This is a genomic window from Psychrobacillus sp. NPDC096389, from assembly GCF_044762855.1.
GTDB lineage: Bacteria > Bacillota > Bacilli > Bacillales_A > Planococcaceae > Psychrobacillus.
Genome location: NZ_JBIWFB010000001.1, coordinates 115344 through 230686 on the forward strand (window position 1 = coordinate 115344; position 115343 = coordinate 230686).

113 protein-coding genes, 2 pseudogenes, 1 riboswitch and 1 other annotated feature (2 of these 117 cut by a window edge) are annotated in these 115343 nt (G+C 36.3%); of the genes and pseudogenes, 86 read left to right on the forward strand and 29 right to left on the reverse strand.

Annotated elements, in window-relative coordinates; translation table 11 throughout:
- Window positions 1–380, reverse strand: the 5' portion of a protein-coding gene (locus tag ACIQ38_RS00575; protein WP_402816781.1) for a sensor domain-containing protein. It extends 1759 nt beyond the left edge of the window; only the first 380 of its 2139 coding nucleotides appear in the window; it begins with the start codon at window positions 378–380; its stop codon lies beyond the left edge, outside the window.
- 275 nt (window positions 381–655) lie between these two features.
- On the opposite strand from ACIQ38_RS00575, the gene ACIQ38_RS00580 reads away from it, so the two are divergent.
- The 28 genes from ACIQ38_RS00580 to ACIQ38_RS00715 all read left to right on the forward strand — a co-directional run bounded on the left by ACIQ38_RS00580 (window position 656) and on the right by ACIQ38_RS00715 (window position 28690).
- Window positions 656–1642 carry a LacI family DNA-binding transcriptional regulator gene (locus ACIQ38_RS00580; RefSeq protein WP_402816783.1) on the forward strand — a complete coding sequence of 329 codons (987 nt, stop codon included), beginning with the start codon at window positions 656–658 and terminating at the stop codon, window positions 1640–1642.
- 108 nt (window positions 1643–1750) lie between these two features.
- Window positions 1751–3028 (forward strand): histidinol dehydrogenase, encoded by a 1278-nt coding sequence (gene hisD / locus ACIQ38_RS00585; RefSeq protein WP_402816785.1) that lies wholly within the window; start codon window positions 1751–1753, stop codon window positions 3026–3028.
- A gap of 159 nt (window positions 3029–3187) precedes the next feature.
- Window positions 3188–4510 (forward strand): GntP family permease, encoded by a 1323-nt coding sequence (locus ACIQ38_RS00590; RefSeq protein ID WP_402816787.1) that lies wholly within the window; start codon window positions 3188–3190, stop codon window positions 4508–4510.
- Between the two features lie 97 nt (window positions 4511–4607).
- Window positions 4608–5552 carry a 3-hydroxyacyl-CoA dehydrogenase family protein gene (locus ACIQ38_RS00595; RefSeq protein ID WP_402816789.1) on the forward strand — a complete coding sequence of 315 codons (945 nt, stop codon included), beginning with the start codon at window positions 4608–4610 and terminating at the stop codon, window positions 5550–5552.
- Window positions 5552–6316, forward strand: a complete 765-nt coding sequence (locus ACIQ38_RS00600) for an SDR family NAD(P)-dependent oxidoreductase (protein ID WP_402816791.1) — start codon at window positions 5552–5554, stop codon at window positions 6314–6316. Before ACIQ38_RS00595 ends, ACIQ38_RS00600 begins: the two co-directional genes overlap by 1 nt.
- A gap of 16 nt (window positions 6317–6332) precedes the next feature.
- Window positions 6333–7097: a 3-hydroxybutyrate dehydrogenase gene (locus ACIQ38_RS00605; RefSeq protein ID WP_402816793.1), complete on the forward strand. Its 765-nt coding sequence runs from the start codon at window positions 6333–6335 to the stop codon at window positions 7095–7097.
- 853 nt (window positions 7098–7950) lie between these two features.
- A complete protein-coding gene (locus ACIQ38_RS00610; protein WP_402816795.1) occupies window positions 7951–8949 on the forward strand; it encodes an SEC-C domain-containing protein in 999 nt (332 codons plus the stop codon).
- 115 nt (window positions 8950–9064) lie between these two features.
- Window positions 9065–11644 carry a bifunctional lysylphosphatidylglycerol flippase/synthetase MprF gene (gene mprF / locus ACIQ38_RS00615; RefSeq protein ID WP_402816797.1) on the forward strand — a complete coding sequence of 860 codons (2580 nt, stop codon included), beginning with the start codon at window positions 9065–9067 and terminating at the stop codon, window positions 11642–11644.
- Window positions 11645–11742: 98 nt separating this feature from the next.
- Window positions 11743–12180, forward strand: coding sequence for a YusW family protein (locus ACIQ38_RS00620; RefSeq protein ID WP_402816799.1), 438 nt, complete (start codon window positions 11743–11745; stop codon window positions 12178–12180).
- A gap of 115 nt (window positions 12181–12295) precedes the next feature.
- A complete protein-coding gene (locus tag ACIQ38_RS00625; protein WP_402816801.1) occupies window positions 12296–12523 on the forward strand; it encodes a hypothetical protein in 228 nt (75 codons plus the stop codon).
- A gap of 86 nt (window positions 12524–12609) precedes the next feature.
- Entirely contained in the window at window positions 12610–13047 is a 438-nt protein-coding gene (locus ACIQ38_RS00630) for a YusW family protein (protein ID WP_402816803.1), read from the forward strand.
- Between the two features lie 734 nt (window positions 13048–13781).
- Window positions 13782–14129 carry a PadR family transcriptional regulator gene (locus tag ACIQ38_RS00635; protein WP_402816805.1) on the forward strand — a complete coding sequence of 116 codons (348 nt, stop codon included), beginning with the start codon at window positions 13782–13784 and terminating at the stop codon, window positions 14127–14129.
- Window positions 14116–15111 (forward strand): HAAS signaling domain-containing protein, encoded by a 996-nt coding sequence (locus ACIQ38_RS00640; protein WP_402816807.1) that lies wholly within the window; start codon window positions 14116–14118, stop codon window positions 15109–15111. The genes ACIQ38_RS00635 and ACIQ38_RS00640 overlap by 14 nt, the downstream gene beginning before the upstream one ends.
- A 134-nt stretch (window positions 15112–15245) precedes the next feature.
- A complete protein-coding gene (locus tag ACIQ38_RS00645; protein ID WP_402816809.1) occupies window positions 15246–15761 on the forward strand; it encodes a general stress protein in 516 nt (171 codons plus the stop codon).
- A gap of 93 nt (window positions 15762–15854) precedes the next feature.
- Window positions 15855–16778 (forward strand): exonuclease domain-containing protein, encoded by a 924-nt coding sequence (locus ACIQ38_RS00650; protein ID WP_402816811.1) that lies wholly within the window; start codon window positions 15855–15857, stop codon window positions 16776–16778.
- Between the two features lie 886 nt (window positions 16779–17664).
- Window positions 17665–18552: a LysR family transcriptional regulator gene (locus ACIQ38_RS00655; protein ID WP_402816813.1), complete on the forward strand. Its 888-nt coding sequence runs from the start codon at window positions 17665–17667 to the stop codon at window positions 18550–18552.
- 136 nt (window positions 18553–18688) lie between these two features.
- A complete protein-coding gene (locus tag ACIQ38_RS00660) occupies window positions 18689–20017 on the forward strand; it encodes an LLM class flavin-dependent oxidoreductase (protein WP_402816815.1) in 1329 nt (442 codons plus the stop codon).
- A 23-nt stretch (window positions 20018–20040) separates the two neighbouring features.
- Entirely contained in the window at window positions 20041–20793 is a 753-nt protein-coding gene (locus tag ACIQ38_RS00665; protein ID WP_402816817.1) for an amino acid ABC transporter ATP-binding protein, read from the forward strand.
- A gap of 32 nt (window positions 20794–20825) precedes the next feature.
- Window positions 20826–21833: an LLM class flavin-dependent oxidoreductase gene (locus ACIQ38_RS00670; RefSeq protein WP_402816819.1), complete on the forward strand. Its 1008-nt coding sequence runs from the start codon at window positions 20826–20828 to the stop codon at window positions 21831–21833.
- A gap of 18 nt (window positions 21834–21851) precedes the next feature.
- The gene (locus ACIQ38_RS00675) at window positions 21852–22115 is read left to right on the forward strand and encodes a glutaredoxin family protein (RefSeq protein ID WP_402816821.1); all 264 of its coding nucleotides are present in this window, start codon (window positions 21852–21854) and stop codon (window positions 22113–22115) included.
- Window positions 22116–22161: 46 nt separating this feature from the next.
- Complete coding sequence (locus ACIQ38_RS00680) at window positions 22162–22968, forward strand: transporter substrate-binding domain-containing protein (protein WP_402816823.1); 807 nt, start codon at window positions 22162–22164, stop codon at window positions 22966–22968.
- 33 nt (window positions 22969–23001) lie between these two features.
- Window positions 23002–23706, forward strand: a complete 705-nt coding sequence (locus ACIQ38_RS00685) for an amino acid ABC transporter permease (RefSeq protein WP_402816825.1) — start codon at window positions 23002–23004, stop codon at window positions 23704–23706.
- A 267-nt stretch (window positions 23707–23973) separates the two neighbouring features.
- Window positions 23974–24684, forward strand: coding sequence for an amino acid ABC transporter permease (locus ACIQ38_RS00690; protein WP_402816827.1), 711 nt, complete (start codon window positions 23974–23976; stop codon window positions 24682–24684).
- Between the two features lie 35 nt (window positions 24685–24719).
- The gene (locus tag ACIQ38_RS00695) at window positions 24720–25238 is read left to right on the forward strand and encodes a GNAT family N-acetyltransferase (protein ID WP_402816829.1); all 519 of its coding nucleotides are present in this window, start codon (window positions 24720–24722) and stop codon (window positions 25236–25238) included.
- Window positions 25239–25261: 23 nt separating this feature from the next.
- Window positions 25262–25768, forward strand: coding sequence for a GNAT family N-acetyltransferase (locus tag ACIQ38_RS00700; protein ID WP_402816831.1), 507 nt, complete (start codon window positions 25262–25264; stop codon window positions 25766–25768).
- A gap of 23 nt (window positions 25769–25791) precedes the next feature.
- On the forward strand, window positions 25792–26391 hold the full coding sequence (locus ACIQ38_RS00705) for a nitroreductase family protein (protein ID WP_402816833.1): 600 nt from the start codon (window positions 25792–25794) through the stop codon (window positions 26389–26391).
- A gap of 22 nt (window positions 26392–26413) precedes the next feature.
- Complete coding sequence (locus ACIQ38_RS00710; RefSeq protein ID WP_402816835.1) at window positions 26414–26923, forward strand: flavin reductase family protein; 510 nt, start codon at window positions 26414–26416, stop codon at window positions 26921–26923.
- An 81-nt stretch (window positions 26924–27004) separates the two neighbouring features.
- On the forward strand, window positions 27005–28690 hold the full coding sequence (locus ACIQ38_RS00715) for a methyl-accepting chemotaxis protein (RefSeq protein WP_402816837.1): 1686 nt from the start codon (window positions 27005–27007) through the stop codon (window positions 28688–28690).
- 55 nt (window positions 28691–28745) lie between these two features.
- On the opposite strand, the gene ACIQ38_RS00720 is transcribed toward ACIQ38_RS00715, so the two are convergent.
- Together ACIQ38_RS00720 and argS are read right to left on the reverse strand one after the other, a co-directional pair.
- The gene (locus tag ACIQ38_RS00720; RefSeq protein WP_402816838.1) at window positions 28746–29357 is read right to left on the reverse strand and encodes a collagen-like protein; all 612 of its coding nucleotides are present in this window, start codon (window positions 29355–29357) and stop codon (window positions 28746–28748) included.
- An 80-nt stretch (window positions 29358–29437) separates the two neighbouring features.
- Window positions 29438–31102, reverse strand: coding sequence for an arginine--tRNA ligase (gene argS / locus ACIQ38_RS00725; RefSeq protein WP_402816840.1), 1665 nt, complete (start codon window positions 31100–31102; stop codon window positions 29438–29440).
- A gap of 101 nt (window positions 31103–31203) precedes the next feature.
- Window positions 31204–31398: a binding site (T-box leader), on the reverse strand.
- 117 nt (window positions 31399–31515) lie between these two features.
- Here argS and ACIQ38_RS00730 point away from each other — a divergent pair.
- Window positions 31516–32373 carry an MBL fold metallo-hydrolase gene (locus ACIQ38_RS00730; RefSeq protein WP_402816842.1) on the forward strand — a complete coding sequence of 286 codons (858 nt, stop codon included), beginning with the start codon at window positions 31516–31518 and terminating at the stop codon, window positions 32371–32373.
- A 159-nt stretch (window positions 32374–32532) separates the two neighbouring features.
- Here the strand turns inward: ACIQ38_RS00730 and ACIQ38_RS00735 are convergent, their stop codons facing one another.
- Window positions 32533–32982 carry a hypothetical protein gene (locus tag ACIQ38_RS00735; RefSeq protein ID WP_402816844.1) on the reverse strand — a complete coding sequence of 150 codons (450 nt, stop codon included), beginning with the start codon at window positions 32980–32982 and terminating at the stop codon, window positions 32533–32535.
- A 169-nt stretch (window positions 32983–33151) separates the two neighbouring features.
- Here ACIQ38_RS00735 and ACIQ38_RS00740 point away from each other — a divergent pair, with 169 nt between their 5' ends.
- Together ACIQ38_RS00740 and ACIQ38_RS00745 are read left to right on the forward strand one after the other, a co-directional pair.
- The gene (locus tag ACIQ38_RS00740; protein ID WP_402816846.1) at window positions 33152–33994 is read left to right on the forward strand and encodes a DUF1028 domain-containing protein; all 843 of its coding nucleotides are present in this window, start codon (window positions 33152–33154) and stop codon (window positions 33992–33994) included.
- Between the two features lie 131 nt (window positions 33995–34125).
- A complete protein-coding gene (locus ACIQ38_RS00745) occupies window positions 34126–35082 on the forward strand; it encodes a methyl-accepting chemotaxis protein (RefSeq protein ID WP_402816848.1) in 957 nt (318 codons plus the stop codon).
- Window positions 35083–35160: 78 nt separating this feature from the next.
- Here the strand turns inward: ACIQ38_RS00745 and ACIQ38_RS00750 are convergent, their stop codons facing one another.
- The 6 genes from ACIQ38_RS00750 to ACIQ38_RS00775 all read right to left on the reverse strand — a co-directional run bounded on the left by ACIQ38_RS00750 (window position 35161) and on the right by ACIQ38_RS00775 (window position 43857).
- On the reverse strand, window positions 35161–36069 hold the full coding sequence (locus ACIQ38_RS00750; protein ID WP_402816850.1) for a hydroxymethylglutaryl-CoA lyase: 909 nt from the start codon (window positions 36067–36069) through the stop codon (window positions 35161–35163).
- Window positions 36070–36088: 19 nt separating this feature from the next.
- The gene (locus ACIQ38_RS00755) at window positions 36089–37444 is read right to left on the reverse strand and encodes a tripartite tricarboxylate transporter permease (RefSeq protein WP_402816852.1); all 1356 of its coding nucleotides are present in this window, start codon (window positions 37442–37444) and stop codon (window positions 36089–36091) included.
- Window positions 37441–37896, reverse strand: coding sequence for a hypothetical protein (locus tag ACIQ38_RS00760; protein ID WP_402816854.1), 456 nt, complete (start codon window positions 37894–37896; stop codon window positions 37441–37443). Before ACIQ38_RS00760 ends, ACIQ38_RS00755 begins: the two co-directional genes overlap by 4 nt.
- 1 nt (window position 37897) lies before the next feature.
- Window positions 37898–39166 carry a hydroxymethylglutaryl-CoA reductase, degradative gene (locus tag ACIQ38_RS00765; protein WP_402816856.1) on the reverse strand — a complete coding sequence of 423 codons (1269 nt, stop codon included), beginning with the start codon at window positions 39164–39166 and terminating at the stop codon, window positions 37898–37900.
- Between the two features lie 234 nt (window positions 39167–39400).
- On the reverse strand, window positions 39401–39961 hold the full coding sequence (locus ACIQ38_RS00770) for a helix-turn-helix domain-containing protein (RefSeq protein WP_402819517.1): 561 nt from the start codon (window positions 39959–39961) through the stop codon (window positions 39401–39403).
- Window positions 39962–40131: 170 nt separating this feature from the next.
- On the reverse strand, window positions 40132–43857 hold the full coding sequence (locus tag ACIQ38_RS00775) for a DUF6359 domain-containing protein (RefSeq protein ID WP_402816858.1): 3726 nt from the start codon (window positions 43855–43857) through the stop codon (window positions 40132–40134).
- Window positions 43858–44461: 604 nt separating this feature from the next.
- On the opposite strand from ACIQ38_RS00775, the gene ACIQ38_RS00780 reads away from it, so the two are divergent.
- A complete protein-coding gene (locus ACIQ38_RS00780) occupies window positions 44462–44575 on the forward strand; it encodes a DUF1028 domain-containing protein (protein WP_402816860.1) in 114 nt (37 codons plus the stop codon).
- A gap of 104 nt (window positions 44576–44679) precedes the next feature.
- Window positions 44680–44841 (forward strand): hypothetical protein, encoded by a 162-nt coding sequence (locus ACIQ38_RS00785; RefSeq protein ID WP_402816861.1) that lies wholly within the window; start codon window positions 44680–44682, stop codon window positions 44839–44841.
- Between the two features lie 68 nt (window positions 44842–44909).
- Here the strand turns inward: ACIQ38_RS00785 and ACIQ38_RS00790 are convergent, their stop codons facing one another.
- Window positions 44910–45407 carry a TspO/MBR family protein gene (locus tag ACIQ38_RS00790; protein WP_402816862.1) on the reverse strand — a complete coding sequence of 166 codons (498 nt, stop codon included), beginning with the start codon at window positions 45405–45407 and terminating at the stop codon, window positions 44910–44912.
- Between the two features lie 139 nt (window positions 45408–45546).
- Between ACIQ38_RS00790 and ACIQ38_RS00795 the strand changes: the two genes are divergently transcribed.
- The 3 genes from ACIQ38_RS00795 to ACIQ38_RS00805 are packed head-to-tail and all read left to right on the forward strand — an operon-like array spanning window position 45547 to window position 50106.
- Window positions 45547–46938 carry a bifunctional metallophosphatase/5'-nucleotidase gene (locus ACIQ38_RS00795; RefSeq protein ID WP_402816864.1) on the forward strand — a complete coding sequence of 464 codons (1392 nt, stop codon included), beginning with the start codon at window positions 45547–45549 and terminating at the stop codon, window positions 46936–46938.
- Complete coding sequence (locus ACIQ38_RS00800) at window positions 46938–47981, forward strand: DmpA family aminopeptidase (protein ID WP_402816866.1); 1044 nt, start codon at window positions 46938–46940, stop codon at window positions 47979–47981. The genes ACIQ38_RS00795 and ACIQ38_RS00800 overlap by 1 nt, the downstream gene beginning before the upstream one ends.
- Before the next feature lie 58 nt (window positions 47982–48039).
- Window positions 48040–50106: a DUF4179 domain-containing protein gene (locus ACIQ38_RS00805; RefSeq protein ID WP_402816868.1), complete on the forward strand. Its 2067-nt coding sequence runs from the start codon at window positions 48040–48042 to the stop codon at window positions 50104–50106.
- Window positions 50107–50495: 389 nt separating this feature from the next.
- On the opposite strand, the gene ACIQ38_RS00810 is transcribed toward ACIQ38_RS00805, so the two are convergent.
- On the reverse strand, window positions 50496–50942 hold the full coding sequence (locus tag ACIQ38_RS00810) for a MarR family winged helix-turn-helix transcriptional regulator (RefSeq protein WP_402816870.1): 447 nt from the start codon (window positions 50940–50942) through the stop codon (window positions 50496–50498).
- A 219-nt stretch (window positions 50943–51161) separates the two neighbouring features.
- Between ACIQ38_RS00810 and ACIQ38_RS00815 the strand changes: the two are divergent.
- Window positions 51162–52175, forward strand: a pseudogene (locus tag ACIQ38_RS00815) (NADH:flavin oxidoreductase/NADH oxidase).
- Between the two features lie 76 nt (window positions 52176–52251).
- The gene (locus tag ACIQ38_RS00820) at window positions 52252–52704 is read left to right on the forward strand and encodes a MaoC/PaaZ C-terminal domain-containing protein (RefSeq protein ID WP_402816872.1); all 453 of its coding nucleotides are present in this window, start codon (window positions 52252–52254) and stop codon (window positions 52702–52704) included.
- Window positions 52705–52802: 98 nt separating this feature from the next.
- On the opposite strand, the gene ACIQ38_RS00825 is transcribed toward ACIQ38_RS00820, so the two are convergent.
- Complete coding sequence (locus ACIQ38_RS00825; protein ID WP_402816874.1) at window positions 52803–54344, reverse strand: type IA DNA topoisomerase; 1542 nt, start codon at window positions 54342–54344, stop codon at window positions 52803–52805.
- Window positions 54345–54548: 204 nt separating this feature from the next.
- Here ACIQ38_RS00825 and ACIQ38_RS00830 point away from each other — a divergent pair, with 204 nt between their 5' ends.
- From ACIQ38_RS00830 to ACIQ38_RS00865, 8 genes are all read left to right on the forward strand, one after another.
- Window positions 54549–55862 (forward strand): hypothetical protein, encoded by a 1314-nt coding sequence (locus tag ACIQ38_RS00830; protein WP_402816876.1) that lies wholly within the window; start codon window positions 54549–54551, stop codon window positions 55860–55862.
- Entirely contained in the window at window positions 55855–58815 is a 2961-nt protein-coding gene (locus ACIQ38_RS00835) for a hypothetical protein (protein ID WP_402816878.1), read from the forward strand. Before ACIQ38_RS00830 ends, ACIQ38_RS00835 begins: the two co-directional genes overlap by 8 nt.
- 2 nt (window positions 58816–58817) lie before the next feature.
- Window positions 58818–60512, forward strand: a complete 1695-nt coding sequence (locus tag ACIQ38_RS00840; protein ID WP_402816880.1) for a site-specific integrase — start codon at window positions 58818–58820, stop codon at window positions 60510–60512.
- A complete protein-coding gene (locus tag ACIQ38_RS00845; protein WP_402816882.1) occupies window positions 60505–61254 on the forward strand; it encodes a hypothetical protein in 750 nt (249 codons plus the stop codon). The genes ACIQ38_RS00840 and ACIQ38_RS00845 overlap by 8 nt, the downstream gene beginning before the upstream one ends.
- A gap of 164 nt (window positions 61255–61418) precedes the next feature.
- Window positions 61419–61649: a hypothetical protein gene (locus tag ACIQ38_RS00850; protein WP_402816884.1), complete on the forward strand. Its 231-nt coding sequence runs from the start codon at window positions 61419–61421 to the stop codon at window positions 61647–61649.
- A gap of 85 nt (window positions 61650–61734) precedes the next feature.
- Window positions 61735–61905, forward strand: coding sequence for a Fe3+ hydroxamate ABC transporter substrate-binding protein (locus tag ACIQ38_RS00855; RefSeq protein WP_402816886.1), 171 nt, complete (start codon window positions 61735–61737; stop codon window positions 61903–61905).
- Window positions 61906–62242: 337 nt separating this feature from the next.
- Window positions 62243–62779, forward strand: coding sequence for a sigma-70 family RNA polymerase sigma factor (locus ACIQ38_RS00860; RefSeq protein ID WP_402816888.1), 537 nt, complete (start codon window positions 62243–62245; stop codon window positions 62777–62779).
- Window positions 62760–63728 (forward strand): DUF4179 domain-containing protein, encoded by a 969-nt coding sequence (locus ACIQ38_RS00865; RefSeq protein ID WP_402816890.1) that lies wholly within the window; start codon window positions 62760–62762, stop codon window positions 63726–63728. Before ACIQ38_RS00860 ends, ACIQ38_RS00865 begins: the two co-directional genes overlap by 20 nt.
- Window positions 63729–63938: 210 nt before the next feature.
- Here ACIQ38_RS00865 and ACIQ38_RS00870 read toward each other — a convergent pair whose 3' ends face one another.
- Both ACIQ38_RS00870 and ACIQ38_RS00875 read right to left on the reverse strand, forming a co-directional pair.
- The gene (locus ACIQ38_RS00870) at window positions 63939–66125 is read right to left on the reverse strand and encodes a type IA DNA topoisomerase (RefSeq protein WP_402816892.1); all 2187 of its coding nucleotides are present in this window, start codon (window positions 66123–66125) and stop codon (window positions 63939–63941) included.
- A gap of 150 nt (window positions 66126–66275) precedes the next feature.
- Window positions 66276–66878, reverse strand: a pseudogene (locus ACIQ38_RS00875) (toprim domain-containing protein); the annotation flags it as partial.
- 327 nt (window positions 66879–67205) lie between these two features.
- Here ACIQ38_RS00875 and ACIQ38_RS00880 point away from each other — a divergent pair.
- Both ACIQ38_RS00880 and ACIQ38_RS00885 read left to right on the forward strand, forming a co-directional pair.
- Window positions 67206–67880, forward strand: coding sequence for a response regulator transcription factor (locus ACIQ38_RS00880; protein WP_402816894.1), 675 nt, complete (start codon window positions 67206–67208; stop codon window positions 67878–67880).
- Entirely contained in the window at window positions 67877–68872 is a 996-nt protein-coding gene (locus tag ACIQ38_RS00885; protein ID WP_402816896.1) for a sensor histidine kinase, read from the forward strand. Before ACIQ38_RS00880 ends, ACIQ38_RS00885 begins: the two co-directional genes overlap by 4 nt.
- Window positions 68873–68878: 6 nt before the next feature.
- Here the strand turns inward: ACIQ38_RS00885 and ACIQ38_RS00890 are convergent, their stop codons facing one another.
- From ACIQ38_RS00890 to ACIQ38_RS00905, 4 genes are all read right to left on the reverse strand, one after another.
- Window positions 68879–70837, reverse strand: coding sequence for an FtsX-like permease family protein (locus tag ACIQ38_RS00890; protein WP_402816898.1), 1959 nt, complete (start codon window positions 70835–70837; stop codon window positions 68879–68881).
- Window positions 70834–71580, reverse strand: a complete 747-nt coding sequence (locus tag ACIQ38_RS00895) for an ABC transporter ATP-binding protein (protein ID WP_402816900.1) — start codon at window positions 71578–71580, stop codon at window positions 70834–70836. Before ACIQ38_RS00895 ends, ACIQ38_RS00890 begins: the two co-directional genes overlap by 4 nt.
- 163 nt (window positions 71581–71743) lie before the next feature.
- Window positions 71744–72256 carry a methylated-DNA--[protein]-cysteine S-methyltransferase gene (locus ACIQ38_RS00900; RefSeq protein ID WP_402816902.1) on the reverse strand — a complete coding sequence of 171 codons (513 nt, stop codon included), beginning with the start codon at window positions 72254–72256 and terminating at the stop codon, window positions 71744–71746.
- A complete protein-coding gene (locus ACIQ38_RS00905) occupies window positions 72240–72833 on the reverse strand; it encodes a bifunctional transcriptional activator/DNA repair enzyme AdaA (protein ID WP_402816904.1) in 594 nt (197 codons plus the stop codon). The genes ACIQ38_RS00900 and ACIQ38_RS00905 overlap by 17 nt, the downstream gene beginning before the upstream one ends.
- 181 nt (window positions 72834–73014) lie before the next feature.
- Window positions 73015–73119, forward strand: a riboswitch (TPP riboswitch).
- Window positions 73120–73217: 98 nt separating this feature from the next.
- Here ACIQ38_RS00905 and ACIQ38_RS00910 point away from each other — a divergent pair.
- The 11 genes from ACIQ38_RS00910 (at window position 73218) to ACIQ38_RS00960 (ending at window position 82617) form a co-directional block, all read left to right on the forward strand.
- A complete protein-coding gene (locus tag ACIQ38_RS00910) occupies window positions 73218–74495 on the forward strand; it encodes an acetylornithine deacetylase (RefSeq protein WP_402816906.1) in 1278 nt (425 codons plus the stop codon).
- Window positions 74496–74524: 29 nt separating this feature from the next.
- Complete coding sequence (tenA, locus tag ACIQ38_RS00915) at window positions 74525–75208, forward strand: thiaminase II (RefSeq protein ID WP_402816908.1); 684 nt, start codon at window positions 74525–74527, stop codon at window positions 75206–75208.
- Between the two features lie 141 nt (window positions 75209–75349).
- Complete coding sequence (gene thiW, locus ACIQ38_RS00920) at window positions 75350–75871, forward strand: energy coupling factor transporter S component ThiW (protein WP_402816910.1); 522 nt, start codon at window positions 75350–75352, stop codon at window positions 75869–75871.
- Window positions 75840–76646, forward strand: coding sequence for a bifunctional hydroxymethylpyrimidine kinase/phosphomethylpyrimidine kinase (gene thiD, locus ACIQ38_RS00925; RefSeq protein WP_402816912.1), 807 nt, complete (start codon window positions 75840–75842; stop codon window positions 76644–76646). The genes thiW and thiD overlap by 32 nt, the downstream gene beginning before the upstream one ends.
- Before the next feature lie 15 nt (window positions 76647–76661).
- The gene (gene thiM, locus ACIQ38_RS00930) at window positions 76662–77471 is read left to right on the forward strand and encodes a hydroxyethylthiazole kinase (protein WP_402816914.1); all 810 of its coding nucleotides are present in this window, start codon (window positions 76662–76664) and stop codon (window positions 77469–77471) included.
- On the forward strand, window positions 77458–78105 hold the full coding sequence (gene thiE, locus ACIQ38_RS00935; RefSeq protein ID WP_402816916.1) for a thiamine phosphate synthase: 648 nt from the start codon (window positions 77458–77460) through the stop codon (window positions 78103–78105). The genes thiM and thiE overlap by 14 nt, the downstream gene beginning before the upstream one ends.
- A 173-nt stretch (window positions 78106–78278) precedes the next feature.
- A complete protein-coding gene (locus ACIQ38_RS00940) occupies window positions 78279–78587 on the forward strand; it encodes a monooxygenase (protein WP_402816918.1) in 309 nt (102 codons plus the stop codon).
- Between the two features lie 202 nt (window positions 78588–78789).
- On the forward strand, window positions 78790–79122 hold the full coding sequence (locus ACIQ38_RS00945) for a metal-sensitive transcriptional regulator (RefSeq protein ID WP_402816920.1): 333 nt from the start codon (window positions 78790–78792) through the stop codon (window positions 79120–79122).
- Window positions 79123–79226: 104 nt separating this feature from the next.
- Window positions 79227–79433 (forward strand): copper chaperone CopZ, encoded by a 207-nt coding sequence (gene copZ / locus ACIQ38_RS00950; RefSeq protein ID WP_402816922.1) that lies wholly within the window; start codon window positions 79227–79229, stop codon window positions 79431–79433.
- Window positions 79434–79503: 70 nt separating this feature from the next.
- On the forward strand, window positions 79504–81921 hold the full coding sequence (locus ACIQ38_RS00955; RefSeq protein ID WP_402816924.1) for a heavy metal translocating P-type ATPase: 2418 nt from the start codon (window positions 79504–79506) through the stop codon (window positions 81919–81921).
- 66 nt (window positions 81922–81987) lie between these two features.
- Window positions 81988–82617 carry a nitrite reductase gene (locus ACIQ38_RS00960; RefSeq protein ID WP_402816926.1) on the forward strand — a complete coding sequence of 210 codons (630 nt, stop codon included), beginning with the start codon at window positions 81988–81990 and terminating at the stop codon, window positions 82615–82617.
- Window positions 82618–82705: 88 nt separating this feature from the next.
- On the opposite strand, the gene ACIQ38_RS00965 is transcribed toward ACIQ38_RS00960, so the two are convergent.
- Window positions 82706–83485 (reverse strand): MBL fold metallo-hydrolase, encoded by a 780-nt coding sequence (locus ACIQ38_RS00965; RefSeq protein ID WP_402816928.1) that lies wholly within the window; start codon window positions 83483–83485, stop codon window positions 82706–82708.
- 116 nt (window positions 83486–83601) lie between these two features.
- Between ACIQ38_RS00965 and ACIQ38_RS00970 the strand changes: the two genes are divergently transcribed.
- The 13 genes from ACIQ38_RS00970 (at window position 83602) to ACIQ38_RS01030 (ending at window position 90247) form a co-directional block, all read left to right on the forward strand.
- A complete protein-coding gene (locus tag ACIQ38_RS00970; RefSeq protein WP_402816930.1) occupies window positions 83602–84012 on the forward strand; it encodes an Lrp/AsnC family transcriptional regulator in 411 nt (136 codons plus the stop codon).
- A 105-nt stretch (window positions 84013–84117) separates the two neighbouring features.
- Complete coding sequence (locus ACIQ38_RS00975) at window positions 84118–84378, forward strand: metal-sensitive transcriptional regulator (RefSeq protein WP_142607470.1); 261 nt, start codon at window positions 84118–84120, stop codon at window positions 84376–84378.
- Window positions 84379–84457: 79 nt separating this feature from the next.
- Complete coding sequence (locus ACIQ38_RS00980) at window positions 84458–84685, forward strand: sulfurtransferase TusA family protein (RefSeq protein WP_402816933.1); 228 nt, start codon at window positions 84458–84460, stop codon at window positions 84683–84685.
- Window positions 84686–84751: 66 nt separating this feature from the next.
- Complete coding sequence (locus tag ACIQ38_RS00985) at window positions 84752–85117, forward strand: rhodanese-like domain-containing protein (protein ID WP_402816935.1); 366 nt, start codon at window positions 84752–84754, stop codon at window positions 85115–85117.
- 22 nt (window positions 85118–85139) lie between these two features.
- Window positions 85140–85436 (forward strand): rhodanese-like domain-containing protein, encoded by a 297-nt coding sequence (locus tag ACIQ38_RS00990; RefSeq protein WP_402816937.1) that lies wholly within the window; start codon window positions 85140–85142, stop codon window positions 85434–85436.
- Window positions 85437–85523: 87 nt separating this feature from the next.
- Complete coding sequence (locus ACIQ38_RS00995; RefSeq protein WP_402816939.1) at window positions 85524–85757, forward strand: glutaredoxin family protein; 234 nt, start codon at window positions 85524–85526, stop codon at window positions 85755–85757.
- Between the two features lie 11 nt (window positions 85758–85768).
- On the forward strand, window positions 85769–86164 hold the full coding sequence (locus ACIQ38_RS01000) for a DsrE/DsrF/DrsH-like family protein (protein ID WP_402816941.1): 396 nt from the start codon (window positions 85769–85771) through the stop codon (window positions 86162–86164).
- Window positions 86165–86203: 39 nt separating this feature from the next.
- Window positions 86204–87331: an MBL fold metallo-hydrolase gene (locus ACIQ38_RS01005; protein WP_402816943.1), complete on the forward strand. Its 1128-nt coding sequence runs from the start codon at window positions 86204–86206 to the stop codon at window positions 87329–87331.
- Window positions 87332–87423: 92 nt separating this feature from the next.
- Entirely contained in the window at window positions 87424–88212 is a 789-nt protein-coding gene (locus ACIQ38_RS01010; protein ID WP_402816945.1) for a sulfite exporter TauE/SafE family protein, read from the forward strand.
- Between the two features lie 30 nt (window positions 88213–88242).
- A complete protein-coding gene (locus ACIQ38_RS01015) occupies window positions 88243–88686 on the forward strand; it encodes a DUF6526 family protein (RefSeq protein ID WP_402816947.1) in 444 nt (147 codons plus the stop codon).
- Between the two features lie 48 nt (window positions 88687–88734).
- Entirely contained in the window at window positions 88735–89061 is a 327-nt protein-coding gene (gene ytxJ, locus ACIQ38_RS01020) for a bacillithiol system redox-active protein YtxJ (protein ID WP_402816949.1), read from the forward strand.
- Between the two features lie 164 nt (window positions 89062–89225).
- Complete coding sequence (locus ACIQ38_RS01025; protein ID WP_402819519.1) at window positions 89226–89561, forward strand: thioredoxin family protein; 336 nt, start codon at window positions 89226–89228, stop codon at window positions 89559–89561.
- Between the two features lie 83 nt (window positions 89562–89644).
- Entirely contained in the window at window positions 89645–90247 is a 603-nt protein-coding gene (locus tag ACIQ38_RS01030; RefSeq protein ID WP_402816951.1) for a class I SAM-dependent methyltransferase, read from the forward strand.
- A gap of 291 nt (window positions 90248–90538) precedes the next feature.
- On the opposite strand, the gene ahpF is transcribed toward ACIQ38_RS01030, so the two are convergent.
- Window positions 90539–92065 carry an alkyl hydroperoxide reductase subunit F gene (gene ahpF / locus ACIQ38_RS01035; RefSeq protein WP_402816953.1) on the reverse strand — a complete coding sequence of 509 codons (1527 nt, stop codon included), beginning with the start codon at window positions 92063–92065 and terminating at the stop codon, window positions 90539–90541.
- A gap of 16 nt (window positions 92066–92081) precedes the next feature.
- Window positions 92082–92651, reverse strand: coding sequence for an alkyl hydroperoxide reductase subunit C (ahpC, locus tag ACIQ38_RS01040; RefSeq protein WP_402816955.1), 570 nt, complete (start codon window positions 92649–92651; stop codon window positions 92082–92084).
- Window positions 92652–93230: 579 nt separating this feature from the next.
- On the opposite strand from ahpC, the gene ACIQ38_RS01045 reads away from it, so the two are divergent.
- On the forward strand, window positions 93231–93779 hold the full coding sequence (locus ACIQ38_RS01045; protein WP_402816957.1) for a YusW family protein: 549 nt from the start codon (window positions 93231–93233) through the stop codon (window positions 93777–93779).
- Window positions 93780–93925: 146 nt separating this feature from the next.
- On the opposite strand, the gene yiaA is transcribed toward ACIQ38_RS01045, so the two are convergent.
- Window positions 93926–94396: an inner membrane protein YiaA gene (gene yiaA, locus ACIQ38_RS01050; protein WP_402816959.1), complete on the reverse strand. Its 471-nt coding sequence runs from the start codon at window positions 94394–94396 to the stop codon at window positions 93926–93928.
- A 340-nt stretch (window positions 94397–94736) separates the two neighbouring features.
- On the opposite strand from yiaA, the gene ACIQ38_RS01055 reads away from it, so the two are divergent.
- From ACIQ38_RS01055 to ACIQ38_RS01075, 5 genes are all read left to right on the forward strand, one after another.
- Window positions 94737–94901, forward strand: a complete 165-nt coding sequence (locus ACIQ38_RS01055) for a hypothetical protein (protein ID WP_402816961.1) — start codon at window positions 94737–94739, stop codon at window positions 94899–94901.
- A gap of 53 nt (window positions 94902–94954) precedes the next feature.
- A complete protein-coding gene (locus tag ACIQ38_RS01060) occupies window positions 94955–95152 on the forward strand; it encodes a M20/M25/M40 family metallo-hydrolase (RefSeq protein ID WP_402819522.1) in 198 nt (65 codons plus the stop codon).
- A gap of 65 nt (window positions 95153–95217) precedes the next feature.
- Window positions 95218–96444, forward strand: a complete 1227-nt coding sequence (gene dpaL / locus ACIQ38_RS01065) for a diaminopropionate ammonia-lyase (RefSeq protein ID WP_402816963.1) — start codon at window positions 95218–95220, stop codon at window positions 96442–96444.
- 592 nt (window positions 96445–97036) lie between these two features.
- Window positions 97037–97669 (forward strand): LysE family translocator, encoded by a 633-nt coding sequence (locus tag ACIQ38_RS01070; RefSeq protein WP_402816965.1) that lies wholly within the window; start codon window positions 97037–97039, stop codon window positions 97667–97669.
- A gap of 216 nt (window positions 97670–97885) precedes the next feature.
- Window positions 97886–98710 (forward strand): ABC transporter ATP-binding protein, encoded by an 825-nt coding sequence (locus tag ACIQ38_RS01075; RefSeq protein ID WP_402816967.1) that lies wholly within the window; start codon window positions 97886–97888, stop codon window positions 98708–98710.
- Between the two features lie 148 nt (window positions 98711–98858).
- Here ACIQ38_RS01075 and ACIQ38_RS01080 read toward each other — a convergent pair whose 3' ends face one another.
- On the reverse strand, window positions 98859–99185 hold the full coding sequence (locus ACIQ38_RS01080) for a YflT domain-containing protein (RefSeq protein WP_402816969.1): 327 nt from the start codon (window positions 99183–99185) through the stop codon (window positions 98859–98861).
- A gap of 154 nt (window positions 99186–99339) precedes the next feature.
- Between ACIQ38_RS01080 and ACIQ38_RS01085 the strand changes: the two genes are divergently transcribed.
- Window positions 99340–99837 carry a flavin reductase family protein gene (locus ACIQ38_RS01085; protein ID WP_402816971.1) on the forward strand — a complete coding sequence of 166 codons (498 nt, stop codon included), beginning with the start codon at window positions 99340–99342 and terminating at the stop codon, window positions 99835–99837.
- A gap of 1341 nt (window positions 99838–101178) precedes the next feature.
- Window positions 101179–101574 (forward strand): VOC family protein, encoded by a 396-nt coding sequence (locus ACIQ38_RS01090; RefSeq protein ID WP_402816973.1) that lies wholly within the window; start codon window positions 101179–101181, stop codon window positions 101572–101574.
- A gap of 53 nt (window positions 101575–101627) precedes the next feature.
- On the opposite strand, the gene ACIQ38_RS01095 is transcribed toward ACIQ38_RS01090, so the two are convergent.
- From ACIQ38_RS01095 to ACIQ38_RS01105, 3 genes are all read right to left on the reverse strand, one after another.
- The gene (locus tag ACIQ38_RS01095; RefSeq protein ID WP_402816975.1) at window positions 101628–102665 is read right to left on the reverse strand and encodes a PTS sugar transporter subunit IIC; all 1038 of its coding nucleotides are present in this window, start codon (window positions 102663–102665) and stop codon (window positions 101628–101630) included.
- A 249-nt stretch (window positions 102666–102914) separates the two neighbouring features.
- Window positions 102915–103655, reverse strand: coding sequence for a metallophosphoesterase family protein (locus ACIQ38_RS01100; RefSeq protein WP_402816977.1), 741 nt, complete (start codon window positions 103653–103655; stop codon window positions 102915–102917).
- Between the two features lie 15 nt (window positions 103656–103670).
- Window positions 103671–104363 carry a TVP38/TMEM64 family protein gene (locus ACIQ38_RS01105; protein ID WP_402816979.1) on the reverse strand — a complete coding sequence of 231 codons (693 nt, stop codon included), beginning with the start codon at window positions 104361–104363 and terminating at the stop codon, window positions 103671–103673.
- 364 nt (window positions 104364–104727) lie between these two features.
- Here ACIQ38_RS01105 and ACIQ38_RS01110 point away from each other — a divergent pair, with 364 nt between their 5' ends.
- Window positions 104728–105987, forward strand: coding sequence for an erythromycin esterase family protein (locus tag ACIQ38_RS01110; RefSeq protein WP_402816981.1), 1260 nt, complete (start codon window positions 104728–104730; stop codon window positions 105985–105987).
- 38 nt (window positions 105988–106025) lie between these two features.
- Here ACIQ38_RS01110 and ACIQ38_RS01115 read toward each other — a convergent pair whose 3' ends face one another.
- Window positions 106026–106838 (reverse strand): DUF2785 domain-containing protein, encoded by an 813-nt coding sequence (locus ACIQ38_RS01115; protein WP_402816983.1) that lies wholly within the window; start codon window positions 106836–106838, stop codon window positions 106026–106028.
- Between the two features lie 210 nt (window positions 106839–107048).
- Here ACIQ38_RS01115 and dacB point away from each other — a divergent pair, with 210 nt between their 5' ends.
- The 4 genes from dacB to ACIQ38_RS01135 all read left to right on the forward strand — a co-directional run bounded on the left by dacB (window position 107049) and on the right by ACIQ38_RS01135 (window position 113353).
- Window positions 107049–108533, forward strand: a complete 1485-nt coding sequence (dacB, locus tag ACIQ38_RS01120) for a D-alanyl-D-alanine carboxypeptidase/D-alanyl-D-alanine endopeptidase (RefSeq protein ID WP_402816985.1) — start codon at window positions 107049–107051, stop codon at window positions 108531–108533.
- Between the two features lie 138 nt (window positions 108534–108671).
- Window positions 108672–109247, forward strand: a complete 576-nt coding sequence (locus ACIQ38_RS01125; RefSeq protein ID WP_402816987.1) for a TetR/AcrR family transcriptional regulator — start codon at window positions 108672–108674, stop codon at window positions 109245–109247.
- A gap of 97 nt (window positions 109248–109344) precedes the next feature.
- A complete protein-coding gene (locus ACIQ38_RS01130) occupies window positions 109345–111438 on the forward strand; it encodes an MMPL family transporter (RefSeq protein ID WP_402816989.1) in 2094 nt (697 codons plus the stop codon).
- Between the two features lie 178 nt (window positions 111439–111616).
- On the forward strand, window positions 111617–113353 hold the full coding sequence (locus ACIQ38_RS01135; RefSeq protein ID WP_402816991.1) for a methyl-accepting chemotaxis protein: 1737 nt from the start codon (window positions 111617–111619) through the stop codon (window positions 113351–113353).
- A 159-nt stretch (window positions 113354–113512) separates the two neighbouring features.
- Here the strand turns inward: ACIQ38_RS01135 and ACIQ38_RS01140 are convergent, their stop codons facing one another.
- Window positions 113513–114241, reverse strand: a complete 729-nt coding sequence (locus ACIQ38_RS01140; RefSeq protein WP_402816993.1) for a polysaccharide deacetylase family protein — start codon at window positions 114239–114241, stop codon at window positions 113513–113515.
- A gap of 206 nt (window positions 114242–114447) precedes the next feature.
- On the opposite strand from ACIQ38_RS01140, the gene ACIQ38_RS01145 reads away from it, so the two are divergent.
- Window positions 114448–115343 carry the 5' portion of a histidine kinase N-terminal 7TM domain-containing diguanylate cyclase gene (locus ACIQ38_RS01145; protein WP_402816995.1) on the forward strand. It continues 667 nt past the right edge of the window, so 896 of the gene's 1563 nt are visible here — the first part of the coding sequence; its start codon is at window positions 114448–114450; its stop codon lies off the right edge, out of view.

The window sequence follows — 115343 nt, forward strand, 5'->3', positions numbered from 1 at the left end:
TTTAGTTTTACTGCTTTCATGTGATCCGTAACATCTTTTGCGATTCCAAAAGCTCCTACTGTAACGCCGTCTAAGTAAGCAGGCATCATTGTTAAGTTAATATCAATTGTATAACCCTTTTTATGTAGGAACATCATATTCATATTTTGTGGGATGCCAGAAAGTACTCTATGGAATGCTTCATCATGCATATGGATATAATTTGAAGGGATCAGTGAATCTATAGTGTCTATCTCATGAATATTAGTGAATCCGAGTTTTTGGAAAAAAACATCGTTCATTTTTTCTAAACTTCCTGATGTATTAATAAAATATACAATGTCCGGATTATATTTAAATAAAGATTGGTAAAAATAATTGCTATCATCTATTTGTTCCATTCATACCACCCTTTCGACTTTATAGTATTTTTGAATCTATATCGCACTATTTTAATTAGGTATTTAAATCTATTTATTTGTACAGAAAATTGAAGATGGACGGGAGATCTTGTTATCCTTAATAATATTGTATAGTGCTAGATAAAGACAGTAAAAAAACAAAAAACAAATTGTAGTAATTTATAGTTTGTTTTGATAAAAAATAATCTGTTTTCAAAAATGAAGATTACATAGTATAGTTTTATTAATATATTTGAAAAAAGGTAGTGAACGTTTTGAAGTATTATGTTACAGCAAAGGATGTTGCCAAGCTTGCGGGTGTTTCGCAATCGTCGGTATCGAGGGTATATTTTGAAGGAGCATCGGTTTCTAAAAAAACGCGGGAGAAAGTATTGGCAGCGGCAAAGGAGTTAGGTTATAGACCCAATGAATTTGCACGGAGCCTTATTACCAACCGTACAAAAATTATTGGTTTAGTGATGAAAGGGATTCAAAATCCATTCTATCCGGAAGTTTTAAAGCAATTTACAACAGCGTTTAATAAACTAGGTTACAGCATTTTGTTTGTATCTACAAACAATGATGAAATACAGAAAGAAGATATCGACATGTTGAGGAATTATAATGTTGCTGGAGTAATTATTACGGATGCTTCTCTATCTTTGAATGTAACAGAAGATTTTAAGGTGAACCAAGTTCCACTCGTCCTTTTTAATCGCAAAATTGATAATGAGCAATTTTATTCAGTTTGTTGTAATAATCTGGATGCAAGTGAAAAAATTGCTGAGTATTTGATCGAAAAGGGTTGTTCGAATGTAGCATATATTGCAGGGAATGCAAATACATCTACTAGTAGGGATAGAGAAAAAGGGTTCACATCTATAATTGAAAAATATAACATTCCATTTAACAAGTACACTTCAGATTATACATATGAAGGTGGTTATAAAACTGCGCAAAAAATTATTGCGGAAAAGCAAATACCAGATGGAATTTTCGTGGCAAATGATATTATGGCACTCGGGGTAGTAGATGCTTTAAAAGAAAATTCTATTATGATTCCAGCTGAAACAAAAGTAGTGGGATTCGACAATATCGATATGGCTTCATGGCCAACATATAATCTAACTACTTGGGAACAACCAATTATAAAAATGGTCGAACAAACGGTAAATTATTTAATGGCTGAAATTGTTGAATTCTCTGGTTTTACTGAAAATGTAGAGGTAAATGGAGAGTTAATTGTGCGAAAAACTACATAATTTTTATTGACTTGTGCTTGAATTTAGAATATTCTTTTCGTGAGGGTATTTTGCATACGTATGCAAAAAAGAAATGTATGCGTTTACAATTAAAGGGAGGAATATATAATGGTCAAAGTGTTAAAAGCAGGTAAATCACAAGAAGAAGTAAGTGCAAATGATTTAAAAGTTTCTCAAATAGTATCAGAGGCATTGAAAGATGTAGAAGTCAGAGGAGATCAAGCAGTTCGTGAATTATCTGATAAATTCGACAAATGGTCACCGGAATCATTCCGCCTATCTGAATCTCAAATAAATGAAATAGTTTCCAAAGTTCCAGCTGAAGTAATAGAAGATATTAAATTTGCGCAGAAAAATATTCGTGAATTTGCAGAAGCGCAACTTGCTTCTATGCATGACGTGGAAGTTGAAAATATCCCAGGCGTTATTTTGGGACATAAAAATATTCCGGTAAACAGTGTAGGTTGTTATATTCCAGGTGGTCGTTATCCAATGGTAGCTTCTGCGCATATGAGTGTTTTAACAGCAAAAGTTGCAGGTGTTAAGCGTGTAATCGCTTGTACTCCTCCAATTAATGGAGAAATTCCACACGCAACAATCGCTGCTATGTCTTTAGCTGGCGCCGATGAAATTTATCTTTTAGGTGGAATTCAAGCTATGGCAGCAATGGCTATCGGTACAGAAACAATTGAATCAGTAGATATGATTGTTGGACCTGGTAATGCATTTGTTGCAGAAGCTAAGCGCCAATTATACGGTCGTGTAGGAATCGATTTATTTGCCGGTCCTACAGAAACCCTAGTTGTTGCAGACCATACTGCAGATGCTGAAATGGTTGCAACAGATATCCTTGGGCAAGGAGAGCACGGACCAACTTCTCCAGGGGCACTTATTACAACTTCTGAAAAGCTTGCAGAAGAAACAGTGAAAGAGATTGAACGTCAATTAGAAATACTTCCTACAGCGGATGTTGCACGCGTTTCATGGGAAGATTACGGACAAATTCTATTAGTAGATTCTATTGAAGAAGCTAGAATTGAAGCAGATCGTTTAGCTTTTGAGCATGTAGAAATTTTAACGGAAGATCCAAATTACTTCCTTGAAAATATGACCAACTATGGTTGTCTATTCTTAGGACCAGAAACAAATGTTGCTTACGGAGATAAAGTAATCGGAACGAATCACACACTACCGACAAAAGGTGCAGCTCGCTACACAGGCGGACTATGGGTAGGTAAATTCATCAAAACAGTAACGTATCAAAAAGTTACACCTGAAGCTAGTGCGTATATTGGGGAGTATGCAGCTCGACTTTGCCAATTAGAAAACTTTGCAGGGCATGCTGAACAAGCATTACTTCGCGTAAGAAGATACGGAAATAAATAATTTACTTAATTCCGTGGGAGAAAAACACACGGAATTAAGCAAGCCTCCGGCGGATGTCACAGATTTTGTAAGGAGTTAATCGAACGAGTTCGATTCAAAACCTGGACGCAAATACGCCAAGGCGAATTTGATAAATAGAGGGTTACTGGGGGAAAAATTATGTTAGGTATGATTGGGCTATTTGGTGGCCTTGCGTTACTTATTTATTTGACGATGAAGGGAATGAACCTTCTTATTGCAGCACCATTAATGGCTTTGGTTGTTGGGATTTTTAATGGATTACCAATTTTCCCGCAGCTTGCAGAAGAAGGAGCGGCAAACTTTTTAACAAACTATATGACTGGATTCACTGGATTTATCGCATCTTGGTATTTAATGTTCTTAACTGGTGCAATTTTCGGTAAAGTGATGGAAGACAGTGGAGCAGCAGATAGTGTTTCACAATGGATTGTTAGTAAAATTGGTATGAAACGTGCGGCGTTAGCTGTTGTTATTGCCTGTGCTGTATTAACTTATGGTGGGGTAAGCTTGTTCGTTGTTGCGTTTTCTGTTTACCCAATGGCGTTAAGCTTGTTTAAACAAGCAGATCTGCCAAGACGCTTTATACCAGCAGCACTTGGTTTTGGTTCGACAACGTTTACGATGACATCAGCGGGTTCTCCAGAAATACAAAACTGGATTCCGATTGAATTTTTAGGAACAACTCCATATGCTGGATGGGAAGTAAGTTTTATCGTTGCTGTGTTCATGATGGCTTTTGGATACTGGTGGCTGAAAAAGATGATTTCCAAAGCAATGTCAAAAGGTGAGCGATTTGTTAGTAGAGATACAGATGTAGAGGGCGTTGTTCGTACAGAATTACCGGATCCATTATTAAGTATGGTACCTTTACTTGTTGTATTAGCTATATCATTTTTCTTCCACAACACTTTAGGAACTTCTGCTTTAATAATCGCTTTAACTGGTGGTATTTTAGCAACTTACTTGATCAACAGAAAGTATTTCCACAACTTTGGAAAAGCTCTTGGAGACGGTGCAATGGGAGCAATCATTGCTATTGCCAATACTGCAGCTGTTGTTGGTTTTGGTGGAGTTGTAAAAGCAACGCCTGCATTTACATCAGCAGTTGGTTTTATGACAGATATTCCGGGAAGTCCGCTCATTGGTGGAGCGCTTGCAGTAGCAGTAATTGCTGGTCTCACTGGATCTTCCTCAGGTGGACAAGCAATTGCGTTACCACTTTTAGCACCACATTATTTAGATTTGGGCGTTAACGCAGAGGCGTTGCACCGTTCGGTTGCGATTTCTTCGGGGTCACTCGATTCATTGCCACAAGGTGGTTATGTTGTAACTACAATCCGTTCGATTTGTGGTGAGACACATAAAGATGCATATCCTGCATTTGGGGCATTAACAGTAGTAGTGCCGATATTAGGTGTTATTGTAGCTGTTATATTATTCTCAATCGGTTTAGGAATTTAAGAAGTAGAAGTAAACACATGCCCAACAAACTAATTTATAATAGGTTTGTTGGGTATATATCGTTATACATAAAAAACATAAAGGGGATGTGGATTATATGGAAAACGTATCAATTATTGGCTGTGGAACAATGGGACATTCGATTGCATTATCGGCTGCTTGGGCAGGATTAGCAGTAAAGGTGTATGGCATTAATGAAAAGGATTTAGAAAATGCCGACAAAGGCTTACATAGTAAATTAAAAGTAATGACAGATAACGAAGTCTTTGATGAAGAAACTGCGAGACAAATTAGAGAGAAAATAACGTTATCCATTTCATTAGAAGAAACAATTGCGAATTCTACTTTTATCTTTGAAGTAATTCCAGAAGTGTTGGATATGAAAAAAGAAATGTATAAAAAAATTGAAAGCATGATAAGTGAAGAAGTAGTGATCGCAAGTAATACTTCCGGCTTTAAACCAAGCTTACTGGCGGAAGAGATGCAAAATCCAAATCGTTTTGTAGTAACTCATTTTTGGAACCCGGCGCATTTAATCCCTTTAGTAGAAGTGGTTAAAGGCGAACAAACTGATGAGCAAACAGTGGAACGTGCAATGCAAGTAATAAAAGATATGAATAAACAACCAATATTACTAAACAAAGAGATTCCAGGATTCATCGGTAATCGCTTACAATACGCTTTGTTCCGTGAAGCGCAATCTTTACTAGATGCAGGTGTTGCAACGAAAGAAGATATTGATGCAGCAGTCACGTATAGTATTGGACGACGTTTGCCAGTGACAGGTCCATTAATGTCAGCGGATATGGGTGGACTTGATGTGTTTTCAGCGATTTCCAATTATTTATTTGAAGATTTAAGTACGGATCAGAAATCAGGCACTGTTCTAACGAAACTCGTAGAAGAGAAGAAATTTGGAGATAAAAGTGGAGAAGGTTTTTATAATTGGGAGGCTGATTTTTCAGAGCAGAAAAATGCAGAACGCGAGCAAACGCTTATTCATTTCTTAAAAAATGATCTGCAAAGAAATGAGGAAAAATAATGGAAGCATTTTTCTCCGAACTAGCCAATAAAACAGTAATCGTAACTGGTGGAAGTAAGGGTATTGGAAAAGATATTGCACTTACTTTTGCTAAATTGAACGCTAATGTCGTTATTTCCGGACGAAGTGAAATAGCTTTGAATGAAACACTAGCAGAATTGCATGCATTTAATGAAAAATGTATAGCTGTCCAAGGAGATATGAGTGATATTGCGGTTGTGAAAGATTTAATCGAACAAGCAGCAAGCCAATTTGGAACGGTAGATGTGCTCGTGAATAATGCAGGTGTGAATATTGCAAAGCCTGCAATGGAAGTAACGGAAGAAGATTGGGACACTGTGCTCGATTTAAATTTAAAATCTGCATTTTTTGCTAGTCAAGCTGCTGCAAAATATATGCTCGCACAAAAAAGTGGTAAAATTATAAATATAGCTTCCCAAATGGCGTTCGTCGGCTATTATAAACGAGCGGCATATTGTTCCAGCAAAGGTGGGCTCGTGCAAATGACGAAAGCTCTAGCTGTAGAATGGGCAAAATTAGGTATTAAAGTGAACGCAGTAGCCCCAACATTTGTGGAAACTGAGTTTACAGAAAAAATGTTCGAAGATGAAGCATTCAAAAAAGATGTGGAAAGTCGTATTCTTTTAGAAGGCCTATCCCAACCACAAGATGTTTCGGGAGCAGTACTTTATTTAGCTTCCAATCTAGCAAACTTTGTAACTGGTGAAACTTTAAAAGTAGACGGCGGATGGACTACAATTTAACTTAGGGGGTAATGTAATGGAAGGGAAAGTTTTATTTGTCACTGGAGCGGCTCGCGGTATTGGCTTTGATATTGCAAAAGCATTTTCGGATGTAGGTGCAAATGTAGTAATTTCTGATTTAGCACAAGATGCAATCGATGAAGCAGTAAGTCAATTAAATGGAAATGCTAAAGGAATCATTTGTGATGTGACGAAAGAAGCTGACATCGAAAAAGCAATCCAATTTACGGTTGAAACATACGGTCGTATCGATTTTCTAGTGAATAATGCCGGAATGCAGCATGTATCGATGATCGAGGATTTCCCAACTGAAAAGTTCGAGTTACTCGTGAAAATTATGTTGACTGCTCCTTTTATCGCGATTAAACATGCATTACCTCATATGAAAAAACAAGGCTTCGGAAGAATTATAAATATGGCATCGATTAATGGAGTCATAGGTTTTGCTGGAAAAGCGGCATATAATTCTGCAAAACACGGTGTTATTGGCTTAACAAAAGTAGCAGCACTTGAATCAGCTGCAGATGGTATTACCGTAAATGCCATTTGCCCAGGTTATGTGGACACAGCACTTGTGCGCAACCAATTTGCGGATTTAGCAAAAACTCGTAACATAGAAGTAGAGCAAGTTTTGGAAGAAGTATTATATCCACTTGTTCCGCAAAAGAGATTACTAGATATTAGTGAAATTACTGATTTGGCTTTATATATTGCTAGTGATTCGGCAAAAGGAATGACTGGTCAAGCAATCATTTTAGATGGTGGTTATACAGCGCAATAAGTTTTTAGGAAGTGCTCTTGAAGCTAATAACTTCAAGGGCACTTTTTTGTGCTTTCGGAAGTTGTAAAATGCATGGTTTGTAGATAACATACTCTTAAAGATATAAGTGTATTACTGTTTAGGAATACAGCGCAGTAGTGAGCTAAATAAGAAGGCTGCTATATTTCCGCCGGACGAGTGACGGGCCACTACGTTGCTAATGCTCTTGCAGGGTCTCACACCTTCGAGCAAAATTATGTAGCTATTAATTAATAAATTCCAAAGAATGGCTAAGGGTAATCAAAGAGCTATTGAAAGCAACTAATTTCAGTACGAAAGCAACTAAAATCAGCATGAGAGCCACTAAATTGCCGATGAAAGCAAGCAATTTATTACAATAACTCTTTACTTAGATTGAGACGACCATGATTTCGATATGTTATAGGAATGATATGCTTAAAAGCATGTTGAACTTGCATGACGGGCATATGCTCGACTAGTTTATCGTGCTCAAAGGCAAGATATCTCGTTCATCCTTTTATTGTTAATTTCGGACACTGATTAAGTTAGTTTTTTTATTTTCGCTGCTGGGGGGCGAAAATCACAGCGGTCACCTTATAGAACTCCCAACGTCTCACTCACCCCATTATGTGCGTCATTCCATTCATCGTTCCTATTTTCTATATCGGTTCAGAGAAAGACGCTTTAGCGTTTTGTTCTTAGTTGGAAAATAGGGCGTTTAGTTATAAAAACCGAGGGGGTATTTGGAATATCCACAAAAAGGAAGTTCGCCCCGAGTCGTTCGTACCTTAATATTTCATGCAAAACGTGATAAACTAAGACTTCAGCTTATTTTATTGAAGGACGTGTTTTAATGGTAAGACGTAATGACCCATGCCCATGCGGTAGTGGAAAGAAATATAAAAAGTGTTGTGAGTCGAAAGAGACTATTACAATAGAAGAAGTACAAACAGAAGAATTAGAACGTATTTTACAAACATTTTATGATGAATATCCGGAAAGAAAAGATATACCAGCGTTCCAGGAGCTTGTGAAAACTTGGAACCAATCGCTTAACCAATACTTAGAAGAAGAAATGATTGAAGCGATTGTGTTAGATGAATTCTTTTTCCATCACAAACCAGAAATATGGACAGGCTTCTTAGAGAAACAACAAAAGAAAATCGTCCGACCTTCTACATTGAACGCTATCCAACAGTGGAATGAACCACGTGTCTTTGTTGGGGAAGTAGTAGATGTAGATGATCATTACATGACGGTAACGCATATTTTGACAAAAGAAACGATTCGATTAAGACGTGAAGGCGAAAAGCCAGTACCTGTAGGTGTACATATGTATTGTTTCATCTTGCCAGATGGGACACCGAAAGAAAATCATTATATAGCAATTTCTAGTTTAATCTTCTTTCCTACTGATCATCAAAATGTGTTTTCCTCTTTTGTGAGTCAATTTGAATCACAAGATGAATTATCAGCTCCAGCATTTTTGAAAGGAAAAGCTACTACATTGTGGACTTTACTAGGTGAAAATGGTTACGAAGGTGGAGAATATACGCAATTTGAAGCAGGAGTGCTACAAGTAGCAATTGATTTCTTAGAGAAAAATAATCGAGAATACCATAAGCTTGTAGAAATTGTGGAAGATTATTTAGTAGAACAGCAACCAAATGCGCGTAAAGAAGTCGCGATTTCGGCGGGGGCTATCAGATTTGGTCAAGAAAATGGCTTTTTTGAACCGCTAGATATGACGATAAAAGAAATTGCTGAATCTTTTAATGTATCCACTTCTTCTTTGAATAAATATTATAATGATTTGAATGTGTATTATGAGCAAATAACAAAAGCTCATTAAATTAGAAAACGCCAAGTGAGAATTAAAATTCTTGCTTGGTGTTTTGTCTTTATATATGATAGAACAACGTTTACACTGTAGTGGAGAAGATATAAATGTATTGGGGTGACAATAGATGAGACAATTTTGGAAGATGCCATGGTTTTCGCGCCTTATTAAAATAGTTGTTCCACTTTTGATACTCATAGTATTCTATTTTGAATCCAATCAAGCGCTAAAAAATTTAGACTTTTCCCTTTTAAAAAGTAACATTAGTGCTTTAGCTTGGAGTCATCTTGTCATTATTATCTTTGCTGGTATTTTTGCGGTACTACCAATGATATTATATGACTTTGTTTTAAGGCGACATTTACAATTGAAAGTTCCGGTCACAAAGACAGTAATATACTCTTGGACTGCTAATACGATATCTAATTTTGTTGGTTTTGGTGGAGTAGCTGGAATGCTCATTCGTACTTTTTTTTATGGTCGACACGGGCTTGAAAAAAAGGCACTTGTGAAAAGAATCGGGTTAATTACCTTATTTTATTTATCTGGTATGTCGTTATTAAGTTGGCTCCCCCTACTGGGAATTATTCAAACTCCTATATTTAAGGAAGTTAAATGGATTCAAATAGCATTAGTAGGATTAGCAATCTATTTTCCAATCTTGATTGTAAGCATAAAAAGGCAAAAGGCTTCTGCAACAGTAAGTCTTATTAAAAGAAAGGATATTCTTTCTTTAGCAGTCATTTCATTGTTTGAGTGGTGTTTTGCTTTTGGATTAATGTATATAATAACTTATTTCTTAGGGGTTTCAGTCCCTGTTTCTAGTATGTTAGCGACGTTTATTGTTGCATCCTTTGCAGGAATTATTAGTATGTTGCCTGGGGGAATAGGTTCCTTTGATCTTATGTATTTGCTTGGTATGGAAGGTTTGGGGGTTCCTACTGAAACGACCCTATTAATTCTGCTTTTGTACCGTATTAGTTATTTTATTGTCCCTGCTTTAATCGGAACTGTAACTTTATTGCTTTATTTTTGGGGAGAGTTAAACCAAAAGCTAAATCGAATTCCAACTATTATTTTGCAAAATGTCAGCCATTGGATTGTTACCGTTTTCGTTTTATTAGCTGGGATTATTTTATTGGTGTCAGCTGCTGTTCCAGCTGCATTAGAGCGGATCAAAATGACAAATGAAATTTTGGCTTTGCCTGTGATGAATATGTCGCATGAATTTACAGTTGGATTAGGCATTTCTCTCTTAATGCTGACGAGGGGGATACAATATAGGGTGAAGTGGGCCTACACTTTAACGCTTGTGACATTAGTAGTAGCCGCAATATTTTCTTTATCTAAATGGTTTGACTACGAAGATGCGTTGTTTGTCATTGTTGTATTCGTTATACTCCTCTTGTCGAAAAAGCAATTTTATAGAGAAAATATTGTTCCTACTTGGGGTAAATCATTGGTTGATATTATAGGAATTTCGATTATATTAGGAGGCTTTGTATTTATTGGGTTCGTGAACTTACCAACCTCTCATTTTACAATTCCTGTGAAACTACGACCATATATTATGACGGATTCGACTGATCTATTAGTAAGCGCTGGAGTAGGGATTATCCTTGCAATATTATATATGTCCATCGGTTATTTGCTCGCGAAACCACGATACTTCCCTTTTGAAAAGTCTGTGAGTTATGAGGATGAAATAAAAGAGCATCTTGAAAAATATGAAGGCACAGTGTTATCGCATTTAATTTTTTTGCATGATAAATACATTTATTGGAATGACACCAAAACAGTTATGCTCGCTTTTCAAAAGTATTCGGATAAGTTGATTGTTTTAGGTGATTTAGTTGGGGAGAAAAAAGATATTCCCCGAGCGATGGAAGAATTTCATGATCGGGCAAATGTCTATGGGTACACGCCGGTTTATTATCAAGTTACTTCAAGGATGTTCCCATATCTGCATGAAAACGGCTATGACTTTTTTAAGTTAGGAGAAGAGGCATTAGTAAATCTTCCTTCTTTCAACTTGGTAGGTAAGAAAATGAAAAATCTGCGTGCCAATAAAAATAAACTAGAAAGAGAAGGCTATCGTTTTCAAGTAATTCAAGCCCCACATTCAGATGCGTTTCTTTCAAAGTTAAAACTTATTTCTGACCAATGGCTGGAAGGACGAAAAGAAAAAGGATTTTCATTAGGATGGTTTAATCCCGCTTATTTACGAAATGTCCCCATTGCTGTAGTGATGGATGAAGAAGAGGAAATCGTCGCCTTTTGTAATATAATGCCCGCTTATGATGGGGATAAAATGGTTTCTGTGGATTTGATGCGTTATGGATTAAAGGCCCCAAATGCAACGATGGATTATATGTTTATTAAACTATTTGAATGGTATAAGGAACATAATTATGAAAAATTTAATCTTGGAATGGCACCTTTGGCAAATGTGGGACTTTCCAAGTATTCATTTTTAACAGAAAAAATTGCCTATCAAATTTTCTTATATGGTCATGCATTTTATCATTTTAAAGGGCTGAAAATGTTCAAGGAAAAATACGCTGACGGTTGGGAGCCTAAATATTTGGCAATGCGGAAAAAAACTTCTTTACCGATTACAATGGCACAAGTTTCTTTGCTAATAGCTCGTTCAGGCCCAGCCAATCAAATTGGCTTGAGAAACATTCTAACAAAGTTCTTTAAATAAGCGATTTTTCTTTCTAAAGGAGCCAAATTTGGTTATATTCCTCTCTTTTTGGCTATAGCTATAGCTAGAAGTTCTTCAAGAGAGGAGTCATAATTGCAATGAAAAAGTATTCAATCTATGGAAGTATACTATTGGTAGCTACTCTGCTACTAGGGGCTTGTGGGGAAGCTAAAAAAGTAGAAGGCTCATCAACACCGGAAGAAGCAGAGTCAGATCTTGGGTTTACTTCTTTTGAGTTAGAGGTAGATACAGTGGACCATAAAGGCGCAATTGAGGCATATCTTGAGATGAATGGCTCGAAAATAGAAGCTGAATACGTGAACCGTATAGAGCCCAAAAAATTAAAAGGTGATAAAGCATACGATGAACTGAAGCCATTATTAAAAGATTTAGGACTAACGAAAGAAATGAGTAAAGACGAAGTGATTGAAAATGTATCAAAAGCCTTTGAAGTGGAAGATTATACAAAGTTCGAATTAGAAGTAGAATATTCCGATGGGGAAGAAAAAGAGTACAAGGATACGAAAAAAGAATAAAGCATAAACAGTCGCGGGGGAACCCACGGCTTTTTTTATTTTTGCGGAAGAGGTACAATGTTTAACAATTTAAAAATAGGTTAAATAAATAAAAACAATCAAGGGAGAGATTCATATGACAAAGAAACCAAATGATGATCGTGAAAAACAGGATATTGTTGGTCGTATATTAGATAACCCTGATTTGGTGAACACAGAAAAAGAAAGTATTTTTGATATAGATGAGGATATGAAAACCGTGGATCCAATTCCGGTAGAAGAACTAAATGATAAAGTAAAAGATGAAGAAAACAAAGACTCTACGAAGTCGACGTCAGCTAGTGAAAAACGTTATCCTGGTTAAGTAATATTACTTAATGTTTATGAATCATTCATCATGGGAATAAATAATTTAACGGATAATTACGCAACAAGTGAAGGAGAGTTATTATGAAAACTAAAAAATATTCGATAATTGGAAGTACATTATTAACAACTGCTCTATTACTAGGAGCATGTGGGGATAAAGAAGAAGTAAGTGACGCACCTTCTAATAGTGACATGCAAAATGAATTTGGGTTTCAATCTTTTGATCTAGATATCGACACAGCTAATCAAAAAGATGCAATTGATGCCTCATTTGATATGGATGTATCCGAAACGGAAGCAGAATATGAAAATAAGTTAGCATCCAAGAAATTGACTGGTGATGAAGCATATGCTGAATTGGAACCAATCTTTAAAGATCTTGCTCTAACAAAAGATATGAGTAAAGAAGAAGTGATAGAAAAGGTTTCTAAAGCTTTCGGAGTGGAAGATTATACAGAATTTGATCTGGAAGTTGAATTTTCAGATGGAGACGATCAAGAATTTTCGGATCGCAAATAAATAAGGAATCTAAGCCGTGATTAAATTCACGGCTTTTTTTGTTGGTGAGGAAACTAAGCACATAGATTTTTTTCAAGTAACGTAAGGTGTGTCGTACTTTATATTATAAGTGAGATAGAGATTTTGGGTTGTAAAAGGTGACCGCTAGCCACATCTTGCATGAGCCATTTAACTGAGAAGTTTTTACATTAAAAAAAGCGCAACGTTCTAGTCATTACTCGCAACATTGTATAGAATTCGCGCAACATTCCCATTCAAACACGCAACATTATTGGTCATTTGCGCAACGTTGACAAAGATGAGCCATAATCGCCTTTATCTCATGTTAAGTATACTTGTTGTTTTAAGAATTAGTTGCTTTCATCGACAATTTAGTTGCTCTCAGGTTGATTTTAATTGCTTTCGTACTGAAATTAGTTGCTCTCAATAGCTATTTGATTGCCCTTAGCCATTCTTTGGAATTTCGATCCACGGTGTGAAACCCTGCAAGAGCGTTAGCAACGTAGCGGCACGTCACTCGCCCGACTAAAATACAGCGGTCACCTAATAGAACTCTCTACGCAGCATTATCCCTATGTTGTGGGTTATCCCACTCATTGTTCCCATTTGCTAAATTGGACCAGAGTCAGGTATATTTTTGTGTGAAAAAAATATTGTTATGAATAACATAATAGTGTATTATACACAGTATAAATATAGTGTACGACATATAGTATAAGTAAGTGAGGTGGAAAATGAGTAAATTAATCAATTCATTAATAACAGAATTACGTCGAGGGACTTTAACACTTGCTGTATTGAGTCAGCTTAGAACCCCCCAATACGGGTATTCTTTAGTTCAATTGCTGGAAAATTCAGGAGTATCAATTGATCAAAGTACGTTATATCCTTTGCTTCGTCGTTTAGAAAAACAAGAGTTGGTCGAAAGCAGTTGGGACACAACAGAAAGTAGACCAAGGAAATACTATGTACTAAGCGAGTATGGAATAGAAATTTTAGAGCAACTGAAAGAAGAATGGGAAAAAGCGACAAAAGAACTTCAAAATTTATTGAAAGGAGATGTGGAAAATGCACCTGATTGATATTTATATACAGGAAGTGACGCGCAGACTTCCTGAAAAGAACCGGGAGGACATTGCACTGGAGCTAAGGTCAACGATTGAGGATATGTTACCTGAGGATTACACAGAAAAAGAAGTAAAAGAAGCTCTTGAAAATTTAGGTAATCCAGCATTACTTGCAAGTGGATACGCGGATCGACCAATGCATTTAATAGGTCCAAGATACTTCGATATGTATACGACTTTACTGAAAATGATTATTCCAATAGTTGCGGTAATCGTATTTATAGTTGTTATTACGGAGAATATTTTAACTTACAATGGGGAGGAAGCTATACTCGGTACAATTCTTACTATTGTCGGACATAGTATTTGGGGAGTGATTAGCTCAGCGATTCAGACATTTTTCTGGATTACAATCGTGTTTGCTATTTTGGAGAGGACGGACACTTCAAAGGATAAATCGCCATTAACATCCAATTGGAAAGAGTGGACTTCAGATGACTTGAAAGGTATACCGTACATTAAAAATGAAAAGAAAATTTCTAAAGTTGAAGTATTCGGTAGTTTACTCTGGATTGCAATTTTTGTTGCCGTCTATTTCAATGCGGTACATTTAATTGGCGTATATGAAAATGTAGGTGGGAAACTACAATTCATCATTCCTACTTTCAATCAAGATGTATTACATGCCTATACGTTTATAGTACTCGCTGCCATTGCGGTAGAAATCATATTAGTGTTTTACAAATTTGTCACTTCGCAGTGGACTCGAAAAGTGGCCATTTTGAATACAGTACGACATGTTGTATCTACTATTGTATTGATCGTTATACTCAATAATAATAGTTTGGTGAATATAGAATTCTATACGTATTTAGAGGATTTGTTTCATTTTACATTTGAGCTTCAGGGTCCAGTAAAGTTAGGAGTTATATTAATTAGTATCGTTTTTGCTTTAATTGATGTGATACAAGGATTTCGAAAAGCGAACATTCGATAATAAGGAGAGAGGCTACGGTCGCTCTTCTTTTTTCGTTGCTAATGTTACAAAAACATTAAAAAGTTAGTAGGAAGTTTATGTTGGGTTAATAATGGGGTATCACATATATAAGACGAAAACTAGGAGGAAATACGATGAACATTGAATCAAATCGACGAATTGAAATAGCTCGTTCAGAAGAAGAGATGTATGAAAAGTTGGAACTCCTGCAAGAACAAGGATATGCGGATAGTGATATCCACGTAATATCGCAAGAAAATAATCATTTATATACTTTAAATCGACACTCTGAGGTAACGACACACGAGGCAGGAACATTTATAGATAAATTTAAATCTTGGTTTACTGGTGAAGATGCTATAACAGAAGGGCTCCGGAAGCTAAATTTGTCTGTGGAAGAAACGGAACGCTATGCGGATGAAGTTTCAAGAGGGGCGATTCTTCTATATACAGATGTACTAACGTTTGCAGATGACCCGTCCATTGGTAGCTACGATGCACCACCAGATCGTTTTGCTCGCGGAGAAACATTTGCCACGGATCCATATTTAGTTGGGGGAGAAAAGCGTATTTCTCCGGAACAATATGAGGAAAGAAGGCAAATAAAAGAGAAGCTGGATGAAATTCCACCAAGAAATCGACTATACTAACATCGACCCCTTGCATACTTGCAAGGGGTTTTAGATAGGCAGTTATGTATGAGATAATAAACAGATTCAAACAAAAGTAAGGTGGGATAAGAGATGGACTTCGTAGCGATAGATTTTGAGACTGCAAATAGTATGCGTTCTAGTGTTTGCTCCATCGGTATTGTGAAAGTAAAAAATGGTAAAATTGAAGAAGAAATACATACATTGATCAACCCATTAAGTGAATTTCATTATTACAATACGAAAATTCATGGAATTACAGAATACATGGTACATGATGCACCAACATTTGAGGAATATTGGCCAAACTTTAAACAGTATATCGATGACGAAACAATCATTGCACATAATGCAAGCTTTGATATAGGAGTACTACGCGACTCTTTAAAAAGAATTCATGAAGTAGAGCCAAACTTTCAATATGGATGTTCTTACCGAATTGCCAAGAAGGTTTGGCCGAATTTGTACAATCATAAACTTTCTACAGTCGCCAATTACTTAAGCATTAGCCTGAGACATCATGACGCTCTTGAGGATGCTCGAGCTTCGGCACTTATTACACTCGAAGCGTTGAAAAAAACGCAGACAAGTTCTATCCAAGAGCTATCTACTTTGCATAAGCTTAAGTTTGGAAGCCCTACTGCTGCAAATAATAAAACGACTCGCGCTAGAAAGAGTTCTGGAGATGCATCATTGCACTCAATTGTTGCGGAAACTTTTCCGCTTAATACTAAGCATCCATTTTACGGAGCAAATATTGTATTTACGGGAAAAATGGTATCCATGACAAGACCGATAGCTGCACAATATGCAGCAAATTGCGGAGCTATTTGTAAAGGACAAGTAGATGCGACAACAAACTTCCTAGTAGTTGGCGATCGAGATTTAGAAAAATATCGACAAGGTATTAAAAGTACAAAAATGCAAAAAGTAGAAGCATTGATTGAAAAAGGATACCCAATCGAAATTGTCGGAGAGCAGGATTTTTTGAAATTGGTGAAGATCAACCAACTGTGAGAACCAACCGACATACTTAATAGGATAGTCTTAACTAAGCCACTTACTATTGGCTTAGTTTTTTTACTGCTTGGGAAAACGTGAAAATTCTACGGAAAGATAACTTTCTTCAAGTAGCATAGGATATGGCACTTTTTATTTTGTATATAAATTAGGGATAATGCCTCGTAGAGAGTTCAATAAGGAGGCCGCTATGTTTCCGCCAGACGAGTGATGAAGCCACTACGTCGCTGACGCTCGCGTAGGATCTTACAATGTCGCGGAAAATTCCAAAGTATGGCTAAGGGCAATCAAAAGTTATTGAAGGCAACTAATTTCAGTACGAAAGCAACTAAAATCAACGTGAGAGCAACTAAATTGCCAATGAGAGCAACTAATTTCTCACAATAGCTCTTTACTTGGATTGAGACGACTATGATTTCGACATATTATAGGAACAATATGTCGAAAAGACCGCCGATTTCTCCTGGTCGGCATCTGTTCGATTAGTTTATCGTATTCAAAGGCTAGATTGTCACATCCATCCATTTATTTTTAATTTTGGACATTGATAAGTCAGTGTTTTTTCATTGATTTTCGCTGCAGGGCGGCGACTCCGAAGGGATCAAGTGAGTAAGATGAGACTTCACAACGTACGCCTAAGCGGCGGTGAAGGCTCATCACTCCCCCCCCCCCGGAAAGCGTCCGTCCTGCAGCGAAAATCACAGTGGACGCTAACAGAGCAATATAATACGCATTATCCCTATTACATGTATTATGCCTTTCATCCCATCTGTTTGCTGTATTGGGGCAGAGATTGGCATGTACGCTTTTTTTATTTTAAAAACATACTTTACCACTTGGAATAATTTGATTATGATGATAGATAAGAAAAGAGGGATAGGAAATGAATATCGATCATTTGGAAGCATTTATGTATGTCGTGCAGTTAAAAAGCATTCATAAAGCAGCGGATGCATTGTTTTTGTCCCAACCGACTGTGACAGCAAGGATTAAGACATTAGAAAGAGAATTAAATATACAATTATTTGCGAGGCATGGCCGAGGACTTTCACTTACGGAGCATGGAAGAGAATTCATACCTTATGCAGAACAAATTATTCAAACGTATAAAGAAGGGAAAAAAATAATGAAGGCAAGAGATAGTCATGAAGAAGTGATTATCGGCGCCAATGTCATTACTTCACAATATTTTATTCCTTATGCATTGCCATTGTGGAAACAAGCTAATCCTCAATTACGTTATAAATTTGTCTCTGCGCCAAATGATATTTTAATTGAAAAACTTTTGCAGAAACAAGTAGATGTTGCTTTTATAAAGGATACGGCAAATGAAAGTCTTCAAAAAGAACAATTACTAGATAATTCCGTAAGACTAGTTGCTTATCCGGAGCATCCTTTGTATTACGAAGAAAATATAACGCCCATTCGATTGGCAGAAGAACCAATGGTGTTTTTTGAGTGTGGAGCTTTTGACTGGAATCGAATACATAAACTCTTTGAAGTGGGTAAAGTGGAGCCGCGGATTGAATTTCAAGTGGATCATTTAGAAGTAGCGAAATCCATTATTAAAAGTCGTTGTGCCATTGGATTTTTACCTTATTTATGCATAAAAAATGAACTAGCCAGTGGAGAGTTGATCGAAATCGATGTTGCCCATTTGATTCAAATAAAGCAACATGTCTTTCTCACTTATGCAAATCAAGACGTAACGAAATGGCAATTATGGAAAGACATCAACCAATCTGTTGAGAGATTTCAATTGCATCAATAGACTTTCTCTATCAATACAATAAATTTTTCTATCAGTAAACGTATTGCAATTCACCTAGATAAAGTGTTAGCATAAGACCTAATAAAAATACATTAATCATATCAGTTAACTTGGTTTAAGAATGGGAGGATTTCACATGACGAACAATAGAAAGATTAGATTTGGTGCAATCATTCATGGAGTAGGCGGTAACATTTCAGGGTGGAGGCATCCAGAAGTTCAAACAAATGCGAGTGTAAGTTTGGACTTTTATAAGCAACAAGCTCAAAAGGCAGAAGAAGGTAAGTTTGACTTAGTTTTTATCGCAGATGGATTATTTATCAATGAAAAGTCGATTCCACATTTTTTAAATCGTTTTGAGCCTTTGACTATTTTATCCGCACTTGCTACTGTAACTTCACGAATCGGTTTAGTAGGTACCGTGTCTACTTCTTACAGTGATCCGTTTACAGTTGCTCGTCAATTCGCATCTCTTGATCATATTAGCGGTGGACGTGCGGGATGGAACTTAGTGACGACACCTTTAGAAAGCACTGCACTGAATTACAATAAAACAATCGAACAGCATCCAGATCATGCGACGAGATATAAAATTGCAGAAGAGTATTTAGAAGTAACAAGAGGCCTTTGGGATTCTTGGGACGATGATGCCTTTGTTGGGGATAAAGAAAATGATGTGTTTTTCGATACATCCAAATTACATCATCTGAATCATAAAGGGGAATATTTCTCTGTACAAGGACCGTTAAATATTGGACGTTCGAAACAAGGGCAGCCAGTAGTATTCCAAGCGGGATCTTCCGGACCAGGAAAGACAATTGCTGCAAAGGGAGCAGATGCTATTTTTACTATGCATCCAACGCTTGAATCTGCAAAAAGTTTTTATAACGATGTAAAACAACAAGCTACTGAATTCGGACGTAATTCGGAAGAGTTGAATATTTTCCCGGGAATTTCTCCTATTATTGGGGATACGGAAGAAGAAGCAGAAAAGAAATATGAAGAGATTGTTAATTTAGTATCGATTGATCGAGCTTTGGCATACTTAGGTCGTTACTTCGATCATCATGATTTTTCTCAATATCCAGTAGATGAAGCTTTTCCAGAGTTAGGCGACATTGGGAAGAATAGTTTTCAAAGCCATACTGATCGTATTAAACAAGAAGCAAAAGAGCAAAACCTTACTCTACGTCAAGTTGCATTAAGAGAAGCAACGCCTCGTTCAGAGTTTATCGGAACTCCAGAAAAGATTGCAGATCTAGTACAAAAATGGTTTGAAGAGCGCGGTGCAGACGGCTTTATCATTGCAACACAGGCGCCTAACACATTAGACGATTTTGTCGAAAAAGTTATCCCAATTTTACAACAACGCGGTTTATATCGTGAAGAGTATGAGGCGGATACGTTGAGAGGAAACTTAGGTCTTCCATTTTTGGAAAGTCGATATGCGAAACAGCTCGTTTAATGTTTTAAGAGAAGAGGGATAAAATGATTTCCATTTCAAATCTTCATAAAAAGTTCGGGAAAAATGAAGTTTTAAAAGGAATAAATATACAGATTGATAAAGGCGATGTCATCTCTATATTAGGTCCGAGTGGCTCTGGAAAGACTACATTATTGCGTTGTCTAAACTACTTAGAACGACCAGACGAAGGTATTATCACGATAGGTGATGTAACAATCGATTCTAAGAAAGTGCATAAAAAAGATATATATCATTTACGAAAAAAATCAGCCATGGTCTTCCAAAGCTATAATCTATTTCAACATAAGACGGTTTTACAAAATGTGATGGAAGGATTAGTCGTTGTTCAAAAAAAGAATGTGAAAGAAGCACGTGAAATTGCATTGGAAATGTTGAAAAAAGTAGGATTAGAGCAAAAGGTAGATGCATATCCTCTTCAATTATCAGGTGGACAACAGCAACGGGTGGGCATTGCTCGAGCTTTGGCTCTAAATCCAGAAGTGATTCTTTTTGATGAACCAACATCTGCATTAGATCCCGAACTTGTAGGAGAAGTATTAGATGTTATTCGGAAAATCTCTAGAGAAGGTATCACAATGATTATTGTGACGCATGAGATGAACTTTGCACGCGAGGTGTCTAATAAAGTTATTTTTATGGACGGTGGCATAGTTGTGGAAGAAGGAGTTCCTAATGATATTTTTAGAACACCTAAAGAAGACCGTACAAAACAATTTTTGAAAAGGATGACACCTGAGCTAGAGTATTCCATATAAAAACGAAGTATGTTAATCCGGGAGGAAAGTTTATGAGTTATAAATTAGGAATTTTAGATCAAAGTCCGGTTGTTGAAGGCGTATCTAACTACGATACTTTGCAAAAAACAGTAGATTTAGCTCAGAAAGCGGAAAGCTGGGGGTATGAACGATTTTGGGTATCAGAACATCATAACTCAGATACAGTTGCGGGTTCATCTCCGGAAGTTTTAGTTTCTTATTTGTTGGCGAAGACAAAAACGATTCGAGTAGGCTCTGGAGGAGTTATGTTACAGCATTATAGTCCGTACAAAGTAGCGGAAAATTTTAATGTGCTATCTACACTTGAACCAGGAAGAGTAGATCTGGGTATTGGAAAAGCGCCGGGTGGATTACCTCTTTCAACAAAAGCATTGCAATATGGAACAGTGAATACAGGGGAAGACTTTGAAGCAAGGCTTGCTTTTTTACAACAGCTTATACATGATAATGTTCCCCAAGAGCATGAGCTTGCTAGTATTCAAGCAACTCCGATACCCCCTGTAAAACCGGAAACGTATTTGTTAGGCGCAAGCCCAAATAGCGCAAAACTAGCGGCAGAGTTAAAAGTTTCATATGCTTTTGCTCGATTTATTAACGCGGATAACGAAATCTTGAAAGAGGCTGCTAATTTATATCGAGCGATTTATCCAGAAGGAACTTTTATTGTTTCTGTTACGGTTGTTACAGCACCTACCGCAGAAGAAGCGAAAGAACTTGCAAGTAACCATAAAATTATCAAAGTGCATTTAGCAAGTGGTCGTACATTATCATTACAAACTGTAGAACAAGCGGAAAAGTTCGGGGAAGAGTCTGGAGAAGCATATGAAGTAAAACAATACGATGCGAATATTATCTATGGGACACCGGAGCAAGTGAAACAAACTTTAGATGAATTACATCAAACATACGGGGTAGATGAGTTTATCTTGCATACTCCAATTCCTAATCCGGAACAACGACTTCGCTCTTTTGAATTATTAAGTCCAAAAAATCTATTGAAACAAGCAGTTCATGCTTAATATTGGAGGAAGAAAAAAATGTCACAAAATCTATCAGTAGTCGTATGGTCCAAACAAGGATGTAGTTATTGCAACGAAGTGAAGGAATATTTAACAGAGCAAAATATTGACTATAAAACAGTAGATGTTACGAATCATGATGAATTCCGGGATATTTTAGATACTAAATATGGCATTCGTCATGTACCAGTTGTTGAAATTGGCGAAGGAAATGTTTATAGAGCAGTAACTGAGGTTGGGTTAGAGCATTTAAAAGCAGCTTTACAGCCAGCACATGTATAATTTTTGGTATAAAACCAACTAAACTTATAAGAAAAGAGGATATATATTGAAGAAAGTATTAACACTTTTATTAGTGATAGCAGTAGCTTTACTAGGTGCATGTTCCTCAAAGGAAGCAAGTTCAAAAACATCGGAAAGTAATTCAGATGTACAAAAAATTATAGTTGGAACTGGTACGCAATTTCCGAATATTTGTTTTCTAGATGAAGACGGTAATTTAACTGGTTACGATGTGGAATTAGTACGTGCAATTGATGAAAAACTAGAAGAGTATGAAATTGAATTTAAAACAATGGATTTTTCTAACTTAATGTTGAGCTTAGAAACAAATAAAATTGACTTTATTGCCCACCAAATGGAGGTAAACGAGGAACGCCAAGCAAAATTCTTGTTTAACGAAGTACCTTACAATGTATTTCCGTTAAAAGTAACGGTTCATCAAGATAATGAAAATATACAATCTATCGATGATTTAAAAGGAAAAAAGATTGCTACTACTGCTACTAGTAACGCAGCAATCTATATGGAGAAATACAATAAAGAACATAGTCTAGGTGCTGAAATTATTTATACTTCTAGTACGTCGGATGTTGTTAATCAACTTCGCACTGGTCGTGTAGATGCAACTATTACAACTCCATTTGCAGTAGACTTTTTAAATGAACAATCTGACGCACAACAAAAAGTTGTTGGTGACACTTTACTTAACTCAAAAGTTTACTTTTTATTACAAAAGGGTGACACAACACTTCAAAAACGTATTGATGAAGCGTTAACTGAGTTGAAAGAAGATGGAACGGTAAGTGCACTGAGTGAGAAGTGGCTAGGAGCGGATTATTCGGCAGAATTCTAATCCTTCTCCAGCAGATGGAAGGGAGTAGAATGGATGGGAAAAGTATTTGATCCTTCTTTAATTATTGAATTTATTCCAACATTAGTGAAATATCTTGGTATAACATTAGAAATTTTAGTTGCATCTATTATTTTAGGAACAATCATTGGTATAGTAGCTGCTATACCAAAGTTGTTCCATATTCCGATATTAAAGCAAATAGTCACACTTTATATATCGTTTATAAGAGGAACACCGATTATTATCCAATTATTTTTAGTGTTTTATGGGTTACCTGCTATTTTATCGCTCATAAATATTGATATTACTAGAATGGATGCATTATTTTTTGTAATCATCACTTATTCATTGAGTAATGGTGCAATATTTGCAGAAATTTTCCGAGGAGCGATTTCTGCTGTAGAATTCGGGCAAACAGAAGCGGCTTATTCTATTGGAATGACTCCTTTTCAAAACTTTACACGCATCATATTCCCGCAGGCGATTCGCGTTGCATTTCCGAATATCGCAAATACTGTTATTGGTTCATTGAAAGACACTTCATTAGCTTTTACCATTGGAGTAATGGATATGATGGGAAGAGGAGAAACGATTATCGCTGCTACTGCACATGCTTTAGAAGTTTACATCGCTTTATCTGTCATTTATTACATGGTCGTATTAATACTAGAAAAAGGATTTAAAGTATTTGAGAAATATACAAATCGTTATCAGGGAACAGATGCTTCGGTTACTTGATGAATCAATTACGCCTCGGCGTAATTGCGTCCAAATTTTGAATTGCGCTTGAGGCCTACAGGATGTAGGTCATGCAGTCGTTGCGACAGGACGTCGCGAACTTAGACTGCCTTCCTCGACTCCTTTCAAAATTTGTGACATCCGCCGGAGGCTTCACTTGAATCAGCAGGGAGTTATTCCCTTTGATTTAAATGCATCTTGGCATTCAATCCACTATTTATAGAAGTGAAAGACTTCTGCTGAAGCAAGTGAAAGGAGCAAATAACTATGGTAATTGATATTCCATTTATTTGGGTGGCATTTAAAGAAATTGCAAAAGCTATACCGTTAACTTTAATGCTAGCCATTGTTCCGGTTATAATCGGTTTCTTTATAGGTTTATTAGTTACGTTAGTACGAGAGTATAAAGTGAAGGGGTTAAGTTCGATAGCTAATGGCTATGTATCATTTTTCCGAGGTACACCAGCGATTATGCATATTATGCTTATTTATTTTGGTATTCCGATGCTTCTAGATGGCGTTATTAACTCTTTCAATCTACCATATGAAACAAATAAAATACCAATCTCTTTATATGTAATAATTGCATTATCACTTACAGCAGGTGCGTATTTATCTGAAATTATTCGCTCGGGTATTTCCAGTGTATCAAAAGGCCAGATGGAAGCAGCTTATTCTATTGGTATGAGTACTCTCCAAGCTATGGGTAGAATATTGTTACCTCAAGCTTTGGCGAAATCAATTCCAAACTTCACAAATCTCTCGGTTGGATTTTTACATACGACTTCCATTGCTTTTTTAGTCTCTCAAAAAGAATTAACTGGAATGGCTAATATTGTGGCATCATCCAATTTAAAGTTTTTAGAATCATTTATAGCTGCTGGACTGATCTATTGGGGAATCTCTATCCTTATGGAAGGTATTTATTATTTGATTGAAAAGAGAGTAAGGCAATACAGTAAGGGTGGGGTAGTTTAATCTAGGATTGAAAACGAACTGATGGAGGTTTTGCAATGACAAGTGTGCTTACAATAGATACATTAAAGGAAAATGAAAAAGAAGCTGTTGGTCGATTACTAGTTGAAAGTTATGCACAATACAAGGATTCATATGCCAAATTACAAGATTGGCTGGATTACGCATCAGATTTAGCGGCTTCTGTTAATAACCCAAATGTAGCCAAGTTTTTAGTTGCTAAAGATGGGGAAGAAGTGCTAGGCACACTTCAGTTATTTTCCGACTCAGAAATGGCTTACAACAAACCTGATTTAGAAATCTACTCCCCAATTATTCGTATGCTTGCTGTTAGTCCCACTGCAAGAGGGAAAGGAATTGCACAAGCATTGCTCAAGGAAAGTATCAATTATGCACACGAAATAGGTGCTAAACACATCTATTTACATACAAGTGATAAAATGTCCAAAGCAATTCGCTTGTATGAATATCTAGGTTTTAAACGTGACACGTCGAAAGAGTTTAATAAATTGAATTTCCTCGTAAAATGCTATCGATTGGATATTCAGAGTTTTTGAATCTCAGTATAAGGAGGAATAATATGCCAAGCATCATTACAATCGATACATTGCGAGAAGCTGACAAAGAGGCTGTAGCGGAGTTATTAGTAGAAAGTTATAGACAATATGAAAGTGATTTTAGTACAACGGTTTGGCAGGTGTATTTGGAGAGTATTAAGCGATCACTAAATAATCCTGCGATAGATAGAGTTTTGGTAGCAAAAAGTGAAGGGGAATTGTTAGGGACGTTACAATTATTCACGAATTCAGAAGCTGCTTATCAAAGGCCGGAGATTGGCATAGTTGATCCGATTGTGAGATTGCTTGCGGTAAGTCCGGATGCAAGAGGAAAAGGGATTGCCCAAGCGTTATTAAAAGAAAGTGCGAGCTACGCAAAAGATAAAGGGGCCAACTTTTTATACTTGCACTCAGGTGCTAATATGACCCAAGCGATCCGTTTATACGAACATCTTGGTTTTAAGCGAGATGAATCAAAAGATTTTCATAATGCAGATGTACATGTGAAATGCTTCAGACTAGAGTTATAACAAATGAAAGGGGCGTATTTCAAATGACCAAAAGTTTTTATTCTGCCGTTCAAAGTAGACGCTCTATTTATGGTATTAATGATGAAAAGATTATTTCAGATGAAAGAATAGAAGATATAGTAAATTTAGTCGTAAAGCATACACCTACTGCATTCAATTCGCAAACAGGTCGAGTTGTTGTGCTATTAGGTGAACAACATAAAAAGTTTTGGAAACTAGCATTTGAATCAACGAAACAAGGACTGGCAGAAGAAAAGATAGATTCTACTAAAAAACGCTTTGAAAGCTTTGCTAGTGGATATGGAACAGTACTGTTTTTTGAAGATTATTCTGTTGTAGAATCATTCCAAGAAAAATTTTCAAGCGTAGAGCATTATTTTCCTGTTTGGTCTCATCAAGCATCAGGTATGTTGCAGTATATCGTTTGGACGGCATTGGAACAAGAAGGACTTGGAGCAAGTTTGCAACACTTCTATCCGGAATTTTCAAAAGAAGTGAAAGAATCTTGGGGTATTCAAGAAAAATGGGAACTTATTGCTCAGTTGCCATTTGGCAATCCTATTTCGCCACCGAAAGAAAAACTGATAGAACCAGTGGAACAGCGCGTTGTTATTGTAAAGTAAACAAGAATGGGAGTGTACTTTTATGGTAAGTGTAAATGTAAATGCAAGTACTGCACAAGATGAATTCAAAAAGGCGTTAGGAAATTATCCAACGGGTGTAACGGTTGTAACAACCTTTGATGATGCAAATAATCCAATAGGGTTAACGGTCAATTCGTTCGCTTCTGTTTCGTTAGATCCTTTACTCATATTATGGTCTATTGATAAAAAGTCAGGTTCCTGTCCTGCCTTTATAGAGGCAGAAAAATTTGCGGTGAATATTTTGGCGGATGACCAAGCGGATATTTGTACTTTATTTGCTTCTAAAGTGGAGGATCGTTTTAGTCAATGTAAATGGGAAGAGTCGGAAAGAAACTTACCTGTGTTGTCTGGTTCTCTTGCCCAATTGGAATGCAAAACTGCCAATCAAATTGATGCTGGAGACCATATCATTTTCATTGGAGAAGTAATCCACATTCATAATGAAGATAAAAATCCGCTACTTTATCATAGAAGAAATTTTGGTCCAATACCTGAAGAATTTTATAATTAATTATTGTTTGAATTCAAGGTGTGTACTATTTTTCTCTGTTATACTTTAGAATGAAAATTTCTAATAGTAAGGGAGAAAAATATGCGAATTAAGACAAGGCTGATGTTGGTTACATCCATTCTAGTCATATCTATCATTGTTGTTGGTGGATTTGCAACATGGAGTTTATCTCATACAGTAGCCAAAAATAATGAATTAAATACGCTCATGGAAATGCAAAAAATAGCGAAACAAATACAGTACCGCCTTGCAGGTCTTTCCAATGATGAGCGTGCGCTGCTTTTAACGGGCGACGATACGTATGCCAAGCAAATGGAAGAAAAGTCTAAAAATATTCAAGAACAATTCGATAAAATCATCGCTATATCGAATACATCTTCCACTAAGAAAACGATAGAGACTATTAAATCGGATTACGAGCAGTTTTGGGCACAAAGCCAACTGGTCATTCAAAACAATGCGATAAATCGAAAGAAGTCAGAAGAAATTCATTTTGGGGAAGAACGAAGAATTCGAAAAGAAGTGTTAGATCCATCGTTTGAAGCATTCATCGAACAGCTAGATAGTAAAACAGCTGAAGTAGGGGCAAGTTTGGAATCTCAATCTACGATAAGTCAAGTGGTTTTGATCGGTATTTCTCTGGTAGCAGTAGTAATTGGCATCGTTTTGAGTGTAATACTACTAAAAGCCATATTAGTACCTTTGCATCAATTAAAGGAGCAAATGAATGATATTGCTAGTGGAGATGGGGATTTAACGAAAACACTTTACGTAAAAAACAAAGATGAGCTTGGAGAAGTAGCAACTTCTTTTAATCAGTTTCTTACTTCTCTAAAAGAAATGATCCAGCAAATTAGTTTTTCCTCTGCGCAGGCAGCTTCTTCAGCAGAAGAATTTTCAGCTAGCGCAGATGAGTCGAAACGAACATCCAATCAAATTGCAGGAAATGTCCAAAATGTTTCGATAAGCATGGGCGATCAAACAAAGATGTTGAACGAAAGCTCCATTGCTGTTGAGCAATCTTTGCATATGCTACAAAGTATGACGCTTCGAACGGCAGAAGTGTCAGAAGAAACAAATGAAGTAAGCATACAAGCTGATAGCGGGGAAAAATCAGTGCAAGAAATCGTGACCTCGATGGAAGTCATTCATCAATCTGTAAGTGCAACTGACAAAAATATTAACTCATTGGCTGATGATGCTATTAAGATTGGGGAAATTACAACACTCATTAATGATATTTCCGGTCAAACGAATTTACTCGCTTTAAATGCCGCAATTGAAGCAGCTAGAGCAGGGGAGCATGGCAAAGGATTTGCTGTTGTAGCAGAGGAAGTACGTAAATTAGCAGAACAATCAAGCGAGTCAGCCAAGCAAATTCAAGCATTGATCACTCGAATCCAAGGAACTACGAATGATACTGTTCACACAATCGAACTAGTAAAAACAAATGTAGACAATGGAATCCAATTAACATCTGTTACCTCTGTTCAATTTCATGAAATTATTCGATCTATTTCACAAGTTTCTGGAAAAGTACAAGAAATTGCAGCGGCAACCGAGCGACTGACAACGGACTTTACGATGGTTGCGCAAAAATATGGAGAAGTTTCAGGACTATTCAAGGAGAACGCTGAAAGTACACATGAAATAGCCGCAGCTACAGAGGAGCAGTTAGCGTCGATGGAAGAAATTCAAATGGCTGCTAATTCTTTAACAACTGTATCAGATGCATTAAATGAAATGGTGCGACAATTTAAAATGTGACGATTGAAAACTTCCCGCTAATTGAGCAAATAGGCGGGAAGTTTTTATATAAAAGTTATACGTTAGTAGAAATCTTTTTGATAGTAATTGCCGCGTTGACACATGTTTGTGTGCCTCCTGCATTTAATAATAAGTCGAGATGGCTAGACATGGATGTATGATTTCTAAGGGTTAGCTGTGTATTATCCTCTAAACGAAGAATTTGGATACCGATATTCGGTGCATTACCGTACTCCGCACCAAAGGTCGTATTAGTTACTTCTATACCGTTAGCAAATAGGGTTAATTGATTTGAGTGTTTGCCTGTAACGTGATAGATGATTTCGTATATCCCGCTATGTTTAATCGTAATTTTAGACTCTCCAGAAGTATGTGAAATTCCTGGGGTTAAAATGCCGTTTGAATCGAAGGAAATATCCTCTTCCTGATGAATACGTTGTTCACCAATGTTATAAATGTATGCAAATTCAGCAATTCCGCCTGGTGAACCTTGTGCCCCTGTTTTTCCAGTAGGACCCTCTAATCCCATAAATCCTCTAGGACCTCTTTCCCCACGCTCTCCTGGTGGACCTTGAACCCCCGGAGGACCTTCAGGACCCATTGGACCTCTTCTGCCTCTATTGGTATGAACTCTGCCACATTTACTACATGGCTGACTATTATCCAATTAATTTCACCTCCCCTATTGATTAACCTATTCATTAAAGGAGAGAGGAATTGGACTTTTGTCAGTAGTTCTTGGGTATGTTACATTTCCTCGGGTGCTTTTATACCAAGCAGTCTAAGAGATTCTTCTAAAACTATAGCAACTGATTGAACGAGTGCAAGACGATACGGCAAATGATTGGAATCCTTCATGATTTGTATATTTCCGTAAAATGAATTAAAGGTTTGCGCCAAATGCACGGCATATTTCGCTAGTAACGATGGATCATATTCCGCTGCAGCACGCTTAATAACAGATGGGAACTGCTGGAGTGATTTCATGACTTCCCACTCATAATCATTTACTTCAGTAACCTCAAAAGTGTTTTGTGCAGGTGCTTTTCGTAATATGGAACATGCTCTTGCATAGGTGTATTGTACATAAGGACCGGTTTCACCTTCTGTTTGAAGCATTTTCTTTAAGTCAAATTCGATGTCATGCTTTCGGTGTTGTTTTAAATCACTAAAAATGACAGCGCCGACACCTACTGTTTTTGCCACTTCTTTTTTATTAACCAATCGAGGATTTTTTTCTTCGATTGTTTTTTCGGCTAGTAGAATTGCTTCAGTTAATACTTCTTCCAGTAAAATTATTTTCCCTTTACGAGTCGATAACTTTTTACCATCTTTTAAGATAAGACCAAAAGGAATATGGTGTATAGTATCCGCCCATTCGTATCCCATTTTGTTTAAGACGGTTTTTAATTGGGAGAAGTGTAAGCTTTGTTCATTTCCTACAACATACAATGATTTAACAAAATCATATGTCTGTTTACGATGAATAGCGGCTGTAATATCTCTCGTTGCATACAAGGTTGCACCATCGGATTTTTTAATAAGGCAAGGTGGTAAATGTTCCCCAATTTCGACTACTAATGCACCATCAGATTCGATTAATAACTTCTTTTGTTGGAGTTCTTCTACAATCGGTTCCATTTTGTCGTTATAATAAGCTTCTCCACGGTATGAATCAAAGGAAACTCCAAGTAAATCATAGATCTTTTGGAATTCTTTTAGTGACTCCGTTCGAAACCATTTCCAAAGTGCCAATGCTTCTGTATCTCCATCTTCTAACGATTTAAAAGCCGCTCTTCCTTGGTCATTTAAAGAGTCGTCTATTTTAGCTTCTTCGTGAAAGCGAACATAGAGGGCTAATAGCGTTTGGATAGGAGCCTCTTGTACTTCTTTTTCATTTCCCCATAGACGATAAGCTACTAATAACTTTCCAAATTGAGTGCCCCAGTCGCCAAGATGATTAATCCTAACAGGTTGATAGCCACTTTTTTCATGTAATAAAGCGATAGAATTTCCAATGACCGTAGATCTTAAATGTCCCATCGAAAACGGCTTTGCAATATTAGGTGAGGACATATCGATAGAAACAACGCCTCCAGCACCCACATCGGAAGAACCATATTGTTTTCCTTGGTTATGAATGTTCGTCAAAATGGAATGGGCAAATGTCGATCTTTTCATAAAAATATTAACGTATCCATTTACTGCCTCCGCTTTTTCAATACTTTCATCTTGGATAATTACAGCAAGTTCTTGCGCAATAAGGATAGGAGACTTGCGAAGCTTTTTAGCTAACGGAAAACAGGGCAGAGCAAAGTCACCCAAGTGCGCATAAGTAGGAACTTCAATCATATTTTCAGCAATTGCCTCAGACGTAAAGCTTTGAATAATTTCCACTATCTTCTTTTTCATTTGAACTCCTCCTAAAAGTATTACGGGTGCCAGGCACCCGTAATACTTTTGTAATAATTACAGATTACTGGAACAACAAAAAAAGCTTTCGTCTCATTAAAAAATGAGACGAAAGCTTTACTTCCGCGGTACCACTCAATTTGCCTATTTTGGCCACTTTCTCCATAACGGTGAGTCTCCGGCTTTTTTTAAAAGCATCTCCAAAGTGCGGTTCACAACTCTTCTTAACTAGGCTTACACCGTCCCTAGCTCGCTTAATAATTCGATGTTGCTACTCTCTTTTTCTAAGATATTGTAATTTAAATTACCAAATGGAAGAAGAAAAGTCAAATTGTTTTGAAAAAAGTCCTTAGGGTATAAATCCATGTAGGAGTGAAAAGCTAACGATGACATAACTAGAAAAGAGGGAGTTTATGGATTCTAATATTTCCTACGGAGATGATTATAAATTTATACCAGCCACATCAATTGCGAGTGGAACAGGAATGGAAGTTTTACCAGGTATATATTATCATACTATACAAATTGTCAACATTTGCTTAGTTGGAGAACCTGGATCAAATGAGTTTGTATTAATTGACGCTGGGATGCCACACTCAGCTGACAAAATTACCTCTGTTATAGAGGAACGTTTTGGTGCAGATAGTCGGCCACGCGCTATTATTTTGACGCATGGTCATTTTGATCATGTAGGTGGCATTGTAGAATTAGTGAATAAATGGAAAGTTCCCGTATATGCTCATTCTTTGGAAATCCCATTTTTAACTGGAACAGAAAGCTATCCTGATCCCGATACTAGTGTAGAAGGTGGAATGATTTCTAAAATGTCTGCTATGTTCCCAACAGATCCGATAAATTTAGCCGGTAACGTAAAAGAATTGCCTTCCGATGGAACAATACCTCATATGCCTGGTTTTAGATGGATACACACACCTGGTCATTCCCCAGGGCATGTCTCTTTATTCAGGGACAAAGACGGAGCATTAATCGCAGGGGATGCATTTGTTACTGTTAAACAAGAATATTTGTATAAGGTTTTAACACAGGAACAGGAGATAAGTGGACCACCGAGATACCTTACTACCGATTGGGTAGCGGCGAAAGAATCGGTAAAAAAATTAGCGGAATTAAACCCGAAAGTTGCGGTTACAGGTCATGGATTACCAATGTCAGGTGATTTGTTAACAAGTAGTCTAAATGTACTTGTGAAAGATTTTGAACAGATAGCTATACCTGGCTATGGAAAATACGTGGATAAACCTAAACAGTAAAAATGCTACTAAAGAGGATTGTTCATAACTAATTTGCCCATTATAAAAGCAGGATAATATTTTTATTATCCAAGCAATAAAAATAAAAACCAGAACTATTACGAAATAACAAATTAGTGTTTCGAAGGATAGTTCGGTTTTTTTATTTATTTTACTTCTTTATACCCGTTGAAGAACTTGTATACTCACTACTTTTTTGGTAGAGTCATTGTTCATAACAGGATATTCTTCCATAATCCAGTTAATGGATAGTAATTGCTGTAAGGCAGGGAAATTCTGAGATTCTATTGCTAGATGGTGGATTCCCGTATCGGATATTTCATAATCTTGTCCAGCAATTTTATTGAATTTCATTTTTAAAAGGTTTTTTAATCCATTCATTGTGAGAAACTTTACGTTATATCCATCTGCTAACACAGATTTAAAACCATTTTTATCTTGCTCAAATAACTTGATAAGCTCATTAAAATCAAATTTTGGTTTTAAATTCTCCCAATCACTGCTATCTTTTCTCTCCAGTCGGTCCAATATTTCTTCATTCGAAATACCATTACTACGTAGTACTTCAATCATGTAAGCATCCATCATTGATATTTTATTACTCTCCATTTCTAAACCCCCATTATAATAACAAGATCCTTATCTAATTATAACAGAATGCCAACATGCGAATTGAGTGGATGACTGGCACCTAAGAAAAAGTTTCTTATTATTCAAACAAAAGATACAATATGAGTACATATCAACTATTAAAAACTCCAAAGAAAGGGGCATGAAGATGACATTTTCCATTGTTGGTTTCGATCCACAAGCAAATGAATTAGGGGTAGCGGTGGCGTCTAAATTTTTATGTGTTGGAGCAGTAGTACCGTATGCGAAAGTAGGAGTTGGGGCAATTGCGACACAATCATGGGCTAATTTGGAATATGGGAAGCACGGTTTGGACATGATAGAAAAAGGATTTACACCGGAACAAGCGATAAAAGAGCTTACTAGAAACGATAATAGGTCTACTTATAGGCAAGTTGGAATTGTTGATGCCAAGGGAAGAAGTGCAACATTCACTGGTGAGGATTGCTATAACTGGGCTGGCGGTTTAGCAGGGGAGAACTTTGCTATACAAGGAAATATATTAGTAGATCAACGTACAGTAGAGGCGATGAAAGCTGTATTTATACAAATGGATGGATCCTTAGCTGAACGCTTGTTAGCAGCTTTACAAGCTGGAGAAAGTGCAGGTGGTGATAGAAGAGGAAAACAATCTGCAGCTTTATTAGTCGTAAAGGAGAATGGCAGTTATGGCGGTTATAATGATCGCTACATTGATCTTCGTGTGGATGATCACAAAGAACCAGTACATGAATTAGCTAGATTGTTGAAACTGCACAGACTTTATTTTGAACCGGCGATGCCATCGGATATTGTGCCGATTGAAGGGGAATTGGAAAAAGAAATTCAAATTATCTTATATGAAAATGGTTATTTAGATAGAGGGTTAACAGAACAGGATGATTTGCTAGATGCCGTGCAGTCGTATCATTTAATAGAAAATTTTGATGAGCGGATACAAGAAAGAGGATTTATTGATTTAAAGGTGCTAGAGTATATGCGGATAAAATAGAAGATTTTGTTGGGAAGAGATATGTTTAATAAATTTAGTGAGTCATTTATACTGTATTTATGTTGTGGTATACTTAAAAAGTACTGTTCTTACTAAATATGGGCCAAAAAAATTTCCGGGATGTGTAAACGATGTTAATCTCTTTCAAACCGAAAAAAGAAGATATTGAACAATTCAAGCAAAAAATAGATGATTTAAATTCAAAATTAGATAAGAAAGAAAATGAATTCCAGATTTTCTTGAATGAATTGCATAAAGAGTTAGTTTCTACAATCGACCAACATGACCATGTTAACAGTCAGCATGCTATTTTAGGGGAAATGGTTGGGCAAATCTTAACGGAATTTAATCGAGTGGAAGATAGCACAGTTAAATCGAATGAAATATCGGATAGTGCGCTAGTAAAGGGAAATTCTTTAATTTCTTCATCCGACGAAATGGTCACTTTATCACTTGAAAGTAAGCAAGCAGTAAATTCAGTAGAAAAATTAATCGACAAATTAGGGGATCAATCTAGAAAAACTTCTTCTAGTATGAATCAACTAGGTGAACGCTCTAAGCAAATTCAAGAAATCGTTAAAGTGATTAGTGACATTTCAAGTCAAACAAATCTCCTCGCTTTAAACGCATCCATTGAAGCCGCAAGAGCAGGTGAGCATGGAAAAGGATTTTCAGTTGTGGCGGAGGAAGTACGAAAACTTGCAGAAACAACAAATACTAGTACGGCTGATATAGCAGATCTTACAAAGAAAATTCAAGATGAAATTACAAAAGCAGTGGAAGACAATCAAAATAATATCGGATTGGTAAATGAAGGAATTCAAAAAAGCGCCGATACGTCTGAACAAATTAACTCTTTACTACAAATCATTACAAATGTACAAGAGGAAGTAAAAGAATTACTTAACTCTATTAAAAATCAAAAAGTTTCTAATGAAGATGTTATAAATAAGTTTCATATTACAACTGTTTTATTCGATCAAACGAAAGAAGTGTTAATGAATCATATAGATGAATCAGAAGTTGTGACTGTCAAACTATTAGATGCAGTAGATAAAGTAAAAAACTTCACTTCTACAGAAGTGTAAGCAACATACATTTAAGAGCCTAAAATATACTTTAGGCTCTTTTTGTTAAATTGTGCGGGTGCCTTGCACCCACACAATTTAGTTGGTCGAGCTATATTTTAGGGAATGGCTTTCTAAAGGTTTATTCATCTTATCCTGTATGAACAATGCTGCCGCATGAAGCTTATCCGAGTTTATATTGGTTTGTATACCCATGCCGGTTAACATGTAATTTAGATCATCTGTCGCCAAATTACCTGAAGCACCCGGAGCATAAGGGCAGCCACCGAGTCCACCTATGGAACTGTCGATTTTCGTAATGCCCATCTCTAAGGAAGCTAATACATTTGCCATTGCGGTTCCCCGAGTATTATGAAAATGCATAGCAATTTTATCAGCTGGATAGCGTTTAAGAAGCTCTTCTAATACAAAGTTCACTTGTAAAGGATTAGCAATTCCAATAGTATCGCCCAAAGATAACTCATCGATGCCCATTTCAAAGAGGGAATCGGACAACCGGATTATCTTTTCAATTTCTACATTTCCTTCATAAGGGCAGCCAAATACAGTTGATATATAACCTCTTACTGTTTTGTTATTTGCAATACTTTCACGAACAACTTCTGATAAGACAGTTTCAGTTTCTGTAATTGTTTTGTTAATATTTTTTTTGTTGTGCGTTTCGCTTGCTGAGATAAAAACAGACACTTCATCAATTTTACTTTCCAAAGCGCGCGTTAGTCCCTTCATATTCGGCACAAGAGCCGCATAAGTCACTTCATCAAATTTATTAATTTGCTTAGCTACAAGCTCTGCATCTGACAATGCCGGAATCCATGTTGGATTTACAAAGGAAGTCACTTCTATATAGCTTAATCCAGATGCAGAAAGCAGATTTATCCATTCTATTTTATCTTCTGTTTGGATAAAATTGCTCTCATTTTGTAATCCATCTCTCGGTCCTACTTCTCTAATATGCACTTTTTTAGGAAAATTGTGTTTCACCATTTTGTATAACCCCTTTCAGCTACATACCGAATAATGTCATCATAATCCAAGTAGAAGCATAGAAAATCATAAACTGTACGCCTGCACCAATTCCAAGAATTCGATTTAATAGACCTCCAACCGCAGCCACTGTGAATGTTAATACAATTCCTACAAGTTGTGCCTCATGGAAGGCAAGAAGACATGCAAGTCCTATGAACATTGCAACGATAGCTTCTTGGCTGACAAACTTCATTACAAGAACGGAAGCTTTTCTCGCGTAGTTCATAGAAAACGGATATGCAATTAGAGAAGCAACAACTAGCCCAATCACCCCGTAAAGGAAGAAATCCCATGACGTTAAATACGTATGTAGATTATTAATAGGATCTACAGTGAAAACTGGTGGTGCGTTAAATAACGGAGATCCAGGTCCTAATGCTACAGGACTCAATGGAATCCCGAAAGCAATAAGCGGAATAATTACTTCTGCAATATAAGTAGATTCGGTAACACCATTCATAACTGCTAAGCTAGTAGTAGACTTTTTATAAGTTCCTTTCGTGCGAGAACCAACGATTTCCCCCATAAGAGATGTCATACCAACAGGACTAAAAACAAAAGTCAAAGACGAAATAAAAGTAGTAATAGAAGTGAAAATCTGTTGTCTACCAGTAAGTATTTTTAATGGATTTGGAAAATATCCTTTCCATGACTTTGTTTCAGGTGCCAAGTTGTATTCTTTAGGCTTATCCCGTTCAATTGTTTTTCTAGCATTTGAAGAAGTAGCAAATAATAAATCACAAAATATAGGACCAATTGCAATTCCTAAAAAGAAACTAATGGATAAATGTTTATCCAATATACTAAAGCTCATTAAGTCTAAACTTTTTATAAAGAATGCAAAAGGTATGATCATTAAAACACTTACCCATTTTCCTTTAGAGAAGTAAGCTATTAATATAGCAGCAAGTGTGAAAATTATTCCGGTGGATGATTTAAAAAAATCAGCGAATTGCCCTAAAAACTGTCCTAATAAAACAGCTGTTGGCAAAGCGATGAATGCTCCGATAATTCCCCCAGAAATCATCTTTCTTAGTGCAATATGGGGCATCCCCATTCTTCGGAGTGTGTTCGCGTGATCTATCAACGGAACTGCAGTTGTATCTCCTGGAATACCCATTAGCGCAGTTGGAACGGCATGTGTTAGATGTTTTGCAAGAACGGCAGCCATGAAAAATGAAAATACAGCTGCTGGAGGAGCACCTAATAGGATTACCAATAAAGTAAGCGGTACCATAATTGCTGTCTCATCTGTACCGGAAATAAGCCCTAATAAAGAAAAAACGATTGCCCCAATTAAAGCGAATAAAATTGCTGTGACAAGTAAACTCATTTCTTCTGCTCACCTCCAAGTGCTCTAAAACTATTTAATACACCTAACTCTTCTAATTCTTTTTTAGTAATAGGATCGCTTTCGATTAATCTCAATTCTTCCACAGGGTTCAATTGCAAATCCTCAAAAACTTGTTTCATGCTTTCAGAAGATGTTTCTTCTTCAATTAACACTCTTTTTGCTTTAAAAAGAATAGAACAAATAACTAGAGCTAAGACACTCCCTGAAATGCCGAGTAGTAATGAATAGGAAGCAACCATATTATCGCTGGCAATAGAAGGGAAGAGAAATAGGCCAATATTATAGCCCCCTAGACTTACGCCAACACTTATAAGGACTGCTATGAGTAAATGGTTTGGTAAAATAGTATCTCCTAGTATTTCTAAATACGTTTTCTTCTTTTTATTATCAAGGTTCAAATCAGATTTTGATGTTTCATGATTTTGTGACATCTTATTCACCTCTTTGAATCGATTGAGTTATCTCTAAAATACGGTCATATCTAAGATCTTTTTCTTTAATCGCTTGAGCAACGATTCTATCAACATCAGATTTATCTGCCCCTGCCATTACTGCTAAATTTCTTGCATGAAGGGACATATGTCCTCTTTGGATACCTTCTGCCGAAAGGGCACGTAAAGCTGCAGCATTTTGTGCCAAACCGGCAGCAGCTATGCAACCCGCAAGTTCTTCAGCCGTACTAACTCTCATTATTTTAAGAGCTGCTTGTGCAACTGGGTGTGTTTTTGTAGCGCCACCGACAATACCGACTGCCATAGGAAGCTCGATAGTTCCTGATAAGTTACCATCTGCATTAATCTCCCATTTAGTTAAAGATTTATAGTGACCAGATATAGAAGCGTAAGCATGCGCCCCAGCTTCTACAGCACGTGTGTCATTTCCAGTTGCTAATACTACAGCAGAAATTCCATTCATAATGCCTTTGTTATGAGTCGCGGCACGGTAAGGATCAAAGTCTGCAAATTCGAAAGCGCTTACAATGTTTTCAACTATTTCTTTGCCCCCCAGAGCTTCGCTTGAAAATACTGCTCTTGCTCGAACTAATCGACGGTCTGCAAGATTAGAGATAATACGAAGTACAACTTTTCCTCCAGTAATTGTTTCAATAGTTGGTGTCACGGCTTCTGCCATCGTATTGACTGCATTCGCTCCCATTGCATCTTTTGTATCAACTATAAGATGAATTACTAGCATAATCTGATTTGTGGTAGGAATAATATGGACTTCTAAGTCTTTCGCTCCTCCACCTAGAGATACTAATGTAGGATCTTTTTCATTACAGTAGTTTAAAATCTCTTCTTTATGTTCAAATATCTTTGCTCTTGCTGCATAAGGATCTGCAATATTTAGTACTTGGATTTGTCCGCGCATAATTGTCCCACTCATGGATGTAAAAAAACCACCAAGCTCATATGCTGCTTTAGCTGCGTTACTTGCTGCAGCTACAACGGAAGGTTCTTCAGTCGCCATAGGAATGAAAGTGTCTTTTCCATTTATTTTAAAATTTGTAGCAACTCCAACTGGTATCCCAATTTGTCCTATGACATTTTCAATCATTGAATCTGCTAAGTCCATCGATAACGGATATTCTCCAGAGAGAGAATTTATTTCATTTTCTGATAAATTACACCCCTTTGTAACAATATCAAATCTTTCTTTTGTTGATAAACGGTAAAAGCCTGGAATTCTTGAATTAGACATACAGTACACCCCTTCTTTTTGTGTAATAGTATTCAACTAAGTTGAATGCTATTACACAAAGGTACAATAATAATTATTAATTGTAAATACTTAAAATACATCTTATTCAGAAAATATTAATTTATTTATAATAAGATTAGAAAAAGAGGGAAGGGGATCAGTACGAAGTATACAAGAAGGCGACTGCTGATTTTTATAGTCAAATAGACAAATAAAATCAGCACGATAGAATTATTAAAGAGTGTTTCCTTGGATAAAAAGAGTTAAAACCTTTGCTTCCGTATTTTTATCGGCTGAAAGAAAAATATGAGGAATATTACCCTCGAAATATGCGCTATCTCCTGGTTCTAAGAAATATAATTCACCATCATAATATAAATTAATCGAACCGGATAAAATATAGATAAATTCGTCTTCTATATGGGTAAAGGGTTCTACTAAATCTGCTTCGGGCAATACTGTAACAATTACAGGTTCTATTTTGCTAAATTGGTTACGGTTTGCAAGTGCTTCATATGTGTAGCCTATTTCTTTATTTCCAAGCTTTAGCTTTTTTTCGTTGTTTTTGACGATGGCTAATTTATTTTGGTTATTTGCTTCTAAAAACCAAGATAATGGAGCATTTAATTCTTGAGCGATTTTCGAAAGTGTCGCAACAGCTGGAGAGGCTTGTCCATTTTCAATTTTTGATATATGACTCTTTGTTAAATTGCATTTCTCAGCCAGTTCTTGTTGCGTAAGTGATTGATTTAATCTAGCTTCTTTAACTTTTTTACCTATATGCTGAAGATAAATTTTACTCTCCTCCTAGTGAGTTCTACTATTAATAATCAAATAATACTATTAATGCTTTAAGTTTGTAAGTAGGTATAGAAAAATTCTAACTTCTATTTTTGAAGTCCCCCGAATAAAATGGAGCGCATAAATGACACAGCCACTTACGCGCTCCTAATATTAGTTCTTACTTATTTAATTTTCTTGAATTTCCACTTCTTTGATTTACTATCGTAGTAAGCACCTTCTACAGTAGGTTTTTTACCTCCTGTAACAATGATGAAGTAGTCTTTAAAACCTTGTGTTATTTTATTATTTTTGCTATCAAAGAAAGCGATGTCTTTCAACTTTAGGTTATCTTTAATCTTCTCTTTGTTCTTTTCTTTTAATAGACCTGGTGGTACATGATAATCTAAGTGAAGTGTAAATTCACCACTCTTAGCAAGTGTATGAAAGTTCCTTGCAGGGATAGTGAATGTTCCGGTAATAAGTGTAATGATGACATCTTTATTGGCCGCGTCTATTTTCTTTGTAGCTGCTTCTGTGAAACGAATATAAACGTTTCCGGCATCGTGCAATACTGACCCGTCTACTGTGATAACAGCTTTAGAGGTATCTACCTGCTCAGCGGTAATTACTGCTTCACCAGCCTTATTAGATTGAACAGTGACGTTAATCGTTACTTTATTATCCCTGTAGGTTGCGGTTATTGCTGTTTTTCCAGCTGCTTTTGCTGTAATCGCACCTTTTTCTACAGAAACGACTTTCTTATCAAAGCCACTGTAAATTGCTTCTGCAGTTACGTCTTTTGTTGAAGTAGAACCATCTTGTTTGGTCGTAGTTTCTGTTAATGTAATTTGTTCCGTTTGACCTGATTCTAATTGTGCAGATGTTTTATTCGCTTTTAGAGTGTATGTTTCTTTTTCGTTAAATTCAACTTGGACTAAAACAGGATCGTGATCAGATGCACGACCGTGAATATCCATGTAGTTCGCGTTAATGTGAATCATGTCTACAGAAGTTTTATCTGCTAAATTATTCGTTACTAAAACATGGTCTAGAACTTGGTTGTTTCCTTGATAGTAATAAGAAAAACGTTCACCAACAGGCACTTTTTCTACCATATTCGTTAAAATGCCACCCTTAAGAGCAGCAAGGGTAGGGGTGAATTCAAAATCATTCATATCACCAGCTACGACTACGTTTAAATCTGGATCTTTCGCTTGACCAGCTTTGATGAAGTTATTAATCATAGTTGCTATTTCAATTCGCTCTGCTTCCGAGACTAGATATGGAGGTTGATGTTTCCCAAATAAAGGCTGATCTCCGCCTTTAGAATTTAAATGTGTTCCGATAACAACCACTTTTTCCCCTTTGAATTCAAATTGAGCCGCAAGTGGTTTACGCGTATTAGGTAGGGGGATGTCTAAAATACGACCTGGATTTAACGTTAAGTTACCATTTTCATCCCAGGCTGCTTTATCAGTTGAGCTACCTTTTATACCTTCTACTAAAGTGACACGTTCTGGATTGTACAAGTATCCTACTCGAATATTCCCACCTGGTTGTCCACCATCTCGATCATACTCAGGTGCGATGTCTGTCCATTTGTAAGTCGGACCACCTTCAGAAACGATTGCAGCAATTAAGCGTTCATAACTCGCAGATGCATCTGTATTGCCAGAAGCTGTTGGTCCATCATTATCTTGAACTTCTACTAATGTAATAATGTCGGGAGATTTCATATTTTCCACGAATGACTTTGCGATTCTCGCTACTTTTTCATCAGGGGTATTTTCTTTATTTGTTGAAAAGTTTTCCACATTGTAAGAAGCTACTGTTAGTTTATCTTCTTTTGGTTCAATATTTGTTATTACTTTAGGTTTTTCAATCCGAGTAATTGGCGGAAGAGAGGATTCTTCTGTCCATAGCTTGAAATTTCCAAAACCGTAGCCCATTACACCAACAATATTTTCTGTATAATAGTCACCAGATTTTGCGTCATAGTTTTCATTATTAATATCTACAAAAATTCGCTCTGGATTGTAGTCATTAGCTGATATATTAACACCGCCTAAAACATTGAATACTGTATTAGTAGAATTAGCTGCTACTACAGCAACTTCACCATATTGTTGTGGTCCAACTACTTTTGCATTCGGAATGGCGAGTCGCATTAATTCAACAGATTCCCAAAAATCGATTCCATCCTCTAATGGATCAAATGAAGTTAATCCGTCATTGTCGATTATTTCGGTTGGCGGGAAAATATCTTCCCCGATAACTAAAGGAGTAGGGAGAGCCGCTGTTCCACTCTTTGTAACAGTTGTCGCACGAATTCTTGTAATTGGTAAATCATTTGCTTTCATATCCGAATAGCCTTCGTAATACCATTCCTCTACAGTTCCTGAAACTGCTACTAAATCGCCAACTTTAAGTCCGTTTGAAGCTTTATTAACAATGATTGCTTCGGAAGTAGTATTGTCGTCATCCGGATTAATGTCTTGAATGACAAAGTTTGCTGAGTTATACAAGTGTGTTACGACTCCATTGATGTTTTGTACGCTTGCACCTTCATAAGGAGAGAAGTGCCCGTTTCCTTGAATGTCGCGAATAATAAGGTTATTTGACTTCAGTACATTGTAGGTAAAATTGAATACATCAGAAGTAGTGTCACTTACAGCAATTGCTTTAATTGTTGTAGTTTTTGTTAATTTAATAGGGGCAGTGTACTTTGTACTTTCCAATGTAGGAGTCGAGCCATCTAGTGTATAGCGGATAGTCGCACCTTCAATTGGTGTCATTAAAGAAATTTCTGTTCCTTCCGAAATAGTTCCAGGTAAAACATCCGTGTAAACATCGGGTTTATTTACTTGTTCAAAGCTTTCTAAACCGAGTGTTTTCACCTGATAGCTTGTATTGAATTTGGAAGCGATACCAGAAACATGTATTAAATCGCCATTTTTATATTGCTTGATGAATGTCTCGTATTCTAATCCGTTTCGGTTATCATTTCGAATAACAACAGATTCACCATTTTCATGTGTTGCAGTGAATTCGAATGTCCCGAAGTCATTTGTTTTTACTAAATTCGAGATGGTAGCGTTATTTAGTTGAATACGTTCTGCTTGAGTCTCTTCACTCACTCCAGTCGGTGTAATTTCTTGGGCTGTTGGAAGGGTATTTCCTGAAGAAATCTTTGAAATTTTAGTCGGTTGGATTTGAAGTTCTCCACTGTATGGACTTACTTTTCCTTCAAGCTCTACAATATCTCCAGGATTTACATCTGCTGAATTAGTAAAAGCGTAAATTCCGGCTGTTTCATCTTGGATGTAGAAACCTTTTCCACCCCAAAAACCAGTGCCTGTTGTTACTGTTCCCTTTACTTTGATTACTTTATTTGCATCCGTTATAGCACGAGCAGCAGCGATATTTTCTAGTTCCTCCACTTCAGGAGGAGTTGGTGCTTCTCCGTTTGAAATAATCGTGTATGCACTTGCATTTCTCAGTCCCGGAACACTGAAATAGGCGGATAATGTGCCAGTAATTGTAACTTTCCCTTTGAATAAATTAGGGTTGTCCACCAAATTTAAAGCAGCCCGAACTACACCGGTTGGTAATTGAACCGGTAATATTTTCGATGCGTCCGTTTCGTTCGGAGAGTCGGCAAGCCCGACATTGGTTGCTACTGTAAAAGGTGCTTCTTGATCATAAGTAGTTCCAGAGCTTGCAGTCCCTACGATAAATCCTTGAACAGTTGCCGTACCGGTATTATTTGCGATGGCATCAGCAACAGATATAGGTTCTGCTGCTTGCGCTGTTGGTGCAGCGATAAACGGTAAAACCATAGTTAATACTAACAAGAGAGATAGGGCTACCTTGCTGAAAACGTGATTCTTCGTGTCACTTTTTGTCAACTAACTCACTCCTTGGCATATATTGTTTGATGCAAATAGATTATAGCAAAACAAAATTAGTAAAAAGATAAGATATTGTAAAATTTATAATATTGAAACGAAAACAGGAGGGAAGTATGTAACGGGAAGATTTTTGCTGTGAAAATATAATTATGGTGAAGTGAATACAAAGTTATAGATATATGAGAAAAGATATCAGAAGGTAAAATAATAAGATATTCTTTATAATTCCTATTTTTTTATTACAAGTGCCTGGCACCTGTAATATTCCCAAAATGAATTAACTGTTTGCGATTAATGCACGGCATATTGTGCTAATAAAGTGAGGTAGCTATTTTCAGTTGTGCGCTGAGTAACAGTTGGGAACTGCTCGAGACATTAATGATTTCTCATTCATAACTATTTAATTCAGTAACTTTAAAAGTGTTTTAGTAAGGTGCCTATCATAAAATAGAATATGCTCTAGTATAGGTGTATTGTACAGCCGGACTAGTTCCGCCTTCTGCTTGAAGTATTTTTTAAAAGCGAATTCTTTAAGTTTCTTATTATTCAAACAAAGGATGTAATATGAGTAATATCAACTTTAAAAGAAGGGGGTACGAACATGACATTTTTCGTTGTTGGTTTTGATCCACAAACAAATGAATTGGAGGTAGTGTTAGCATCCAAATTTTTATGGGTTGGAGCAGTGGTACTGTATGCAAAAGCAGGAGTTTGAGCAATTGCGACACAGTTTTGGGCTAATTTGGAATATGGAAAGCATGGCTTGGACGCTGGAAAAAGGATTTACACCGGAACAAGTAATGAAAGTGTTTACTAGAAATGATAATATGTCTAGCTATAAATGTGTTTCATCTTTCAACTTTTTTGTTCGATCAAACGGAAGAAGTATTGATGAATCATATTGATGAATCAGAAATTGTGACTGTCAAACTGGTAGATACAGTAGATAAAGTAAAAAAATTCACCTCTACAGAAGTGTAAGCAACATACATTTAAGAGCTTGAAATATCCTTTAGGCTCTTTTTGTGTGGGTGACTGGCACTTAAGGGTTATTTGTTGAGCTTCCATACAGCATAATTAAGACCCAATGCAAATGCAACCCACCCAATATACGGCACCATAAGCGCTCCGGCAGTCTTATCTACTTTTTGAAACTCATATGCAGTTAAAGCTATTAAGGCAAGCATTGCAGTCATTTCGATTAATGCAGTACCTCGAAGACCCCAACGAAAAAAGAGGAATGACCATAAAAAGTTAAGCCCAAGTTGTAAATCATATAAGGGAATTGCCAAAGTATCTTCTTTTGTGCGATTTACCTTTTCATCTGCTCGATATTTTGCTATACCCATTATAGTGTAAAGAGATGTCCACACGATTGGGAAGGTAGCGGCTGGAGGAGCAAAGGATGGTTGTGTTAGTTTTTTGTATTTACTTTGTGCATTTCTGTTCGCTAACCATCCAGTAATAGATCCTCCTACAACAGGAACAAGAATGCTAAGTGCTAATCGTTTTTTATTAATACGTCCATCTACTTTTAGAAACTCCATACTGCATACCTCCTACTATTTGTTACTCGTATTATTCCCCATTTCACAAAGTAAAACCAAGAAATTATTTACCGTATCTATTTTGATGGAATTGTCAGAAATGGTAGAATGGAATAAAAACTAAATTCTGGAGGTCCCTATGAAACTAAAAGTTTTACATACAAATGATGTGCATAGCAACTTCGACAACTTTGCAAAAGTCGCAACACTTATCAAACAACATAAAGACGAAAATACAATTGTATTAGAAGCTGGAGATTTTGCCGATTTTAGAAGCATTGAGCTGCAAGGAACAAGAGGGATAGCTGCAATCGAGTTACTAGAGAATATTGGTTACGATGCACTAACTATTGGAAATAATGAAATGTTCAATGGAGTGGATACACTTGAACATATGGCCAGTAGTAGTTCGTTTCCCTTTATTAGTAATAATTTATTCAAAAAAGATAAGACGGAGATTAAAGGTGTAAACAAGAGTGTTATTCTCGAAAAAACTGGTTTGCGAATTCTTGTTACTGGTTCTTCCCCTAATATGGGTGTTTTCAATGATGGGCTTGGTATTTCCATGACCGATTATAAAGAAGCAATCATAGAAGAAATAAAAAGAAATGCAGGGAATTATGATATTTGCATACTTTTAAGTCATGTAGGGACATTTGCAGATGAGCCACTTGCGCTGGAGATTCCGGAGATAGACGTTATTATTTCGGCACATGATCATAAACTTTTTGCCGAAGCGAAAATAATAAACAACACAATCATGAATAGTGCAGGAAACTATGGCGAGCATTTAGGAGTTCTAGAGCTTGAAATTAATGAAGGGAAAGTAAAGTTGCTTAACTCCTTCACACTTTCTTCCATAGATGTCGCTAAAGATGAGCAAGTTGTATCTATATTAAAAAGAAATAAAGAAAAGGCAATTGATGTGTTGAGTCAACCGCTTTATACAATACCTCAAGCTCTATGGCATGATGTGCTCGAGGAAAATCCCATGACGAATCTAATAGCGGAAGGGTTAAAGGATATGTTGCAATGCGATATTGGACTTATTAATAGCGGTATTTGTAATGCAGGAATCTTTCATGAAATGACACGGAAAAAACTGATAGAGACTTGCCCATCGCCATTAAATCCAACTTCTTTCGAAATTCAAGGAAAGTATATTAAGGAAGCGCTAGAACAATCTTTAGATGCGCAAGTTTGTCTAGCAGATGGACGCGGACCAGGTTTTAGAGGGAAGTTCACCGGTAGACTACATATAGCTGGAGCGGAAATAGTACATGATGGAAAAAAAGTTCAAGCCGTTTATGTGAATGATGTCCCTTTAGAAGACGAAGCCTGGTATACAGTGGCTAGCTCTGACTTTTTACAAAGAGGTTCAATCTATGAAAGCCTAGCAAACAATCGAAATGAAAAATATCTTGCAGAAGAAATTAAAGATGTTATTCGCTTATATGCGGATAAAGAAGAATTTATCGAGAAAGCATACGTGAATAGATGGAAAGAGACCGTTAAATTGGAGGCACTATAATGCGTAATCAATCGAAAAAGATTAGACAAAGAGGAGTCGTCATAGGGCAACTCCCTGTTGGGAAAAAGAATTGTATTACCGATGTTGCAGATGTCAAAGTAGGGCATGTCACATTAGACTATTCTTTAGGTGAAGGGGAATACGCATGCACTGGAGTGACGGCTATTTTGCCGCACGGAGGTAATTTATTTCAACAAAAAGTAGTAGGTGCAAGTTACGTACTTAATGGTTTTGGGAAAACAACTGGTCTTGTACAAGTGGAGGAATTAGGATTAATAGAATCGCCCATTATGCTGACGAATACATTTGCTGTTCCTGCAGTTACTCAAGGGGCATTAGAATATATGTTAGAAGGAAATTCGGAGATAGGAGATACTACTGGAACGATTAACTTAGTTGTCGGAGAGTGTAATGATAGCAGGTTGAACTCTATCCGTAAATTGCCAATCGAACCGAAACATGCTGTGGAATGCATACAAAAAGCTTCGACAGCTGTTGCTGCGGAAGGTGCAGTAGGTGCTGGCAAAGGGATGATTTGTTTCGGATACAAAGGTGGTATTGGATCTTCCTCCCGTCTTGTTGGGGATTATACGATGGGGTGTCTAGTACTTAGTAATTTTGGAAGAAAAGAAGAGTTTCAAAGTGCTCACTATAAAGTGGAGGAGCAAAATGACGTTCCAACTTTTCCAAAACCGGCTGATGGTTCTATAATGATTGTTTTGGCAACCGATGCCCCACTTAGCAGTAGACAACTAAAGAGGGTAGCAAAAAGATGCGGCATCGGACTTGGAAGAACGGGTAGCCACTTTAGCAATGGCAGTGGGGATGTCGTGATTGCATTTTCCACAGCAAATAAGGTTGCTCATTTTGCTGAAGAGAGCATAGAAACTAGAATCCAACTAAGGGACGATCATCCAATCATGAATGATCTGTTTCAAGGAGCGACTGAAGTAACGGAGGAAGCAATCTTGAATTCATTGTCCCAGGCAATTACCACAGAAGGACGAAGAGGGAATATTGCACATGCTTATCCATTTGAATGAGTGTGCGGTTTGTAAATTTTATGATTGAGTTGTTATGAACAAAAGGGGGGACAATTGGATGATTCCAGCTAAAGCAAATTTTATTTCTACTGCTGCCATAAGAGAAAAGAGTGTGGACTCGATCGTCGATTGGTTAAATCAGCATCAACAATCGTTTTATATACTTGGCTCCTGCTATTTCGGTAATCCTCAACAAATCGAAGAGCTTTTTTATCGAACCATTTTAAAAGTACAAAAGGAATTGCCTCATTATAAACATAAAATACGATTCGAAACATGGGTGGCATCGATTTTCTTGCATAACTGCCGGGAGCTTTCTCGTGATAGAAGCTTGCAATTTTCTGCAGAAAGTGAACCTCGTCAAGGTGTCTTTAAGGCACTGGATCAATTGCGACAGGATGAGAAAGCAGCGATAGTTCTTACATACGTACAACAATTTTCTCGCGAAGAAGCGGCATATCTTCTCCAAGTTTCAGAGATGAAGATGAAAGAGTTGTTGGTTTCCGGAATTCAGTCACTTAAAAATGAAATATGGCCCGGCTCAACCTTTCATGGCTGTGAGGAATATCAAAAGGATTTCCTCGATTACTTAGAACAAACAATGGAACGGTCGAAAAAAATTGAGTTAGAAGTACATATTTACGGGTGCCAACAATGTCAAGAAGAGTTGGCTTCTTTGCAGGATGTCATAGACACTCTGTCTAAGCTTACTGATAGAATAGAAGATTTACATATGCCAATTCATTTCATGGAAAATGTCAAAGGAAAGCTAAAAGAAAACGACAAGCAAAGACAGCACAAGCACAAGAAACGTAAAAGAATGGGACTTGTTTTAGCAAGTGTATTCGTAATATTAATAGGTACAGGTTTCTTTACAGGGACGTTTGCCAACCTCTACTATTCATGGACAGAGGAAGATCCGCAACTGATTTCCTATTTACAAAAAGGTCTTGGTCAAAGGCTGAACCTGGAAGCGGAAAGCGAAGGGGTAAAAATTACGATTAAGAGCGTAATTGCTGATGATACTCAGACACTGGTTTTTTATGAAATTGAAGACACAGTGGAAGACAGTCAATACATGATGAATTATGGTAATGGAATTTACGTAGGGAATGAATATGAAATTATGGACAGCGGAACATATTACCCAAAGTATTATCCACCTGATCTTGAATCAGATGAAAATAACAAAGAAAAGAACGTATATCGAGGGAAACTAAGCTTATTGCCACTTAAAACGGAGAGCGGGACAATTGAACTCTCCATTGTAAATATTCATAAATTGAGTCGTGATTCCGTTGGGCAGCAATATCTTTCAGATCTCGGTAGTAGTGCAAATAAATCAGGTGTATGGGAATTCGAGATACCTGTAACCAAACTACCTTCCACCGAATATACACTGAATGAAGTAATAGAAATCGAGGGGATTCCAATTCGAATTGATAAATTAACGATTGCCCCGACGGTGACGATTATTCAATTTGGCATTAATCACGAACAACGAGAAAAACGGATAGATTTTCTGGAATTTGACAGCCTGGAAGTGAACGGTACGAAAGTGAAAGCTGATGTGTACGGTACCTCTTATGTGGATTCTCAGCAAGATGCGAATTGGAATACGCTTCAGACACAATTTGATCCTCTTTTTGGTCAAAAACCGAAAGAGGTTAACATTCAACTTAAATCTATCCAGTTATCCTTTGAAGACATAAAAACAATTGAATTGGATGTTACATCAGAACGTCCTCAAACTTTTGAATATGCAGGAAGCACAATCTCCATAGAAAAACAGGAAGATGAATCATCTACCAAATTTGTTGTAAGCAATCATGAAGTAAAGAATCGAGCCTACGAGTGGTTCAATTTCAATTTTCTGAATGAGAATGGAGAGGTACCTGGTGCAATGGAGATGGATTCAGAAGTAATCATTGTGGATAAAAACGGGGTAGAATATGATATGTATCAAATATCTTACCCGAATGATGAAATCGAGCAGCCCCATTATTTCAATACACTTCAAAGTGCTCGTTTTCAAGGTGAAGAAATGATTCCTAAAAAACTTGAGATTTACGGATATCAAACAACGAAATATTTAGATGATGTTGTGAAGATTTCTTTGGAATGACAGGTGAATTAAATATAATAACTACAATTAGACGTAAATTCGATTCCAATTAGATAAATAGACGGAAAAAGTCCGCTTAATTAGTAATTATAAATAAAAAGGGCTTAAATAAACGGAAAGATTCCGCCTATTGACCCGAAAAGCATGAAAACGGGGCATTTTTTCTTGCATAATCGGAAAACCTGCCCTTATTTACTCGGAAACTAGCTCTACCCTGTATACAACCGGACAATCTCCGCTTATTTTTCTTTCGCTATATGTTTTGTGCTGATGGATGAGCGTTCTTCACAAGGGGAATCAATTTAGTATAATTAAAATAGAGTAGGCGTATAAATAAAATCATGTACCTACTCTATTTGTTTTGCTCTTGTGCCAATTTAAAATGAGTCTCATTCAATAGATTGTTGTAAATTGGTTAGTGTTTCTAACAAATTATTATATTGCTCCTTACCCATGCCATTCTCAACTTTCTCCTGAATTTGTAGCCAAATAGGTGTTGCTTCCTCTAATTTGCCGAGGCCTATGTCAGTGATCGAAATAGATTTTGTTCTGGAATCATTTTTATCTCTAGTAATGTTAACATAGCCGCTTTCTTTTAGGATATTTACATTACGAGTGACAGTAGTTTGGTCAAGTAACATAATGTCGCCAAGCTTGCTAATAGAAATCTGCTTATGCCGGACAATGTTTACTAACATATAGTATTGAGTGACTTTTAAGCCAGTAGGTTGCATTTGCTTTTCATAGCTTTGTGTCACAATTCTTGCCACTTTTCTGAGGTTTGCGCAAGCGCAAAATTGTATAATATAATCTAATTCACTGTTTTGGTTGTTCATCTAATAGCTCTCCTCTAACATACCTTCAAGATACTTTTCTTAAAAAACACTTTACATTTAGCTGGAAATCATTTCTTGACAGATAATATGTTTACTAATACCATTATATATGTATATGCATGTAGTTGGGAAGGAAAAACGTCTTTTAATTTTCAATGCTTATCTTATATATGTATATACATATAAAAAGAAGGAGGATTTTAGTTGAAAGATATAGACATGTTCATGCCTTTTACATATAAAGGTCTGACATTAAAAAATCGTATTATGATGTCTCCTATGGTTCAATATTCAGCTATTGGAAAGGATGGCAAATTAACCGATTGGCATTATGTTCATTATGTAAGTAGGGCAGTTGGCGGAGCAGGTCTAATCATGATCGAAATGACAAATGTGGAACCAGATGGTCGATCATCAAATACCGATTTAGGTTTATGGTCCGATGAACAGGTGCCTCCTTTAAAAAGGATTTTAGACGCATGCCATCAATATGGTGCAAAAGTGGGCATCCAAATTGCTCACGCTGGACGTAAAGCAACAGATGCAGAAGTTCCAATTGCACCCTCAGCCATTCCATTCGATGAAAAATCATAAACACCAAGAGCATTAACAACAGACGAAGTATATGAAATGATTGAGAAGTTTCGCAAGTCGATTCAACTAGCTTTAAAGGCTGGAGTGGATACCATTGAAATTCACGGTGCCCATGGATACTTAATTCATCAATTCCATTCACCACTTACAAATAGGAGAACTTACGAATTCGGAAGGGATTTAACGAAGTTTGGATGTGAAATAATTAAAGTGGCAAAGGAAGAGATGCCAGAAAATATGCCTTTACTGATGCGTCTTTCTGGAAAAGAATACGTCGAAGGTGGGTATGATATCGACGATTGTATCCGTTTTTCAAAAGATTATCTAAAAGCCGGGGTAGATATCTTCGATGTATCTTCTGGTGGAGAAGGGCAGATCCGTGCGTGGGGTAAACCTGGAACACATGCGGCTTATCAAATGCCGTTAGCCAAAAAAATGAAGGAAGCACTGAATGTACCTATTATTGCGGTAGGTAGATTAGATGACCCATTACTTGCCAATTTAGTAATTGGAAATCATGAAGCTGATATTGTAGCAGTAGGAAGAGGGATGCTAAGAAATCCTTATTGGGCATTAGAGTCTGCTAAAGTTCTTCAAAAAGAAAGTGATATACCTAGACAATATACAATGGGCTTTTAATATTCTTACCAATAAATTTTTCAGAATAAAAAGTAAAAATAAAGCGTTAAATAATTTTTCTTGGGAGTGGGATAATGTGGTAGAACAGGGGCTTTATTTGGATGATTTAAAAGTAGGGGATACTTTTATCAGTGAAAAATACTATTTAAGCACAGAGAAAATAAAAAGCTATGCGCTTGAGTTTGATCCCCAAGTTTTCCATTGTGATGAGAATCTTGCGGAAGATACTTTTTTCAAGGGATTAGCTGCTAGTGGTTGGCATACTGCATCGATTACGATGAAATTATTGACAGAGAGTTTACCTTTTGCTCACGGAGTTATTGGAGCTGGCGGAGAGATAAACTGGCCGCGTCCTACTCGCCCAACTGATGTGCTATACGTGAAGAGCATAATTAAAGAGATTAAGCCTTCCAAATCTAAACCGAACCAAGCGCTTGTCGTTGTGGAAAGCGAAACATTAAATCAACATAATGAGGTCTGTCAAAAGTTAACGGCAAAACTTTTAAGCTTTAAAGAGAGTGAAGACTAGAAACGCTACTTTTTAAGTATAAAAGCGATGTGAAAAGCCCTACTTCATAAAAGGGTTTTACATCGCTTATTTTATGCTGTCATAAAATTGAAGAATGATTATTTAAAATCTAGTTTTAATTTACCCTCCACAAAGGTCAGATAGGCATTAAACTTTTGTCCGTTTTCTGCTACGAAACCTTTTATTTCATTTGTCTTGCCTTTTGTACAAAGAAGTTTTATCTGACTTGGCGTAATCTTTTTCTTTAAAAAGTATCCATTAAACGTCTGTGTACAGCCATTTTTGTATTCCGTGCAACCATAGAAACTTTTATGGGCAATTATAGAACCTTTTTGACATTTTGGGCAAGTTACAATAGGCTCTCTCTTGAATTTCGAATCATATTTTGATGCACGTGGAGCAAGTTGTATATCAATATTTTTGGTTTTTAATTGATTCGGAACTTCTTCCAATAAGCTTCGAATGAATTTCGCGATACTTCCTAGGAATCGTTCTTGTGAGCCTTCACCATTACCTATTTTTCTTAAATAGGTTTCCCATTTCGCAGTCATCGATGGACTTGCCAGTAGATTTCCTTCAATTGCTTGGCAAAGAACACGTCCTTTATCCGTAATAGACACGATATTTTTTGTCACATTTATATAGCCGTGACGTTTTATCGTTTCTATAATTCCACTTCGAGTTGCTTCTGTACCAAGACCTTCTACTTCTTTTAGAATTTCTGTTTCATCTTTATTGTCCACAAGCTTTCCACAAGTTTTCATCATGGCGATTAGTTGACCTTCTGTATAAGGCTTCGGAGGCTGTGTTTTTCCTTCCTTTATATCAATATTACTTTGCACATTTTCCTGCTCCCGCAAAGGAGGTAGGGATGGCTCGTCTTTCTCAGTTTCCTTAGAGGAACGAACAAATAAAGCTTTCCAACCTTTATCGCGTTCGGTTTTGCCGGTCGTAAAGAAAGGTAACCCATTTACATCTGTCACAACTTTCGTTTCGGTATATAAATAATCGGTATGAAACATAGCGAGTGTCGTACGGACAATCTCTTCATATAAATTTCTCTCAATACTAGACAAGCCGGCAAGCTTAGCTTGGGTAGGAAGTTTTTTCGTCGGAATGATGGCATAATGCTCTTGGACCTTCGAACTGTCCACATAACGCTTTTTAGGTACAAGCGAAGTGACAGGGAAGGGGTGTCCGATAAGCTGTTGATAATCGGAAACTTGTGCTGCAAGATACGAAAATTCACTTGGCGTAATATAACGTGAATCCGTACGAGGATAAGAAACAAGCTTCTTTTCATAAAGTCCTTGCATCGTCTTCAATACATCCGCCGGGCTCGTTTTCCATAATCTGTTTGCAGTTGCTTGTAATGTGGATAAAGAATGGAGCTGAGGTGGCGGCGTACGTTTATCCAGCTTTTCCACAGAGTTAATAACACCTGGTGAATTCGGTTGGATATTATGTTTTGCAAGCAGAGCCTGTATGATTTCCCTTTTCGGTTCCTTCGCTTTCGCTTTTCCTTTATAAGTACCATGCTCTGCTGTAAATATTGCTTCAACTTCAAAGAACGGTTCCGAAACAAAGTTTTCTATCTCCAGTTGTCGTTGGTAAATCAAATAGATCGTTGGAGATTGCACTTGTATAACTATATTTGGGTTGTTTACAATAACAATTGGATTACCAAACCCTAAATACGCTATTTACAAGCTTTAAATCTATTAAAACATTTCACCCAAATCAAACTAAAATGGTTTATAATAGATTGCATAAAAGCTATAAACAATACTTCCTCACTCTCTGAGTCTAAAGATAATAAATTAATACAGAAGGAGGACAATTATATGAATTTATATGTTGTAAGGGAGTACAGTATCACTGAATCAAGTGGTGGATATGAAAGTGCAATAAGAACAATTGGAATCGGAATGAGAAATCCTAACACTAACAATATCATTCCATCCCCTATTACTAATTTTATCAAGACAATGTACAGAAATAAAGGCAAGTCTATAAGTAGTCAACGTAATAGTGCATATGCAATAACAAGGTTTCTAAACTACATAATCAATCAGATAAAGCAAAAAGATAGATACTTTATGCATTTAGAAAATGAGGGGATAAGTGGATTAGGTCTAATTCATGGTTCTAAATATATTTCAAACTTATCTTTACGAGCAAGGGCTGGGGAGCTTTCCCCGGAATATGTTAATGATCAAATGAGATATATAATTAAATTTTATTATTGGTTAAAACTTCAAAAGATTATTGATGGGGATTTTGAAATTACTTATAAATCAATTAAACGTGGACAACGTGAACAGTTAGTGGAAGTTAATCCTTTTGATGATATAGAGCTTGGAACTATTTTTGTTGGAAGAGATGAAAGAGTAAAAAGTATGTTATCTGACTTCGGATCAAACAGATACTCACTTACAATAAAATTAATAAACATTGCCAGATATATTGCACCAGATATTGTATTAGGAATTTGTTTTCAGTTCTTTGGGGGACTAAGACGGTCAGAAGTAGTTAATTTAACACGGAAAAATATTAAGGAGCAAGGAAATGGATTAATTTTGGAGATAAGAGATAATCAAAAAATACTCTTCCCTAACATAAAAAATACATCCCATATACAAGTAAAAAATCCAAGAAATCAATCACTTTTAATGAATAACCTAATGCAAAATATATATAAGGAGCATTTAGAGAGACTTGAAATCCTTGAAAAAAAAGGAGTTTGTAATAACCCATATTATTTGTTCGTATCTGAACGCACTGGACTGCCTATAACGGGAAAGCAATATCATTCAAAGTTTATGAAAGTTAAAAAAGCTTTTTTAAAGGCTTTAAGCATGGAAGAAAATATAAATGACTATTCCCTGCTAGCAGAGAATAGTTGGTCTACACATATTGGTAGAGGGGTATTCACTAACTTTTTGCTAGATCTTGGACTTACCCCCACTCAAATAGCCATTGCACGGGGGGATAGAGACATTAACTCGGCTCTAGCCTACGTTGATGAAAAAACGGCAATTGAAAATATGAAATTGGCTATTAATACCATTCGCGAGGCTTATGATAATAAAGTCTCATCCATTGACACAGCTTATTTAGAAAAATGGAAAGAGGTGAACGATAAAGGACATGGATAAAGAAATATATCCTAGATATGAATTAGGTAAATTACTAAGTATTTCATATTCGACTAAATTAATTCAAATATTAAATGAGTATAATATAAAGCCCATTTCAAAAGATGCACAGAATATTGAGTATTATAAAGCAGCTGATATAGAAAACTTACTGAAAATACAAAGTGAACTTTATAAGTATTATCAAGTAAACTTTGTTACCTATGATGAAGGGAAAAAACTGGGCGCTAGTGCATATGATTTATCTTTATCTAACCCAACAGAACTACCCATAATTGCAAGAATAAAAAAGTTTTATAAAAGAAATACAGTTTACGAGAAAAGCATATTGAACGAAGTATTGGAAAAAAAGGCGTTATTAAATAAAGCTTCGTACTATACAACAAAAGAAGTATTACAACTATTCCAAGTCAGACATATTGAAAAACTTTTGAAAGAAAATAATATCGAGCCGATTGTTATAAAAAATAAAGAAAGTAATTTCTATCGGTGGAGTAAAAAAGAGATTGACACTTTATTAAAAAAACGCGAAGACCTATATCACTATTATGATCAAAACTATTTAACTTATAAAGAAGTTAGTAAGTTAGTAAACGTTAAAATGATTAGTTCGCATGTGATAAAGAACAATAATTTAGTTATAGAAGAACTCCCATCACTTATTAAATTTGATCGTTTTACAAAAACTCACGTAGCTTTTACAAAAGCATCCGTTGATGAATACTTGAGAATAAAAAACGAAAAGAAAAAAAAGAGAGCAGAAAAAGTTCTGAAAGATAAGACAAAGAATTTGAAATTGCGGGAAGAGAAAAAGGAAATTAACAAAAGAAACGAAGTTCTTCTAGAAAAAAGCCTAAAAACCGAGCATATTCCCTTGAACGATGTCAGTAAAGCTTTAGGATTATCCAACGCACTTGTGGTCTTAGTGCTGCAAGAAAATGAAATTATACCAAAGCATATTATCAATAAAGTTAAGTGGTATCCAAAAGATGAAATTTACAAACTTAAAGAAACCCAGAATTGTCAGTATGATAAATTTGAAAAAGAGTATATGAAATTTAGTGAGCTACGTTCTTTAAACATAAGTACAAAGGCCATTCAAAAATTTCCCATTATTGACGTTCCTAGACTCATAAAAATGGGGAAATTTAAAAATTCTAAAGTAGTTTATCCTAAAAAAAATGTTGAAGAATATATGAATCAGTCGAGAAGAGAACAACTTCAAAAGGACATAACAAAAGACATCACTATTCCCTTTGCTACTTTTGAAAGTTTGATCTTAGCGTTAGAAGTTTCCTTTTCAGGCAATGCACCTTTAACACAAAAATACTGGTTTTCCTACGTTCGTCAAATATTAAATAAAACGAAGGGAAATAAACAATCCATTAAGAAGCAAATTATTCGCTTGGCTTCAATAAGTGAATTATTAGCGAACATAACAAGATCAAAAGAGATATTTTCTTACTCTGCAAAAGAGTTAAATTTATTACTGTTTAATCATGAAATATTTCAAGAATACCAAATTACTATTTATGCATTCTTTAATGCCGTTAACAATGAATCGCCCTTTCCTTTAATAGATTTGAATAGGCTAAAAAATCCTAATGAGTTAAAAAGAAGAAAAAAGATCAGTAAAAAGGAGGTCTACTCCCCTACAGAATTTATTGAGTTGCTAGATTATGTTAAGGAAGCCGAGTTGCATAAACAGGAGGCCATTAAGGATGTGCATGATGCATTAAATGAGCGAAATAAATATAAAAAGTATGATTCTGCATGGTTATATGTTTTGCTCCACATGAATAACGGCTGGAGAGCATCAGATTTTGCTTATAAAATTCCACGGCTAGATTTGCCAGAAAAAATTAGAAATATCTCTGATTTTGAGAATATTAATCTAAGCTTAGATGATGCCAAGTATATGGTTATTCAGCTTTCTAGTAAATTACAATCCTTAAAACATTCCAAAAATCAGAAAACAAATTACTTTTTTTGTTCAGATGAGCTTATATTCCCTCTTGCCAACGCACTAATTATTTGTGAATTAAGGACAAGGTTACTCGGTTCAAATAAAGAGCATTTAATTGACTTTATGAATGAAAAAAACGAGATGCTAAAAGGTACACATGATTCATTTTTTGCAAATTTCAAAAAGAACTTTAAATTTGGTTCATTAAAAATGAACCGCACCTTTATTGGCCTAATGACTGATGTAGTAAAGAAAAAAACAAATAGAAATCCTTTGGAAATTTCTAAATTCATTCGTAATCATTCAGATATGGATACGACAAATACTTATATTGACATTCCTCAAGAACACTTAGATTATATTGCCAGTCAGCTTTTTGATAAAGGATACTTCGGGTATACTTATGATTTATTTTCGAAAGTATTACTTGGGGAAACTAGTATAAAGCCAGATGATTCCCCCAAGAAATCAGTCTTAATAAAAAATGTATTTGGTGATATCTATAAGATTGAAAACTTAGCTAGATATATTAATGCTCTTGAACAAGAACATGAAGATCTCCTGTATTTCTTAAAGGATCATTCGGAAACAGAACTTCAAGAAAAGATGCTTTTATTGAATCTCGGACAACTTCCGGCCAAAGAGGCAAACTATCAATGCATATATGGAAAATGTATATTTTTAGAAAGAGACTGTAACAGATGCCCTTTCGCTGTCCCTCATTTTTACGCATTAACCAAAATTGCTACAAACATGGTTAAGCGACTTAAAGAATATCGAGAAATACATAATAACTCTATGTATTTAGGAGAAAAGGTCCGAATTTCAAACTTGTTATTTTCCGATCTTTTAGTTCTAAGCCACGCTAAACAAAAATTTGGTGAAGATGTTTTAAGTGCTTTTATTAAGATAGAATACAACGATTTAAAAGAACAAATCAGTGCATTGCCAAGCCCTTACGAATATATAACAATAAAACGAGGTTAAAAATGCAGAATATAAAAACAGAAGATTTTGAGCAACTTGAAGTATTGGCGAACGAGGAATTTGATCTAAAACATTCAATTTTACAGGCGAATGATGCTTTATCAAGATACTCTAGTGAAAATCAATTTAACCATTGTGAGTTTAATGAGGATATTTGGACTTTACATGACGAAGCAGAAAAAACAAATCGTCATATAAACTATGATAATTTGTCAGAAGTTTTGTTAACAAGGACAAAATATGATTTAAAAACTATTGTAAAATGCTGGGCAGCTACTTTAATAGACAAAGGCTTATCAGCAAGAACTATAACAGGCAAAGTAAATGGAGTTTTACAGGTTGTAACAAAATCTAATGGTTTTTCAAAAGATTTTTTCGATAGCTCTATGGAGTATATAAAAAAATCAACTCCTAGATCACGTTTATCCCTTTGCAATGCTGTGTTAAACTTTGTTGATTATTTTCCATATGTAGATGAAGAAGGGATTTATACAGAAAGAATTTGGGAGGTTAAGTCCAAGACAGAAAAAAAAATTGGAATAAGAGAACTTCCCAGTTCTCAAGACATTTTGAAATTCTCAATGGTTGTTGAGGATTATTTTAAGCCAGATCTATCAGATGAGCATTATCGAAAATACTTTTGTATTTATCTATGGTGGAATCTAACTACTATTATTCCTTTGAGGATTTCAGAATTCTGTGATATTAAAAGAAATAGTTTAATTGAAGTGGATGATGGCTTTTTATTAAAACTACCTAGAAAGAAACAAAACAACCGGAGGATACAAGTAATTGATTCTATATTAATCCCCAAAAGATTAGCTGAGGCAATAAATGCATACAAAAATTCAACGGATAAATATGGCAATACCTCAACTCTAATTTCTTATTTATCCTTGCCATTTCAAAAGCACTATTTGGAGCAAAAGATTAATTCCGAGTCATTTGACTCAAACATATTCTCATACGTCTTAAATGACTTCTATGATGAAATAGTCTGTAAAAGGTATGGCTTTAAAATTATGGAACAAGAAGAAGTGAAGGCTGTTGAACAAGGGTTATCCCTTAATAAAGTGATTAATAGAAAGATTAGACCTAACGATACAAGGCATTTTGCTTTTTTAAATCTTATGACACAAGGTTATCATCCAGTTGAAATTGCCAGATTGGGAGGGCATGTCTCCATCTACTCTCAATACCATTATCATCAACATCTAGAGTATTGGGTTGATTCAGAAGTAATGGAGTTAATGCTCAAGTTCAACCTTAATCGAAATATAGGACAGCACACAAAGGATATTTTTGATGAAAAAGAATTTAAAGAGAGATTTATTCTAAGACCTTCGGAAAACAAAGAAGTTCATATCCCCTTGAGCATTGGATATTGTACAGATCCTAATCAAAACTGCAAGGTGGAAGATCATGTCTTTTGTGACGCATGGCGTATTACCTTTGAAGAATATAAAGAAAAAGCCGATATCATTTTGAAAAAAATGAATGATAAAGAAAACGTGACAAAACAGCTAATCCATAACTTGAAAAATCTATATCAAATTTCTATCAAGGGATTTAAAAATGATCTGTACTCCGAAAAAAATGTCTTATTTAACCGAGAGCTACTAGAAACTTCCAACCAATTAAAGCATTCCTTATATCAGCTAGCAATGTTAAAAGAGAAGGTGACTACCAATGAGTAAAAAAGGTCGGAAACCCAAAATTTATCCTCAAGAAACTATTGATAACATTATATTTCAGTATCTTCAACAGTATAAAAATAATGGCTTAATTAAGTATTTGGATATTTACCGTTTTTCCAAAGAATTATATGAAAATGGAGAATCTACTTATCACTTTAGCGAGGATTTTTGGAGAAAAAAAGGAAGGCAAGGTAGAGATTCAATTGATAAGTCAAATGAAGTTCTTGAACATACTGTATCTCTTTCGATGCAAGAAGATGAGAAAGTTGTGGATTCTATTGATGCAGTAAACAAGTTCTTTCAGGGTAAAGAAAGCAATAAAGAAAAACTTATCGGTGCTATCCTTATTAATGAAAATAAATTAAAAAAATATATACAAAGAAATAGAAAGCTTACAGCTGACCTTTCAAATCAAGACAAAAAAGCTGCTTTATTAGAACAAGAAAACCAACACCTTAAACAAAGACTAACTGAGTACGAAGAACTCTTTTTTCAGTGGCTTGACGCAAGCAGCCATGAAGACACACCTCTTATTAACATAATAACAACAGGAACGTCTAGAAATAAAATTGTTCAAAATTTATTTGATACTATGTTCAGTGAAAATCCAGTTGAGGGTTATGAAAAGTTTGAGGATTTTAGAAAAAATAAAAGAAAAGACCAAAATATAAACACTAATAGCAGCGTTGTATCATTTAGAGAGAAAAAAGGAAACACTTTGATCGAGGATTTAAACTTATAATAACAACAAGTTTCTTGACCAATTTGAGAGTGTTCACATTGCCTTGATGATATATATGCTGTTGAGTGCAATAAAGTTTGATACAATTTAGTTGACGGGCCGGATTGTGACAATTACACAAACGGGCCATATTGTTGAATAAAAAACACAAAGGAGGGGTTAATATGCTTTTACTTTGGTACGCATCATTTCTCGTTTCGGTTATAACATTGGTCTTTGGTGTTACAAAACGGTCTTGGCTTCTATTACTCGTAAGCACGATTACTTGTATGCCGATTGCTTTTTATTTTGGGGGAGCAGTCAACGCTTGGAAGTACGTTGGTTTTACTCCAATCATTTTGTTAATCCTCACAATCTATGTTTGGTTTTCGGGAAGGAAAGTTGGAACTTTATAATTCAATAATCAGGCGCTTTAACGGCATTAAGAAGCACCTGACCTCATTAATGGTCCATATTCTATAAAACAAAGGAGGTTCCCATATGTTCAAACGCACGCTATATTGCTTTAATTGCAATCGAGAAGTTCAAGGTGGAGAAGAAATCTATGCGAAGATGAAGGCTCCGAAGAATACGATTATGGTCGAGATTAAAGCTTATTTGAAAAAAGAAAGTGAAATTTTTTGTGCGGATTGTATGGACAAAGAGAAGTGATTGTTTCCGAACGGGCGCGATTGTGGCACAAGAAATTAAAAATAGGTGCAAATTAGCTCCTAAAGTGACACATAGGAGACACTTTAATATGTTCAAATGAAAAAGCAACAGCCAAAGTGGACGGCGCACTTTGGCTGTTGCTTTTAAAAGATAGTCTGGGAGTCGGATATTCAATAATAGCCCCCTCACAGTAAATATTGGTTGTTCAAAGCTAAATAAGAAAACGACTTATAAGTATAGTACACTTATACAAATTCATTTAAATGGATGTAAAATCTTTAAACTTGAAACTTTTTTCTAATCTATTTGCCTCTAATAAGTGAAAGGAGGTTGCTACATGTCATATTCTATTCAATTAGTCGAGTTAGCTGTGGCAGGCGATAAAGAAGCATTTGAACAATTAGTGAAAATTGAAAGTGAGAAATTGTATAAAATTGCTTACCTGCACATGCGCAATAAAGAGGACGCACTCGACGTACTACAAGAAGCTACCTATAAAGCATATATTTCGATCCATCAACTCAAATCTCCAGTTTACTTTAGTACATGGCTTGTCAAGATATTAATTCGAACAGCTTATAAAGAATTGGAGCGTAAAAAGAAAACCATTCAATTGCCTGAAGAAACGATTCAATTTCTTTTAGAATCAAATCAAATAGAAGCTCCATCTATTGATTTATCAGAAGCCCTTTCTACATTAAATGTTGATTATCGTAATGCGATCACTCTTTTCTATTATTACGATTTACCAATTCGTACCATTGCAACTGTACTAAAGAAGCCTCAATCGACTGTGAAAACCTATTTGCGCCGGGCCAAGTTGGAGTTAAAAAAAACGTTAGGAGATGATTATTATGCAAAAAAACTTATTTAAAGATATTGAAATACCGAAAGAAGAAATCCTGCACGCAATTGATACAGGAATTGAACGTGGAGAAAAAGCTCGGCATATAAAAAAGCCAAAGGGTGTTTTAAAAAGAACGTCATTTTTCACTTCAGTAGCAGCAGCGATGATACTTGCTTCAGGATTTGTTTTTTCTCCCGTTACGAACGTTTTAGCACAAGTTCCGATACTTGGTAGCATTTATGAAAAATATCAAATGCCAATTGGCCAAGAATTGGCCTCAGATCAGCTCCTTACAGAAATCAACGAAACGGTTGAGGATCAAGGTGTAAGTATGAGTATTACGTCAATATTTTATGATGGTCAATATGTTGGGTTAACATTTAAAGCCAATGGAGAAAGTTTACCCAATTCTATTGATGGGGAAAGAACTCCCGTATCTGGCTATGCGTATGAAATGTTTGACCGAACTGATGAAACAACTTGGTGGGGTGGTTCTATAGGCGCTTTAACAAAACAGGATAATGGATATACTGGCGCAATGATATTAGAAAATCCAAATTCGGATTCAGTAGATTCCCTAACGCTTCCTATTACATTTACAAATATTGCAGGAGTTCAAGGGGAATGGTCATTTAATCTCCCGGTTGAAAAATTACCAGCAAAAGAATTTAACATTGCACAATCAGTATCATCTGTGAATGAAGCCTATCGTATCCATTTTGACAAAATAGTTGTGGGGCAAACAAATGCTATATTATCCTATGGAATTTTGAATACAGCTGGTGTAGAAGGTGAACAATTAGAACTTAAAATATTGGATAGTCAAGGGTTACCTGTTTCAACAAATACAATATCTGATTCAAAAGTAATCTTTGAAATCGATCATGAAAAAACAGACTATGTATTAGTAGAACCTATCTATAAAATCGGCACAAAAGAAATAAAATTAGATACTCTAAAAATAGATTTAAAATGACTCGAAAATCCGAACTTGTAGAAGTTCGGATTTTTTTACATTTATTTTCTCGTCTATAGATTAGCTTATGAGGAATAACCTGAAATATATCTATGCGCAAAATAACACTTAAAATAAGCGCAATTTATCTCCCAAAGTGACATCTTTATTCCAGATCTAATCCTAAAATGCTAAAGTCCGTCGCCATCAAAAATGGTACCGGAGGATATGTTATTTTTCATTTTTAATCTTATTCTTTTTTGGAAACTCCATCTTCCAACTAAAATATTCGTTATCGGAATTTTTCTCATAACGTAAATTAGCATCAAACTTATTGCCTTTTTTACTCGTTAATCCTTTAACTAAAACAACTCCATTTTTCAAAAGGCTTTTAACCATTGTTTTTGTGGGTTTCTTTTTCATAGCTGCTAAATATTTATCATTTTTCCAAATGACAAATTTACAGCCATTTTTCCAGTTGCTACAACCAAACCCTTTTTGTCCTTCAATAATTCCATGTCCACAAAGAGGACATTTTCCAAGAACCTCAATGGTTTTCTTTTCATTTGATATTTCATTAATAATAACGTCTTTTTCATTTTTTATTGTTTTAACAGCATCTGTTGTAAAATCAAAAATTAAATTCAAGAAACTTTCTTTATTAAACTTTTGCTTTTCAATATCAGACAATGTTTTTTCCAATCTACCAGTGAATTCTAAATCAAATAAATCCTTTACTGGAAATGTTTCAACTAACTTTCCGCCCAGTTCCGTACAAATTAAATTTTTATTTTGAGTAGCAATATAGCCGACATCTTTTAGCTTTTTTATTGTTTCAGCTCTTGTAGCAGGTGTACCAATGCTATAACCACTTAAAATGGCAGCCATCATTTCTTCACTGTCTTCATCCTCTTTGTCTTTACCCTTGCCGCAAGTTTCCATTACTCTTAATAATGTTTTTTCTGTATGGTGCTTCGGTGGTTTTGTCACATGAGAAGTCAATTTATGGTCTTCAATACTTACGACATCATTTATATTAACTAGTGGTAGAATAGTATCCTTCGATTCAATTTTCTCAACCTTTTTCCATCCTTCAACTAGCTGTACTTTTCCTTTTGATATAAACAAACCTTTAATTTCATCAGTATTAACTTTAGTCATTATTTTGGTTTCTTCATGTTCAGCAATCGGCATAAACTGCATAATAAAGCGATTTTTGACTGTATTATAAACAATTGCTTCATCCCCCGATAAGGAGTTAGGAATTAAATACGTTGGAGTAATCGCACTGTGACTTTCTATTTTAGAATTATCAAAAACCCTTTTCTTTTTCGCAAATGTAATTTCATTTTCATATGGCAGTCCTTTTTTTAGATTGTTGAGTACCTTAGCTGCCTTATCCACTAAACTTTCTTCCAATACCACACTGGCAGTACGTGGATACGTAATATATTTCTTTTCATAAAGAGATTGAGCCACTTTCAGGACTTTATCAGAAGTCCAACCTTTATATTTACTTGTTATAAAACCTTGTAAGTTCGAAAGGTTAAATAAATATGGGGGATATTCTTTTTTAAGTTCAACTGTTTTGTCTAAGATTGTGGCTGTTTGGTTATTTAGAGCTTGTTGTATGAATTCCAAATTTTCCTTATTCTTAAATTTATCCTCTTCATCTTCCACATATGTCCCTTCGTACTCTTTACCATCTTTTGTTTTAAACATAGCTGCTAATTTAAAGTAATCTTCAGGTACAAAGTTTTCAATTTCTTTATCCCGATCATAAATAATTTTTAACGTCGGTAGTAGCACTCTTCCAATGTTCAGCGCCTTTCCAGAACCCTTCTGATACTTCAATGTGGCCACAGATGTTAAATTAATGCCTATTACCCAATCAGCCCACTGACGGCCAATACCAGCGTCTAGAAGAGGCCTCATTTCCGTATTTGGCTTTAAGTTTTTGAGTCCTTTTAACACTTCATCTTGAGTCCATTCGTTCAATAATAAGCGATAAACTTGTTTTTTTGTCTTGAGATTATAAATAATTGTGTCCCCGATGACTTGGCCTTCACGATCATAATCAGTAGCCGAGATTACTGTATCTACATCATTTCTTCTAATTAAGTTGTATATAATTTTTAACTGCTTTTTAGCACCAAGATCTTCTTTGTCTTTATTGCGGGGATCGCTTTTTACTTTGTATCGAAAATTGGAAGGAATAAAAGGGAAGTTTTCCATTCTCCATTTCGCCATTCCCTCATCATAATCCTTTGCATCATAAAGTTGTAATAAATGTCCAAAAGCCCAAGTAACAACATAGTCATTCCCTTCAAAATACCCATCTTTTCTACTTTTTATATTTAACGCATCCGCGATGTTTTTTGCGACGGATGGTTTTTCTGAAATTATTACACTAACCATTTTCTACCTCCATTCACCCTCTTTTGGGGAGGGACTTCCAATTTTTTTAAACATACAAATTAAATACACCCAAATAAAATTGGGTGAAATTCGTACAAGTTATATATATCAACGGGTTTTTAAAATCGCCCAAATATTTAACGGATACAATTGCACACGTCCAATTGGAAAAACTTCTCGAATCCCTTGTGATTGTAAGAGAAGAGAATATAACCTAGAACCATTCATGCCAACAAGCCAATCACTAATTTGACGAGCTTTTGCTTCTTCATATAAAAGTAAATCTTTGCGATTATCCTGTAAATTTGCAAAGCCTTTTCGCACTTCTTCGATTTCCAATGAATTTATCCACAATCGTTTAATCGTTTTTCCTCTTGCTCCGGTTTGGTTGTATATACTATAGAAAATGTTTGAACCTTCGCGGTCTACGTCACATGCGTTAATGACAGTATCTGCTGCCTTCATCAGTTTTTTCACGATGGTAAACTGCTTGTACTTACCTTTAGCAATTTGAAATTCATAACGCTCTGGCAAAATTGGCAAACTAGTAAGAGACCATTTATCCCATTTCGGATCATATGCTTTGGGCTCTTTCAATTCAACTAAGTGACCGATTCCCCAAGTTATATATGCACCTTCCGGGAAAATTGGACATGGATTGATTTCTAAATAGCCTTCATGTCGTTTAACGGAAAAAGCATCTGCGTATGCTTTTGCTTGTGATGGTTTTTCGGCTAAAATAACTGGTTTCATGGGGACACCTCATTTCGTTTTGTGAAACATTCGTTCTTTTATTATCTCATAAATTTTGGAGGTTTTCTAATTTGATTATGGGGGTGGAGAAGCGAGATGGGGAATAAGTGTGTATTTCTTGTTCATCTTGCTTTTTAATTTTATTTCCAATAAAAGCACTTTTAATAATGTTCAACTTGAAAATATATGTATTAGCCGGCTTTTAATAGACTCTGGAACTAATCTAATCGATTATTGTTAGGATAGCGGTTAGTCCTTACGAGAGAATCCATAAAAGCTTATGTTAAAATGAAGGTAAAGACCATTTTTACAATAATGAGGGATTGCATGCATAAAATAATGATGATTGAAGACGATGAAAAAATTAGAAAGATTGTCGCGGAAACGTTGAAAAAGTGGCAATATGATGTGGTGGAAGTGACCCAATTTGATCAAGTGCTAACGGAATTTGAGCGCAACAGTCCACACCTCGTTCTATTAGATATTAATCTGCCGGTTTTTGATGGATACTACTGGTGTCAGCAAATACGCTCCGTTTCCAATGTGCCAATTATTTTCCTTTCATCTAGAAATCAGAACATGGATATTATTATGGCTATTAATATGGGTGGGGATGATTTCATACAGAAGCCCTTTGATTTAGATATACTTCTTGCGAAAATCAATGCGCTCATTCGCCGGAAATATACTTATCAGGAAGATGAGAACATCAGATTTAATCATCTTGGTTTAACATTAAATGTAACCAATTCAACGATTGAATACAATGGGCAAAGCACAGAACTAAGTCGGAATGAATTCATTCTTTTACAAGTAATGATGCGTAATATTGGAAAAATTGTTTCGCGTGAGGACCTAATGCAGGCTCTATGGAATGAGGATCAGTTCGTTGATGATAACACATTGACTGTGAACGTCAACCGATTGCGTAAGAAAATTGCTGCACTAGGAGTAATGGATTTCATAGGTACCCGAAAAGGAATGGGGTATATAATCGAATGACCTTCCTGCGCTATCTAACCTTTGAAAAACCTTTTATTTATCTGTATTTTGTTAGTTTTCTAATCGTATCTATTGTATATTATGCAGATAGTGATGGCGGCTTGGCATGGGGGACGCTCTTTTACGCCTTCTCTCTTGCTTTTATTATTTTACTTGGATTTTTATTGTTTCGTTACCAACAACATGTACATGTGATTCGTCAAATGAAAAGTGAAGAGTACGATAGTATATCACTTGAAGGAGAATATGCTAAAGCCTATAACGATGAGCTAAAAAGAGAGCATATTCGTGAAATAAATAAAGTTCAGGAAAGACAGACAGAGCATTATGATTTTATCGTCTCCTGGTTCCATGAGATAAAAACACCGATTGCGGTTATTCGCCTACTGCAACAAACTGATATGGATGCAGTCAGTTTAAGGGAAGAGATCACAAAGATTGAAAACTACGTCGATCAAGCTCTCTATTATGCAAAGCTAGATAGTTTTAATCAGGATTACGAAATTCAAAATTGTGATATGGTCCAGATTTCAAAAGAGGTTATTAAAGCTCATTCCAAAACTTTTTTTTCAAAGAATATACGTATTAACATTCAGCTTGGCTCACTAGAAGTGCAAAGTGATTCAAAATGGCTACAGTTTATCGTCAATCAACTATTGACCAATAGTTTAAAGTATACGGAAGATGGCGGCGAAATTACTATTTCCTCTTTCGAATCCTCGCAAGAAAAGCAACTCATTATTCGAGACAACGGAATAGGTATTAGTCAAAAAGATTTGCCGAGAATTTATAATCGAGGATTTACTGGAGAGACTGGGCGTACTTATACGAAGTCAACTGGGATGGGGTTATATTTAGCCCAACAGTTAAGTAATAAATTAGGGCATTATATTAGTTGCACTTCCGAAGTAGGGGAGTTCAGCCAATTTATCATTCACTTCCCGATAGATAGTGATCCGTATTTAAGACTTCAAAAAACACACGCTGAGTAACTTAACTCAATGTGTGTTTTTTTCACTGATAATTTTATAGTAAATAGATGTTGATGATAAGTAAAAGATTATATACGTGACTACGTATAATCCCATAACGGAAAAAATAATTGTAGTTAAGGATGGTAAATCTTTTATTAATACGATAACTGTGTAGTATAAAAGAAACCAGCTGTGTATCAATCCAAGTATTAAAGGTGGTAAAAATACAAAAAGCAATTGTTTACGAATGATTTTCTTCATTTCTTTGTCACCAACACCAATTTTTCGTAAAATGGCATAGTGCTCTTTCTCTTCTGTCGCTTCGCGTAGTTGCTTAAAGTAAATGACACTTCCTAAAGCAAATAGTGCAATAACTGCAAAAAACGCAACAGAGAACAATAATAAGGAAGACGACTCTGTATCAACAGAATACATATCGATAAAGGCAGAATAGTATGCACCTTCTGTTTGCATAACGATATCGTATATTTTTCGAGATACATCATTCGATGTTTTCGGATCTTTAATTTGATAAATTTCATAGGAAGAAAGTGGGTGATCCTCTTTTAAAGAATCAAAAACTTCGTCTGAAATAACGAGTACAGAAGGTTGAGGGGCGGTATTTCCACCGGGACTCGTCGGAATGCTTAACAATGGATATCGAATCTTTTCGATTACATGAAATGTATTGTCTTCTAAAATAGTAATTTCGGGAAGAGGACTTTTATATTTTGTCGGTTCATCTATTCCTCTAGTTAAAACAATTGCTTCGTCACCTTCTAAATCTACTTTGTCACCAACTTTACGTAAATCAACGATCGCATTTAATTGTGACTCGGAGAAAATGTAAAACTCTTCGGTGTAATATGCGGGATGACTCATAAAAATTTCTCTGTTAGGTATACTTTCTGTTTGAATTCCTGTTATTGTTTCATGTTCTATTATTGGATGGGAATCATTTATAATTTGTTCAATTTGTTTTTGTGTTTCATCATCTTGTGTTGAAAAGGCAAGATGATTTGGAAATTCTTTTTTGACAACATCCTCTTTCACTGCGTAATCTACAGCGATAAATCCGACTGTAAAGATGACAATAGCACTGATGAGAGAATTAAAGGTAAAGTTTACTGTATTTCCTCGAATAGAAAAACGAAGGGAGGAAATCCATAACATTTTATTCCCGTGAAAGTAATTTTTACTTTGACTCATTTTTTGTAATATCCAACCAGAAAACTGACGGAAAAACAAATACGTTCCAACAATCAATGCTACGCTTGTAGCAATTAATGTCTCATTAAAGTAATTACTCCATAAATTTGTATCTCCTGCTAATGTAATTGTGTAGTAGGAAGCTCCGATTAGTAGGATAGACAATATCGCCAACACAAACGAAAATTTAAGTGGTTTGTCCATTTTTTCTTTTGCATGAAATAATTCAACAAGCTGCACTCTACGAACATTAAAATAACTTTGAACGGTAATAATGCCTATTAGTAAAGTGAATAACAGAATAGTGGAGACGATTGCTTCAAGTGGAAATGCAAAAGAAATGTCGTCATTATAGTGCATTAAATTCATTAATACCATACCGAAAAATTTCGATAGTAATCCGCCAATTAATATACCGCCGGATACAGAAATGGCGCTTAAGAATAATGTTTCAAAAAACACCATCATCGCAACTTGTCTTTCTTTCATCCCATAAAGTAAATACATACCAAATTCTTTTTTTCGTTGCTTCATAAAAAAGGAGTTAGCATACAAAATAAAGAATACGATAAACAAAAAGACGATAATCGAAGCGATTAAAATGATCATTTCGTAGTTTTCTTTATTTTGAATTGCAGCAACTACGTCTTCGTTATACATTAAACCAGAAAAGGTAAAGTAAATGACAACCCCGATAAGCATGGATATAAAGTAAATCGTATACAAACGGAAATTCCGCTTCATATTTCTCCAAGATAAATCAAGTAAACTCATCGTCGGTCGCCCCCTAAGGCACTTTGAATCGTTAGGATGCGGTCAAAGAATTCTTTTTCCGATTGATCCCCTTTAAACATTTCATTGACAATTTTGCCGTCGCGCAAGAATATTACTCGCTGACAGTAGCTAGCTGCATAAGGGTCATGTGTGATCATCATGACGGTTGTTTTGAATGTATTATTGAGCATTTGAATTTGTTCTAGCAACTGGGTTGCCGATCTAGAATCGAGTGCACCAGTAGGCTCATCGGCAAACACAATTGCTGGATTGGTAATAAGTGCTCGAGCTGCAGCTGTGCGCTGTTTTTGCCCACCTGAAATTTCAGCTGGATATTGATGTAATATGGATTCAATATTTAATGCTTCCATTAATTTCGCCAATCGTTGTTCCATCTCAAGGACAGGAGTTTTTTGTAAGGAAAGTGGAAGCAGAATATTTTCTTTTACTGTTAAAGTATCAAGCAGGTTATAATCTTGAAATATAAATCCCATCCGTTTTTGGCGGAATTCTCGTAAATCTTTCTTTTTTAAATCTAAAAGCGATTTTCCCTCGATCCAAACATCTCCACCGTTAAAGCTATCAATGGTTGAAAGAGTATTCATTAATGTCGTTTTCCCAGAACCAGATGGCCCCATTATTGCAGTGAATTCTCCTTGTTCCATTGTCAAATCAATATTTTTTAAGACTTGTGTTTTTCCATATGATTTCGATAAGTTCTTTGTTTGTATAATTTTTGTCATTATTTCGTCCTCCTTCACCACCATACTATACGAATTAATTTGCTCGCCAACCATAGAAATACCAGTGTCTAATGTGACATTTTTGTCATACTGAATGGAGAATCAGGCAGTTTCATATTTGGTGAAATATAGGAAAAGGCGTAATGAATGAAACGTTAATTATTTACTTTTCAAGCACTAATAATTGTTCCTTCATGTCTAAGCCACCACGATACCCAGCCAGTTTTCCGCTTTTAGCGATCACTCGGTGACAAGGCACAGTAATTAATACAGGGTTGGCTCCAATAGCGGTTCCGACTGCACGTACAGATTGTGGCTTTTTTATCCGTTCTGCAATATCTGTATATGAAACTGTTTGTCCATATGGAATTTCTTGTAATGCATTCCAAACGGATTGTTGAAAAGCAGTACCATGAAGATCTAGAGAAAATGTAAATTCTTTTCGTCGTCCTTCGATAAAAGCAATTAATTCATCCGCATATGGCTGCATAACTACTTTCTCTTCTAGAAGATGATAATGGGGGAGACGTTTCTTTACCCATACACCGAGTTCCTCGAATGGAGCATTTTGGGAACTGACATAACATAATCCTTTTACCGTTGCCGCAATATATATCTTCCATTGTTTATGATTTAACAATATCCAATAGACAGGATGTTCATTGTTTTTTTTCATTATTCTGTTCCTCCAATACTATTTTTTGATATTGTTTTGGCGTAAAGCCTGTTTTATTTTTGAATAAAGTGATGAAATAGGATGTATTTGAAAATCCAACTTCTAAACCAATTTTCGCAATAGACTTTTCTACATTTTGGAGTTTTTTCATGGCATTAAGGATTCTTATGTGCTGAATATATTCCATAGGAGTTTGCCCGACGATTCGTTTAAAGGTTCGTTGTAAGTGATAGGGACTGCCATGGCACATGTCTGCTAAAATTTCCAATGACAATGGGTTGTGATAATTTGCATTTATATATTGTTTAATTTGGTCGATCCATTCTTCATCCGGTAAACGTATACCACCCGGTTTACAGCGTTTGCAAGGACGAAAACCATTAGCTATTGCTTCTTCCACATCATTAAAAATACGGATATTTTCTTTCTTTGGATCTCTTGATTTACAAGAAGGTCTGCAACAAATACCTGTAGAAGTTACTGCATATATAAAAAGGTCATCGTAGGACTTATCGTTATGTGTAATGGCTTGCCATCTTTCTTCAGTCAATTGGATATCATCTTGATTGTTCTGCATGGAATCACCCCTTTTCTATGTTTAGTATACTCGCATTCATGGCATAATTAGCCTTCTTAAGTATGTAAAAGCAAGAAAACGAAATTTAAATGACTCTAATAGGATAAAAAAGACGTTTAACGAAATATTCTTGTAATTAATTTTATTTATGATACGATTTAGTTGCGTTTATAATTAAATAGATGACTGCTAGGGGAGCCTGTTTTAGGCTGAGACACATCTTGTATGTAAACCCTTTGAACCTGATCTAGTTAATACTAGCGGAGGGAAGCAGCTGGACCCCTACTGTCGTATATTTAGTTTAATTATGTAGAAAACAGCCGCTTTCCGTTTATGGAGAGCGGTTTTTTGTTTTCAAAAATTTAACTAGGAAGGGGAAAAGAAATGGAGAAGGAAATAGAAAATCGAATAAATAAAGCAGTTGATGAGCGTAAAGAAGAATTATTTCAATTACTCGGAAATTTAGTTAGTTTTCCGACAGTTAGTCCCCCAGCTAGAAATACAAGTGAAGTGCAAAACTATATTGCAAACTTTTTAGAGAAACACCAATTGGAGACGGATAGTTGGGATGTGTTTCCGAAAGATCCGAACGTAGTAGGGATAAAAAGAGGAACAGATAGTTTGCATTATCAGAGCTTAATCATAAACGGACATATCGACGTTGCAGAAGTCGGAGATGAAAGCGAGTGGACCGTGCCAGTATTCAAGCTCACCAAAAAAGATGGATATGTATTTGGCAGAGGAACCTCTGACATGAAAGGAGCGGTAGCCGCAACATTGTTTGCTATAAAACTATTAAAAGAGCTAAATATTGAAATAAAAGGAGACCTCCAAATACAGTCTGTTATTGGAGAAGAAGCGGGAGAGGCGGGAACACTGTCTTGTATAGAGAGAGGATACACGGCTGATTTTGCACTAGTAGTAGATGGAAGTAATCGTCAAATTCACGGTCAAGGTGGAGTGATAACAGGGTGGATAACGATTAAAAGTAAAGAAGTTTTCCATGATGCAATGAGGATGAAAATGTTGCATGCAGGAGGGTTGATCCAAGGTGCAAGTGCCATAGAAAAAATGATGAAAATAATTGCAGGCCTTCAAGATTTGGAAAGACATTGGGCGGTGACAAAACAATATCCTGGATTTGCCCCTGGAACAAACACGATTAATCCTGCGGTTATAGAAGGTGGCAGACATGCCGCTTTTATAGCAGATGAATGCAGACTATGGATTACCGTACATTTTTATCCGAATGAAACATATGAATCAGTTACTACAGAAATAGAAGATCATTTAAACCGAGTTGCGATGGCTGATCCTTGGTTAAGGGAAAATCCTCTTCGATATCGCTGGGGTGGAAAATCAATGATTGAAGAACGTGGCGAAATATTTCCTGCATTAAAAATGGATGCGGAACACCCAGCGGTTCAATTACTGGCAGATTGTCATCAGCAAATAGAGAAAAAACCGGTCGAAATTGGAATGTCCAAATCCGTAACTGATGCAGGTTGGCTAGGACAAGCAGGAATACCAACTGTTATTTATGGTCCAGGAAAACTAGAAGAAGCACATTCTGTAGATGAAAAACTAAATATAGAGGAATTACTTTCATTTACTAAAACATTGTTGTTATTTATTTATCAATGGTGTAACACAAAAAAATAAAAAAACTATTATTCTGGGAGGTAAGTCGTATGAATGCTACTAAAAAATTTAGCGATCGATTACTTGAAAATGTAAAACCAATTTGGGATAAAAATCATCAACATCCATTTGTACAGGAGTTAGGAAAAGGAATATTGGCGGAAGAAAAATTTATCCATTATATGAAGCAGGATTATGTCTATCTATTAGACTATTCCAAGTTATTTGCAGTAGGAGTTCAAAAATCACTCGATTTAGAAATGATGACAAACTTTTCGAAAACGCTACATGATACCCTGCATTTCGAAATGGATTTACATCGTGCTTTTGCTGCAGAGTTTGGTATTTCTAAGGAGGAGTTGGAAGCTACTAAGCCAACCCCTACAAATCTGGCATACACACGCTATATGTTAAATGTTGCGCAAAACGGTTCACTAGTGGAATTAGTTTCCTGTTTGCTTCCATGTGCATGGGATTACTGGGAGATAGGGAAATTATTGCGCACACAATATGGTAATAACTTGTCCACAAACAAATATGCCAAATGGATTGAAACATATGATTCCGATGAATTCGCGGCAGGTGCCAAGTGGTTAATACAGCTGATGGATCAGTTAACAGATGGTAAGCCTGAATGGGAACTTGCTCTTATTGAAGAACATTTCCAAATGACATCGAAGTTTGAATATTTGTTTTGGGACATGAACTACCAACTAGAAGAATGGCCAATCTAACTTGATTCAGCAAAAAGATGGCTGAATCAAGTTAAGCCTCCGGCGGATGTCACAGATTTTGAAGGGAGTTAATTGCGCGAGCGCAATTCAAAATCTGGACGCAATTATGCCGAGGCATAATTGATTTTAGGAGTGAAATGTATGAATAAAACAAGAAAGCTAACATTGACATCGCTCATTATTGCCATAACGACCATTTCTAGTCATCTCATTTTTATACCAGTTGGTTTTGCAAAGATTTTCCCAATCCAACATTTCGCAAATGTCCTGTTAGCTGTTTTATTAGGTCCATGGTATGCGGTCGGAGGAGCACTGATCGTTTCTACTTTACGAAATCTGTTAGGTACAGGATCTATTTTTGCTTATCCCGGAAGTGTTATTGGAGCTTTTTTAGCTAGTTACTTTTATCTGAAAACCAAGAAACTTGGATTTGCATTTGTCGGAGAAGTGATTGGTACGGGAATCCTCGGCGCTATTGCAACTTATCCAATTGGAGTTCTCCTATTTGGAAAAGAGTTAACAGTATTTGGGTTTGTGCCAGCCTTTATGTTTAGTTCGTTTACAGGAGCGATGCTAGCATTTGGTTTGTTAAAAGTGATGATGAAAAACAAAGTAATTGGAGGACTAGTAAATGAAAACAGTACTTACAATAGCAGGATCTGACTCAGGTGGAGGAGCAGGTATCCAAGCAGATATTAAAGCAATTTCTGCGAACGGTGCATTTGGTATGTCGGTGATTACTGCAGTAACTGCCCAAAATACGAAGGAGGTACGCTCTGTTCAACAAATTGATTTGAACATTATTCGAGATCAGATAGAAACGGTATTTGATGATATTCGAGTAGATGCAGTGAAAATTGGGATGCTCGGAAATGTTGAAACAGTTCATGTAGTAGCAGAAACATTAAAGAAATATAAACCGAAGTGGATCGTCGTGGATCCTGTAATGATTTCAAAAGGTGGCCATCATCTTTTGAAGGAATCTGCAGTGGAAGCTTTAAAGAAAGAACTACTTCCTCTTTCATCCATCATTACACCAAATATTCCAGAAGCAGAAGTTTTGATAGGAAGAACGCTCCAAACGGAAGAGGAAATGTATAAAGCTTGCGAGCAAATAATGGAAATGGGGGTCGAAGCTGTATTGATAAAAGGTGGCCATTTAATCGGTCCTCCAAATGATCTTTTTTACAATGGAGAAGAATTCCATTGGTTAAAAGCTAAACGAATTGATACGAAAAATACCCATGGTACAGGGTGCACATTGTCCTCTGCACTTGCAACAAACCTGGCTAAAGGTTCGACTTTGTTTGAAGCAGTGACATTAGCGAAACAGTATATAACGACTGCGATTACGCATAGTTTTCCTTTAGGTTCAGGACATGGACCGACACATCATTTTTATGATTTATACGAGAGTTCGAAATTGGGAATGAAATAGATAGGAGAATACTAAATGAATAAAAAAGTAGTAGGTGATCTTTTTACGCTTGTCCGCAAAGGGAACCCGCTCGTTCACCATATAACAAATGCAGTTACAATCAATGATTGTGCCAATGTAACCCTTGCAATCGGGGCTTCGCCTGTAATGGCAACAAGTGTAGAAGAAGTAGAGGAAATGGTGCAATTAGCAAACGCATTAGTACTGAATATAGGGACGATTCAATCGGAAACTTTTTCTGCAATGATACTTGCTGGGAAAGCGGCAAACGAGAAAGGAATACCCGTCATATTTGATCCAGTGGGTGTAGGAGCTACAACTTTTCGAAAAAAATTAGCAGCCGAACTATTGGAAAAGGTAAGGGTAACAATTATTAGAGGAAATGCAAGTGAGATAAATTCTTTAGTTGGTGGAAAAGGGAAAACACGAGGTGTAGATTCAACGGATAACTCTTTAGAAGCGAAAGAACTTGCTATAAAAGCTGCAAATCTTTTTTCTTGTGTAGTGGTAGTCAGTGGAAAAGTCGATGTTGTATCCGATGGAAAAGAAATTGTTCAAATTGAAAATGGGGATACTTGGTTAACTAAAGTAACAGGTACAGGATGCATGACAACTTCTTTAATAGGTAGCTTTGCAGGAACGACAAATGATTATTTTTCTGCAAGTATCGCGGGCATGTCAGCTATGAGTCTAGCAGGAGAAAGAGCGAAAAGGAACCTTCCTGAAGGTGCAGGAATTGGTCACTTTAAAGTGAAATTGATGGATGAGATTTTTCATTTGGATGGATATATATGGGGAAAAGAGGTTTCTATTGTTGAATCTTAATATGACTTTGAATTTAGTAACGGAAGAATCGGTTCCGGTTGATTCGTTATTAACAATTGTAGAACAAGCCATTAAAGGAGGAGTGACGATTGTACAGCTCCGTGAAAAAAATAGTTCTGGTAAGGAGTTTTATGAGAAGGCAAAGGCACTAAAGGAGCTGTTAGATGCTTATAATGTCCCGTTAATTATAAATGACCGAATAGACATAGCAATCGCAGTAAATGCAGCTGGCGTACATGTAGGACAGTCTGATTTACCTCTTGCTATTGTAAAAGAAATCGTACCTAGCTCTTTTATTGTGGGTGTATCTGCAGGGACATTAGAAGAAGCGATGAATGCTGAAAGAGATGGGGCCACTTATATCGGAGTAGGTTCTGTTTTTCCTACAGGTACAAAAGGGGATGCTAAGCTTTTACCGCACGGAGTACTGGAAGAAATTACGAGAACAGTTTCAATTCCTGTCGTGGCGATTGGTGGTATTACTTTAGAAAATATTGATACATTGCAATACAAAGGAATTGCTGGCGTTGCGGTAGTATCAGCGATAATGAAAGCCAATAACCCTTCTTTTGTAGCTCAAAAGTTTATAGAAAAGCTTAACAGTAGTATAAAAGAGGAAGTCCTAGAACTGTAAGCTTTGATATTTCATAGATACGAAAATGTTTGTTTGAGTAGCGGACATCTTAAGTGTAATCTTTTATGTTTGATTTACTAATTAGACTCATGTAGATTGAGGTATATTAAAGAATCATTCAAACACTTACAAGTAGACGAACAAATATAAATAAATGAAAAGGGAGACTTGAAATGGCTTATTTATTACAAGTAGATTTTAAAATGGAAGGTCCATATGGAGAAGAAATGTCAAAAGGTTTTGTAGAATTAGCACAAAGCATTAATGATGAACCAGGTGTGATTTGGAAAATTTGGACGGAGGATGCAGCAGCAAAAGAAGCTGGAGGTATCTATCTATTCGAAACAAAAGAAACTGCCCAAACCTATTTAGAAATGCACTCAGCTCGATTAACGTCTTTTGGTATTCAAGATATTCGTGGCAAGATTTTTAAGATTAATGAACCATTATCTATGATTAACCATGGTCCTATAGAAAAATAAGGAACAAAACAAAAGGTCTTTCATAAATTTTTAAAAAAGTAATTACCTTGCTAACCTAGACGTTAGAGGAGGGTGATTACTTTTTTTATGATTTAAAGGATAATCATTGCGATTATTACGCCAAATTTTAAAAATAAAACTTCCTACTTTACATACCCCTAATAGGTATGTTAAAGTGAATTCAAGATAGGAGGTTAAAGTAATGGAAAACTTGGTGAATGAAGTAACTTGCAATACAGAAAATGTTACCTCGTGCCGAAAAAGTCATCATCCTGAACATGTAAAAAAGAATTTAACGTCTAGATTAAATCGAATCGAAGGTCAAATTCGTGGTATCAAAGGAATGATAGACAAAGACGTCTACTGCGATGATGTAATCACTCAACTGTCTGCTACACAAGCTGCTTTAAATAGTGTAGCCAAAATTCTTTTGGAAGGTCACCTAAAAGGTTGTGTCGTAGATCGCCTTTCAGAAGGTGATGAGGAAGTATTAGACGAGTTAGTTGTAACGATTCAAAAGCTAATGAAAAAATAAAAAAGATAGGATTCGCTAGAAAATGTGAACTATTTTTTTAATTGATATATACCCCCTAAGTGTATAAGAAGGGAATATTAAATCTGATTAAAGGAGAGAAAAATATGAAAAATTTAACGTTAGAGGTACAAGGAATGTCATGTGGGCATTGTGTTAATGCAGTCGAGGGAAGCGTTGGTAAATTAGCAGGAGTAGAAAAAGTAAAAGTAAACTTAGCCGATGCTCAAGTGAATGTATCATTCGATGAATCCAAAGTATCAATTGATACAATTAAAGAAACGATTGAAGATCAAGGATATGACGTAGAATAAGAGTGCTTTTGAAAGCACTCTCTCATTTTCAAATATTTATACCCTATGTAGGTATGAGGAGGTAAGTATTGTGAGTTCAGAAATAAAAGAATCCAGTTTACAAATTACAGGAATGACTTGTGCGGCATGTGCGACTCGTATTGAAAAAGGGTTAAACAAAATGGAAGGTGTCGAGCAAGCAACAGTCAATTTAGCATTAGAAAAGTCATCGATTAAATATGACCCGTCTAAACTGAACGAAGCCGATTTTGAAAAGAAAATTGAAGCACTTGGCTACGGTGTTGTGAAACAAAAAGCAGAATTTGATATTACAGGAATGACCTGTGCAGCATGTTCTACTCGTATTGAAAAAGGATTAAATAAAATGCAAGGTGTTGCATTAGCGAACGTCAATTTAGCACTTGAAAAAGCAACAATTGAATTTAATCCATCAGAAGTAACGATTGCAGACATTATCGCGAAGGTAGAGAAACTTGGTTACGGTGCACATCAAAAGCAAGGGGAAAAGCAACAAGTAGATCATCGTGAAAAGGCCATTAAAGATCAGAAACGCAAGTTCATTATATCGGCTATTTTATCGTTACCTTTATTATGGACGATGGTAGCGCACTTTTCCTTTACCTCGTTTTTATATGTACCTGACTTCTTAATGAATCCATGGATACAATTAATTTTGGCAACGCCGGTACAATTTATTATTGGAAAACAGTTTTATGTCGGTGCATACAAATCACTACGAAATGGCAGCGCCAATATGGATGTACTTGTCGTAATGGGTACTTCTGCAGCCTATTTTTATAGTGTCTATCAGGCGATTATTACAGTGGGGACAAATCACAGTCCACATCTATATTTTGAAACAAGTGCTGTTCTGATTACACTTATTGTTTTAGGTAAATTATTTGAGGCAAAAGCTAAAGGTCGTTCCTCTGAAGCGATTAAAAAATTAATGGGACTTCAAGCAAAAACAGCTATCGTTTTACGTGACGGTATTGAAAAGGAGATACCATTAGAAGAAGTAGTAATAGGAGATACCATTTTAGTCAAGCCAGGTGAAAAAATTCCTGTTGATGGAGAGGTATTAGAAGGAAGGTCAGCCGTGGATGAATCCATGTTAACAGGTGAAAGTTTACCAGTTGATAAAAAGGGCGGCGACGTCTTATATGGTTCGACGATTAATAAAAATGGTTTTATCAAAATGAAAGCAACTAAAGTTGGTCGTGACACCGCGTTGGCTCAAATTATTAAAGTAGTAGAAGATGCACAAGGATCGAAAGCACCTATCCAACGCATGGCGGACCAAGTTTCAGGTATTTTTGTACCGATTGTAATAGGGATTGCCATCCTCACCTTCCTAGTATGGATCATTTGGGTTCAACCGGGTGAGTTTACACCTGCACTGGAAGTGTTAATCGCGGTGTTAGTTATTGCTTGTCCATGTGCTCTTGGGTTAGCGACACCAACTTCTATTATGGCAGGTTCGGGTCGTGCTGCAGAATTCGGTATATTATTCAAAGGCGGAGAGCATTTAGAACAAACACAAAGCATTGATACAGTAGTTGTGGATAAAACAGGAACTGTAACACATGGTAAACCTGTATTAACGGATGTTTTAGTAGTGGATGATCAAGACGAAGAGAAGTTTTTATCATTGATTGGTGCAGCAGAAAAACAATCCGAGCACCCATTAGCACAAGCAATTGTTCAAGGGATTGGAGAAAAAGGTATTGAACTTGGTGACGTCCAATTCTTCGAAGCAATTCCAGGTTATGGCGTGCAAGCAACGGTTTCAGGTCAAGGGGTTGTCATTGGAACGCGAAAACTTATGAAGCAATACGGCATCGATATTTCAGCGGTTCTTCCAGTAATGGAGAAATTGGAAAGTGACGGTAAAACAGCGATGCTAGCTGGAATTAATGGACAATACGCGGGTCTAGTTGCTGTAGCAGATACGATTAAAGATACATCAGCTCAAGCTATTCGCCGCCTACAAGAAATGGGCATCAAGGTAATTATGATGACAGGTGATAACCAACGAGCAGCACAAGCCATCGGGAAAGAGGTGGGCGTTGACGCAGTGATTGCGGAAGTACTTCCGGAAGGTAAAGCAGAAGAAGTGAAGAAACTGCAAGCAGCTGGTAGAAAAGTAGCGATGGTAGGCGACGGTATTAATGACGCACCAGCACTAGCTACAGCTAATATCGGGATGGCTATTGGAACAGGAACAGACGTGGCGATGGAAGCCGCTGATGTAACACTAATACGTGGAGATTTAAACAGTATTGCTGATGCCATCATTATGAGTCGTAAAACAATGCGCAATATTAAACAAAACTTATTTTGGGCATTTGGCTACAATACACTTGGTATTCCGATTGCAGCAATCGGCTTACTCGCTCCATGGGTTGCAGGGGCTGCGATGGCATTTAGTTCCGTATCGGTTGTATTAAATGCCTTACGTTTACAAAGAGTCAAATTAGAAAAGTAATATAACTGTAAACTACGCTGTTTACCCTATAGTTGCATATGATTAGTTTCGGGTGGAGGAAATGAAATGGATCAACCAGAGAAAAAGGTTAAATTGGCTATAAATGGCGGCATATCATTTGGTGCAAAATTAAATGCAAAGCAACTGGCTGTCATAGCAGAGTACATGAGTGACAATGATGAATTGGAGTTGACTACTTTTCAACAACTTTACATTGAAGTACTTGAAAGTAAAGTGGAAGACGTCAAGGAAAAATTTAAAGAAGTGGGATTATCCTGTTACCCAGTTGGGAACTTTGTCAAAAGTCTTAGAACCTGTAACTTTTGTAAAGGTTCAGAAGAAGAAGGAATGCCTATAGCGATTGAGCTTAATAAGCGAATAGCAGGAAAACCAGTTCCCTTTACACTTCGCCCGGCTTATACGGGATGTCCGGTTGGATGTGGTGAACCTCTAGTAAATGATATTGGTGTAATGAAAGTAAGGAATGGATATGATTTATATATTGGTGGAAAGGCAAAAGGAAAGGGTGCTCAAGTAGGTACTTTATTGATGGAGCAGCTAATGCCTGAACAACTTTATAAGGCTGTCGAAAAAATTATTCATATCTATGCTGAACAAGGAAAAAAGAGAGAACCGTTGTTCAAATTTATTAATCGTATTGGATTTGAGAACTTAAAAAGTCAAGTAGTCGGATAAATTAAAGAACTGTGGGAGGTTACCCGGTTCGTTTCTGCTTAAATTATGAAACAAAACAGACAGAATTTGGTTCTGTCTGTTTTGTTTGTTAAAATGAGTAAGATTCCCCATCGTCTGGCACTAATATATTAGAAGAGATTCCTTTTTCTTGATTGAAGCTTTTCAATTCTTCTCTTGATAATGTCCAGTGATTGACAGCTTCCATATGGTTAGAAATAATTTTTGCGTTTGGTGCAGCTTTATAGACTTCATAGATATCATCTTTTCCCATTACGAGCGAACCGCCTTCTAGGAATTGATTATCTCCGCCAGCTACAATGATAATTTCTGGCTTATGTGTTTCGATTACTTCTTGAACACCTTCATACCAAACGGTATCTCCAGCTAGATATAAAGTTTTTTCACTTAAGTGTTTGAAGACAACACCACACACTTGACCAGCAAGTTCTACCAGTGGGCCTCTCCCGTGCTCGCCTTTTGTTTTAATGAATTGGATATCTTCAAAGATTGTATCCTCTTGTAAAACCTCTACATTATTGAAACCAACGTTGCGAACTGATGAAGCATCCACCTCATTCTGGACAAATAATTTAATATCTTTTGGCAATGCTTCTATAGCAGCATCATCCCAGTGGTCTAAATGCAGATGAGTGACAATGACAGCATCAATATCAGATATGATATTGTCGAGTGAAGTTGGTAAGCCAACTAAAGGATTGTTTTGATCTTGTCTTGGTGCATCGGGAAAGCCAACTTGAGGTCCAAAAGGTGGATAAGTTCCTTTCTCTGCTAACATTGGGTCTATTAAAAACTTTTTGCCAGCATATTGAACAACTAGCGTAGCATTTCGAATTTGTTTAATATCCATAATTACAACTCCTTTTCAATGATTCATATATAGTTTATACTATGGTCAATTACCGATATATAGATAAAATCAAGTCTTTTTGGGGTTTGACTTGATTAATGAAAGGAGTTGAATAAATGTTAGATAACACGGACATGCATATCTTAGATGAACTATCTAAGAGTAGTCGTATTACTATGAAAGAATTGGGGGAGAGAGTCCATTTGACAGGACAAGCTACTTCAGCGAGGGTTGCGAAATTAGAGGAAAACGGAGTGATTGAGGGGTATACAATTAAAGTTAATCAAGTTAAATTAGGGTATTTCATACATGCTTTTATTACGATTTTTACACAAAATACTTACCATAAACCGTATCTTTCGTTCCTAAAAACACAAGAACCATACGTCATCCAAAACAATAAAGTCAGTGGAGACGGTTGTTACCTTCTAGAATGCAAATTTCCATCGAATGAAATACTAGATGAGTTCTTGGAAGAATTAAACAAATATGCAAATTATAAATTATCGATTGTCATTAACAAGTAGTGTGTATCAATAGGGTTGCACAGATGGTAATGTTGACAACATACCTGCGTGGGTATATTATAATGCTTGTCAGTAATTATGTGATTAACATGGAGGTGGGTTCCAATGGAATATAATGATCAACTAAAAAATAGAGTAAAGCGTATGGAAGGGCAACTTCGAGGGATTCTAAAAATGATGGAAGAAAATAAAGATTGTAAAGAGGTCATTACACAATTGTCAGCTGTTCGCTCAGCAGTAGATCGAACAATAGGTGTAATTGTAAGTTCAAACCTAGTTGAATGTGTTCAAGAGGCTGAAAAAAACGGAGAAAAAACCGACGAACTAATTAAAGAAGCTGTCAACTTACTTGTAAAAAGCAGATAAGAAAGTTTGGTTGACAGCTTTTTTTTCTTTTGTTAATATACCCATAGGGGTACCAGTAATGATGAGAGGAGGAATAAATATGATGATAAATAAAGTATTAGATGCGAAGGGATTAGCATGCCCAATGCCAATCGTAAAAACAAAAATGGCCATATCCGAACTTGAATCAGGTCAAATATTAGAAATTCATACAACAGATAAGGGGGCTAAAAGCGATTTTCCAGCATGGGCTAAATCAGGTGGGCATGAACTTTTGAAGCATGAAGAGGAAAGTGACTTATTAAAGTTTTGGATAAGAAAGGGTTAATTTTTTTAATTTAATAAATACCCGTACCGGTATATGTAATAGGTATTTAACAGGGAGATGCAACAGATGGAATACGTTAGTTATATTGTAATTGCGCTTTTCTTGGTTTTCATCTTACAACGGGCTCTACCAACAAAAGGTGTGAAACAACTATCAACAACTGATTTAAAAGAAGAACTCATTAACAACAATAAGCAATTTATTGATGTCCGAACATCTGGTGAGTTTAAAGGAAATCATATCAGGGGTTTTAAAAATATTCCTCTTCACCAACTTTCTCAAAAAGCAGATAAGGAGCTTTCAAAGGAAAAAGAAGTGATTGTCATTTGTCAAAGTGGGATGAGAAGTCAAAAAGCTAGTAAAGTGTTAAAGAAGTTGGGCTTTACAAAAGTAACAAATGTAAAAGGTGGCATGAGTACCTGGGTCTCATGAAAAACAGAAGGAGGATATCTCGATGAAAGAAATGATTGCAAAAGAAATGGAGTCTTTAATAAATGAAGGAAAGCTATTAAATATTATCGATGTGCGTGAGGTAGAGGAAGTGGAAGTAGGGAAAATTCCCGGAGCCGTAAACATTCCATTAGGATTGGTTGAGTTTCGTATGCATGAATTAGATAAATCAAAGGAATATATTATGGTTTGTCGTTCAGGAGGAAGAAGTGGTCGTGCAACAGAATTCCTTGAAAGTCATGGATTTAATGTAATCAACATGCAAGGTGGAATGCTTTCTTGGGAAGGAAAAGTCGAGTAAATTTTTTAGAAATTTTAATACCCGTACAGGTATAATGTAGTAGTTTGGAAAAACTTCTATTTATAATAGGTGAGGAGAGATTTGATAATGAACTTAGTAACAGTTTATACAACAAACCATTGTCCGTATTGTGTTATGTTAAAGAATTTTTTATCAGAACAAAACATTCCTTATACTGAAGTGAATGTTGAAACAAAACCTGAAATTATCGACCGACTTGTCAAAATGACGGGGCAAATGGGTGTACCTCAAACTGAAGTGAATGGTCAATGGATTGTAGGCTTTGATCCAAATAATATTATGATAGCACTAAGAAACTAGGAGGAAAACAAATGAATAGAAAATTAGCAATTATCGCAAGCAATGGTGGACTATTTGATGCATACAAAGTGTTTAATATCGCAACTGCAGCAGCTGCGACAGATCAAGAGGTATCTATTTTCTTCACATTCGAAGGTTTGAACTTAATCCACAAAGAGGCAAATAAGCAACTTTCGATGCCGGAAGGAAAAGAGCATTTTGCCGAAGGATTTACAAAAGCCAATGTTCCAGCGATTCCTGAATTGGTTGCAATGTCACAACAAATGGGTGTTACATTCATTGGCTGTCAAATGACAATAGATGTTATGGGGCTAGATCAAGAAGACTTTATAGATGGAATTGAAGTAGGCGGAGCTGTCACATTTTTAGAGTTCGCTAAAGATGCAGATGTAACATTGACATTTTAATATTTTTTTATAAATAAATATACCGTAGGGGGTAATGGAATGGCTGTGAATACAATGACTGTTAAAGAGCTAACGAAAAAAGTATTCAACAAAGAAAAACTATTTATTTTAGACGTACGTAATAAAAGTGATTTCGTAGACTGGAAAATTGAAGGTGAAAATATTGATTATCTAAATGTTCCATACTTCGAATTAATTGATGGAGTGGAAGGGATCTTGGATAAGATACCTTCCGATAACGATGTGCTAGTTGTTTGTGCAAAAGGTCGTTCATCTATTATGGTTGCAGAGATGCTTTCAGAGGCAGGGCTTTCTGTTTATTCCTTAGAAGGTGGGATGCAAGCATGGAGTGAACATTTAGCACCTGTTAAAGTGGGAGATCTCAAATCCGGTGGAGAAATTTATCAGTTTGTACGAATTGGTAAGGGATGCTTGTCTTACATGATCGTCTCAAACGGTGAGGCTGCCATTATTGATGCGGCAAGAATGATGAATGTCTATCTTGAATTTGCAGATCGTATTGGCGCAAAAATTACCTATGTATTTGATACACATCTACATGCAGATCATATTTCTGGTGGAAGAAAACTTGCTGAAAAAACAAACGCAACATACTTGCTTCCACCAAAAGATGCTGTAGATGTAACTTTTGATTATGAACCATTAGAAGATGGTGATGTAGTGACAATTGGTAATACTTCTATAAATATTCATGCTTTATATTCACCAGGTCACACAATTGGATCGACATCCTTTGTTGTGGACGAAAGCTTCTTATTATCAGGAGATATTTTATTTATTGATTCCATTGGAAGACCGGATCTTGCTGGGTTAGCGGAAGACTGGGTTGGGGATTTAAGAGAAAGTCTATACACGAGATACAGAGAATTATCTGGGGAACTAATTGTACTGCCAGCACATTTTATGATTATTGATGAATTAAATGCAAATGGTAGTGTGTCTGAAAAGTTAAGTACGCTCTACGAAACAAATCATGGGCTAAACATTGAGGATGAAAATGTATTTAGAAAACTGGTGACTGAAAACTTACCGCCACAACCAAATGCATATCAAGCGATTCGTGAAACAAATATGGGAAAATTTAACCCTGATGAAGAAAAGCAACGCGATATGGAAATTGGACCAAATCGTTGTTCGGTAAGATAAAATAAAGGGTTATCTATAAAGTTTTTTCAATAAGTATTTAGGGAATCAAAGAGGGAGCCGCATCAGGTTCCCTTTTTTAGAAGGAGGAAAATATGGATATAGGCTTTATTGCTACGATTTTCTTCATTGGATTAATAGGCTCATTCATTTCAGGAATGTTAGGCATAGGTGGATCCATTATTAATTTTCCAATGCTGTTGTATATCCCCTCTGCACTGGGTATTGCTCAATTTACAGCCCATGAAGTGTCGGGAATAACTGCCATCCAAGTGTTTTTTGCGACGATAGGTAGTGTTATTGCCTATCGGAAAAGTGGATTATTAAATAAGCGATTGATTGCTTATATGGGGGTTAGTATTTTAATCGGCAGTTTCTTTGGGGGATTAGGCTCTACACATATGCCTGAAAGTGGAATCAATACCGTATATGGAGTATTAGCTATAATTGCAGCTGTCATGATGTTCATCCCTAAAAAAGGACTGGATGACATCCCCCTAGAGCAAATAAAGTTTAATAAATGGCTTGCCGCATTACTTGCATTGGTCGTTGGAATCGGAGCGGGTATTGTTGGTGCGGGAGGTGCATTTTTGTTAGTACCTATCATGCTTACTGTTTTAAAAATACCTACAAGAATGACAATTGCCTCTTCCTTAGCAATCACACTTATTTCTTCTATAGGTGCCATCACTGGAAAAGTATCAACGGGACAAGTGGAATTCTTGCCATCAATCATCATGGTGGTCGCAAGCTTAATTGCTGCGCCGCTTGGGGCTATGAGTGGAAAAAAGATAAACACAAAAGTATTACAGGTGGTCTTAGCGTTATTAATATTTGCAACGGCAGTGAAAATTTGGATAGATATATTAATTACTAACAATTAATAAGCTACGAGAACTTTAGGAGGTATAAAATTGGAAGAAAAAAAGCTGCAAACCTATGAAAATCACACACGTCTTCACCCATTACAACATTTTATCCTCATGCCGATTAGTGCCATTACATTATTGGTGGCAATTGTCTATACGATTACGAGCATTTTGAAAGGTGATTTTTCCTTCATTACTTTTTTAATAATGGCTTTAGTGATTATGAGTATTATTGCAGGACTGCTAGCAAGGATGAATGCGTTAAAAGTTCAAGATCGGACGATTCGAGTGGAGGAACAACTACGCTATTTTATGTTAACGGGAACACCAATCGACTCTAAGATTACGTTATCGCAACTAATTGCCTTGCGCTTTGCTTCAGATGATGAGTTTCCAAGACTTGCTTCAAAAGCTGCATTAACTGGCATGACACCTGAGGAAATAAAAAAAGAAATTCAGCATTGGCGAGTGGATGAGCATCGGGTCTAAACGAGCTGCTCTGGCGCTTGTGTTGGGAATGTTGGAGGTTAAACACATATGGAACGAATCAAATCAATTGAAGAATGGCGAGAGTTATTGGAAAAGTCCAAAGAACAGCCTTTTCTTCTGTTTAAATTCAGCACTACATGCCTAAGTAGTCTATCAGCGATGAAAGAAGTACGAGCACTTGAAACAGAACTCCCTAAATATATAGTAATTGTACAAGAAGATAGGCTTGTTTCAAATGCGATTGGAAAAGACTTGGGAGTGAAGCATGAATCACCTCAACTTCTAATTTTGAAAGGTAAAAAGGGAATTTGGCAAGCTACTCACTACAGTATAAAGAAGTCCCTATTAATAGAGGCAATTAATACGTATGTTTGATTACTGGCAGGAAAAAAGACTTTTTAATAGTATTATAGATGATTTTAACTTTATTAATATTTGTAACGACACTGAAGATTTGGTTAGATATTAAGCGGTTGAACAAAATACTACTAATGACTGGTCTCACAAAGTTTAAACTATTGAAAATGAAAGGAGAAATTATGGTTACATTAACATCAATCGACTCAGTAGATAATTTTATCGTGAATCATCAGTTTAGTTTTTTATATATTTCAAGGACTAATTGTGGCGTATGCCACGCTATATTGCCTCAGGTGAAGAGTTTACTAAAAGAATTTCCACTCATCCAACTGGGACATATCAACGCAGATGATGTCGAAGAAATAGCTGGAAGTCTTTCGATTTTTACGGTACCTGCACTACTCTTATTTGTAGACGGTAAAGAAGTTTTAAGGGAAGCGCGTTTTGTTCAAATGCAATCATTGCATGAAAAGATAAGCAAAATTTATCAAATGATTGTAACTGAATCAGAGTGATTTTCGTTTATTCACTTTTATAGAAAATACTCCACTTAGCAATTATAGATACAAAAAACTACGTATGAAAGGGAGAATAAAAGATGAACCATTGGAATACCCGCTTTCAATCAGAGAATTATGTCTATGGCAAGGAACCAAATGCTTTTTTGAAGGAATTTCAGAAGAAAATAAAAAATAGCGGTGATGCTTTGGCCATAGCTGAAGGGGAAGGACGTAATGCAGTTTACTTAGCTCAGCAAGGAATGAATGTCACGGCATGGGATTATGCAGAATCTGGTCTTGCGAAAACAAATAAGCTTGCGGAAGAAAGGAACGTAGCGGTTTCCACCGAACTTGTGGATTTAAACGAGGCAAACTGGCATGAAGCTAAATGGGATGAAATTGTATGTATCTTTGGTCATTTCCCGAAGGAGCTTCGAGAGAAAACCCTTCAAGGTGTAAAGACTGCTATAAAACCTGGTGGGTATTTTCTAACAGAGGTATATTCACATTATCAGCTCCCGTATCAAAGTGGTGGACCGCAAAACCTGGATTTTCTATACAACCCGGAAGAGTTTCTAGAAAACTTTGCTGACTGGCGCATTGTTCATTTTTTCATGGGAGAGGTTGCCCGTTATGAAGGAGAACAACATAACGGATTGTCACATGTAATTCAATTTGTTGGGCAAAAACCATTGGAGTGACAGAATTAAAGTAAGCATATTGGTTGGAGATAATGATTCGAGTTAATTAATATATGCTAGATTCACCTTAGGAACTGATGATGACTTTACAAGTTTGGTTGAAAATGTAGAGATAGTGGTGCGTCATAGTAATTGGCATCTAACATTAACTAAACCCTTTACTTTAAGAAATGATTACTTTCATCTGTAATTTGGTTGTTCTAGTGCTGACTTGGTAGCTTTGCGAATAAGACTGGGCCAGTAAAAAAAGAACAGGCCCACTTTAGGCCTGTTCCTTAAACTATGCGCTTATTAATTTCTAACTAGATAATCGAATGCACCTAAAGCAGCGGTTGCACCTGAACCCATCGAAATAATAATCTGTTTATACGCGCTGTCCGTGCAGTCTCCTGCAGCAAATACGCCAGGTACGTTCGTTGCACCACGCTTATCAACAACGATTTCACCAAATTTCGTGCGTTCAACAGCGTCACCTAGCCATTCTGTACTCGGCACAAGACCGATTTGAACAAATACACCAGCTAGTTCAACATGCTTTTCTTCACCTGTTTCACGCTCAATGTAAGTAATACCGTTTACGTTATCAGTACCGGTAATTTCTTTCGTTTGAACATTTTTATGAACAGTAACGTTGGACAAGCTATAAAGACGCTCTTGTAGAACAGAATCGGCTTTTAACTCTGGCATAAATTCAAGAACGGTTACATGGTTAACAATACCTGCAAGGTCAATCGCTGCCTCGATACCGGAATTACCTCCGCCAATAACAGCAACATCTTTACCTGCAAATAATGGGCCATCACAATGTGGGCAGTATGCGACACCTTTGTTTTTAAACTCAGCCTCACCAGGTACGCCAACATTGCGCCAACGCGCTCCTGTTGAAAGGATTACGGTTTTACTCTTTAGAACAGCACCGTTCTCCAGTTCAATTTCAACTAGATCTTTCTTCTCCAAACGTTTTGCACGCTGTAAGTTCATCACATCGACATTGTACTCTTTTACGTGTTCCTCAAGACTTGAAGCAAGTTTAGGACCTTCCGTATGTTTAACACTGATGAAGTTTTCGATCGAAGCTGTATCCAAAATCTGACCACCGAAACGATTGGCAACAATCCCTGTACGAATGCCTTTACGTGCCGCATAAATTGCTGCACTTGCACCCGCTGGTCCACCGCCGATAACGAGTACATCATACGGATCTTTATCCGCGAATTCAGATGCATCTGGTCCGCTTCCCAGTTTTGCTAGAATTTCTTCGACAGTCATACGACCGCTAGAGAATGATTCTCCATTTAGTAATACAGTCGGAACAGCCATGATGTTTTTGCTTTCCACTTCATCTTTAAACGCTGCCCCGTCAATCATCGTATGCGTAATGTTAGGGTTTAACACGCTCATTAGGTTAAGTGCTTGTACAACTTCCGGACAGTTTTGACAGCTTAAACTAATATACGATTCGAAGCGATAAGTGCCTTCAAGTTTTTTCACTTGTGCAATCACTTTCTCATCGACTTTAGGAGCTCTGCCACTTACTTGTAATAAAGCAAGAACGAATGAAGTAAATTCATGTCCAAGTGGTATACCAGCAAAAACAACGCCAGTATCTTCACCGATACGATTAACACTAAAACTTGGTGTTCTTTCTAAGTCCACCATTTCTACTTTGATGTGAGATGACATCGTGGCTAACTCATCCACTAGTGATGCCATTTCACGAGAGACTTTATCGTCTCCAGCGCTAACTTTAAGTAGCACATCGCCCTCCATCAATTCAAGATATTGGGCTAATTGTGCTTTTATATCTGCGTCTAACATAGATTCTATCTACTCCTTAAATTTTCCCTACAAGGTCAAGGCTTGGCTTAAGTGTTTCTTCGCCTTCTTTCCATTTTGCTGGGCAAACTTCACCTGGATTGTTGCGAACATATTGTGCCGCTTTGATTTTGTCAACGAGAATACTTGCATCTCGACCAATACCATCCGCATTGATTTCAGCTGCTTGAACTACTCCGTCTGGATCGATGATGAATGTACCGCGTTGTGCAAGACCTGCTTCTTCGTCAAGTACATCAAAGTTGCGTGAAATAGTTTGTGCAGGGTCGCCGATCATGATATATTCCAGTTTGCTGATCGCATCTGAGTGATCATGCCAAGCTTTATGTGTAAAATGTGTGTCTGTTGAAACAGAATATACTTCAACGCCAAGTTCTTTTAGTGTCGCGTATTGATCTTGAAGATCCCCAAGTTCAGTAGGGCAAACGAATGTAAAATCTGCTGGGTAAAAGCAAACAACACTCCATTGACCTTTTAGGTTTTCTTCAGAAACCTCGATAAACTCACCGTTACCGCTATTAAAAGCAGAAGCTTTGAATGGTAATATTTCTTTTCCTATTAAAGACATAATATAAATTCCTCCTAGTGTGATTTCATTCATAGTTAGTTTAGGTTATATAGTCCTGTCCTAAACGGCAGTAATAATAAAATTTACTGCATCTTAACTATAATAATTACAATTACATAATTATTATCGTACGAGCGTTCCTGTTTGTCAACAATATCGCTTTAATTTATTGTTAATATTTTCACATAGTCGGAATGTTAACAGTAGTTTCATTGATGAAATGCTCAATCTTATTAATTTTCATGCTTCACAAAAGAAAGAAAGTGTCCATAAATCTCATCTACAATTTCTCAATTATCTAGAGAAATTCTCAATAACAGAATAATCAGTAAATAAAATTATGCAATTAATGTTGTCCAAAACAAACAATTTAGGATGCAAAAATGAAGAGTTGCTGAAGCGAACTCTCCGTTTAATCGTATTTTATTTTTATAAAAGGCAACTATGAAATTTTTTCTGTGGTCACTTATGATTTTCCTCCTTTAATACGGGATTCAAGCAATTATTAATATCAATTTGTATGTGGAGTGAAATCTTGCAAAGTGGGGAATGAATTAAATAAAAGGAGGTTTTTCTAGGATGAAGAAAATATACATTTTTCTCTTAGTATTGGCAGTTTCGCTTACCTTAGCTGCTTGTGGAAACGCCAAGAAAGAGGAGCAACAGGTGAATGAAGCTCCTGTCAATGAAGGAAATATGCAAGAGGAAGTAGATACAAAAAATGAGCCAGATGAATCTGCTAGCACGAATGTAAATGGCAACGAAACAATTACGGTCAGTCAAGAAGATATGCAGAAAAAAATAGATGAACTTAATTATCTTGATTTTGAATTGGAAGTTAAATATGCCAATAATCAAGAATACGAAGCAGAACTGGAAAGGGAAAGTGATATTTCCATCAAATCCAAAATAGAGGATTCGGTGAACAATGTAAAGGTAAATGGTTCGGATGCATTCAATGAATTGTATCCGCTAGTGAAGCAACTGACTATTACGCAACAAACTACAAAGGACGAAGCCATTAAAGAAGTATTAGCTACATTCAATTTACCAGATGACTATCAAAAGTTTGAAATGGACATAAAATTTAAAGATGGAACAAGTTTAGAATTTGAAGATAGAAAATAATTGAATTACCCCCACTAAGAAATGAAGTGGGGGTAATTCAGTAAGAGTATTTTTAAAATTTTGGTGTTTATACTGGTGGGATTTGCCTAGACAATAACTAACGAATATTTTATATAAAGAAGACTGTCAATTAGATGGAAAGTTGCTCAATCTATTTCTTTTGCTTTCTGTGTATCTCTAACATTTTTCTGAACTGTTATTGCTGCAAATATACTCAGAACAAAAGCCATACCATAAAATCCTTTTTCACTTAATACAATACTACCTGCATTGTATAAACCGATGGCCATCATTAAAATGGATATGATCAGGGCAAACCAGCTAATGGCATAGTAAATATTCGTAACTGGTATTCCTTCCTCTTTATCTCTTACTGCTTTTTGTAAAGAAACAGATGAATAGAGTCCAAATATTAAAATTGCAAAGTAGTATCCTTTTTCGTTCAGTTCCATCGCTGCATTAAATAAACCTATGAGATATGCTGATACCCCTATTAACAGTGCTGCGATGGAAGCTCCTTTGAAAGCTAAAGTTGGTTCTCCTTCGCTTCTTTCTACTTTCAATTTCCGTTCAATTTGTTTTTCTTTATTAAATAATTCCTCATTGTCATTAGTCATTGAATTTCTCCTCCCTTTTATAAAATCATATCCAAACGAGTACAAAACGGCAACCATTTTTCGAAAATTTCCATTTGTTCCACAAGCCTAGAGATCGACGTTCCAAGCGTTAAAAGGTCGATTGCATAATAGTTTGAGGTAAATAAGAAAATCTCCACTCATGTCGGGGAATTCTTGACTCAAAAAAAAGTTCAACGCTCGTCCACGGAAAGCGAAAATTTATATGAAGTATGAAAAAAAAGTTTTTTGACTATTCATAATGCGCTAGATGGTTTTATGTTATATTATCGTATAATTAGCAGACTATAACAATTGTGTATAAAAAATAGAAGGTGAAAAGATGGATTTGATGAATATTCAACCCGTCGTGCAAAGTATGGCGGATGCGATAGCGGCGGTTTTGAAGATTGAAGTCGAGATTGCAAACCAACGATTTATACGAGTTGCAGGAACTGGGGAACAAATAGAAAGTGTTCTTCATAAAAAGGGGTATCCATTTCTGTAGAGTGACTGGTGCGTTTTGAACCGGTTATTTTTGATGACAATATTGTTGAACTTGTGGAGTATGCAGCTACTCAGCGTGGGCTTCAGTCCAAGCTGATGACGTCTGGCGCTAGTCATGATGCACAGATGATCTCCCGTATTTGCCTGGCAGCTATGATTTTTGTTCCGAGCACGGATGGGATTAGTCACAACCCTCGTGAGTACACAGCGGAATCAGACTTATTCGCAGGAGCCAATGTACTGCTGATGTAGTTGCTCATCTTGCAGACATACAGTGAGTTACAGCAACACAAAATTAGGTTAGGAGAGAGATTACCATGCAGAAAACAAATCAAGCGGATGTTAAATTAGCAACGAATCATTTTTATTCATCTGAATATATCGAAGAGGAGTTATCCAATTTTAAGGAAGAGCAGATTAAAAGCATTCATGAGTTTCAAAAAACGCATCGTTTATACACGGAAACCCCACTCTATCACTTGAAGCATTTAGCTAAACATTTAAATGTTGCAGATATAAGAGTGAAAGATGAGTCACAGCGTTTTGGTTTAAATGCCTTCAAAGTAATGGGCGGTATATATGCCATCGCCAAGTATTTGGCGGATTGTTTAGGAGAAAACATTGAAAATCTTTCTTTTGAAGAGTTGCAGTCTCCTAGAGTCAAGGAACAGCTTGGTGGATTAACTTTCATTACTGCAACAGATGGCAACCACGGTCGAGGGATTGCTTGGGCGGCAAGGGAGCTAGGACATAAATCGGTCGTTTATATGCCAAAAGGTTCAACAAATAGACGGCTGCAAGCGATTCGTGATGAAGGGGCAGAAGCTGCTATTACGGATATCAATTATGATGATACGGTCAGATTGTGCGCTGACTTAGCGCATGAAAATGGATGGATTCTAGTTCAAGATACGGCATGGGAAGGTTACGAGGATATTCCACTTTGGATAACGCAAGGGTATGCTTCTATAGCAAAAGAGGTCGTAGAGCAGCTAGACGCAGATAACGGACAACAACCAACACATATTTTCCTACAGGCGGGGGTAGGATCTTTTGCGGCGGCAATTACAGGTTATATGGTTGAACATTATCGCAACAATCCTCCCATTGTGGTTGTAGTGGAACCAGAACATGCAGATTGTTATTATCGCTCTTTTTCAAGTAAAGAAGGTACAAGAGAAGTTGTCAGTGGAGATATGAACACAATCATGGCTGGATTGGCTTGTGGAGAACCGAATACGGACGCATTTCGTTTGCTGCGGCAATATGCCAAAGGAACATTTTCGTGTAACGATAATATCGCTGCACTTGGTATGCGTGTGTATGGCAATCCCCTTAAGGATGATCCACGTGTCATTTCGGGGGAGTCTGGAGCAGTAACATTAGGTTTGCTATATCATTTACGGAAAATAGCTAGTGATCCTGCGGTTAACAACGAAATTTCACTTGAATCTAATTCTCGTATTTTGCTTATAAGTACGGAAGGAGATACTGATCCAGCGACCTATCAAAAGGTTGTATGGGAAGGTCTTTGTCCGAATTAACAAGGGGCACCTAATGGCCACTAAACTTGTTAGATAGCATCAGTTTTAGCAATTATTTTATTGTTCAGACCACCCGCATAACAAGTCAGGTTCCTGCCTTTTGTAATATTAGAGATAATGAGAAAACAACAAGGAAGTTGGAAGAAAGTTCAAACTACGGTATTGAAAGAGGAATCGGTAAAAAGCACAAGTTTTGAAACATATAGATTAAAACTTGTGCTTTATATTAATTCGATTCGACTTCGGATTGTCGATAAAAAAATACTCAATAATGGCATATCCGGCTACTCCAATTGCAAAAAAAAGTAAAGATAACTCCAATTGTTTTATTCATCATTATACCTCTCCGTTTTTTGGTGGGATATTAAATGCACTTCAACTTAACGGAGTAAATATACAATGTACGGAACATTCCGTCAACGTATTAAAATTTACAAAAAGCGGTTCTGTATGGGTTCCATGTAATTTGTCTTCTTCTAATCAGTTAGAAACAAAGTAAATTTCAAAAAAATGTATAGTTTGTTTGTATTTTTATGCTAAAATATTTATAAACGGACGTATGAAGGGATAAAAGCTGGAAGAAGTGTTTCTTTTGAGTTTATTTTTTACGTATTTACTAGCAGGACTTGCTATTGCAATGCCTGTGGGAGCAATGACGGTTGAAATGACGAAGCAAGGTTTGAAAAATGGGTTCATGCATGGGTGGGCTGTAGGATTAGGTGGAATGACAATCGACTTCCTATTAATTATTGGCCTATATATGGGACTTGCTTCGGTTCTTGCGACACCTTATATTCAAATACCAATGTGGCTTATTGGTGCATGTTTTTTAGCATTTTTAGGTTATGAATCTATCAAAAATGCGGATCAGGGTATAACACTAGCTGGTGATAAACCAACGAAATCATTTTTTAGTTCATACCGGAATGGTTTACTCGTAGCTGTTTCACCTGGAAACCTTGTGTTTTGGATTTCCGTCTTTGGAGCAGTACTTGCCGATTCGTATGATACGACGCAGCCATCTACATTTTTGATTGTCGGAGCAGGTATTTTAGCGGGTATTTTACTGCATGATGTTGGACTACTTGCAATTGTTTCGGTAACAAGGAAGGTAATGAATCAAACAATGATCAAGTGGGTATCCATCATTGCTGGATTGATATTAATAGGTTTTGCAGGATACTTTTTATATGAGTTTGTAATGGCGATCAAAGGGATAATGTAAATATATGTGTAAAGAAAGAAGGGGAGAAAGTACACTTTGAAATAAGGTGTACTTCTTCCCTTTTATCGTATCAAGCAGATTTATAAAGAAATTTAGTGAGTCGACTAAAAAAGATTTACTTGCATGGATTATACAAGGTTGTTACTATTCTGATATCTTCGTTTGCAAAAAACTTATATAATATGTGCAAATTAAATGAAGAATGGGGGAAAAGATTTGGGGAAAATTGTCACCTTCAAGGATGTATCATGGAGAAGAAATGGACAGGAAATTTTGAGGCAAATTGATTGGGAAGTTAAGGAAAACGAACATTGGGCCATTTTAGGATTGAACGGTTCTGGGAAAACATCCTTATTAAATATCGTTACTGGCTATAACTTTCCAAGTAGTGGACATGTTAATGTTCTAGGGAACGAATTTGGTAGAACGAATTTACCGGAACTGCGAAAAGAAATTGGGTATGTGAGCAGTTCATTAGAGAGGTTTTCTCAAATTTTAGAACGTGAAACTGTAGAGGAAATCGTTGTAAGTGGTAAATTTGCTTCCTTTGGTTTATACGAAAAAGTTTCAAATGAGGACTGGGAAAAAGCAGATGCTTTACTTGCTGCATTGCGTTTAGATTACTTGAGTGGGAAATCATACAATTTGTTATCACAAGGAGAAAGAAGAAGGGTTCTTATCGCTCGGGCTTTAATGAGTGATCCTAAAATTCTTATTTTAGATGAACCATGTACAGGTTTAGATGTGTTCTCTCGTGAAGAAGTGTTATTTTTAATGAATGAGATTGTCCAAAATAATTGTCATGTACTATATGTGACGCACCATATTGAAGAAATCGTGGACGTCATTTCGCATGTGGTATTACTTCGGGATGGAAAAATAGTAGCCTCAGGCCCAAAGCAGGATGTTTTGACGGATGAATTATTATCAGAAGCATATAAAATGCCGGTAAAAATACGTTGGGAAGAAAATCGACCTTGGCTAACAATACAAAAAAATCTTGAAATGACAAAGTTGCATCATATAAAAACATTACGTTAGGAGTTTTACTGTGTACGAATAAAGATCATTCCTAAATAGTGGATTAGGCTTTTTTTCAAGAAACACTTTTAGAAAAAATCTAGAGTTAAGCATCAAAATAAGTGGTACTAGAATCAAATCTAGTACCACTTACTGGAACTTCTGTATATTATGCAGGTTTATGTGCAATAATTACTAGCTTACCTTTATCGAGTTCTGCTTCTGCAGTTGCAGCTTCCTCTTTGGATAGGCCAACCGATTCCATTTTGCTTCGAAGCTCATCTCCGCGAGAAGTAAATAAATTTTTCATCGATTCAAGGAAACCTTGTTCTTTCATCCCGACATCAGAAGTATCTAGGGCATCGTTAATATCATCAGCTCTCTCTTTGAAATGAGCAAAAATATGAATATGATCTTTTGAATATCCTTGTGTCTCCAGTTTTTCGATTTCTTCTTTCGCTTGTAAGGCATTTTCTACTGTTAATTTGACTGTCATTATAAATTCCTCCATTGTTGTTTTATTTGTGATATAACTATCTTTACCCTTCCTAATATGATTTAAACAAAATAAAATAATGTGGAATCAAAACGTGTGAAAGAATATAATGACTTTGATATGCTTAAAAGAAAATAGAATGGAAGAAGTGCATATGGACAATAAAATAGAACAAATAGCAAGTTTTAAGGCAGCAATGGGCAATTACCCTACAGGTGTCACGGTTGTAACAGCATTCAACCAAGAGGGAAAACCAATGGGACTAACAGTTAACTCATTTGCATCGGTTTCATTAGAACCACTGCTTATTTTATGGTCTATTGATAAGCGCGTGTACTCTTATGAAGAATTTTTAAAAGTAGACAAATTTACGGTGAACATTTTAGCATCTGATCAGAGCGATTTATGTACACTATTTTCTAGCAAAATAGAGGACCGTTTTAGTCAATGCGACTGGAAAAAGTCTAAGTTGGATTTGCCAGTACTGTCGGATACGTTAGCTACTTTACAATGTAAAGTATTTAGCCAAATCGATGCAGGGGATCATACGACGATTATCGGTGAAGTGCTAGACATTCAAAATGAAAATAAAGAACCGCTCCTATACCATCGTCGTACCATTGGTGCAATACCGGAAGAATTTTATCATTAAAGTGGAAAAAGGCATCTTCGATTTAGAGAGGATGTCTTTTTTTATCGCTTAGGAAACTATAAAATTTTTGACATGTGGATAACTTTAAAAAAACATTAAATTTGGATTTATAGATTTGAGCGTGGTATAGGGATAGTGTGTCTTAGTGACCGCTGTGATTTTCGCTGCAGTCGTACGCTTTCCGCCGGGTGAGCGATGAGCCATCCCCGCCGCCCTTAGGCGTACGTTGGGATGTCTCATTTGCCCACTCATCCGACAGGAGTCGACGCCTACAGCGAAAATCAATGGGAATTGCTTACCTATGGGTGTAGAACCGCCAAAAAAATAAAATTTGAAATAGTTTTTTAATTGCATGCATCCAGTAAATGGATTAGGGTAACAAACCAGTCATTGAAAGCAACCATTTTCTTAAAGCAGCAACTTTACTTGGATCGAGATGCATTATTGGATTAGCACATCGTAGTAGCCGCTATGACTTCCACTGCTGGACGGACACTTTTCCCTGGATGAAGTGAAAATCAATGGAAATTGCATACTTATTGGTACAGAACCGCTGAAAAAATAAAATTTAAAACAGTTTTTTCATTGCATGCATCCAGTAAATGGCTAAGGGCAATCAAAAAGCTATTGAAAGCTACTAATTTTAGTACGAAAGCAACCAAAACCAGCAGCAGAGCAACTAAATTGCCATTGAAAGCAACTATCTTCTCACAATAGCTCTTTACTTGAATTGAGGCGACTATGATTTAGACGTATTATAGGAATAACATGCCTAAAAGCCCATCGAACTTGGCTGGTCGGCATCTGCTCGACTATTTTGTCGAGTTCAAAGGCAAGATTGTCTCGTTCGACCATTCAGTGTTAATTTCGAACACTGATAAGTAAGTTTTTTCTATTAATTTTCGCTGCAGGGCGGCGACTCCAATGGGATCAAGTGAGCAAAATGAGACTTCACAACGTACGCGCGCAAGCGTGGCGGTGAAGGCTCATCGTTCACCCCATGGAAAGCGTCCGACCTGCAGCGAAAATCCAGCGGACACTTCATTCAACTCACTACCGCGCAGTATCCCTATTATGCGTTTCATTTCATTCGAAATTCTTTTTACTGAATCGGGCAGAGACAGGCGCATGCGCTTTTGTTCTTTATTGTATCCATATTTTATAGAAAATAGAGAACCGATTTTGAAAACAATAATTTATTATTAATAGAGTTATGCACAGGCGAGCTAGCTGCCTTATATATTTTGAGAAAAATATATAATTATTAATCGTAAATATTCAGAAAATATGGCATAATCACTTTGTATATGTCTTCAATAATTATAGAAAAGAGGTTCTCAGATGGGTAGAGTTGTACATTTTGAAATTCATGTAGATGATATGGACAGGGCTAAGCAATTTTATGGGGAAGTTTTTGGCTGGCAGTTTGAAGACTGGAGCAATTTTGCGGGAACACCTTATTTTGGAGCAATCACTGGGAATAAAGAGGAAATGGGGATTGATGGTGCTTTAATGCAACGTAGAACGCCATCACCTGAAAGTGGACAAAGCATGAATGCATTTGTTTGTACAATGCAAGTGGAAGATTATGATGCAACAGAAGCGGCAATTTTAGCTCATGGTGGTACAGTATCTGTTCCGAAACATCCATTACCGGGAATGGCTTGGCAAGGATATTTTACCGATTCAGAAGGAAATATTATTGGAATTCATCAACCAGACGAGAACGCCAAATAAATTATGAATGCCAGGAACCAACAATATTTAGGTTGGATTCCTGGCATTTTTACTTATTCGAAATCTAATTTATAATCATTTGCTTTAATCATTTTTAACTTTCGAGAGAAGACATAGATGAGACCGATATTTAATATAATCGGAAGGATTAAAAATGTGCTTAACATGATCGTGATATTTTCTAGTGTCCATCCACCATCTGCTAAATTTATGTAATTTAAAGGACCCACTAATCCGGATATGCCGAATCCAGCACTATAAGGTGTACCTTGGATGTTCAGTACTCCTGCGAGTGCTCCAAGTATTGCAGCTGTAATTAGCATAGGAAAAGCAATCTTTGGTTTCATAAAGAAGTTTCTCATTTGAATTTTCGGTGAACCTAACACATGTGCAAGAGCAGTACCGAGGCTATTTGCTTTGTAGCTTGCAATTGCCAAACCAAACCCAGTTGCTACGATACCTAGATTTGCAGCACCTGACCCAATTCCTGAAAGCATGATAACTGTTGCAACACCAACAGTAGAAATAGGGGAGAGAATAATGAGACTAAAAACTACTGCAATAATTGCTCCCATTAAAACTGGCTGTAGCGTTGTAAGATGAGCTATGCCTTGACCTAGTAGTCCTGTGGATTTTTTCATAAATGGTAACATTAAATAACCAATCATCCCGGGAACTAAGATTGTTAAAGTAGGAATAACTAAAATGGAATATTCTCTTAATCGGTCGCCAACTAGTTTTACAAATAACACTGCTAGTGCGGCAGTAATTCCCGTGTTAATAACGATTCCAATACCTTGAAGTGCAAATAAGCCATCTGCTGTTTTTTGAACCGCGCCACTACCAACCATGGCAGAAATACCAACGCTTGCTGTTTGAATTGGTGTTAGTTCAAACTTAATCCCTACCATTACACCAATCATTACGGGCAATAAACTCATGACAAATACAGTAATATCAAATAAATGTTGTAATGCTGGAACATGAGGGATTATTAACTTTAATATCTCCCCAAGCAATGCATTTGGAATCAATGCAACTACAATTCCAATGCTCATCCCTGTTAATAACTTATTGAAAAATTCTTTCACCTTACTAATCTCCATTTCTATGATGTATATTGTTGTTCATTATAGGGAGTATTCAGACAATATTCAATATACTTCAACGCTTTAAAGTGAGAGAGAATGAAATGACATCAAAAATATACTACAATAGGATGAATATATGCGGTTGTCCAAAGGGGATTTGCTCGACAATTTGTCTAGTAAAGAAAAGATAAATCCCCTTGAACGTTTATATTGTTCAAAGGGATCTGCCTTGTAAAAAGTAATTTATAGTTATTCTCCTACATAAAAAAGTTTAAACATAATTTCTCTTTGAGGGACTTGGAGTGTCTCGAATCTTTGGAGAAAACTTTTTTTATTATATGGTACATGATGTATTTCTATAACTGGCTGTTTTTCTTTTGTAAAGTCAATAATTGCATATGGAGCCGTATTCTCTTTGGATACACCTAAGGCACCTGGATTTAAATAAATTTGTTGTTCGTTTTTAAAAAGGTGTTCAGGATGATGGTGACCAAAACAGATAATGTCAGCAGGATAGTTGGCGAACATTTTCTCCATATTATGTAAAGTTGGCTCTAGTATACTGTGAAAAGGCTCGTCATTAATATGAGCATTACGCTTATTTAGTTCAATATGATAGTGAATTCCAATGATGCGTGTCTCATTTATTTCTTTTTCAATCATACGTGGCAAGCTCTTTAGTTTATCCGTATTTTCTTTGGATAATCGTTTTGCAACCCATTCGTGATGTTCACGTGTATGTTTATAAGTTTCCGGATGTCCTTCTCCTGCGATAAGTGACAAGATAGCTTCATCATGATTTCCTGTAATCATACGAATGGTCGGACGGGCAAATAGTAAGTCTAATACTTCGTTTGTGTCTGGGCCCATTGCTATCATATCTCCAAGGCACCAAATTTCTTCAATATCTCCACGTGCGTCGATTTCCTCCAAAACAGCTTGAAGTGCTAGTTCGTTGCCATGAATATCTGTCAGTATTGCGAGTTTCACATGTATTCACTCCATTTATGGGAATAATTTATCCTTATCATCACGAGTCATGTTTCTTTTGCGCTTCATTACTTTGGATAAATAAAATAGAAGAATGGCTGCTGCGATAATAATCCAAATAATATATTCATCCCAATTGGCAGATAATATTCCCGCCGGTATGAGGGCGAGGATGAAGAAATAAATAAAGTTACCGATTGAAGTTGCGAGTAAATAAGGAAGTAATCGGATCGTGCTTAGACCAGCAACAATATTCACTAAGCTCGTAGGTACAAATGGGAAAATCCTTGCTTGGAAAACATAAGAAAATCCATTTGCATCTATCTTTTCAATCAACTTTGTATTGAATTTTTCCGCAATAACCTCTTGAAAAATGTAACGCACCCCATAATACACAAGCAAAGAGGCAAGCACACCAGTTAGCCAGCTCCATATAAAACCGTTGATAAACCCAAATAGCGTCATATTAATCGTAATGACAAGGATTAATGGAAAAATAGTAAAAGAGTTTTGAATGAGCATGACTAAAAACATGAAAAATAAAGCATATCCCATATTTTTGTTTAAAAACTTACGAATTTCTTCTATGTCGCCATTCCAAAGTAACATGATTAAATCTCTATTAAATGTAAAAAATAAGCCGAAAAGGAACAATCCACACCACAATAACCATTGTCTTTTTGTAAGTTTATTTAATATAGTTTTCATAAGTCACCGTGCTTTCTATACAATGTACGGTTCAACCTTAATTATTATTCAATAGTACCATGATTTTATGAAATCTAAAGTAAATTGCTATGCTGTAAATAAAAGAGTTAAAACTTGATGAAAATTATGAACTGATGGGTGTGGATAAAGAGAATATTGCACTAATTTTTATATATGAATCCATTAAATAGCAAAGAGCAATTAATTGATCTTTGAAAGCAACCAATTCTTAAAATAACAAGCTTACTTGGAGTGAGATGATTAAGGCTTATTTATTATGTTGTTTGAAAGCATAAGGAAAAAGGAATCGTATCTGTGAAGAGAATGAAAGGTCAACGCCTAACTCAAACTAAATGGAAAAGGAGTGTTTTCATTGATTCCACTAGAAGAAGCGATAAAAAAGTATGCTTTGCCTTATGAAACAAATGAAGATTTGACGCCGATTTTGGAGGCGATTGGAGATGCAAAAATCGTTCTTTTAGGTGAAGCAAGCCATGGCACTTCAGAGTTTTATACAGTTCGTGCTGAGCTATCCAAAAGATTGATTGAAGAAAAAGGATTCACCCTTATTGCTGTAGAAGGGGATTGGCCGTCGACTCAACCTATAAATAGATTTATCAAAGGGTATAAAGAAGGTCCGGCGAATGTTCACAATGCGCTCAAAGCTTTTAAACGATTTCCAACTTGGATGTGGGCAAATGAAGAAATTGCTGAATTTGTTACATGGCTAAAGAAACATAATGAGCAAAAAGAGGAAAAGGTGGGATTTTACGGGATAGATGTATATAGTTTATGGGAATCGTTAGAGGAAGTAATCACTTATTTGAGTAAAAAAGATCCTGAAGGAACAGATTTGGCGTTTGCGAAAAAAGCATTTGCTTGTTTTGAACCGTTTAACCGTCACCCCGAAACGTATGCAATATCCTCCATCAACATTTCGGAAGCATGTATAGATGAAGTTTCCAAGCTATTGACTTCCATACGAGCACATGATGATAAACATAAAGATAGCGAAGAAACAGATTTAAATTTAAAAATAAATGCCATGGTTGCTAGGAATGCAGAAGAATACTATCGTGCGATGGTGCGAAGCGATGAGTTATCATGGAATGTTCGTGATGAGCATATGGTTGAGACAATCAATGAAATCATGGATTACCATGGGAAAGAAGCAAAAATAATTATTTGGGAACATAATACGCATATTGGAGATGCTTCTGCGACAGATATGGAAGCAGCCGGAATGGTGAATGTGGGTCAAATATTGCGTTTGCAAAATAGTAAAGAAAATGTATTTGCTATTGGTTTTGGCACACATCGGGGTACAGTGATCGCATCGAAGGAATGGGGACTTTCGTACAAAGAAATAGAAGTGCCACCCGCAAGAGCAGAATCTTGGGAAGATGTATTACATAAAGCTGGTGCTTTTAATAAGCTGCTCTTATTTAATGAGGAGAACCGTTGGTTGTTTAATAATTGGATTGGTCACCGGGCAATAGGAGTTGTATACAATCCAGAATTTGAGGCATATGGCAATTATGTACCGTCTAAAATCGGAAGTCGTTATGATGCTTTTATTTATATTGATCAAACCAAAGCACTTTCACCAATAGTCAAGAATTGAAATAGGCGCTCGCAGAATACGGGAGCAGCCTAAGAGTACTAATAGAGCGATTTAATGACAAGTTGTTTAATGATTTCTCTCAAATCTTGTTGGATGGCTTCTCTTTCCAGTAAAAAATAAGTAGATTTCAAGAAGTTTTTAAATGCAAGTTGGGCATAATATGGTTGTAATGCGCCGTTCGCATTTGCTTGTTTATCGGCAAGTAATTGATGAAGTTCTAATAACCAATCAATGATCTCTGATTCCTGAAGATGATTCTTTGTTAACGTTACAAATGCATAGGACAGGCGTTCTTCTTCGTTATCTTGGTACCCATGAGAGATGGTAATAAAACGAGCGATATGTTGCAGAACTTTTCGCGCATCTTCTTCCGTTGCACATGGATGTTTGATGAGCGAATCTAATAAGTCTGCTCCATGTGCAGCGGCATGGGCCCAACCTTTATTTTCTACATAACCTCTTAAATCATTCTCTTTTGTCATGTATTCATGGGTAGCATCCATGACTTTTCTTATTAAATCTACATTAATCTTCTGTTTCTTGGCATCATATTCTAGTATTACCGCGTATACAAGAGAAGTGAACGATCGTGTAAATACATCGTCTGAACTAGGTTGTTCGATATTCTTTATTAGTAATTTATTTTCTAGTAGATTATTTAAGATATATTCCAGTTGAGATGTGTCTAAATAGTCCTTAGATACTAATGTCCAAAAGGCAGTGTAGATTAATTTATCCCTTAAAATGGGGTCTGTAGAACCGATATTTTTAATCATTTCATCTAACACATTAGTTGGAACAAGTTTTAATTCTTCTACTATAATACTTTTTAATTGTTCTTCGAAGTTCATCATTTTTTCTCCTTAAGTTCCTATTTTTAATATTGAACATCTAAAAATATTACTTGTTTCGCAAGGTAATTGATTTAATATAAATAAAGCTTATTAAAATGTCAACTAGGAAAATGGAGCGCATTTTGAGAGAGTGAGAAAATTATCTTATTTTCTGACAAATACGTGTTAAACTAACAATAACTACATATTCATATTAGGAGGTACATAGTGAAAATTTGGAGGAAATTTTTAGTTAGTTTTGTTGCTATATTGATGATCGGTAGTTCTGTATTTATTCCTCTGACAGAAGATACTACTGTAGAGGCTGCGACTTCATATGCAAGTTTAAAAAGCAAAATGGATAGTATTATGGCAGACAGTAGGATGAAAAACGCCACAGCTAGTGTGACCGTTAGAAAAGCATCAAATGGAGAAATTGTGTACCAACATAATGGAGACAAAGAAATTACCCCGGCCTCCTCATTGAAATTACTGACAGGTGCAGCAGCCTTAGAAACACTTGGAGAGAACTATCGTTTTTCTACTATCGTCTCAACGGATGGAAAAGTGAAAAATGGAACGCTAAATGGCAATTTATATTTAAAAGGTCAAGGAGATCCAACATTATTGAAAAGCCATTTCGATAGTTTTGCAAGTGGTTTAGTAAAGCTAGGTGTGAAAAGAGTTTCGGGTAATTTAGTTGGAGATGATACTTGGTATGACAATGTTCGTTTGTCTGCAGGGATATTAGCGGAAGACGAGCCATATTATTATGCTGCGCCTATTTCAGCACTAACGCTTTCACCTAATGGAGATTTTGATGCTGGATCTGTCATTGTGGAAGCAAAACCAGGAGGGAATGGAAAAGCAACCAAAGTGACGATGACACCTGTTACAAGTGTTTTACAAGTAGTGAACAATTCGAAAACAGTCCCTAAAGGAAGTAAAAATACATTAAAAATTACGCGTCAAGTGGGGACAAATAAAGTCATAATCACTGGAAATTCTCCAATAGGTACTTCTGGGGTAAAAGAATGGATTTCAGTAACGAATCCAACAATGTACGCGCTAGATATTTTTAAGAGATCATTAGCAGAAAAGGGCATTACCTTTGCAGCTACTTCTAAAGTTGTACAAGGCGAAACTCCTAAAAATGCAAAGGCATTAGTTTCTCGCAAATCGATGCCGTTGAAAGAATTAATCATTCCCTTTATGAAACTGAGCAATAACACTCATGCGGAAATGCTAGCAAAAGAAATGGGTAAAATAAAATACGGGGAAGGCAGTTGGGACGCTGGTTTACTAGTCATGCATGAATACGCAGCGTCAGTAGGATTAGATATATCGAAATGGAAATTTGAAGATGCATCTGGTATGTCTTATTCCAACAAAGTTAGTTCAAGTCAGTTATCGCAGTTATTGTATAAGGTTCGCACGGAGCCATGGTTCAATACATATTACAAAAGCCTTCCAATTGCTGGAGAATCTGACCGATTTGTTGGTGGAACCCTTCGAAATCGATTGAAAGCGGCTCCGGCTAAAGGTAATATACAAGCGAAAACAGGCAGCCTCGAAAATATTAAATCACTTTCGGGCTATGCAAAGACAAAGAGTGGAGAAACACTAATTTTCACAGTGTTAACCGAAAAGACCAAAACAAGCACAATCCCAGTCATAGACCAAATCGCAACAACCATCGCAAACCATAAATAATAATGGGAAGATTATTGTTACAATAGTGTTACAGGTGCCTGGCACCCGTAACGCTACTGTAACATTTTTTTGTTTAGGAGAATGGTTTAAGTAATGCACATCATGTACTATACTTAACAGAGTGACGAGGTGATTGAAATGGCGCGCGAAAGAAAGTTTACAGACGAGCAGCTGTTTAAAGCGACGAAACAGCTAATTATTGAAGATGGTTATGAAACATTTACTTTTAGTAAATTAGCATCCCTCTTAAATGTTTCAAGGGGAAGTATTTATAAATACTATGAAAATAAAGATGAGTTAATTTCAGAGTTTCTTATGTATGAGATGAATCGTTTTCTACATGAATTTCAAAAGCTTGATAAATCGGGGGATTTCCGGACTCAGTTTGATTCATTGATCGATTTTATTTTTGAGCAAAGTAATATGAATCAAGTGTTAGAAATTATTCAAGAAATTCCAACAAATACAACGAAAAGAGTAGCAGATAACAAAAATAGGTTGAATGAATATCATATTGATATGTACCAGCAACTTCAAGGGCTTATTGATTTAGGAAGAAAAGAAAATGTCATTAAAAATCATTTGCCAACAGCAGTGTTACTAGGAATGACCTTTCAAACGATTGCAATTCCCAACCATTTTAAAATACCCCAAGACCAATGGGTTGCTTCTATTAAAGAGATATTAATTCATGGAATGTTGAAACAAGATTAATTGACATAACTGTCACCTTTACACATAATGTAATGATAGTTATGTTTTTTTTTGTTCAAAGTGACACTAGTGTCACTATAAAAAGGAGAGTGAAAAAATGAAGAAAATATTGCGTCATGTTACAGATTTTGTTTCGATGAAAAAAGGAATGTGGATTACACTAGGAGTTTGGGTAGCCGTCACATTGATGTTAGCTATTTTCGCACCGAGCGCTACAGAATATAAAGTATCGGGTGTTGCATCTTTACCGGAAGAAGCAAAGTCGGTCATTGCTCAAAAAAATATTGATGAACATTTTAAAGATGCGGAAAGTTTACCGGGGATTTTGGTTCTTCAATCTTCAAACGGTGGAATAGATACACAAACTCTAGGGGAGGCATTGGATGAGGTAAGTGAAGCGAACATCAATGGGCTAAAAAATATGATTCCGTTTAGTAGCCTACCACCGCAAGCACTTGCTGGTTTTTTCTCAGAAGATAAGGAGACGGTAGTGATACCACTAACGTTTGACCCTTCAATAGATACAAAGGACTTAGAGGTAAGTTTAGAAAAAATAAAGAAAATTGTCTCTGAAAGAACGGATTCCACTATTTATATGACAGGTCCAGCTGGAATTGCTGTTGATACGATTAATCTCTTTTCGAGAGCGGACATCGTTTTATTATTATCCACAGTTGGACTTATTTTAGTATTACTGATCGTTATTTATCGCTCTCCTTTACTTGCATTAATTCCACTTGTAGCCGCAGCATTTGTTTATGAAGTGGTTAACCAACTATTAGGGTTGTTAGGGAAGGGCGGATTGGAGTTAGCGACTCAGTCTACATCCATCATGTCTATCTTGCTATTCGCTGCAACAATTGACTATTCATTATTTGTATTTTCTCGCTACCGCGAAGAGCTGAAGAATCATGAAAGTAAATTTGACGCGATGAAGTGGGCGATGCGAGAAACAGGAATACCTGTCTTTTTCGCCGGTGGTACGGTACTTGCTGCCATGTTAGTATTGTTTTTTGCACACTTCGGTGATTACCGAAACTTTGCTCCAATCTTTGGAACAACGATGCTAGTTATTATGTTTGCGTCAGTTACGTTAATCCCCGCACTATTTACGCTTTTTGGAAGAAAGTCATTTTGGCCAAAAATTCCGAAGTACGGGGACACAGAAGTTAGAAAAAATGCCTTATGGAATAAAATTGGTTCTTTTATAGTGAAAAAACCTATTATTTCAGCATTATCAATTTTAGTTATTTTAGTTATATCTGCATTAAATATGTTCAATCTAAAATACGAATTTGATACGATCAAGTCATTTCCGAGTGACATGCCATCACGCGTTGGATATGAAATAATCGAGCAGAGCTTTGAAAAGGGAGATCTTGCCCCAACGACCGTGCTTTTTGAATCTAAAAATGAAATTACACCTGAAATGCAAGACAGTTTAATGGAGCAGCTCTCCAAGCAAAATTTAGTGAGTAATGTTCGTCCGACAGGCATTTCGGAAGATGGTCTAGCGATTCAATACCAATTAACATTTAAAGAGAGTCCTTATTCCATTGAATCAATGGATGCGTTAGAAGAGATGGTGGAGAACTCAGATAGTATTTTGAAAGCTAGTAACATTGACGGTAGTCTTTACTTTGCGGGTGAAACGGCAAATAAAGTAGATGATCGCACGATTAATAATCGTGATTTACTCGTAATTGTAGTACTAGAAACGATATTAATCTTTGGAATGTTAATATTTTTAACCAAATCAATCAAAATGCCAATTTATATGATGGGTACCATTTTATTGTCTTTCTTGGCGGCTGTTGGTCTAGGGATGTTCCTATGTAACTTGTTTTTTGATATAGACACTATTAGTAACCGAGTTCCGCTCTACTCATTTGTCTTTTTAGTGGCGCTTGGAATTGATTATAATATTATTCTGATCTCTAGGTTTTTAGAAGAACGCAAAAAGCATGATGTAAAAGAAGCTGTTCAAATTGCAGTTGCCAATACAGGAGGGGTTATATCTTCAGCAGGTATCTTGTTAGCCGCAACATTTGCAGTGCTCATGACACAGCCGATCCAAATCCTATTTGTATTCGGGTTTATCGTCGCTGTAGGAATAATTTTGGATACATTCCTCATAAGAGGTATTCTTCTACCATCTTTAATTGTGCTATTTGAAAAAGATAAGAAATAAAAAAATGCTTGGTCACAGGTCTTAACCTGTACCAAGCATTTTTTATTACAAGATTGTTACGGGTGCCTGGCACTAGTAACATTTTTGATACATTATATTTTTATTTGGTCCTCTCAAAGTATGTGTTATTTGTACCGATAGTAATATATATGCATATTTAGGGAGAAGGGGTTGTAGGATGAAACGTAAATCAGTAAGTACTAAAATGGCTTTAATACTTATTACAGTTATGTTGTTTTTGTTTTTGGCAGTGTCTGCGTTGTTCACTATGAGTACGCTTAGAACTGTGGAAGATTCAATTAGAAGTCAAGCGGTATCAACGGTGAATTATTTAGCTAGTAAGATAGATGGGGATGAATATAAGAAATTTACCGAAGACTCTGTTGAAAATGATACGTATTGGGATATTCGTAATCATCTCATTAATGTATTGGATAGTACTGGAGTTTTATATGTTTATACATTGCAAGCAGATCCAAGTGCAGTGGAAATAATGATCGATGGATATGCAAAGGGTGTTGAAGGTGCGGCAACTATCGGACAACCAACAACTGGCACGACTTATAATGATGTGAAGGCAGTATTAGAAGGTAAATCTGTAAGTACAAAAATAATTGATGATCCGGATTTTGGCAGATATTTGTCAGCGTTTGCCCCTATTAAAGATAGTAATGGTGAAGTAGTGGGCATTTTAGCAGTAGATATTGCTGCGGAGAATGTAGTTGAAATCCAAAATGATCTTTTGAAAACGACGATTCCAATTGTAGCATTACTATTTTTTGTTATTATTTTAATTCTTACTATCCTATTTTACATGTATACAAAAAGAACTTTTGCGCCGCTTGGGGTTGTAAGTGAAGCATTAGGTGATTTCGCAGAAGGAAAATGGACAGTTGCATCTAAAAAAGTAGGGGCTATTAAATTCAAATCGGAGAATGAAATCTCAGCATTGGCGAAAGCATTTATGGCATCGTATAAACAATTAAGTGCAACAATGACAGAGATAACGAGCCAGTCTAACCGAATTTCTCAATCATCTAATCAACTATACGGAACGATTGAAGACACGATGGAAACGAACCGTATGATTAATGCTCATATGGTTGAATTAGCAGAAGGTAGTGCTAAATCATTACAACATAGTGAAGAGTCTGTTACCGCTCTCGAGGAAATGGCAATTGGTATTCATAGAATTGCGGATTCAGGAAACGATATGACGAATACTTCCAATGATATTGTAGAATTTATAAATAAAGGGCATGAGGAATCCAAACAAGTTGTCATACAAATAAAAGATGTGCAACAAATGTTTCAACAAACAGGATTAAAAGTGGCTGAACTTAGTAATCAATCCAAACAAATTCAAGCAATAACGGAAGTGATGACAGGGATTGCTGAGCAAACTAATCTTTTAGCATTAAACGCAGCAATTGAAGCAGCAAGAGCAGGAGAGGCAGGTAAAGGTTTTGCTGTAGTTGCCGATGAAGTAAGAAAGTTAGCGGAACAATCGAAGCAGTCGGCAGAAGAAATAAGAACGTTAATTGATAGTTTTGAACTTGTAACGAATGAAGTGAGTGATGTTATGGATGAGACATCTACGAAAGTGAAAGAAGGAACAGAATCCGTACAAGAAATTGGTAATATGCTGGAACGAATAGTAAATAGAATTGCCCAAATAAACCTAGAAATTCAAGAAAGTTCAGCTGTTACAGAGGAAATGTCCGCTGGTTCTGAGGAAATTCTTGCAGCTTTTGAGGATATTAAAGGATTTGCGCGTAATACAGCTACTCAGACGATAGAAGTAGCAGAATCTGCATCTGAACAAACAAAAGCAATGGGAACCCTAGAAGCAATGAGCGGAGATTTACAAAAGATTTCGCAAACATTGAGTGAACTAATAGAGAAATTTGAGTAAAATTTTGCTCCCCAAGGGATTGTAAAAGAAAAGAGCAAACCGATGTCATAGTTGGTTTGCTTTTTATGGTGGAAAAATATTACAGTATTGTTACCGGTGCCTGGCACCCGTAACAATACTGTAATAAGAGAATGCTCGCACATTCATATCTCGACATGACTAGTTTTTCAAGCTCATGCTTGTTATTTCGAGCAACTCGGAAATGGTTACAAATTCATACCCTTGTTGTTCTAATTCTGGTAGAATTTTTTCCAGTGCTTTTACGGTTTGCGAACGATCTCCGCCTGCATCGTGAAATAACACAATATTGCCTGGATTAGCACCATTCAATACGGTGGATACGATTTTATCTACTCCCGGTGATTTCCAATCTTGTGTGTCCTGATGCCATGACCACATAACAACTCTGTAGCCATTTTCTACAGCGGTATTAATGATACCATCATCGTAACTTCCCCCTACAGGACGATAAAATAATGGGTAAGTACCAGTGATATCATGAATGATTTCATTTGTCTTTTTTAGTTCATCTTCCAGTTTTTCTGGGGTGACTTTATAAGGATGTGTATAAGTATGATTTGCTATTTCATGACCTTCTTGTCCCATTCTTAGAATGATTTCTGGCATTTTTTCAGCTCGTTCACCAATGACAAAAAAAGTAGCTTTAGCATCGTATTGCGCAAGTAAATCAATAATTTGCGTTGTATAGGTAGCATGAGGTCCATCATCAAATGTGAGCGCAATTACTTTTTCTTCTGTCTTGATGTCCCAAAGCACATATCCTTTTTGTTCATAGTAAGGTCTTCCTCTATCCATAGCTTGTGAAGCATAAGCAATACAAAAAATCAAAATGATAAATAGTCCGATCTTCCATACTAAAGATTTCATAAATAATTTCCTCCTAGTTAAGCTATAGTGAGGGAAGTTTATAATCGTTGTCCTTATTGTTCGCTTTTACAAGTGGATTATACGGTCATTTTTCCATTGAACTTACCTAGAAATTACCGACAAACTTAGTATAGTCAGAGGGTCATAAACTGCTATATAATACAAATAACTATATGAATTAATTGGAAATGGAGTAATCATCATTAATGTACATACTAATAGTTATATTAGCTGGAGTGATAAGCTTCTTTTTATGCTTGTATGCCCAATTAAAGCTTAAGGAAGCACCTGGTGCACGCCCTTATTTTGTAGTAACATTATTGTCTACTATCTTCACATTTTCCTATGCATTTGAACTCGCCAGTACATCTTTAGGGCAAGTGCAATTTTGGTTGAGAATCGAGTATCTTGCTTTACCATTTATACCGGTCTTCGTATTAATGATGAGTTTTGAATACGTAGGACAAAAACTGAAGCAATGGTTCTACTATGTCCTCTTTATCTTACCTATTATTACTATTTTTATGCTAAATACAAACGATCTCCACCATTTATATTACATTTCCATGAAATTAAATAACGACGGACCATCGCCTATATTAGAACTGGAATATGGCCCTTGGTTTTATGTTCATTCCATCTTTGTTTTTTTGTGTTTAATGATAGCTATTATCGTTTTGTTGATGCAGTTGAAAAAGCCTCAATTTAGATTCCGGATGCAAGTTTTGCTGATGGCGACGGGGCTTGTTATACCTATTTTAGCGAGCTATTTGTATTTAAATGGTCTAAGTCCGTACGGGATGGATCTTGGTCCTGTTTCCATGAGTATTACTTTTATTTTCCACGGTGTGGCGCTTTTATCCTTTCAAATGTTTCATGTATCGCCAATTGTCAGAGACAAAGTATTTGAAAGTATGAAAGAAGGGGTTATTGTTTTAAATCAAAACGGGGCTATAGTCGACTACAATAAAGCAATAGTAAGAGTCATCCCCATGTTGAATTCGCGAGATATTGGAAAATTGTTAACCGATATACTCGGTAAAGAGAGTCCCCTTGCTGAAATTATTTTCGATGGTAGGGAATGTGACTATAAAATATGTAT

What these genes read in the sequence shown, in the direction of transcription:
- hisD (WP_402816785.1), top strand. Translation starts at nt 1,751, where the DNA reads ATGGTCAAAGTGTTAAAAGCAGGTAAATCACAAGAAGAAGTAAGTGCA.
- ACIQ38_RS00590 (WP_402816787.1), top strand. Translation starts at nt 3,188, where the DNA reads ATGTTAGGTATGATTGGGCTATTTGGTGGCCTTGCGTTACTTATTTAT.
- ACIQ38_RS00595 (WP_402816789.1), top strand. Translation starts at nt 4,608, where the DNA reads ATGGAAAACGTATCAATTATTGGCTGTGGAACAATGGGACATTCGATT.
- ACIQ38_RS00600 (WP_402816791.1), top strand. Translation starts at nt 5,552, where the DNA reads ATGGAAGCATTTTTCTCCGAACTAGCCAATAAAACAGTAATCGTAACT.
- ACIQ38_RS00605 (WP_402816793.1), top strand. Translation starts at nt 6,333, where the DNA reads ATGGAAGGGAAAGTTTTATTTGTCACTGGAGCGGCTCGCGGTATTGGC.
- ACIQ38_RS00610 (WP_402816795.1), top strand. Translation starts at nt 7,951, where the DNA reads ATGGTAAGACGTAATGACCCATGCCCATGCGGTAGTGGAAAGAAATAT.
- mprF (WP_402816797.1), top strand. Translation starts at nt 9,065, where the DNA reads ATGAGACAATTTTGGAAGATGCCATGGTTTTCGCGCCTTATTAAAATA.
- ACIQ38_RS00620 (WP_402816799.1), top strand. Translation starts at nt 11,743, where the DNA reads ATGAAAAAGTATTCAATCTATGGAAGTATACTATTGGTAGCTACTCTG.
- ACIQ38_RS00625 (WP_402816801.1), top strand. Translation starts at nt 12,296, where the DNA reads ATGACAAAGAAACCAAATGATGATCGTGAAAAACAGGATATTGTTGGT.
- ACIQ38_RS00630 (WP_402816803.1), top strand. Translation starts at nt 12,610, where the DNA reads ATGAAAACTAAAAAATATTCGATAATTGGAAGTACATTATTAACAACT.
- ACIQ38_RS00635 (WP_402816805.1), top strand. Translation starts at nt 13,782, where the DNA reads ATGAGTAAATTAATCAATTCATTAATAACAGAATTACGTCGAGGGACT.
- ACIQ38_RS00640 (WP_402816807.1), top strand. Translation starts at nt 14,116, where the DNA reads ATGCACCTGATTGATATTTATATACAGGAAGTGACGCGCAGACTTCCT.
- ACIQ38_RS00645 (WP_402816809.1), top strand. Translation starts at nt 15,246, where the DNA reads ATGAACATTGAATCAAATCGACGAATTGAAATAGCTCGTTCAGAAGAA.
- ACIQ38_RS00650 (WP_402816811.1), top strand. Translation starts at nt 15,855, where the DNA reads ATGGACTTCGTAGCGATAGATTTTGAGACTGCAAATAGTATGCGTTCT.
- ACIQ38_RS00655 (WP_402816813.1), top strand. Translation starts at nt 17,665, where the DNA reads ATGAATATCGATCATTTGGAAGCATTTATGTATGTCGTGCAGTTAAAA.
- ACIQ38_RS00660 (WP_402816815.1), top strand. Translation starts at nt 18,689, where the DNA reads ATGACGAACAATAGAAAGATTAGATTTGGTGCAATCATTCATGGAGTA.
- ACIQ38_RS00665 (WP_402816817.1), top strand. Translation starts at nt 20,041, where the DNA reads ATGATTTCCATTTCAAATCTTCATAAAAAGTTCGGGAAAAATGAAGTT.
- ACIQ38_RS00670 (WP_402816819.1), top strand. Translation starts at nt 20,826, where the DNA reads ATGAGTTATAAATTAGGAATTTTAGATCAAAGTCCGGTTGTTGAAGGC.
- ACIQ38_RS00675 (WP_402816821.1), top strand. Translation starts at nt 21,852, where the DNA reads ATGTCACAAAATCTATCAGTAGTCGTATGGTCCAAACAAGGATGTAGT.
- ACIQ38_RS00685 (WP_402816825.1), top strand. Translation starts at nt 23,002, where the DNA reads ATGGGAAAAGTATTTGATCCTTCTTTAATTATTGAATTTATTCCAACA.
- ACIQ38_RS00690 (WP_402816827.1), top strand. Translation starts at nt 23,974, where the DNA reads ATGGTAATTGATATTCCATTTATTTGGGTGGCATTTAAAGAAATTGCA.
- ACIQ38_RS00695 (WP_402816829.1), top strand. Translation starts at nt 24,720, where the DNA reads ATGACAAGTGTGCTTACAATAGATACATTAAAGGAAAATGAAAAAGAA.
- ACIQ38_RS00700 (WP_402816831.1), top strand. Translation starts at nt 25,262, where the DNA reads ATGCCAAGCATCATTACAATCGATACATTGCGAGAAGCTGACAAAGAG.
- ACIQ38_RS00705 (WP_402816833.1), top strand. Translation starts at nt 25,792, where the DNA reads ATGACCAAAAGTTTTTATTCTGCCGTTCAAAGTAGACGCTCTATTTAT.
- ACIQ38_RS00710 (WP_402816835.1), top strand. Translation starts at nt 26,414, where the DNA reads ATGGTAAGTGTAAATGTAAATGCAAGTACTGCACAAGATGAATTCAAA.
- ACIQ38_RS00715 (WP_402816837.1), top strand. Translation starts at nt 27,005, where the DNA reads ATGCGAATTAAGACAAGGCTGATGTTGGTTACATCCATTCTAGTCATA.
- argS (WP_402816840.1), bottom strand. Translation starts at nt 31,102, where the DNA reads ATGAAAAAGAAGATAGTGGAAATTATTCAAAGCTTTACGTCTGAGGCA.
- ACIQ38_RS00730 (WP_402816842.1), top strand. Translation starts at nt 31,516, where the DNA reads ATGGATTCTAATATTTCCTACGGAGATGATTATAAATTTATACCAGCC.
- ACIQ38_RS00735 (WP_402816844.1), bottom strand. Translation starts at nt 32,982, where the DNA reads ATGGAGAGTAATAAAATATCAATGATGGATGCTTACATGATTGAAGTA.
- ACIQ38_RS00740 (WP_402816846.1), top strand. Translation starts at nt 33,152, where the DNA reads ATGACATTTTCCATTGTTGGTTTCGATCCACAAGCAAATGAATTAGGG.
- ACIQ38_RS00745 (WP_402816848.1), top strand. Translation starts at nt 34,126, where the DNA reads ATGTTAATCTCTTTCAAACCGAAAAAAGAAGATATTGAACAATTCAAG.
- ACIQ38_RS00750 (WP_402816850.1), bottom strand. Translation starts at nt 36,069, where the DNA reads ATGGTGAAACACAATTTTCCTAAAAAAGTGCATATTAGAGAAGTAGGA.
- ACIQ38_RS00755 (WP_402816852.1), bottom strand. Translation starts at nt 37,444, where the DNA reads ATGAGTTTACTTGTCACAGCAATTTTATTCGCTTTAATTGGGGCAATC.
- ACIQ38_RS00760 (WP_402816854.1), bottom strand. Translation starts at nt 37,896, where the DNA reads ATGTCACAAAATCATGAAACATCAAAATCTGATTTGAACCTTGATAAT.
- ACIQ38_RS00765 (WP_402816856.1), bottom strand. Translation starts at nt 39,166, where the DNA reads ATGTCTAATTCAAGAATTCCAGGCTTTTACCGTTTATCAACAAAAGAA.
- ACIQ38_RS00780 (WP_402816860.1), top strand. Translation starts at nt 44,462, where the DNA reads ATGACATTTTTCGTTGTTGGTTTTGATCCACAAACAAATGAATTGGAG.
- ACIQ38_RS00785 (WP_402816861.1), top strand. Translation starts at nt 44,680, where the DNA reads ATGATAATATGTCTAGCTATAAATGTGTTTCATCTTTCAACTTTTTTG.
- ACIQ38_RS00790 (WP_402816862.1), bottom strand. Translation starts at nt 45,407, where the DNA reads ATGGAGTTTCTAAAAGTAGATGGACGTATTAATAAAAAACGATTAGCA.
- ACIQ38_RS00795 (WP_402816864.1), top strand. Translation starts at nt 45,547, where the DNA reads ATGAAACTAAAAGTTTTACATACAAATGATGTGCATAGCAACTTCGAC.
- ACIQ38_RS00800 (WP_402816866.1), top strand. Translation starts at nt 46,938, where the DNA reads ATGCGTAATCAATCGAAAAAGATTAGACAAAGAGGAGTCGTCATAGGG.
- ACIQ38_RS00805 (WP_402816868.1), top strand. Translation starts at nt 48,040, where the DNA reads ATGATTCCAGCTAAAGCAAATTTTATTTCTACTGCTGCCATAAGAGAA.
- ACIQ38_RS00810 (WP_402816870.1), bottom strand. Translation starts at nt 50,942, where the DNA reads ATGAACAACCAAAACAGTGAATTAGATTATATTATACAATTTTGCGCT.
- ACIQ38_RS00830 (WP_402816876.1), top strand. Translation starts at nt 54,549, where the DNA reads ATGAATTTATATGTTGTAAGGGAGTACAGTATCACTGAATCAAGTGGT.
- ACIQ38_RS00835 (WP_402816878.1), top strand. Translation starts at nt 55,855, where the DNA reads ATGGATAAAGAAATATATCCTAGATATGAATTAGGTAAATTACTAAGT.
- ACIQ38_RS00840 (WP_402816880.1), top strand. Translation starts at nt 58,818, where the DNA reads ATGCAGAATATAAAAACAGAAGATTTTGAGCAACTTGAAGTATTGGCG.
- ACIQ38_RS00845 (WP_402816882.1), top strand. Translation starts at nt 60,505, where the DNA reads ATGAGTAAAAAAGGTCGGAAACCCAAAATTTATCCTCAAGAAACTATT.
- ACIQ38_RS00850 (WP_402816884.1), top strand. Translation starts at nt 61,419, where the DNA reads ATGCTTTTACTTTGGTACGCATCATTTCTCGTTTCGGTTATAACATTG.
- ACIQ38_RS00855 (WP_402816886.1), top strand. Translation starts at nt 61,735, where the DNA reads ATGTTCAAACGCACGCTATATTGCTTTAATTGCAATCGAGAAGTTCAA.
- ACIQ38_RS00860 (WP_402816888.1), top strand. Translation starts at nt 62,243, where the DNA reads ATGTCATATTCTATTCAATTAGTCGAGTTAGCTGTGGCAGGCGATAAA.
- ACIQ38_RS00865 (WP_402816890.1), top strand. Translation starts at nt 62,760, where the DNA reads ATGCAAAAAAACTTATTTAAAGATATTGAAATACCGAAAGAAGAAATC.
- ACIQ38_RS00870 (WP_402816892.1), bottom strand. Translation starts at nt 66,125, where the DNA reads ATGGTTAGTGTAATAATTTCAGAAAAACCATCCGTCGCAAAAAACATC.
- ACIQ38_RS00880 (WP_402816894.1), top strand. Translation starts at nt 67,206, where the DNA reads ATGCATAAAATAATGATGATTGAAGACGATGAAAAAATTAGAAAGATT.
- ACIQ38_RS00885 (WP_402816896.1), top strand. Translation starts at nt 67,877, where the DNA reads ATGACCTTCCTGCGCTATCTAACCTTTGAAAAACCTTTTATTTATCTG.
- ACIQ38_RS00890 (WP_402816898.1), bottom strand. Translation starts at nt 70,837, where the DNA reads ATGAGTTTACTTGATTTATCTTGGAGAAATATGAAGCGGAATTTCCGT.
- ACIQ38_RS00895 (WP_402816900.1), bottom strand. Translation starts at nt 71,580, where the DNA reads ATGACAAAAATTATACAAACAAAGAACTTATCGAAATCATATGGAAAA.
- ACIQ38_RS00900 (WP_402816902.1), bottom strand. Translation starts at nt 72,256, where the DNA reads ATGAAAAAAAACAATGAACATCCTGTCTATTGGATATTGTTAAATCAT.
- ACIQ38_RS00905 (WP_402816904.1), bottom strand. Translation starts at nt 72,833, where the DNA reads ATGCAGAACAATCAAGATGATATCCAATTGACTGAAGAAAGATGGCAA.
- ACIQ38_RS00910 (WP_402816906.1), top strand. Translation starts at nt 73,218, where the DNA reads ATGGAGAAGGAAATAGAAAATCGAATAAATAAAGCAGTTGATGAGCGT.
- tenA (WP_402816908.1), top strand. Translation starts at nt 74,525, where the DNA reads ATGAATGCTACTAAAAAATTTAGCGATCGATTACTTGAAAATGTAAAA.
- thiW (WP_402816910.1), top strand. Translation starts at nt 75,350, where the DNA reads ATGAATAAAACAAGAAAGCTAACATTGACATCGCTCATTATTGCCATA.
- thiD (WP_402816912.1), top strand. Translation starts at nt 75,840, where the DNA reads ATGAAAACAGTACTTACAATAGCAGGATCTGACTCAGGTGGAGGAGCA.
- thiM (WP_402816914.1), top strand. Translation starts at nt 76,662, where the DNA reads ATGAATAAAAAAGTAGTAGGTGATCTTTTTACGCTTGTCCGCAAAGGG.
- ACIQ38_RS00940 (WP_402816918.1), top strand. Translation starts at nt 78,279, where the DNA reads ATGGCTTATTTATTACAAGTAGATTTTAAAATGGAAGGTCCATATGGA.
- ACIQ38_RS00945 (WP_402816920.1), top strand. Translation starts at nt 78,790, where the DNA reads ATGGAAAACTTGGTGAATGAAGTAACTTGCAATACAGAAAATGTTACC.
- copZ (WP_402816922.1), top strand. Translation starts at nt 79,227, where the DNA reads ATGAAAAATTTAACGTTAGAGGTACAAGGAATGTCATGTGGGCATTGT.
- ACIQ38_RS00960 (WP_402816926.1), top strand. Translation starts at nt 81,988, where the DNA reads ATGGATCAACCAGAGAAAAAGGTTAAATTGGCTATAAATGGCGGCATA.
- ACIQ38_RS00965 (WP_402816928.1), bottom strand. Translation starts at nt 83,485, where the DNA reads ATGGATATTAAACAAATTCGAAATGCTACGCTAGTTGTTCAATATGCT.
- ACIQ38_RS00970 (WP_402816930.1), top strand. Translation starts at nt 83,602, where the DNA reads ATGTTAGATAACACGGACATGCATATCTTAGATGAACTATCTAAGAGT.
- ACIQ38_RS00975 (WP_142607470.1), top strand. Translation starts at nt 84,118, where the DNA reads ATGGAATATAATGATCAACTAAAAAATAGAGTAAAGCGTATGGAAGGG.
- ACIQ38_RS00980 (WP_402816933.1), top strand. Translation starts at nt 84,458, where the DNA reads ATGATGATAAATAAAGTATTAGATGCGAAGGGATTAGCATGCCCAATG.
- ACIQ38_RS00985 (WP_402816935.1), top strand. Translation starts at nt 84,752, where the DNA reads ATGGAATACGTTAGTTATATTGTAATTGCGCTTTTCTTGGTTTTCATC.
- ACIQ38_RS00990 (WP_402816937.1), top strand. Translation starts at nt 85,140, where the DNA reads ATGAAAGAAATGATTGCAAAAGAAATGGAGTCTTTAATAAATGAAGGA.
- ACIQ38_RS00995 (WP_402816939.1), top strand. Translation starts at nt 85,524, where the DNA reads ATGAACTTAGTAACAGTTTATACAACAAACCATTGTCCGTATTGTGTT.
- ACIQ38_RS01000 (WP_402816941.1), top strand. Translation starts at nt 85,769, where the DNA reads ATGAATAGAAAATTAGCAATTATCGCAAGCAATGGTGGACTATTTGAT.
- ACIQ38_RS01005 (WP_402816943.1), top strand. Translation starts at nt 86,204, where the DNA reads ATGGCTGTGAATACAATGACTGTTAAAGAGCTAACGAAAAAAGTATTC.
- ACIQ38_RS01010 (WP_402816945.1), top strand. Translation starts at nt 87,424, where the DNA reads ATGGATATAGGCTTTATTGCTACGATTTTCTTCATTGGATTAATAGGC.
- ytxJ (WP_402816949.1), top strand. Translation starts at nt 88,735, where the DNA reads ATGGAACGAATCAAATCAATTGAAGAATGGCGAGAGTTATTGGAAAAG.
- ACIQ38_RS01025 (WP_402819519.1), top strand. Translation starts at nt 89,226, where the DNA reads ATGGTTACATTAACATCAATCGACTCAGTAGATAATTTTATCGTGAAT.
- ACIQ38_RS01030 (WP_402816951.1), top strand. Translation starts at nt 89,645, where the DNA reads ATGAACCATTGGAATACCCGCTTTCAATCAGAGAATTATGTCTATGGC.
- ahpF (WP_402816953.1), bottom strand. Translation starts at nt 92,065, where the DNA reads ATGTTAGACGCAGATATAAAAGCACAATTAGCCCAATATCTTGAATTG.
- ahpC (WP_402816955.1), bottom strand. Translation starts at nt 92,651, where the DNA reads ATGTCTTTAATAGGAAAAGAAATATTACCATTCAAAGCTTCTGCTTTT.
- ACIQ38_RS01045 (WP_402816957.1), top strand. Translation starts at nt 93,231, where the DNA reads ATGAAGAAAATATACATTTTTCTCTTAGTATTGGCAGTTTCGCTTACC.
- yiaA (WP_402816959.1), bottom strand. Translation starts at nt 94,396, where the DNA reads ATGACTAATGACAATGAGGAATTATTTAATAAAGAAAAACAAATTGAA.
- ACIQ38_RS01055 (WP_402816961.1), top strand. Translation starts at nt 94,737, where the DNA reads ATGGATTTGATGAATATTCAACCCGTCGTGCAAAGTATGGCGGATGCG.
- dpaL (WP_402816963.1), top strand. Translation starts at nt 95,218, where the DNA reads ATGCAGAAAACAAATCAAGCGGATGTTAAATTAGCAACGAATCATTTT.
- ACIQ38_RS01080 (WP_402816969.1), bottom strand. Translation starts at nt 99,185, where the DNA reads ATGACAGTCAAATTAACAGTAGAAAATGCCTTACAAGCGAAAGAAGAA.
- ACIQ38_RS01085 (WP_402816971.1), top strand. Translation starts at nt 99,340, where the DNA reads ATGGACAATAAAATAGAACAAATAGCAAGTTTTAAGGCAGCAATGGGC.
- ACIQ38_RS01090 (WP_402816973.1), top strand. Translation starts at nt 101,179, where the DNA reads ATGGGTAGAGTTGTACATTTTGAAATTCATGTAGATGATATGGACAGG.
- ACIQ38_RS01105 (WP_402816979.1), bottom strand. Translation starts at nt 104,363, where the DNA reads ATGAAAACTATATTAAATAAACTTACAAAAAGACAATGGTTATTGTGG.
- ACIQ38_RS01115 (WP_402816983.1), bottom strand. Translation starts at nt 106,838, where the DNA reads ATGAACTTCGAAGAACAATTAAAAAGTATTATAGTAGAAGAATTAAAA.
- ACIQ38_RS01125 (WP_402816987.1), top strand. Translation starts at nt 108,672, where the DNA reads ATGGCGCGCGAAAGAAAGTTTACAGACGAGCAGCTGTTTAAAGCGACG.
- ACIQ38_RS01130 (WP_402816989.1), top strand. Translation starts at nt 109,345, where the DNA reads ATGAAGAAAATATTGCGTCATGTTACAGATTTTGTTTCGATGAAAAAA.
- ACIQ38_RS01135 (WP_402816991.1), top strand. Translation starts at nt 111,617, where the DNA reads ATGAAACGTAAATCAGTAAGTACTAAAATGGCTTTAATACTTATTACA.
- ACIQ38_RS01140 (WP_402816993.1), bottom strand. Translation starts at nt 114,241, where the DNA reads ATGAAATCTTTAGTATGGAAGATCGGACTATTTATCATTTTGATTTTT.